The organism is Pseudomonas sp. YuFO8 (genome assembly GCF_035065025.1).
Lineage (GTDB): Bacteria > Pseudomonadota > Gammaproteobacteria > Pseudomonadales > Pseudomonadaceae > Aquipseudomonas > Aquipseudomonas putida_AE.
Window position 1 is genome coordinate 1 of the sequence record NZ_JAXDEQ010000006.1, and the last position, 109,592, is coordinate 109,592.

General features: G+C 60.3%; 121 protein-coding genes, 1 tRNA gene and 1 riboswitch. Of the genes, 69 read left to right on the forward strand and 53 right to left on the reverse strand.

Going from position 1 to position 109,592, the window contains the following annotated elements; all coding sequences use genetic code 11:
- Positions 1-315: 315 nt before the first annotated feature.
- From SOP95_RS07255 to SOP95_RS07265, 3 genes are read right to left on the reverse strand one after another with little or no spacing between them, the layout of a single operon-like run.
- Positions 316-1,365, reverse strand: a complete 1,050-nt coding sequence (locus SOP95_RS07255; RefSeq protein ID WP_323606655.1) for an alkene reductase — start codon at positions 1,363-1,365, stop codon at positions 316-318.
- Positions 1,366-1,387: 22 nt separating this feature from the next.
- The gene (locus tag SOP95_RS07260; RefSeq protein WP_323606656.1) at positions 1,388-2,554 is read right to left on the reverse strand and encodes an MFS transporter; all 1,167 of its coding nucleotides are present in this window, start codon (positions 2,552-2,554) and stop codon (positions 1,388-1,390) included.
- A gap of 35 nt (positions 2,555-2,589) precedes the next feature.
- A complete protein-coding gene (locus SOP95_RS07265) occupies positions 2,590-2,892 on the reverse strand; it encodes an ArsR/SmtB family transcription factor (RefSeq protein WP_046816689.1) in 303 nt (100 codons plus the stop codon).
- 169 nt (positions 2,893-3,061) lie between these two features.
- On the opposite strand from SOP95_RS07265, the gene SOP95_RS07270 reads away from it, so the two are divergent.
- Positions 3,062-3,637 (forward strand): acyl carrier protein phosphodiesterase, encoded by a 576-nt coding sequence (locus tag SOP95_RS07270; RefSeq protein ID WP_323606657.1) that lies wholly within the window; start codon positions 3,062-3,064, stop codon positions 3,635-3,637.
- 101 nt (positions 3,638-3,738) lie between these two features.
- Here SOP95_RS07270 and SOP95_RS07275 read toward each other — a convergent pair whose 3' ends face one another.
- Both SOP95_RS07275 and olsB read right to left on the reverse strand, forming a co-directional pair.
- The gene (locus tag SOP95_RS07275; protein WP_274073452.1) at positions 3,739-4,530 is read right to left on the reverse strand and encodes a lysophospholipid acyltransferase family protein; all 792 of its coding nucleotides are present in this window, start codon (positions 4,528-4,530) and stop codon (positions 3,739-3,741) included.
- A complete protein-coding gene (gene olsB / locus SOP95_RS07280; RefSeq protein WP_274073453.1) occupies positions 4,530-5,285 on the reverse strand; it encodes an L-ornithine N(alpha)-acyltransferase in 756 nt (251 codons plus the stop codon). Before olsB ends, SOP95_RS07275 begins: the two co-directional genes overlap by 1 nt.
- A 155-nt stretch (positions 5,286-5,440) precedes the next feature.
- Between olsB and SOP95_RS07285 the strand changes: the two genes are divergently transcribed.
- The 9 genes from SOP95_RS07285 to SOP95_RS07325 all read left to right on the forward strand — a co-directional run bounded on the left by SOP95_RS07285 (position 5,441) and on the right by SOP95_RS07325 (position 14,809).
- Positions 5,441-6,322 carry an acyl-CoA dehydrogenase family protein gene (locus SOP95_RS07285; RefSeq protein ID WP_274073454.1) on the forward strand — a complete coding sequence of 294 codons (882 nt, stop codon included), beginning with the start codon at positions 5,441-5,443 and terminating at the stop codon, positions 6,320-6,322.
- 161 nt (positions 6,323-6,483) lie between these two features.
- Complete coding sequence (locus SOP95_RS07290) at positions 6,484-7,578, forward strand: serine hydrolase domain-containing protein (protein WP_323606658.1); 1,095 nt, start codon at positions 6,484-6,486, stop codon at positions 7,576-7,578.
- Positions 7,575-7,898, forward strand: coding sequence for an amidase (locus SOP95_RS07295; protein ID WP_274073456.1), 324 nt, complete (start codon positions 7,575-7,577; stop codon positions 7,896-7,898). The genes SOP95_RS07290 and SOP95_RS07295 overlap by 4 nt, the downstream gene beginning before the upstream one ends.
- Before the next feature lie 149 nt (positions 7,899-8,047).
- Entirely contained in the window at positions 8,048-9,223 is a 1,176-nt protein-coding gene (locus SOP95_RS07300; protein WP_274073457.1) for a M20 aminoacylase family protein, read from the forward strand.
- An 81-nt stretch (positions 9,224-9,304) separates the two neighbouring features.
- On the forward strand, positions 9,305-10,615 hold the full coding sequence (locus tag SOP95_RS07305; protein ID WP_274073458.1) for a citrate-proton symporter: 1,311 nt from the start codon (positions 9,305-9,307) through the stop codon (positions 10,613-10,615).
- A gap of 2 nt (positions 10,616-10,617) precedes the next feature.
- Complete coding sequence (locus SOP95_RS07310; RefSeq protein ID WP_323606659.1) at positions 10,618-12,060, forward strand: amidase; 1,443 nt, start codon at positions 10,618-10,620, stop codon at positions 12,058-12,060.
- A 69-nt stretch (positions 12,061-12,129) separates the two neighbouring features.
- Complete coding sequence (locus SOP95_RS07315) at positions 12,130-12,900, forward strand: IclR family transcriptional regulator (protein WP_274073460.1); 771 nt, start codon at positions 12,130-12,132, stop codon at positions 12,898-12,900.
- A 159-nt stretch (positions 12,901-13,059) separates the two neighbouring features.
- Positions 13,060-13,650, forward strand: a complete 591-nt coding sequence (locus tag SOP95_RS07320; protein ID WP_323606660.1) for a YceI family protein — start codon at positions 13,060-13,062, stop codon at positions 13,648-13,650.
- Between the two features lies 1 nt (position 13,651).
- Positions 13,652-14,809 carry a phospholipase D-like domain-containing protein gene (locus SOP95_RS07325; RefSeq protein ID WP_274073462.1) on the forward strand — a complete coding sequence of 386 codons (1,158 nt, stop codon included), beginning with the start codon at positions 13,652-13,654 and terminating at the stop codon, positions 14,807-14,809.
- A 122-nt stretch (positions 14,810-14,931) separates the two neighbouring features.
- Here the strand turns inward: SOP95_RS07325 and bglX are convergent, their stop codons facing one another.
- Entirely contained in the window at positions 14,932-17,223 is a 2,292-nt protein-coding gene (gene bglX, locus SOP95_RS07330) for a beta-glucosidase BglX (RefSeq protein WP_323606661.1), read from the reverse strand.
- Positions 17,224-17,483: 260 nt separating this feature from the next.
- Here bglX and SOP95_RS07335 point away from each other — a divergent pair, with 260 nt between their 5' ends.
- From SOP95_RS07335 to SOP95_RS07355, 5 genes are all read left to right on the forward strand, one after another.
- Positions 17,484-18,089, forward strand: a complete 606-nt coding sequence (locus tag SOP95_RS07335; RefSeq protein ID WP_274073464.1) for a LemA family protein — start codon at positions 17,484-17,486, stop codon at positions 18,087-18,089.
- A gap of 139 nt (positions 18,090-18,228) precedes the next feature.
- Positions 18,229-18,978 (forward strand): TPM domain-containing protein, encoded by a 750-nt coding sequence (locus tag SOP95_RS07340; protein ID WP_323606662.1) that lies wholly within the window; start codon positions 18,229-18,231, stop codon positions 18,976-18,978.
- Between the two features lie 41 nt (positions 18,979-19,019).
- On the forward strand, positions 19,020-19,637 hold the full coding sequence (locus SOP95_RS07345) for a TPM domain-containing protein (protein WP_323606663.1): 618 nt from the start codon (positions 19,020-19,022) through the stop codon (positions 19,635-19,637).
- A gap of 133 nt (positions 19,638-19,770) precedes the next feature.
- Positions 19,771-20,073 (forward strand): helix-turn-helix domain-containing protein, encoded by a 303-nt coding sequence (locus tag SOP95_RS07350; RefSeq protein WP_274073467.1) that lies wholly within the window; start codon positions 19,771-19,773, stop codon positions 20,071-20,073.
- Positions 20,060-20,416, forward strand: a complete 357-nt coding sequence (locus SOP95_RS07355) for a putative holin (RefSeq protein ID WP_274073468.1) — start codon at positions 20,060-20,062, stop codon at positions 20,414-20,416. The genes SOP95_RS07350 and SOP95_RS07355 overlap by 14 nt, the downstream gene beginning before the upstream one ends.
- 48 nt (positions 20,417-20,464) lie before the next feature.
- Here SOP95_RS07355 and SOP95_RS07360 read toward each other — a convergent pair whose 3' ends face one another.
- Positions 20,465-20,893: a helix-turn-helix domain-containing protein gene (locus SOP95_RS07360; protein ID WP_323606664.1), complete on the reverse strand. Its 429-nt coding sequence runs from the start codon at positions 20,891-20,893 to the stop codon at positions 20,465-20,467.
- A 300-nt stretch (positions 20,894-21,193) separates the two neighbouring features.
- Between SOP95_RS07360 and SOP95_RS07365 the strand changes: the two genes are divergently transcribed.
- The 3 genes from SOP95_RS07365 to SOP95_RS07375 all read left to right on the forward strand — a co-directional run bounded on the left by SOP95_RS07365 (position 21,194) and on the right by SOP95_RS07375 (position 23,173).
- Positions 21,194-21,463 (forward strand): ogr/Delta-like zinc finger family protein, encoded by a 270-nt coding sequence (locus SOP95_RS07365; RefSeq protein WP_274073470.1) that lies wholly within the window; start codon positions 21,194-21,196, stop codon positions 21,461-21,463.
- Between the two features lie 2 nt (positions 21,464-21,465).
- The gene (locus tag SOP95_RS07370) at positions 21,466-21,828 is read left to right on the forward strand and encodes a hypothetical protein (RefSeq protein ID WP_274073471.1); all 363 of its coding nucleotides are present in this window, start codon (positions 21,466-21,468) and stop codon (positions 21,826-21,828) included.
- A 130-nt stretch (positions 21,829-21,958) separates the two neighbouring features.
- Positions 21,959-23,173, forward strand: a complete 1,215-nt coding sequence (locus SOP95_RS07375; RefSeq protein WP_323606665.1) for a class I SAM-dependent methyltransferase — start codon at positions 21,959-21,961, stop codon at positions 23,171-23,173.
- Between the two features lie 11 nt (positions 23,174-23,184).
- Here the strand turns inward: SOP95_RS07375 and SOP95_RS07380 are convergent, their stop codons facing one another.
- Positions 23,185-24,075 carry a DMT family transporter gene (locus SOP95_RS07380; protein ID WP_274073473.1) on the reverse strand — a complete coding sequence of 297 codons (891 nt, stop codon included), beginning with the start codon at positions 24,073-24,075 and terminating at the stop codon, positions 23,185-23,187.
- Between the two features lie 299 nt (positions 24,076-24,374).
- Between SOP95_RS07380 and SOP95_RS07385 the strand changes: the two genes are divergently transcribed.
- The 3 genes from SOP95_RS07385 (at position 24,375) to SOP95_RS07395 (ending at position 25,798) form a co-directional block, all read left to right on the forward strand.
- A complete protein-coding gene (locus SOP95_RS07385) occupies positions 24,375-24,956 on the forward strand; it encodes a DJ-1/PfpI family protein (protein ID WP_274073474.1) in 582 nt (193 codons plus the stop codon).
- A 14-nt stretch (positions 24,957-24,970) separates the two neighbouring features.
- Entirely contained in the window at positions 24,971-25,276 is a 306-nt protein-coding gene (locus tag SOP95_RS07390; RefSeq protein ID WP_274073475.1) for a ribbon-helix-helix domain-containing protein, read from the forward strand.
- 177 nt (positions 25,277-25,453) lie between these two features.
- The gene (locus SOP95_RS07395) at positions 25,454-25,798 is read left to right on the forward strand and encodes a YegP family protein (RefSeq protein WP_323606666.1); all 345 of its coding nucleotides are present in this window, start codon (positions 25,454-25,456) and stop codon (positions 25,796-25,798) included.
- Between the two features lie 122 nt (positions 25,799-25,920).
- On the opposite strand, the gene SOP95_RS07400 is transcribed toward SOP95_RS07395, so the two are convergent.
- Both SOP95_RS07400 and SOP95_RS07405 read right to left on the reverse strand, forming a co-directional pair.
- Positions 25,921-26,808, reverse strand: coding sequence for a dihydrodipicolinate synthase family protein (locus SOP95_RS07400; RefSeq protein ID WP_323606667.1), 888 nt, complete (start codon positions 26,806-26,808; stop codon positions 25,921-25,923).
- 31 nt (positions 26,809-26,839) lie between these two features.
- Positions 26,840-27,622, reverse strand: a complete 783-nt coding sequence (locus SOP95_RS07405) for an aldolase (RefSeq protein ID WP_323606668.1) — start codon at positions 27,620-27,622, stop codon at positions 26,840-26,842.
- A 111-nt stretch (positions 27,623-27,733) separates the two neighbouring features.
- Here SOP95_RS07405 and SOP95_RS07410 point away from each other — a divergent pair, with 111 nt between their 5' ends.
- Positions 27,734-28,276 (forward strand): helix-turn-helix domain-containing protein, encoded by a 543-nt coding sequence (locus SOP95_RS07410; protein WP_274073479.1) that lies wholly within the window; start codon positions 27,734-27,736, stop codon positions 28,274-28,276.
- Positions 28,277-28,385: 109 nt separating this feature from the next.
- Here the strand turns inward: SOP95_RS07410 and SOP95_RS07415 are convergent, their stop codons facing one another.
- Positions 28,386-29,405 (reverse strand): DUF4917 family protein, encoded by a 1,020-nt coding sequence (locus SOP95_RS07415; protein ID WP_323606669.1) that lies wholly within the window; start codon positions 29,403-29,405, stop codon positions 28,386-28,388.
- A gap of 134 nt (positions 29,406-29,539) precedes the next feature.
- On the opposite strand from SOP95_RS07415, the gene SOP95_RS07420 reads away from it, so the two are divergent.
- The 4 genes from SOP95_RS07420 (at position 29,540) to SOP95_RS07435 (ending at position 34,308) form a co-directional block, all read left to right on the forward strand.
- Entirely contained in the window at positions 29,540-30,448 is a 909-nt protein-coding gene (locus SOP95_RS07420) for a LysR family transcriptional regulator (protein ID WP_323606670.1), read from the forward strand.
- Positions 30,449-30,672: 224 nt separating this feature from the next.
- Positions 30,673-31,866 (forward strand): CaiB/BaiF CoA transferase family protein, encoded by a 1,194-nt coding sequence (locus SOP95_RS07425; protein WP_323606671.1) that lies wholly within the window; start codon positions 30,673-30,675, stop codon positions 31,864-31,866.
- Complete coding sequence (locus SOP95_RS07430; protein WP_323606672.1) at positions 31,863-32,789, forward strand: hydroxymethylglutaryl-CoA lyase; 927 nt, start codon at positions 31,863-31,865, stop codon at positions 32,787-32,789. Before SOP95_RS07425 ends, SOP95_RS07430 begins: the two co-directional genes overlap by 4 nt.
- A gap of 187 nt (positions 32,790-32,976) precedes the next feature.
- Positions 32,977-34,308 carry an MFS transporter gene (locus SOP95_RS07435; protein WP_323606673.1) on the forward strand — a complete coding sequence of 444 codons (1,332 nt, stop codon included), beginning with the start codon at positions 32,977-32,979 and terminating at the stop codon, positions 34,306-34,308.
- A gap of 75 nt (positions 34,309-34,383) precedes the next feature.
- Here the strand turns inward: SOP95_RS07435 and SOP95_RS07440 are convergent, their stop codons facing one another.
- A complete protein-coding gene (locus SOP95_RS07440) occupies positions 34,384-34,872 on the reverse strand; it encodes a DMT family transporter (protein ID WP_323606674.1) in 489 nt (162 codons plus the stop codon).
- A gap of 77 nt (positions 34,873-34,949) precedes the next feature.
- Between SOP95_RS07440 and SOP95_RS07445 the strand changes: the two genes are divergently transcribed.
- The 4 genes from SOP95_RS07445 to SOP95_RS07460 all read left to right on the forward strand — a co-directional run bounded on the left by SOP95_RS07445 (position 34,950) and on the right by SOP95_RS07460 (position 37,432).
- Positions 34,950-35,903: a LysR substrate-binding domain-containing protein gene (locus SOP95_RS07445; protein WP_323606675.1), complete on the forward strand. Its 954-nt coding sequence runs from the start codon at positions 34,950-34,952 to the stop codon at positions 35,901-35,903.
- The gene (locus SOP95_RS07450) at positions 35,900-36,538 is read left to right on the forward strand and encodes a LysE family translocator (RefSeq protein ID WP_323606676.1); all 639 of its coding nucleotides are present in this window, start codon (positions 35,900-35,902) and stop codon (positions 36,536-36,538) included. Before SOP95_RS07445 ends, SOP95_RS07450 begins: the two co-directional genes overlap by 4 nt.
- Positions 36,539-36,698: 160 nt before the next feature.
- The gene (locus SOP95_RS07455; RefSeq protein WP_077184220.1) at positions 36,699-36,854 is read left to right on the forward strand and encodes a KGG domain-containing protein; all 156 of its coding nucleotides are present in this window, start codon (positions 36,699-36,701) and stop codon (positions 36,852-36,854) included.
- Between the two features lie 74 nt (positions 36,855-36,928).
- Complete coding sequence (locus tag SOP95_RS07460) at positions 36,929-37,432, forward strand: DUF4142 domain-containing protein (protein ID WP_323606677.1); 504 nt, start codon at positions 36,929-36,931, stop codon at positions 37,430-37,432.
- A 45-nt stretch (positions 37,433-37,477) separates the two neighbouring features.
- Here SOP95_RS07460 and SOP95_RS07465 read toward each other — a convergent pair whose 3' ends face one another.
- On the reverse strand, positions 37,478-37,888 hold the full coding sequence (locus SOP95_RS07465; protein WP_274073489.1) for a low affinity iron permease family protein: 411 nt from the start codon (positions 37,886-37,888) through the stop codon (positions 37,478-37,480).
- A gap of 356 nt (positions 37,889-38,244) precedes the next feature.
- Here SOP95_RS07465 and tam point away from each other — a divergent pair, with 356 nt between their 5' ends.
- Positions 38,245-39,015, forward strand: coding sequence for a trans-aconitate 2-methyltransferase (gene tam / locus SOP95_RS07470; RefSeq protein ID WP_323606678.1), 771 nt, complete (start codon positions 38,245-38,247; stop codon positions 39,013-39,015).
- Between the two features lie 8 nt (positions 39,016-39,023).
- On the opposite strand, the gene SOP95_RS07475 is transcribed toward tam, so the two are convergent.
- The 6 genes from SOP95_RS07475 to SOP95_RS07495 all read right to left on the reverse strand — a co-directional run bounded on the left by SOP95_RS07475 (position 39,024) and on the right by SOP95_RS07495 (position 44,142).
- Complete coding sequence (locus SOP95_RS07475) at positions 39,024-39,752, reverse strand: class I SAM-dependent methyltransferase (RefSeq protein WP_323606679.1); 729 nt, start codon at positions 39,750-39,752, stop codon at positions 39,024-39,026.
- A 127-nt stretch (positions 39,753-39,879) separates the two neighbouring features.
- Positions 39,880-40,149: a short-chain dehydrogenase gene (locus SOP95_RS07480; protein WP_323606680.1), complete on the reverse strand. Its 270-nt coding sequence runs from the start codon at positions 40,147-40,149 to the stop codon at positions 39,880-39,882.
- Between the two features lie 412 nt (positions 40,150-40,561).
- Positions 40,562-40,969, reverse strand: a complete 408-nt coding sequence (locus SOP95_RS07485; RefSeq protein WP_274073492.1) for a type II toxin-antitoxin system HicB family antitoxin — start codon at positions 40,967-40,969, stop codon at positions 40,562-40,564.
- Positions 40,970-41,004: 35 nt separating this feature from the next.
- On the reverse strand, positions 41,005-41,184 hold the full coding sequence (locus SOP95_RS07490) for a type II toxin-antitoxin system HicA family toxin (protein WP_077184214.1): 180 nt from the start codon (positions 41,182-41,184) through the stop codon (positions 41,005-41,007).
- A 267-nt stretch (positions 41,185-41,451) separates the two neighbouring features.
- Complete coding sequence (locus SOP95_RS32120) at positions 41,452-42,420, reverse strand: RHS repeat-associated core domain-containing protein (protein ID WP_414919846.1); 969 nt, start codon at positions 42,418-42,420, stop codon at positions 41,452-41,454.
- A 174-nt stretch (positions 42,421-42,594) separates the two neighbouring features.
- Positions 42,595-44,142: a Fic family protein gene (locus SOP95_RS07495; RefSeq protein ID WP_323606681.1), complete on the reverse strand. Its 1,548-nt coding sequence runs from the start codon at positions 44,140-44,142 to the stop codon at positions 42,595-42,597.
- A gap of 501 nt (positions 44,143-44,643) precedes the next feature.
- Here SOP95_RS07495 and SOP95_RS07500 point away from each other — a divergent pair.
- Positions 44,644-45,852, forward strand: a complete 1,209-nt coding sequence (locus SOP95_RS07500; protein WP_323606682.1) for a tyrosine-type recombinase/integrase — start codon at positions 44,644-44,646, stop codon at positions 45,850-45,852.
- A 19-nt stretch (positions 45,853-45,871) separates the two neighbouring features.
- On the opposite strand, the gene SOP95_RS07505 is transcribed toward SOP95_RS07500, so the two are convergent.
- The 7 genes from SOP95_RS07505 to SOP95_RS07535 all read right to left on the reverse strand — a co-directional run bounded on the left by SOP95_RS07505 (position 45,872) and on the right by SOP95_RS07535 (position 51,384).
- Positions 45,872-46,906: a hypothetical protein gene (locus SOP95_RS07505; RefSeq protein ID WP_323606683.1), complete on the reverse strand. Its 1,035-nt coding sequence runs from the start codon at positions 46,904-46,906 to the stop codon at positions 45,872-45,874.
- A gap of 94 nt (positions 46,907-47,000) precedes the next feature.
- Positions 47,001-47,204: a helix-turn-helix transcriptional regulator gene (locus SOP95_RS07510; RefSeq protein WP_323606684.1), complete on the reverse strand. Its 204-nt coding sequence runs from the start codon at positions 47,202-47,204 to the stop codon at positions 47,001-47,003.
- 82 nt (positions 47,205-47,286) lie between these two features.
- Positions 47,287-49,980 (reverse strand): toprim domain-containing protein, encoded by a 2,694-nt coding sequence (locus SOP95_RS07515; RefSeq protein ID WP_323606685.1) that lies wholly within the window; start codon positions 49,978-49,980, stop codon positions 47,287-47,289.
- Between the two features lie 2 nt (positions 49,981-49,982).
- Positions 49,983-50,228, reverse strand: a complete 246-nt coding sequence (locus SOP95_RS07520) for a hypothetical protein (protein ID WP_323606686.1) — start codon at positions 50,226-50,228, stop codon at positions 49,983-49,985.
- Positions 50,229-50,300: 72 nt separating this feature from the next.
- Positions 50,301-50,666, reverse strand: coding sequence for a hypothetical protein (locus SOP95_RS07525; protein WP_323606687.1), 366 nt, complete (start codon positions 50,664-50,666; stop codon positions 50,301-50,303).
- Positions 50,663-51,142: a YmfL family putative regulatory protein gene (locus SOP95_RS07530; RefSeq protein ID WP_305883052.1), complete on the reverse strand. Its 480-nt coding sequence runs from the start codon at positions 51,140-51,142 to the stop codon at positions 50,663-50,665. Before SOP95_RS07530 ends, SOP95_RS07525 begins: the two co-directional genes overlap by 4 nt.
- A 29-nt stretch (positions 51,143-51,171) precedes the next feature.
- A complete protein-coding gene (locus SOP95_RS07535) occupies positions 51,172-51,384 on the reverse strand; it encodes a DNA-binding protein (RefSeq protein ID WP_323606688.1) in 213 nt (70 codons plus the stop codon).
- Positions 51,385-51,920: 536 nt separating this feature from the next.
- Between SOP95_RS07535 and SOP95_RS07545 the strand changes: the two genes are divergently transcribed.
- A complete protein-coding gene (locus tag SOP95_RS07545; RefSeq protein WP_323606689.1) occupies positions 51,921-52,106 on the forward strand; it encodes a hypothetical protein in 186 nt (61 codons plus the stop codon).
- Positions 52,107-52,156: 50 nt separating this feature from the next.
- Here the strand turns inward: SOP95_RS07545 and SOP95_RS07550 are convergent, their stop codons facing one another.
- The 3 genes from SOP95_RS07550 to SOP95_RS07560 all read right to left on the reverse strand — a co-directional run bounded on the left by SOP95_RS07550 (position 52,157) and on the right by SOP95_RS07560 (position 55,327).
- Complete coding sequence (locus tag SOP95_RS07550) at positions 52,157-52,414, reverse strand: ogr/Delta-like zinc finger family protein (RefSeq protein WP_323606690.1); 258 nt, start codon at positions 52,412-52,414, stop codon at positions 52,157-52,159.
- 65 nt (positions 52,415-52,479) lie between these two features.
- A complete protein-coding gene (locus SOP95_RS07555) occupies positions 52,480-53,358 on the reverse strand; it encodes a phage portal protein (RefSeq protein ID WP_323606691.1) in 879 nt (292 codons plus the stop codon).
- Complete coding sequence (locus tag SOP95_RS07560; RefSeq protein WP_323606692.1) at positions 53,270-55,327, reverse strand: terminase large subunit domain-containing protein; 2,058 nt, start codon at positions 55,325-55,327, stop codon at positions 53,270-53,272. Before SOP95_RS07560 ends, SOP95_RS07555 begins: the two co-directional genes overlap by 89 nt.
- 163 nt (positions 55,328-55,490) lie before the next feature.
- Between SOP95_RS07560 and SOP95_RS07565 the strand changes: the two genes are divergently transcribed.
- The 27 genes from SOP95_RS07565 (at position 55,491) to SOP95_RS07695 (ending at position 75,563) form a co-directional block, all read left to right on the forward strand.
- Positions 55,491-56,408 (forward strand): GPO family capsid scaffolding protein, encoded by a 918-nt coding sequence (locus SOP95_RS07565; RefSeq protein WP_323606693.1) that lies wholly within the window; start codon positions 55,491-55,493, stop codon positions 56,406-56,408.
- Between the two features lies 1 nt (position 56,409).
- On the forward strand, positions 56,410-57,429 hold the full coding sequence (locus tag SOP95_RS07570) for a phage major capsid protein, P2 family (RefSeq protein WP_323606694.1): 1,020 nt from the start codon (positions 56,410-56,412) through the stop codon (positions 57,427-57,429).
- Positions 57,426-58,151: a phage terminase small subunit gene (gene gpM, locus SOP95_RS07575; protein WP_323606695.1), complete on the forward strand. Its 726-nt coding sequence runs from the start codon at positions 57,426-57,428 to the stop codon at positions 58,149-58,151. Before SOP95_RS07570 ends, gpM begins: the two co-directional genes overlap by 4 nt.
- 97 nt (positions 58,152-58,248) lie before the next feature.
- Positions 58,249-58,710 (forward strand): head completion/stabilization protein, encoded by a 462-nt coding sequence (locus tag SOP95_RS07580; protein WP_323606797.1) that lies wholly within the window; start codon positions 58,249-58,251, stop codon positions 58,708-58,710.
- Positions 58,707-59,153 carry a phage tail protein gene (locus SOP95_RS07585; protein ID WP_323606696.1) on the forward strand — a complete coding sequence of 149 codons (447 nt, stop codon included), beginning with the start codon at positions 58,707-58,709 and terminating at the stop codon, positions 59,151-59,153. The genes SOP95_RS07580 and SOP95_RS07585 overlap by 4 nt, the downstream gene beginning before the upstream one ends.
- A complete protein-coding gene (locus SOP95_RS07590; RefSeq protein ID WP_323606697.1) occupies positions 59,140-59,823 on the forward strand; it encodes a phage virion morphogenesis protein in 684 nt (227 codons plus the stop codon). Before SOP95_RS07585 ends, SOP95_RS07590 begins: the two co-directional genes overlap by 14 nt.
- Positions 59,824-59,834: 11 nt before the next feature.
- Entirely contained in the window at positions 59,835-60,950 is a 1,116-nt protein-coding gene (locus tag SOP95_RS07595) for a DUF2586 domain-containing protein (RefSeq protein ID WP_323606698.1), read from the forward strand.
- Positions 60,951-60,956: 6 nt separating this feature from the next.
- Entirely contained in the window at positions 60,957-61,406 is a 450-nt protein-coding gene (locus SOP95_RS07600; RefSeq protein ID WP_323606699.1) for a phage protein, read from the forward strand.
- Positions 61,406-61,618, forward strand: coding sequence for a TraR/DksA family transcriptional regulator (locus SOP95_RS07605; protein ID WP_323606700.1), 213 nt, complete (start codon positions 61,406-61,408; stop codon positions 61,616-61,618). Before SOP95_RS07600 ends, SOP95_RS07605 begins: the two co-directional genes overlap by 1 nt.
- Positions 61,615-62,007 (forward strand): D-Ala-D-Ala carboxypeptidase family metallohydrolase, encoded by a 393-nt coding sequence (locus SOP95_RS07610; RefSeq protein ID WP_323606701.1) that lies wholly within the window; start codon positions 61,615-61,617, stop codon positions 62,005-62,007. Before SOP95_RS07605 ends, SOP95_RS07610 begins: the two co-directional genes overlap by 4 nt.
- Entirely contained in the window at positions 62,008-62,223 is a 216-nt protein-coding gene (locus tag SOP95_RS07615; protein WP_323606702.1) for a hypothetical protein, read from the forward strand.
- Positions 62,213-62,575: a DUF1353 domain-containing protein gene (locus tag SOP95_RS07620; RefSeq protein WP_323606703.1), complete on the forward strand. Its 363-nt coding sequence runs from the start codon at positions 62,213-62,215 to the stop codon at positions 62,573-62,575. The genes SOP95_RS07615 and SOP95_RS07620 overlap by 11 nt, the downstream gene beginning before the upstream one ends.
- A 1-nt stretch (position 62,576) precedes the next feature.
- Positions 62,577-62,834, forward strand: coding sequence for a hypothetical protein (locus SOP95_RS07625; protein WP_323606704.1), 258 nt, complete (start codon positions 62,577-62,579; stop codon positions 62,832-62,834).
- Positions 62,831-63,118 carry a putative phage tail assembly chaperone gene (locus SOP95_RS07630; protein WP_323606705.1) on the forward strand — a complete coding sequence of 96 codons (288 nt, stop codon included), beginning with the start codon at positions 62,831-62,833 and terminating at the stop codon, positions 63,116-63,118. Before SOP95_RS07625 ends, SOP95_RS07630 begins: the two co-directional genes overlap by 4 nt.
- Before the next feature lie 20 nt (positions 63,119-63,138).
- Positions 63,139-63,282 (forward strand): DUF6890 family protein, encoded by a 144-nt coding sequence (locus SOP95_RS07635; protein ID WP_442967735.1) that lies wholly within the window; start codon positions 63,139-63,141, stop codon positions 63,280-63,282.
- Positions 63,283-63,288: 6 nt separating this feature from the next.
- On the forward strand, positions 63,289-65,271 hold the full coding sequence (locus SOP95_RS07640) for a phage tail tape measure protein (protein ID WP_323606707.1): 1,983 nt from the start codon (positions 63,289-63,291) through the stop codon (positions 65,269-65,271).
- Positions 65,268-65,585, forward strand: coding sequence for a DUF2590 family protein (locus tag SOP95_RS07645; RefSeq protein ID WP_323606708.1), 318 nt, complete (start codon positions 65,268-65,270; stop codon positions 65,583-65,585). Before SOP95_RS07640 ends, SOP95_RS07645 begins: the two co-directional genes overlap by 4 nt.
- On the forward strand, positions 65,582-66,757 hold the full coding sequence (locus SOP95_RS07650) for a baseplate J/gp47 family protein (RefSeq protein WP_323606709.1): 1,176 nt from the start codon (positions 65,582-65,584) through the stop codon (positions 66,755-66,757). Before SOP95_RS07645 ends, SOP95_RS07650 begins: the two co-directional genes overlap by 4 nt.
- The gene (locus SOP95_RS07655; protein WP_323606710.1) at positions 66,750-67,343 is read left to right on the forward strand and encodes a phage tail protein; all 594 of its coding nucleotides are present in this window, start codon (positions 66,750-66,752) and stop codon (positions 67,341-67,343) included. The genes SOP95_RS07650 and SOP95_RS07655 overlap by 8 nt, the downstream gene beginning before the upstream one ends.
- 8 nt (positions 67,344-67,351) lie before the next feature.
- Positions 67,352-69,028, forward strand: coding sequence for a phage tail-collar fiber domain-containing protein (locus tag SOP95_RS07660; RefSeq protein WP_323606711.1), 1,677 nt, complete (start codon positions 67,352-67,354; stop codon positions 69,026-69,028).
- A 9-nt stretch (positions 69,029-69,037) separates the two neighbouring features.
- A complete protein-coding gene (locus tag SOP95_RS07665; protein ID WP_323606712.1) occupies positions 69,038-69,748 on the forward strand; it encodes a DUF4376 domain-containing protein in 711 nt (236 codons plus the stop codon).
- Positions 69,745-70,665, forward strand: a complete 921-nt coding sequence (locus SOP95_RS07670) for a hypothetical protein (RefSeq protein ID WP_323606713.1) — start codon at positions 69,745-69,747, stop codon at positions 70,663-70,665. The genes SOP95_RS07665 and SOP95_RS07670 overlap by 4 nt, the downstream gene beginning before the upstream one ends.
- The gene (locus SOP95_RS07675) at positions 70,662-71,210 is read left to right on the forward strand and encodes a baseplate complex protein (protein ID WP_323606714.1); all 549 of its coding nucleotides are present in this window, start codon (positions 70,662-70,664) and stop codon (positions 71,208-71,210) included. Before SOP95_RS07670 ends, SOP95_RS07675 begins: the two co-directional genes overlap by 4 nt.
- The gene (locus SOP95_RS07680; RefSeq protein ID WP_323606715.1) at positions 71,207-71,917 is read left to right on the forward strand and encodes a hypothetical protein; all 711 of its coding nucleotides are present in this window, start codon (positions 71,207-71,209) and stop codon (positions 71,915-71,917) included. Before SOP95_RS07675 ends, SOP95_RS07680 begins: the two co-directional genes overlap by 4 nt.
- A complete protein-coding gene (locus SOP95_RS07685) occupies positions 71,890-72,840 on the forward strand; it encodes a hypothetical protein (protein WP_323606716.1) in 951 nt (316 codons plus the stop codon). The genes SOP95_RS07680 and SOP95_RS07685 overlap by 28 nt, the downstream gene beginning before the upstream one ends.
- 1 nt (position 72,841) lies before the next feature.
- Entirely contained in the window at positions 72,842-74,773 is a 1,932-nt protein-coding gene (locus SOP95_RS07690; RefSeq protein ID WP_323606717.1) for an SGNH/GDSL hydrolase family protein, read from the forward strand.
- Positions 74,774-74,798: 25 nt separating this feature from the next.
- A complete protein-coding gene (locus SOP95_RS07695) occupies positions 74,799-75,563 on the forward strand; it encodes a hypothetical protein (RefSeq protein WP_323606718.1) in 765 nt (254 codons plus the stop codon).
- Between the two features lie 43 nt (positions 75,564-75,606).
- Here the strand turns inward: SOP95_RS07695 and SOP95_RS07700 are convergent, their stop codons facing one another.
- From SOP95_RS07700 to SOP95_RS07775, 16 genes are all read right to left on the reverse strand, one after another.
- Positions 75,607-76,860, reverse strand: a complete 1,254-nt coding sequence (locus tag SOP95_RS07700; protein WP_323606719.1) for a DUF6161 domain-containing protein — start codon at positions 76,858-76,860, stop codon at positions 75,607-75,609.
- Between the two features lie 127 nt (positions 76,861-76,987).
- Positions 76,988-77,284, reverse strand: a complete 297-nt coding sequence (locus tag SOP95_RS07705; RefSeq protein WP_323606720.1) for a hypothetical protein — start codon at positions 77,282-77,284, stop codon at positions 76,988-76,990.
- A 7-nt stretch (positions 77,285-77,291) separates the two neighbouring features.
- Positions 77,292-77,540 carry a hypothetical protein gene (locus tag SOP95_RS07710; RefSeq protein WP_323606721.1) on the reverse strand — a complete coding sequence of 83 codons (249 nt, stop codon included), beginning with the start codon at positions 77,538-77,540 and terminating at the stop codon, positions 77,292-77,294.
- 527 nt (positions 77,541-78,067) lie between these two features.
- The gene (locus SOP95_RS07715; RefSeq protein WP_323606722.1) at positions 78,068-78,481 is read right to left on the reverse strand and encodes a response regulator; all 414 of its coding nucleotides are present in this window, start codon (positions 78,479-78,481) and stop codon (positions 78,068-78,070) included.
- Positions 78,482-79,057: 576 nt separating this feature from the next.
- Positions 79,058-79,131, reverse strand: a tRNA-Gly gene (locus SOP95_RS07720).
- A 173-nt stretch (positions 79,132-79,304) separates the two neighbouring features.
- Entirely contained in the window at positions 79,305-80,189 is an 885-nt protein-coding gene (locus SOP95_RS07725; protein WP_323606723.1) for an alpha/beta fold hydrolase, read from the reverse strand.
- A gap of 312 nt (positions 80,190-80,501) precedes the next feature.
- Positions 80,502-81,194: a pseudouridine synthase gene (locus SOP95_RS07730; RefSeq protein ID WP_323606724.1), complete on the reverse strand. Its 693-nt coding sequence runs from the start codon at positions 81,192-81,194 to the stop codon at positions 80,502-80,504.
- Positions 81,195-81,229: 35 nt separating this feature from the next.
- Positions 81,230-81,448 (reverse strand): cysteine-rich CWC family protein, encoded by a 219-nt coding sequence (locus SOP95_RS07735; RefSeq protein ID WP_323606725.1) that lies wholly within the window; start codon positions 81,446-81,448, stop codon positions 81,230-81,232.
- Positions 81,435-82,928, reverse strand: a complete 1,494-nt coding sequence (locus tag SOP95_RS07740; protein WP_323606726.1) for a sensor domain-containing diguanylate cyclase — start codon at positions 82,926-82,928, stop codon at positions 81,435-81,437. Before SOP95_RS07740 ends, SOP95_RS07735 begins: the two co-directional genes overlap by 14 nt.
- Positions 82,929-83,118: 190 nt before the next feature.
- Positions 83,119-84,897 carry an allophanate hydrolase gene (atzF, locus tag SOP95_RS07745; RefSeq protein ID WP_323606727.1) on the reverse strand — a complete coding sequence of 593 codons (1,779 nt, stop codon included), beginning with the start codon at positions 84,895-84,897 and terminating at the stop codon, positions 83,119-83,121.
- Positions 84,898-84,921: 24 nt separating this feature from the next.
- The gene (gene uca, locus SOP95_RS07750) at positions 84,922-88,548 is read right to left on the reverse strand and encodes an urea carboxylase (protein ID WP_323606728.1); all 3,627 of its coding nucleotides are present in this window, start codon (positions 88,546-88,548) and stop codon (positions 84,922-84,924) included.
- A 253-nt stretch (positions 88,549-88,801) separates the two neighbouring features.
- The gene (locus SOP95_RS07755) at positions 88,802-89,443 is read right to left on the reverse strand and encodes an urea amidolyase associated protein UAAP2 (RefSeq protein WP_323606729.1); all 642 of its coding nucleotides are present in this window, start codon (positions 89,441-89,443) and stop codon (positions 88,802-88,804) included.
- Positions 89,444-89,454: 11 nt separating this feature from the next.
- Complete coding sequence (locus SOP95_RS07760) at positions 89,455-90,180, reverse strand: urea amidolyase associated protein UAAP1 (protein ID WP_323606730.1); 726 nt, start codon at positions 90,178-90,180, stop codon at positions 89,455-89,457.
- 12 nt (positions 90,181-90,192) lie between these two features.
- The gene (locus tag SOP95_RS07765) at positions 90,193-90,981 is read right to left on the reverse strand and encodes an ABC transporter ATP-binding protein (RefSeq protein WP_323606731.1); all 789 of its coding nucleotides are present in this window, start codon (positions 90,979-90,981) and stop codon (positions 90,193-90,195) included.
- Positions 90,978-91,793 carry an ABC transporter permease gene (locus tag SOP95_RS07770; protein ID WP_323606732.1) on the reverse strand — a complete coding sequence of 272 codons (816 nt, stop codon included), beginning with the start codon at positions 91,791-91,793 and terminating at the stop codon, positions 90,978-90,980. Before SOP95_RS07770 ends, SOP95_RS07765 begins: the two co-directional genes overlap by 4 nt.
- Before the next feature lie 15 nt (positions 91,794-91,808).
- Complete coding sequence (locus SOP95_RS07775) at positions 91,809-92,876, reverse strand: putative urea ABC transporter substrate-binding protein (RefSeq protein ID WP_323606733.1); 1,068 nt, start codon at positions 92,874-92,876, stop codon at positions 91,809-91,811.
- Between the two features lie 60 nt (positions 92,877-92,936).
- Positions 92,937-93,037: riboswitch (guanidine-I (ykkC/yxkD leader) on the reverse strand.
- 336 nt (positions 93,038-93,373) lie between these two features.
- On the opposite strand from SOP95_RS07775, the gene SOP95_RS07780 reads away from it, so the two are divergent.
- Positions 93,374-93,796: a hypothetical protein gene (locus SOP95_RS07780; RefSeq protein WP_274073505.1), complete on the forward strand. Its 423-nt coding sequence runs from the start codon at positions 93,374-93,376 to the stop codon at positions 93,794-93,796.
- A gap of 120 nt (positions 93,797-93,916) precedes the next feature.
- Here SOP95_RS07780 and SOP95_RS07785 read toward each other — a convergent pair whose 3' ends face one another.
- Positions 93,917-95,029, reverse strand: coding sequence for an enoyl-CoA hydratase/isomerase family protein (locus SOP95_RS07785; RefSeq protein WP_323606734.1), 1,113 nt, complete (start codon positions 95,027-95,029; stop codon positions 93,917-93,919).
- Positions 95,030-95,162: 133 nt separating this feature from the next.
- Between SOP95_RS07785 and ung the strand changes: the two genes are divergently transcribed.
- A complete protein-coding gene (ung, locus tag SOP95_RS07790; protein ID WP_323606735.1) occupies positions 95,163-95,855 on the forward strand; it encodes a uracil-DNA glycosylase in 693 nt (230 codons plus the stop codon).
- 98 nt (positions 95,856-95,953) lie between these two features.
- Here ung and SOP95_RS07795 read toward each other — a convergent pair whose 3' ends face one another.
- The 4 genes from SOP95_RS07795 to SOP95_RS07810 are packed head-to-tail and all read right to left on the reverse strand — an operon-like array spanning position 95,954 to position 99,991.
- A complete protein-coding gene (locus SOP95_RS07795; RefSeq protein WP_274073508.1) occupies positions 95,954-96,988 on the reverse strand; it encodes an AbrB family transcriptional regulator in 1,035 nt (344 codons plus the stop codon).
- Positions 96,981-98,495, reverse strand: a complete 1,515-nt coding sequence (locus SOP95_RS07800) for a tripartite tricarboxylate transporter permease (protein ID WP_323606736.1) — start codon at positions 98,493-98,495, stop codon at positions 96,981-96,983. Before SOP95_RS07800 ends, SOP95_RS07795 begins: the two co-directional genes overlap by 8 nt.
- A gap of 1 nt (position 98,496) precedes the next feature.
- Entirely contained in the window at positions 98,497-98,955 is a 459-nt protein-coding gene (locus tag SOP95_RS07805) for a tripartite tricarboxylate transporter TctB family protein (protein ID WP_274073510.1), read from the reverse strand.
- Positions 98,956-99,013: 58 nt separating this feature from the next.
- Complete coding sequence (locus SOP95_RS07810; protein WP_274073511.1) at positions 99,014-99,991, reverse strand: Bug family tripartite tricarboxylate transporter substrate binding protein; 978 nt, start codon at positions 99,989-99,991, stop codon at positions 99,014-99,016.
- Between the two features lie 390 nt (positions 99,992-100,381).
- Between SOP95_RS07810 and SOP95_RS07815 the strand changes: the two genes are divergently transcribed.
- Both SOP95_RS07815 and SOP95_RS07820 read left to right on the forward strand, forming a co-directional pair.
- Complete coding sequence (locus tag SOP95_RS07815; RefSeq protein WP_323606737.1) at positions 100,382-101,053, forward strand: response regulator; 672 nt, start codon at positions 100,382-100,384, stop codon at positions 101,051-101,053.
- Positions 101,046-102,434, forward strand: a complete 1,389-nt coding sequence (locus SOP95_RS07820) for a sensor histidine kinase (protein ID WP_323606738.1) — start codon at positions 101,046-101,048, stop codon at positions 102,432-102,434. Before SOP95_RS07815 ends, SOP95_RS07820 begins: the two co-directional genes overlap by 8 nt.
- A gap of 117 nt (positions 102,435-102,551) precedes the next feature.
- On the opposite strand, the gene SOP95_RS07825 is transcribed toward SOP95_RS07820, so the two are convergent.
- Positions 102,552-103,373: an HDOD domain-containing protein gene (locus SOP95_RS07825; protein WP_323606739.1), complete on the reverse strand. Its 822-nt coding sequence runs from the start codon at positions 103,371-103,373 to the stop codon at positions 102,552-102,554.
- A gap of 35 nt (positions 103,374-103,408) precedes the next feature.
- Positions 103,409-104,350 carry a CAF17-like 4Fe-4S cluster assembly/insertion protein YgfZ gene (gene ygfZ, locus SOP95_RS07830; protein ID WP_274073514.1) on the reverse strand — a complete coding sequence of 314 codons (942 nt, stop codon included), beginning with the start codon at positions 104,348-104,350 and terminating at the stop codon, positions 103,409-103,411.
- A 148-nt stretch (positions 104,351-104,498) separates the two neighbouring features.
- Between ygfZ and SOP95_RS07835 the strand changes: the two genes are divergently transcribed.
- Positions 104,499-104,753: an FAD assembly factor SdhE gene (locus SOP95_RS07835; protein ID WP_007898624.1), complete on the forward strand. Its 255-nt coding sequence runs from the start codon at positions 104,499-104,501 to the stop codon at positions 104,751-104,753.
- A complete protein-coding gene (locus SOP95_RS07840) occupies positions 104,737-105,189 on the forward strand; it encodes a protein YgfX (protein ID WP_274073515.1) in 453 nt (150 codons plus the stop codon). Before SOP95_RS07835 ends, SOP95_RS07840 begins: the two co-directional genes overlap by 17 nt.
- Here SOP95_RS07840 and nadB read toward each other — a convergent pair.
- On the reverse strand, positions 105,158-106,774 hold the full coding sequence (gene nadB / locus SOP95_RS07845) for an L-aspartate oxidase (RefSeq protein ID WP_274073516.1): 1,617 nt from the start codon (positions 106,772-106,774) through the stop codon (positions 105,158-105,160). The genes SOP95_RS07840 and nadB overlap by 32 nt on opposite strands.
- 557 nt (positions 106,775-107,331) lie before the next feature.
- On the opposite strand from nadB, the gene rpoE reads away from it, so the two are divergent.
- Genes rpoE through SOP95_RS07860 form a run of 3 tightly spaced genes read left to right on the forward strand, consistent with a single transcriptional unit; the run spans position 107,332 to position 109,500 of the window.
- Positions 107,332-107,913: an RNA polymerase sigma factor RpoE gene (gene rpoE, locus SOP95_RS07850; RefSeq protein WP_003172477.1), complete on the forward strand. Its 582-nt coding sequence runs from the start codon at positions 107,332-107,334 to the stop codon at positions 107,911-107,913.
- A gap of 31 nt (positions 107,914-107,944) precedes the next feature.
- Positions 107,945-108,532 carry a sigma-E factor negative regulatory protein gene (locus tag SOP95_RS07855; protein WP_077184187.1) on the forward strand — a complete coding sequence of 196 codons (588 nt, stop codon included), beginning with the start codon at positions 107,945-107,947 and terminating at the stop codon, positions 108,530-108,532.
- A gap of 8 nt (positions 108,533-108,540) precedes the next feature.
- Positions 108,541-109,500, forward strand: a complete 960-nt coding sequence (locus tag SOP95_RS07860; protein WP_323606740.1) for a MucB/RseB C-terminal domain-containing protein — start codon at positions 108,541-108,543, stop codon at positions 109,498-109,500.
- Positions 109,501-109,592 lie beyond the last annotated feature (92 nt).

Here is a 109,592-nt window from a genome sequence, read left to right on the forward strand (position 1 = left end):
ATGTCTGCTCTATCTTCGGCAAAACTGACCAGGTGCTGCAAATAGGCGGGCAGCATGGCGCGGGTCATGTCTTTAAGAAAGTTCTGTTCAAAGGTTACATCTTTAATGTCTTCGTTGCTGTTTTCTTGAATGTTTTCTTTGTCGTCCATGATATTACCCCTTTTTGGTAGTTGGTAGTTGTAAATAATAGCAGGGGTGCGATTAAGCTGTTTGGTATTGGTGTAATGGTTTATTGCCGGTGGCGATAATCAAATGCCTAAACAAAAAAAACCTCGGCTCTTTCAAGTCGAGGCTATTGCGTGTTAACGGTAACGCTTACAGTGTTGGGTAGTCGATGTAGCCGACCGGGCCCTTGGCATAGAACAGCTCAGGACGCGCGTCATTCAGTGGCGCATCCGCTTTCAAGCGCGCCGGCAGGTCCGGGTTGGCAATGAACGGTACGCCGAAGGCGACGGCATCGGCTTTGCCGCTGGCCAACCATTGGTTGGCACTGTCCTTGGTGAAGCGTTCGTTGATGATGTACGGGCCGCCAAAGGCTTCCTTGATCTGCGGGCCGAGGCTGTCGGCGCCTTCTTTCTCGCGCGAGCAGATGAATGCGATGCCACGCTTGCCCAGTTCGCGAGCGACGTAGGTGAAGGTTTCTGCCAGGTTGTCATCGCCCATGTCATGGGAGTCGGCGCGCGGTGCCAGGTGCACACCGACACGGCCGGCGCCCCAGACTTCGATCGCGGCGTCGGTCACTTCCAGCAACAGGCGAGCACGGTTTTCCACGGAACCACCATAGTTGTCGGTACGCTGGTTGGTGCTGCTTTGCAGGAACTGGTCGAGCAGGTAACCGTTGGCGCCGTGGATTTCCACGCCGTCGAAACCGGCGGCCTTGGCGTTCTCGGCACCGGTGCGGTAGGCGTCGACGATGTCGGCGATTTCCTCGGTTTCCAGGGCGCGCGGGGTCGGGTAGTCGGCCAGTGGACGAACCAGGCTGACATGACCCTTGGGCTGGATGGCGCTCGGAGCGACCGGTGCTTCACCACCCAGGTACGATGGGTGCGATACACGACCCACGTGCCACAGTTGCAGGAATATCTTGCCGCCCGCGCCGTGGATCGCCTTGGTCACGTTGGCCCAGCCACGCACCTGGTCGTTGGACCAGATACCCGGGGTGTCCGGGTAGCCGACGCCCATCGGCGTGACCGAAGTGGCCTCGCTGAGGATCAGGCCGGCGGAGGCGCGTTGTACGTAGTACTCGGCCATCAGGGCATTCGGTACGCGGCCTTCATCGGCGCGGCAACGGGTCAGCGGGGCCATGATGATGCGGTTGGCCAACTCGAGGTCGCCCAGTTTGATCGGATCGAAAATAGTAGTCATTTATTGCATCCCTCGTGAGGTATCAGTTGGTAGCGGGGGCCAGTTCGGGATTACCGCTCTGACGGAAAGTGATCAGGGTGACCAGCAGGGCGAGCACCGCCAGTACGGCTGCCGCGAGGGGCACGCTGGTCAGGCCGAACCCGTGAGCGATGACGCTGCCGCCGACCCAGGCGCCGAGGGCGTTGCCGACGTTGAAGGCGCCGATGTTCAGGGTCGAGACCAGGTTCGGCGCGGCCTTGCCGTAGGTCACCACGTTGACTTGCAGGGCGGGCACGGCGGCAAAACACGCGGTGGCCCAGAGGAACAGGGTGATTTCGGTGGGGATCAGCGCGACGCTGGTCCAGGTCAGCACGGTGGAGACCACGGCCATGGCGACGAAGACGCCGATCAGCGTCGCGGCCAGGCCTTTGTCCGCCAGCTTGCCGCCAATGATGTTGCCCACCGTCAGGCCCAGGCCGATCAGCATCAGGGTCCAGGTCACGCCACGGGGCGAGACGCCGGTGACTTCGCCCAATAGCGGGGCGACGTAGGTAAACAGGGTGAACACCGACGCGGCGAACAGTGCGGTCATGCTCAGGGACAGCCAGATGCCGGCGCCTTTGAGAGCGCGCAATTCGGCGCGCATGTCGAGTTTCTCTTCATCGCGCTTGGCCGGCAGGAAGCGGATCAGGCCAATCAGTGCGATAACACCGATCACGGTCACTGCCCAGAAGGTCGAACGCCAGCCGGCCTGCTGACCGAGCGCGGTGCCCAGCGGCACGCCCAGTACGTTGGCCAGGGTCAGGCCGGTGAACATCAAGGCCACGGCCGATGCGCGCTTGTTGGCCGGCACCAGTCCCGCCGCCACGACCGAGCCGATACCGAAGAACGCACCGTGGCACAGCGCGGTGACCACGCGGGCAAACATCAGCACGTTGTAGTCGCTGGCCACTGCGCAGAGCAGGTTGCCGATAATGAAGATGCCCATCAACGCGACCAGGGCGGCCTTGCGCGGCAGCCGGGCGGTGGCCAGTGCCATGAACGGCGCACCGATGGCCACGCCCAGGGCGTACCCGGTCACCAGCCAGCCGGCGCCGGGGATCGACACACCGAGGTCGGCAGCCACGTCGGGCAGCAAGCCCATGATGACGAACTCGGTGGTGCCGATGGCGAAGGCGCTCAAGGCCAATATGAGTAGCGAGAGGGGCATTGGATAATTCCTTTTCGGCTGGCTGACGTAAAGGGTCAGAGCTCTTTGCTGAAGACTTTGAGGAACTCCTGAATGGTTTCCTCATTGCGTTTAAAGAAATGCCACTGGCCGACTTTGCGGCTGCTGATCAGGCCGGCGCGTTGCAGGGTGGCCAGGTGCGCGGACACCGTGGACTGCGACAAACCGCAACGTTGATCGATCTGCCCGGCGCAAACGCCGTGCTCGTTGCTGTGGGACTGGTCTGGAAATTCGACGTCCGGATTTTTGAGCCAGTGCAGGATTTCTCGCCGTACCGGGTGCGCCAGGGCTTTTATTATTTCGTCGAGTTCAAGGTTCATGGTTGGGGGCTCGTGATGTGTAAAACGCTATATCGCGATGAAGCGAACTTTAAATCGTTATTTCGCGATATACCAATATGATTTTGGTCTGACGACCGAATAAATCGGTATATCGGGTTATAACGATATGTTGGGTGTAGAGACACAGGCGCAATGTTAAGCTGCGCCCATGAACTATCTCGCACATCTTCACCTCGGTGGCCAGCGTCCTGGTCAATTGCTCGGCAGCCTGTATGGCGATTTCGTCAAAGGGCGGCTGCAAGGGCAGTTCGACCCGGAGATCGAAGCGGCCATCCAGCTGCATCGCAGCATCGACGTTTTCACCGATCGCCATCCGCTGGTGGATACCGCGTTGTCGCGGTTTTCCCTGACGCGTCGGCGCTATGCCGGCATCGTGCTCGACGTGTTTTTCGACCATTGCCTGGCCCGGGACTGGGCGCTGTATGCCGACCGGCCGCTGGAGTTGTTCACTTCGGACGTGTACCGGGTGCTGTCCACACAAGCGCAACTACCGGAACGCCTGGCGAAAATCGCTCCGCACATGGTGGCCAACGACTGGTTGGGCTCGTATCAGGAATTTGAAGTGTTGGAGCAGGTGTTGCGGGGGATTTCGCGGCGCCTGACCCGGCCGGAAGAGCTGGCGGCTGCGATGCAGGAACTGCGGGTGCTGTATGAGCCGTTGAGCGAGGATTTCCGGTTGTTCTATCCGCACCTTCAGGATTTCGTCCAGGCAACGCAGATCTAGGGTGGGAGCGGGCTTGCTCGCGAATGCGGTATGTCAGTCAACATCAATGGTGAAGGAGAATCCGCATTCGCGAGCAAGCCCGCTCCCACAGGGGAAATGGGTCAGGCCGCGATAGCGGGGCGTATTGGGGCTTGCTGTTTCTCCGGTATGGCCCCAAACAACGCCTTCTGCACCGCCTGCTGGGCTTCGAACGCCAATGCCGCACGCTCGCGACCTTCGCAGGCAATCGGCTTGAGCAGGTGAATTTCCACACCGCCCCGGTCATTGGCAAACAGGCGCATCAAGTGCGACAACAGATCATCGTCGCCAATGAACGGCGCCAGGGTGTCGGGCTCGCCGTTGCGCACATAACGAATCGCCACCGGTTGCAGCGCCACTTCGGAGTCGATGGCGGCTGACAGCAAGCGACCGTGGAAGGTGCGCAGCGAGCGACCGTCCGTGGTGGTGCCCTCGGGGAACATCAGCAGCGGGTGGGCGTGCGCCAGGTGGCGGGTCATCTGTTTGCGGATCAACTGGCTGTCGCCCGAACCACGGCGGATGAACAGGCTGCCGGCCTTGGCTGCCAGCCAGCCGGCGACGGGCCAGGTGCGCACTTCGGCCTTGGACAGGAACGACAGCGGCGTGAGCATGCCCAGCAGCGGTATATCGGTCCAGGACACGTGATTGCTGACCCACAGCATCGGCACTTGCGGCAGCTTGCCGTGAACCGTCACATCGAAGGGCAGGGCGTTGCCCAGGCGCGCCATGAAAAACCGCGACCAGCGCTGGCGGCGTTCCATCGAATGGGCCAGCCCAAGCCGCTCGAACACGCCGAACACGCTGGCCATGCTCAAGCCGAGCCCGACCACCAGTAACACCCGTGCGATTCGCGCGTACACGCGCAAGCGACTCATTACACGGCCGCCTTGAAGTGTTTGGCGTAACGCGGGCAGAGTTCGTCGCGCTTGAGCAGGATGAACACATCGGCCACCTGGAAATCTTCATCCCAGCACGGCTCTCCGCAGATCTTCGCGCCCAGGCGCATGTAGGCCTTGAGCAGCGGCGGCATTTCGGCGATCACGTTGGAGGGAATATCCAGGGTCGGCAGCGGCTTTTTCGGTTCGGCGCGCAGGTGTTCGGTGCACAGGTAGCGTTCGCGCAGGCGCTGCATGATCGCATGGGCCTGGATCCCGCCGTCCTGCATCGGGATGCTCGCGCACCCCATCAGGTAGCTGTAGCCGCCCTGGTTCAGTACTTCGGCCAGCTCACCCCAGAGCACGGCGATGGTGCCGCCGTTGCGGTAGGCCGGGTCGACGCAGGTGCGGCCGATTTCCAGGATCGGGCCTTGCAGATGGACCAGGCCGTGCAGGCTGAATTCTTCCTCGCTGTAGAACTTGCCCAGGCTGCTGGCGGCGGTGTGGTCGAGCAGGCGGGTGGTCGCCACCAGGCGCCCGGTGTTCAGGTCGCGCACGCCGATGTGGGTGCAGTGAACATCGTAGTCATCCATGTCCAGACCCAGTTCCGCGCCTTTGAGCTTGGCGTTGAATTCGCCGCTGAACACGTTGAAGCGCAGGGCCTGGGCTTGCTGCAAAGCCTCTTCGCCCACCAGGCGTTCGGCTTGCAGGCGGCGTTCGTTGCCGGTGTCGCTGATGCGGGCGATCTGAGTCATGACGAATCTCCGTGCGGGCTGCTCACCCGTCTTTGGGTTACAGCGAATCGACTTTCTTTATCCAGCCGTGTTGTGCAAAGTCAGGCTATGTAGCCCCGGTGTCATCGCCATTAAGCTTTGGTGATGCTTGTATGACAGCCCACAAGGAGCCTCTTATGCCCTGGCAAACCCTGTTGAACCGCCACGCTCGCCTGCCCGCCAACCCGGATCTGGGCGAAGGGTTCGCCACGTTGTTGCAGCAGCTGGGCCACGTCACTCCGTTTGAACTGGCCGTGGTCGGCGCACGCATGATGGCGACGCCGGGGTTGGCGTTCCTGGTGGGTTATCAGGCGGCGTTGCGCATGCTCTGGCCAAGCGCGCCGCCGAGCCTTGGCGCGTTGTGCGCCACCGAGCAACGCAGCCTGCGGGTGGCTGACATGCAGACCCGCCTGCACGATTTGCGCTTGAGCGGGCGCAAGGATTTCGTCACCGCAGGCGATGCCGCCGACTGGCTGCTGATTGCCGCGCGCAGCGAACAGCCCGGCGAAACGCCGCGCCTGAGCCTGGCGGTGGCCTACCCCGATGAGCCGGGCGTGCGGGTGGAGAAACTGCCGCCGATCCCGTTGATGCCGGACATCAGCCATGGCCGCCTGATTCTCGATAACGCACTGTGCGAACTGCTGGCGGGGGATGGCTGGGATGCCTACGTCAAGCCGTTCCGAACCCTGGAAGACATCTATGTATTGAGTGCCATGACCGCCTGGCTGTACGGCGTCGGTCAGGACTGTGACTGGCCGCAGGCCTTGCAATTGCGCTTGCTGGCGCTGCTGGCCGGGTGTGCGGAGGTCAGTCGACATCCCCCCGTCAGTCCGGCGGGGCATGTATTGCTCGGTGGGTTGTTTGCGCAGTTCGAGGGGCTCAAGGGTGAGATCAATGAAGCGCTGGCCGAGGGGCCGCCGGAGTGGGCGGCCATGTGGCAGCGGGATCAGGGGGTGATGGAACTGGCGGCTGAAGCGCGGGGCAAGCGATTGGCTAAGGCACTCGTGAATTTTCAGTGAATTGACCGGCCCCTTCGCGAGCAAGCCCGCTCCCACATTTTGAAATGCGTTCCCCTGTGGGAGCGGGCTTGCTCGCGAAGGCGGCCGCATTAACAACACCAATCCCGGAACTGTCATCAACCTCTACTAGGCTCAGCAGTTCATCCCCACGAGCCCACGCCATGTTCAAAGGCTTGTCCCTGATCTTCATGCTGCTGCTCAGCCTCACGGCCCGCGCTGAAAACTGGCCCGCCGAACAATGGTCGCCCGGCCCGACTGTCACCGGCCCAGCACTCCAGGCCCTGGAAAACTACGCCTTCCCACCCCGCGACGACACCACCCATCAAGGCATCCGCACCGACGCCTTGCTCGTCATCCGCGACGGCCAGTTGATCTACGAGCGCTACGCCGGCCCGACCACTGCCCATACACCGCATCTCACCTGGTCCATCAGCAAAAGCCTGATGGCCACCGTCCTCGGCGTGGCGTATGGCGAAGGCCGGTTCAAGCTGCAGGACAAGGTGGCCAAATTCTATCCGCCACTGCAAAAACACCCGGACCTGACCCTGGCCGACCTGCTGCACTGGGCCTCGGGTCTCGACTGGCAGGAAAATTACGAATACGCACCGCTCAACTCCTCAGTGGTGGCCATGCTCTACACCCGAGGTCACCGCGATATGGCCGCCTTCACCGCCGATCACCGCAGCTACGCCGCACCGGGGCAGGCGTTTCGTTATTCCAGTGGCGACACCAATCTGCTGTCCGCCGCGCTGAAAGCCATCGTCGGTGCGCAGCGCTACGCGGACTATCCGTGGACCGCGCTGTTCGAACCGCTGGGCATTCGCCGAGCGATCTGGGAAACCGACGCCGCGGGCACCTTCGTCGCCTCGTCCTATGCCTACCTCACCGCTCGGGATCTGGCCCGCATCGGACTGTTGATGGCGCGGGACGGTCGCTGGGGCGACAGACAACTGCTGCCCAAGGACTGGGTGGCATTCAATCGCGAACCCTTCGCTCACTATCGCGCGAACCAGGATGATGCAGTACCCGGCGGCCACTGGTGGCTCAATCGTGCCGCGGCCGGGGTTGCCCGACCCTGGCCCGATGCGCCCGCCGACACCTTCGCCGCCCTAGGCCATTGGGGGCAGGCGCTGTATGTGATTCCCGGGGAAAACCTGGTGATCGTGCGTTATGGCGATGACCGCGATGGCCTCTACCAGCACAACGAATTGCTCAAGCTCGCGCTGAAGGCGTTTGCCGGGACGGTGAAACCATGAGCGGTTTCATGAGGCGCCGACCGATCAGTTCATTGTTGTTGATCCTGCTGCTCGCCTTGCTTGGCTGGGTCTGGCAGGAGCGGGTGGCGCTATGGGCCTTCCCGGACATCATCAGCGCCTACACCGCCAAGGAATACTGTTCGTGCCGCTACGTGATGAACAACGACGCCGGGTATTGCCGTGGCTACGTCAAGCAATGGCTGCCATTCAGCGGCTTTACCGATGACGCGGTCAGCAAGCGCATCACTGTCAGCGGGATGGGGCGCAGCAATATGGCCGTGTGGATCGGCGAGCACCAGGGCTGTCGCCTGAACCCCTGACCTGCAGGTTCCATCTGGTGGAACCACATTCGATTGTCCTCGCGCGCGACTCGCGGTTATCTGGCGGTGAGCGCGACCTGCCTTTTTAAACGTCGCGAAATCATAACGAACAAAAAGAACGGGAATACACCCGGCCCGAGGAAATCGTCATGACCCGACATCAACACATTCTTGCCTGGCTCAACGACGTCGCCAGCGACCTGCACGCCACCCGCCAGGACATCCACGCCCACCCGGAACTCGGCTTCGAGGAAAACCGCACCTCGGCGCTGGTGGCCAGATCCCTTTCGGAATGGGGCTACGAGGTGCACACGGGCATCGGCAAGACCGGGGTCGTCGGTGTGCTGCGCAATGGCGACAGCCCGCGCAAACTTGGCTTGCGCGCGGACATGGACGCGCTGCCGATCATCGAGAATACCGGCGCCGCTTACAGCAGCCGGCATCAGGGCTGCATGCACGCCTGCGGGCACGACGGCCACACCACAATGTTGTTGGGCGCGGCCCGTTACCTGGCGGCGACTCGCCAGTTCGACGGCACCCTGACCCTGATTTTCCAGCCGGCCGAAGAAGGCCAGGGCGGCGCCGAAGCGATGCTCGCCGATGGCTTGCTCGAACGTTTTCCCTGCGACGCACTGTTCGGCATGCACAACATGCCGGGCCTGCCGGCGGGGCACCTGGGCTTTCGCGAAGGGCCGATGATGGCTTCCCAGGATTTGCTCAACGTCACGATTGAAGGTGTCGGCGGTCACGGCTCGATGCCGCACCTGTCGGTCGATCCATTGGTGGCGGCGGCCAGCGTAGTGATGGCCCTGCAAACGGTGGTTGCGCGCAACATCGATGCGCAACAGGCAGCGGTGGTGACGGTCGGTGCATTGCAGGCCGGGGAGGCCGCCAACGTCATCCCTCAGCAGGCGATCCTGCGCCTGAGCCTGCGTGCATTGAATGCCCAGGTGCGTGAGCAGACCCTCGAGCGGGTGCGCGCGATCATCGAATCCCAGGCCCAAAGTTTTGGTTGCAGTTCGACCATCGAACACCGTCCGGCTTACCCGGTGCTGGTCAACCACGCCGCCGAAACCGAGTTCGCCCGGCAAGTCGGCGTCGAGCTGATCGGTGCCGACGCGGTGGACGGCAACACGCCCAAGCTGATGGGCAGCGAAGACTTCGCCTGGATGCTGCAACGCTGCCCCGGCGCCTACCTGTTCATCGGCAACGGTGTGTCGCGGCCGATGGTGCACAACCCCGCCTACGACTTCAACGACGACATCCTGCTGACCGGCGCGGCGTATTGGGGCGCGCTGGCCGAGAGCTGGCTCAAGCCGGCCTGAGCCTTTCACTTTCTACTGCCGCTGGACCGGGCGCGTCATGTCGCGCCCGGCATCACCCAACAGGTTTCTGGAGAGTTCCCCATGCACACTTCGAGCACCGGTGTTTCGCGCACCCGGCAAGTGGTCGCGGCCGTTATCGGCAATGCGCTGGAATGGTATGACTTCATTGTCTACGGCTTTCTGGCGAGCATCATCGCCCGGCAATTTTTCCCTTCCGAAGACGAGTACGCCTCACTGCTGATGGCCCTGGCGACCTTCGGCGTCGGTTTCTTCATGCGCCCGGTGGGCGGCATCCTGCTGGGCATGTATTCGGACCGCAAAGGCCGTAAGGCGGCGATGCAGATGATCATCCGCCTGATGACCGTTTCGATCGCACTGATCGCCTTCGCGCCGAACTACGCCGCCATCGGCATGGGTGCGCCGCTGTTGATCGTGGTCGCGCGGATGCTCCAGGGCTTCGCCACCGGTGGTGAATACGCCAGCGCCACGGCGTTCCTGGTGGAAAGCGCGCCGGCGCACCGCAAGGGTCTGTACGGCTCGTGGCAATTGGTCGGGCAATGCCTGGCGGTGTTTTCCGGGGCGGGCATGGTGGCGCTGTTCACCCATCTGTTGACCCCCGAGGCCCTGGACAGCTGGGGATGGCGGATTCCCTTCATGATCGGCCTGTTGATCGGCCCGGTCGGCCTGTGGATTCGCAAGCACATGGAGGAACCCGAAGAGTTTCTTGAGGCGCGCAAACAGGCCAAGGGCGAAAGCCCGGGTTTGCTGCAAGTGATCCGCGAACATCGCCGCGCCATTCTGGTGTCGATGGGCCTGGCCTGTGGTGCGACGGTGTCGTTCTACGTGGTGCTGGTGAACATGCCGACTTTCGCCCACAAGAACCTCGGCCTGCCGCTGGACCAGGTGCTGCTGGTGCAGATGCTCGCGGTGGCGGTGATGACCGTGGTGATCCCGCTGTCCGGCGCCTTGTCGGATCGCCTCGGCCGTCGCCCGGTGCTGATGGCCTTCACCCTGGCGTTTTTCCTGATGGTCTATCCGCTGTACGTGTGGGTCGCGGCGGCGCCCTCGGTGGAACGCTTGCTGGTGATGCAACTGTTGCTGTGCACGGCGATCGGCGGGTTTTTCGGGCCGGCACCGACGGCGCTTGCCGAACAGTTTCCGATTGAAGTGCGCTCCACCGGGGTGTCGGTGGCCTATAACGTCGCGGTCATGGTGTTCGGCGGTTTTGCCCCGCTGATCGTGACCTGGCTGAGCAAGGTCCTGGCCACGCCGGTGGCGCCATCCTTCTACGTGTTGTTCGCTTGCGTGCTGACGCTATTGGGCACTTACTGCATGCAGGAAGCACCACGGGCAAAGAAATCCGTAGCACTTAACCTTGGGGTGAAACCTTGAGCATGAATCCGATTGTTGAAATGGACGCCGATGCATTGTCCCGGGCGATTCACGGGCGGCAGGTGTCCTGCCGTGAAGTGATGCAGGCGTATCTGGCGCAGATCGAGCGCTTCAATCCGCAGGTCAATGCGCTGGTGTCGCTGCGACCCGCCGAGGAGCTACTGGCAGAGGCCGACGCCTGCGACCGGCAACTGGACCAGGGCCAGTCCCGGGGCTGGATGCACGGCATGCCGCAAGCGGTCAAGGACCTGGCGGCCACCGCCGGCTTGCGCACGACCATGGGCTCGCCGCTGTTCGCCGAGCAAGTGCCGCAGCACGACGCCATCAGCGTGGCGCGGGTGCGTGACTGCGGCGCGATCATCATCGGCAAGAGCAACGTGCCGGAATTCGGCCTCGGCTCGCAGACCTACAACAGCGTGTTCGGCACCACCACCAATGCCTACGATCCGGCACTGGTCGCCGGCGGCAGCAGCGGCGGGGCGGCGGTGGCGCTGGCGTTACGCATGCTGCCGGTGGCCGACGGCAGTGACATGATGGGCTCGCTGCGCAACCCGGCGGCGTTCAACAACGTGTTCGGCTTTCGCCCGTCCCAGGGCCGCGTGCCCCATGGCCCGCAACCCGAGGTGTTTGTCCAGCAACTGGCCACCGAAGGGCCGATGGGCCGCACCGTCACCGATGTTGCGCGGTTACTTGGCACCCAGGCCGGGTACGATTCGCGCGCGCCGTTGTCGCTGACCCAGGATCCGGAGATTTTCCATCAGTCGCTGGCCCAGGATTTCAGCGAGGTGCGCGTAGGTTGGCTGGGCGACTACAACGGCTACCTGCCGATGGACCCGGGCGTGATGAGCCTGTGCGAGGCGGCGCTGCAGGACTTCACGGCCCTGGGTTGCAAGGTCGAAGCCTGCCAGCCGGATTTTTCCATGGAGCGCCTGTGGCAGGCCTGGCTGGTGCACCGTCACTGGCTGGTGCAGGGCGGCCTCGGTAGCCTGTATGCCGATCCGCACAAACGCGAGCAGCTCAAACCCGAAGCCCAATGGGAAATCGAGGGTGGCCTGCGCCTGACGGCGGCGGATGTCTATCAGGCCTCGGTCAGTCGCAGCGAGTGGTATCGCGCCTTGAACGATTTGTTCGAACGTTACGATTTCCTGCTGCTGCCCACTGCCCAAGTGTTCCCTTTTGATGCACAAACCCCTTGGCCGCGTGTCGTTGGCGGGCAAAGCATGGACACTTATCACCGCTGGATGGAAGTGGTGATCGGACCGACCCTGGCCGGTTTGCCGAGCATGAACGTGCCGGTGGGTTTCAATCCGGCCGGGCTGCCGATGGGCCTGCAAATCATTGGCCCGGCCCAGGCCGATCGTGCGGTGCTGCAACTGGCTCATGCCCACGAGCAACTGACCCAGTGGGTCAAGCGCCGGCCGCCCGGCTGTCTGCAAAGTGCGTGAAACCGGTGGGCAGGCCCACATCTTGCTGCAAGAATCGATCATCCATTAGCGCCCAAGGAGATCGGACACATGGACAGCAAGGCAGAAACCGGCAGCGTACGTTCGGTCGAGCGCGCCCTGGCGATCGTCGAGTTGCTGGGTGAGCATCAGGCGTTGGGCCTGGAGGAGTTGCACTACCTCACCTGTCTGCCCAAGGCCACGGTGTCGCGCATGTTGCTGACCTTGCAGGAGCAAGGCTGGATCTATCGCGGCTTGAGCGACCGGCGTTACCGCCTGTGCGCCAAGCGCCTGTTCGGTGACAGCCGGCAGCGCTTCAAGCGGCGCCTGGTGGAAAACGCCGCGCCGCTGTTGCTGGAGTTGAGCGAACGCACCGGACTGGTGGCGGACCTGTCGTGCTTCGATGGCGAACGGGTGGAGGTGATGGAAAGTGCGATCCCGCAGGTGTTGCGCAAGCGCTATCCGAACAACTGCCAGATCGTCGGCCAGCACGCCAGCCTGTTCCATTCGGCCATGGGCCGCGCCTGCCTGGGTGAGCTGCAAAGCCATGAAGTGGAACGCCTGGCCGAGCGTGAGCGCCTCTGCGACGAATCGCTGTTCAGCGCTACCGAACAGGCGTTGCATCAAGGTTTTGGCCAGCGCACCGAAGGCTACTGGGAATACCCGGTGCGGTTACCTTTCCTGATCCGGGCGGTGGCCTTGCCGATTCACACCGATGGCCGGCTGGTGGGCAGCATGGCGTTGCACTGGCCGATGGATCAGGCGCCGGTGGAACGGGTGCTGAGCCTGCACCTGAACAGCCTCGCCGCAACCATTGGCAATGTGCAGCAGGCGATGGCGTAAGGCCCAAAAAGATCGCAGCCTGCGGCAGCACCTACAGGATCCGGGTGCGAATGCGATCCTGTAGGAGCTGCCGCAGGCTGCGATCTTTTGATCGTGGGTTTGCAATAGCGGCGGGGCCAGTTAAGGTTCAGCACAGGTTTATCTGCCCCCCGAGTGTTTATGTTCCAGCGGTCTGTCTGCAAAACCCTCGCCTGCCTGTTGTTGGCCGGCGCTTCGTTGTCGGCCCAGGCCAATTGGTACCTGGACGGCGAATCCTCGCGGCTGTCGTTCGTCAGCACCAAAAACGCCAATGTGTCCGAAGTGCAGCGCTTCCTGGTGTTGCACGGCAAAGTCGATCCCGGCGGAAAAGCCGAAGTGGAGGTCGAGCTGGAATCGGTCAACAGCGGCATTCCCTTGCGCGATGAACGCATGCGCAAGGAGCTGTTCGAGATCGAGAAATTTCCCGAAGCCCTGATCACCACGCAAATCGACCTGCGCCCGATCAACGACCTCGCGCCAGGCGCACAACTGGAATTGCGCCTGCCGCTGACCGTCGACCTGCACGGCAAGCAACACACCTACAACGCCGAACTGCTGGCCACCCGTCTCGATGACCGGCGTTTCCAGGTGGTGACTCTGGAGCCGGTGGTGGTCAATGCCGAAGATTTCGACCTGGCGCCGGGCTTGGACGCGTTGCGCAAGGTCGCCGGCCTGTCGGCCATCAGCCTGTCGGTGCCGGTGGGTGCGGTGCTGATCTTCACGGCGCGTTGACATGGCCGGCCCGATCTTTCCCTGGCGTGAAGGCAATAGTTTCCAGTTGCTGGTCGACGGCCCGCAATTCTTCCCGCGCATGCTGGTGGCGATCGCCCGCGCCGAAGAACAGGTCGAGCTGGAACTGTATCTGGTGGAGGCGGGCGCCTGCGCCGAGGCCATGGTCCAGGCGCTGGTCCAGGCCGCCGAGCGCGGTGTGCGGGTGCGTTGCCTGTTCGATGATTACGGCAGCCTGGCCTTTACCCTGACCCTGCGCCAGCGACTCACGGCCGCCGGCGTCGAGTTGCGCTTCTACAATCGCCTGAGCTGGCGGCGCTGGGTCGGCAATTTCTACCGCGATCACCGCAAGTTGCTGCTGGTGGACCAGAGCCTGGCGGTGGTCGGTGGCACCGGCGTGACCGATGAATTCTGGACGCCAAACGAAGACGTCAGCGAGTGGCACGAAGTAATGGTGGAAATCACCGGTCCGCTGGTGCTCGACTGGCAATTGCTGTTCGACCGCCAATGGATCGCCAACCGCCATCGCCGCGCCTGGCGCCCGGCTTCGCACTTCGGCCTGCCGCGCCTGCCCCGCGTGCCGTCCACGGGTGAGGGCATGGGCCGCGTCGCCTATGCCGACGCCCGCCAGCACCGGGACATCCTGCAATCGCTGATTCGTGCATTGAACAGCGGCCAGAAACGCATCTGGCTGGCCACGCCGTATTTCCTGCCGACCTGGAAAGTCCGTCGCTCACTGCGCCGCGCAGCCTCCCGCGGCGTCGATGTGCGGCTGCTGTTGACCGGGCCGCGCACCGATCACCCGTCGGTGCGTTACGCCGGGCATCGCTACTACCCGCGACTGCTCAAGTCAGGGGTGAAGATTTTCGAATACCAGCCGTGTTTCCTGCACCTGAAAATGGTCCTGATCGATGACTGGGTGAGCATTGGTTCGTGCAATTTCGACCACTGGAATTTGCGTTTCAATCTGGAGGCCAACCTTGAAGCATTGGACGCTGGATTGACCCGTGACGTGGTGGCGAGTTTCGAAAAGGACTTCTCTCTGAGCCAGGAAGTCAGCCTGGAGGCATGGCAGCGCCGCCCGCTGTGGAAGCGGGTCAAGCAGCGAGTGTGGGGGTGGGTGGATCGGTTGGTGGTCAATCTGCTGGATCGACGGGGCTAGTCGCTACACCAAAGACCCCTGTAGGAGCTGGCTTGCCAGCGAAGGCGGTATAACATCCAACCAAGATGTTGAATGTTATGGCCTCTTCGCTGGCAAGCCAGCTCCTACAGAGGATCGCGGAGTTACAGCAGTTCAAAGCTCTGCTGCGTCACATCCTGGGAATCCAGGCCGATCTGCACGTTGAACTTGCCCGGCTCCGCCACGTACTTGAGCTGGGTGTTGTAGAACTTCAGGTCGTCTTCGGTGATGGTGAAGTGCACGACTTTCTGTTCGCCGGCCTTGAGCATGATTTTCTGGAAGTTCTTCAGCTCCTTGATCGGGCGGATCATCGAGCCGGTCTCGTCCTGGATGTACAACTGCACCACGGTCTCGCCGTCGCGCTTGCCGGTGTTTTTCACCGTGATGCTGGCGTCGAGCTTGCCGGTCTTGTTCAGTGTGGTCGACGACAGCGCCATGTCGCCCAGGCTGAAATCGGTGTAGCTCAGGCCATAACCAAACGGGTACAGCGGGCCGGTGGTGTCATCGAAGTACTGCGAGGTGTAGTTGCCCGGTTTGCCCGGGGTGAACGGCCGGCCGATGGTCAGGTGGTTGTAGTAGGTCGGAATCTGGCCCACCGAGCGCGGGATGGTGATCGGCAGTTTGCCCGACGGGTTGTAGTCGCCGAACAGCACGTCGGCAATGGCGTTGCCGCCTTCGGTGCCGCTGAACCAGGTTTCCAGGATCGCGTCGGCCTGTTCCTTCTCCTCGAGAATCGACAACGGACGGCCGTTCATCAGCACCAGTACCAACGGTTTGCCGGTGGCTTTAAGGGCACGGATCAGCTCGCGCTGGTTTTCCGGGATGTTCAGGTCGGTACGGCTGGACGATTCGTGGGACATACCGCGGGACTCGCCCACGGCGGCCACCACCACGTCGGCATCCTTGGCCGCTTTCACCGCTTCGTCGATCAGCACGTTCGCCGGACGCGGGTCATCCACCACTTCCGGGGCGTCGAAGTTGAGGAAGTTCAGGTAACCGAGGATCTTCGGGTCGCTGGTGATGTTGGCGCCACGGGCGTAGATCAGCGTCGACTGTGCGCCCAGAGCGTTGGTCATGCCATCGAACAGGGTCACCGATTGCGCCGGGCGACCGGCGGCGGCCCAGCTGCCCATCATGTCGATTGGCGCTTTGGCCAGCGGGCCAACCAGGGCGATTTTCGCGGTTTTCTTCAGCGGCAGGGTTTCGCCCTGGTTTTTCAGCAACACCAGGCTGCGGCGCGCCACATCGCGGGCCTCGGCACGGTGCAGGCGGCTGTCGGCGTAGGTGTCGACCGGGTCATCCTCGGCCTTGCCGATGCGCAGGTACGGGTCCTTGAACAGGCCCATGTCGTACTTGGCGTCCAGTACCGCACGCACGGCGTTGTCGATGTCGCTCTGCTGGATCTCGCCGGCTTTGAGCAGCCCTGGCAGTTCCTTGCCGTACAGGGTGTCGTTCATGCTCATGTGGATGCCGGCCTTGATCGCCAGCTTCGCCGCTTCACGGCCATCGCGGGCGACACCGTGCTTGATCAGCTCGAAAATCGCTCCGTGGTCGCTGACCGCCAGGCCCTTGAAGCCCCATTCCTTGCGCAACAGGTCGTTCATCAGCCAGGTGTTGGCCGTGGCCGGCACGCCGTTGATCGAGTTCAGCGCGACCATCACCCCGCCCGCGCCGGCATCAATCGCGGCGCGGTACGGCGGCAGGTAGTCCTGGTACATCTTGACCGGGCTCATGTCGACCACGTTGTAGTCGCGACCGCCCTCGACCGCGCCATACAGGGCGAAATGCTTGACGCTGGCCATGATGCTGTCGGCGGCGTTGGCGCCAGTACCCTGGAACGCCTTGACCATTACGCCGGCAATGCGTGACACCAGGTAGGTGTCTTCGCCAAAGCCTTCGGACGTACGGCCCCAGCGCGGATCGCGGGAGATGTCGACCATTGGCGCGAAGGTGATATCGAGGCTGTCAGCCGCGGCTTCCTTGGCGGCAATGCGCCCGGACAGGCCGATGGCGTCCATGTCCCAGCTCGACGCCAGGGCCAGCGGGATCGGGAAAATGGTGCGGTGGCCGTGGATCACGTCGTAGGCGAAGAACATCGGGATCTTCAGGCGGCTGCGCATGGCCGCGTCCTGCATCGGACGGTTTTCCGGGCGGGTGATCGAGTTGAACGTACCGCCGATGTTGCCCGCCGCGATTTCCTTGCGGATCATTTCGCGCGGCATTTCCGGGCCGATGCTGATCAGGCGCAACTGGCCGATTTTTTCATCGAGGGTCATTTGCTTCATCAGGTTGCTGACGAAGGCGTCCTTGTTCTCCAGGGGTGCGGGCGTCGTGGCGGCCAGTACGTTTTGACTGGCCAGGCTGACGAACAGGCCCAGCAAACACAGCTTCTTCATGAATAGTTTTCTCAAGGGCCCAAGCGGCGATGTACACGCCGGCCAGCCAAAATTTAGGGAGCGACTATTGTTGTTCGGGTGCTGACTCAAAAAGCGACGGCCGAAAACGGCAGTCGAACACCGGAAGCGGTTTTTCTGCAGGGCATCTTTTAGCCCATTTGCCCCGACGCAATCCAGTGCCGCGCCGATTATGCCCGAAGAGCCGGCCGAGAGGGTCGCCGGTTGTTTTTTCCATGAAATGTGAACGGAGCATCACCGCGATGAATGTACGACAGTCCTACCGGTCGAGCCTGCAAGTGGCCACGTTGCTCGTGTTGGCCACGTTGCTGACGGCCTGCGGCATCAACAACATCCCGACCCTCGATGAACAGGCCAAGGCTGCCTGGGGCCAGGTGCAGAACCAGTATCAGCGCCGTGCCGACCTGATTCCCAACCTGGTGGAAACCGTCAAGGGCTATGCCGCGCATGAAAAGGACACCCTGACGGCCGTGATCGAAGCCAGGGCCAAGGCCACCTCGATCCAGGTCGACGCCTCCACGCTCGACAACCCGGAAAAGCTCAAGCAGTACCAGCAGGCCCAGGATCAGCTCAGCGGTGCCTTGAGCCGCCTGATGGTGGTGTCCGAGCGTTATCCGGACCTCAAGGCCAACCAGAACTTCCTGGCCCTGCAATCGCAGCTTGAAGGCACCGAGAATCGGATCAGCGTGGCCCGACGCGACTTCATCCTGGCGGTGCAGAAATACAACACCGAGATCCGCACCTTCCCCGGTCGCCTGTGGCACAGCGTGATGTACAGCAATCTGCCGGAACGCGCGACCTTCGAGGCCACGCCGGGGTCGGAGAAACCACCCGAGGTCAAATTCTGAATCCTGATGGCGGGTAGATACCCTGTAGGAGCTGCCGAAGGCTGCGATCTTTTGACTTTGTTTTTCAGCGGTTTCGAAAAGATCAAGATCAAAAGATCGCAGCCTTCGGCAGCTCCTGCAAGGACGTGCGAGGTTGCCAATGCGAGCGTTGAAGATCGGTCTGGTGTTGTTGCTGTGGCTGTTTGCCCTGGCCGTCCAGGCCCAATTGAAGTTCCCGGAGCTGACCGGGCGGGTGGTGGATAACGCCCAGATGATCGAGCCAGCGGTGCGCGAGCAGCTGGTTCAACAGTTGCAGGCCCATGAAAAGACCACCGGCGAGCAGTTGGTGGTGGTCACGCTGGCAAACTTGCAGGGCACCGATATCGCCGATTTCGGCTATCAACTGGGCCGCTACTGGGGCATTGGCCAGAAAGACAAGAACAACGGCGCGCTGCTGATTGTTGCCCGTGATGAGCGCAAACTGCGCATCGAAGTCGGCTACGGCCTGGAAGATCGCCTGACCGACGCCCAGAGCTCGGTGATCATCAACCAGGTCATCACCCCGGCGTTCAAGGCGGGCAATTTCAGCAAGGGCATAAGCGACGGGGTGGCGGCGATGCTGGTGGTGCTGGGTGGCAATCCGTTGGACGAGCCCTCGACGGTCTATGAGTCCAGCGGCGATCCGGGTGACGATTTCGTCTCGCGGCATCCGGGGTTGTTCGTGTTTCTGGTGTTGTTGTTCATCCTGACAGTATTCGTTTGCCAGATGCTCGGTATCCTTCCTGCCGGTCGTGGCGGCTCCGGTGGTTCCGGTGGCGGTTTTGGTGGCGGTGGTTTCGGCGGCGGTGGCGGTGGATTCAGCGGCGGAGGGGGCAGTTTTGGTGGCGGCGGTTCGTCGGGCGGCTGGTGATGACACGGAAATAAATACATTAGCGAGCAGGCATTCAACAGATGGCATTACTGACTGAACACGAACAACGCAAGGTCGCCGAGGCGATTGCCCGGGTCGAGCGCGACACCGACGCGGAGCTGGTCACCGTGCTCGCGGCCCGCGCCGACGACTATGTGTACATCCCGCTGCTCTGGGCCAGTCTGCTGGCACTGGTGCTGCCGGGGATCGTGCATTACCTGACGGGCTGGCTGACCTTGCACAGCCTGCTGATGGTGCAATGGAGCACCTTCATCGTGCTGTGCCTGGTATTGCGGGTGCCGAAAATCACCACGCACCTGATTCCGCGGTCGGTGCGCCATTGGCGTGCCTCGAACCTGGCGCGCCGGCAATTCCTCGAACAGAACCTGCACCATACGGTCGGCAGCACCGGCATCCTGATTTTCGTCTCTGAAGCCGAGCGCTATGTGGAAATCCTGGTGGACGAGGGTATCTCCAGTCGGCTGGACAACAGCCATTGGGACGCGATTGTCGCGCAGTTCACCCAGCAGGTGCGCCAGGGTCAGACGTTGCAGGGCTTTATCGCCTGCGTCGAGGCCTGCGGTGAGTTGCTCAAGGTGCACGTTCCAGTGACCCATGTACGCAACGAGCTGCCAAACCGCCTGGTCGTGCTCGGCTAGGCTGGCCGTCGCACACTTTTGTAACGCTTGGCGGTACAACTACGGCCGGTTGTCTGGCTCCTGCCCGGTCTTCAACATCTCCCTCCAATAGCGAACGCCCTGTGACGGGCGTCCTGACGTAGAGGGAGTACTTATGTCAACGCATCTACCGCTCGACTCTTTTGCCGGTGCAGCGCCTGACGGCGGGAGAAATGAAACGCCGATCCATCTGACAACTAAAGAAACACAAGCCTTGATCTGGTGCTACAAAGGCAAGACTTCCTGGGAAATCGCCAGGATTCAGAATTGCTCGCCCACCACGATCAACTTCCACTTTGCCAGTATTCGCCGCAAGTTTGCTGTCAGGTCCCGGCATGCCGCCTTGCTCAAAGCCATTGAGTCGGGCGCCATTGTCATCGACGAGGTCGATGAGCGAGGTGTGCATGAATCTGACTGACTCGGCCTATAACAGTATCAGTGGGCTACTGCTGGGATTGGGCATCGCGACATTGCCCGCGATAGATGGCGAAGCGCTGTTCGGTGCATCACTGGGGGCGTGGCTGGTTATCACTACGCGCGTTGAATTCAAAGCCTGGCAGCGGATCGGCTCGTGGTTGCTGTCGGCGGGCGTCGGCTATCTTTTTACCCCTGTCGCACTGCCGTTGGCGCCTTTCCTGACTGCAGGGGTAACGGCATTTCTTTGCGCGCTGATCATTATTCCCATCAGCGTCAAGATCATGCAGTGGGTCGACGGCGCTGGCCTTGGGGAAATCATTGAGCGCCTCAAAGGGCGACGCTGACGGGTATCAACTCGTCATGATTAAACCGATTGCGAACTACATATGTACTCATGTTTCGTTCGCCTGTTGAAGTGTCGACAGAATAGACGCCATCTCTGAAAGTTTGAGTTCCATTTCACGCAGACGGCGTTTTTCCTCCAGGGCATTTTGTATGGCGCAGCGATCTTCTTCACCGAGCAATCGCCACATCGCGAGAATTGTATTTTCCCGATTGGCTGTTTCCTGGTGGTGTTCGAGTTCATTGGGCGCAGCGCTGTGACGCAGGATTGGACCTTCGCCCAGCAACAACCAGTCGAGTGAAATGCCGCGCGACTGTGCAATTTCTACGCATAATGAGTATGGCGTACTGTCGCGACCCTTCCAGCTACTAAGGGTCTGCGGGCTGACTTGTAACGCCGAAGACAAAGAGGCATCGCTTTTTGTGCCGGTAATTTGCTTCAGTCGCGCTAAAACAGCCTGAGATTTTTTGCTACGCAATTTGAGCCTCTTCCTTTTGACACACGCTTTTTGAGTGCTTAATGTATGCGCAATGAGTAACTTTTTTATTGTGAGGAATCAATCTTCAACTATGAATCAGATGAATATGATGTCGAAACTTCCTAATGGTAGCAGGGTGATTTCCTACATGTTTGGTTCCTGCCCATTACGCCGTTATTCCTTGCACTTTCTTCTTTCGGGTGGGCGTTATTGGCAATGCCGGGTTGCAGCGATCATCGCATCAAGCAGTATTGCGTTTGATTATGTTGATTACCACCCGACGAACAGCGGGATCCAGGTATGAGTACTTACAAAATGGTGTGCCCGCACTGCTTGAGCCGGATGCGCATCCGCACCAGCGAGGGTCGTCATATTTTCCTGCGGGTGGCGTACTTGCAATGCACGTCGGAAGCCTGCGGCTGGTCGGTGCGGGCCGAGTTCGAAATGACCCACGAACTTTCACCCAGTGGCATGCCCAACCCCGCCGTGCGTTTGCCTTGCGCCGGGCCCGATTTGCGGCACGCCGCGCGTCCGCTTGCACCGACGGCGCCTGAGTCGACGGAGTCATGAACATGTCCGCCATTGTTGAAAACGAGGATTTGAACGAGCAATTGTTGGCCATCGCCCAGGCATTTCTGGCCCGTCACGAAAGTGATGCGGTAATTGATGACCAGGTGCTGTTCTGTCGTGCCGTGAAGCACCTGCAAGGGATTGATGTGCCGATGCACCTGGCGGAGCGACTGGTCAGCCACGCCTACGGGGAGCTCAAGTCCTGCAACGATCGACGACGCCTGGACATCGGCGCCAGCTCCGAAACCGTCGCTGTCATCACGGACCCCGCCAATGGCCTGACGTGGGCCGTACCGGTGGGATTGATCGTCAGGTATGTGATCAATTCACCGATCAATCGCAAACTTCGGCTGGTGGAGCCCTGACGGCACGCCGGATACTCGCAGGTCCGAGGGGCATTTGCGTGCCTGCGAAAAATAACCCCGTGCCCAAAACCCGCATCCCCCCTAAAATATCGGCCATTCTCCGATTTGCATTGCCCGAGGCCGTTTTTCCATGTCCGTCACCGCTACTCCCGCCAGCCTCGCGCCGGACCACCACGCCCAGTTCATCGGCCTGCTGCAATCGAGCCTCGACCAGAATGCCTTCATCAAGCTGGTGCTGGCCAAGTACGCCGGCGAGGAAGCGGACCTGCAGCGGATCATCATCAAGCCGGTGACGGTCAAGGCGCAGGCTTGCCTGTCCTTCGTCTATCGGTACAAGACCCGCGACATCACCAAGAACCTGCCATTGACCGAAGGTGTGGCAGTCATCGCCGGTTTGTTGCCGGCGTCGTTCAAGAATGCGCATTTGTTGTCATTGACCGACGAAGCCCAGCTCGAATACAGCAAAAAGGGCAAGTCTTCGCTGTTCAAGAGCAAACCCCAGCAATTGCGCGAAGTGCCGTCCGCCGGGCACAACCGCGAGAAAAACCGCTTTCTCGATCTGGAGCGGCCGTTTCTCGCCGACCTGGGCGTCACCAACAAGCAGCATGAACTGATCCCGGCGATGTCGCGCAAGTGGAAACAGATCAACAAGTTCATCGAGGTCTTCAGCCATGCGCTGACCTCGTCGCCCCTGGCGCTGGACAGCCCGGTGCGGGTGGCGGACTTCGGATCCGGCAAGGGTTACCTGACCTTCGCGATCCATGACTATCTGCGCAATACCTTGAAGGCCGAAGCGCAGGTAACCGGCGTCGAGCTGCGCGAAGACATGGTCACCCTGTGCAACACCGCCGCGGCCAAGCTTGAGCATCCAGGGCTGGTCTTCAAGTGCGGGGATGTGCGCAGCGTGGCACCGAGCGAGCTGGATGTGATGATCGCGCTGCATGCCTGCGACATCGCCACGGACTATGCGATCCATACCGGCATTCGTTCCGGCGCCTCGATCATCATGTGCTCGCCGTGCTGTCACAAACAGATTCGCCTGCAAATCCAGAGCCCGGCATTGCTCAAGCCGATGCTGCAATACGGCTTGCACCTGGGACAGCAGGCGGAAATGGTCACCGACAGCTTGCGTGCACTGTTCCTCGAAGCCTGCGGCTACGAGACCAAGGTGTTCGAGTTCATCTCGCTGGACCACACCAACAAGAACAAGATGATCCTGGCGGTCAAGCGCGCCGAGTCGGGTGATCCGGCCCAGCTGCTGGCGAAGATCGAGGAACTCAAGGCGTTCTACCACATCACCGAGCATTGCCTGGAAACCCTGTTGCGGGCTGACGGTTACCTCTGATCCCGTAGGTATTACGCGGTGGCAATGCGTGCGGGCTTGACCGCCGTCTTGCGGCCCAACACGACGGTCACGATCACCCCGCCGGCGAACAGCCAGGTGATCGGCTCGACCTGTTCGCCAAAGAACAGTGCGGAAAAGCCGATGGTGAAGAAAATCTGCAACAGCTGGATCTGGCTGACCCGGGCAATGCCACCGATGGCCAGCCCGGCATACCAGGCAAAGAAGCCGATGAATTGCGAAAACAGCGAGACGTAGCCGAAGGCCCACCAGGTTTTGGCGGAAATCTCGCCCTGATGTTGCAACGCAAGGTACAGCACCGGCCCGATCAACAGCGGCGTCGACAGTACCAGCGCCCAGCAGATCACTTGCCAGCCGCCCATTTCCTTGGCCAACCGGCCACCCTCGGCGTAGCCCAGGCCGCCCACCGCAATCGCGCCCAGCATCAACAAGTCACCGGCCTGGATGCTGCCGGCCCCGCTGATCAGCGCATAACCGAGCACCAGGGCACTGCCCAGCGCGGCGCAGGCCCAGAAGGCTTTCGATGGGCGTTCGTGGGACAGCCACGCGGCGTACAGTGCCACGCACAGTGGCTGCAAGCCATTGACCAGGGCGCCATGGGACGCCGGCAAGGTTTGCATGGCCCAGGCCGAAAGCACCGGGAACCCGAGGATCACCCCGGCAATGACCAGCGTCAGGCCCTTGACCTGCTGCCAGGTTGGCCATTTCTCACGCCGCCACAGCAACAGCAACGCCGCGGGAATCGCCGCGAACAGGGCCCGGCCCAGGCCATTGAGCAGTGGATGCAGTTCCTGCACGACGATGCGTGTGAAGGGCAGGGTGAGGCTGAAGATCACAACGCCGAGCAGGCCCAGGGCCATGCCGGTGTTTTCGCGCGAGGTCATGATGGCAACCAGAATCGTGGGTGATGGGAAGTGCCTTCATCTAGCCATAAACCGTGGCGTCTGCGCTGTTACAGCTAAGTGCAGAGTTATCCGTACAGTTGGGAGCGAAGCTCCCAACGTAGGAGCTGCCGCAGGCTGCGATCTTTTGATCTTGCTTTCAAGATCAAGATCAAGATCAAAAGATCGCAGCCTCCGGCAGCTCCTGCACAAGGAGATCGCGTAGTAGCAGGTTATTACCCACCCCAGCGGATAAGGACTACCTTGAACACTCCTACGCATTTCCCAGAGGAGTACTCCCCATGGCGGCGAAAAAAATTCTGATGCTGGTCGGCGATTACGTCGAAGACTACGAAGTGATGGTGCCATTCCAGGCCCTGCTGATGGTCGGTCACACGGTGCATGCCGTTTGCCCGGACAAGACCGCCGGCCAGACCGTGCGCACAGCCATCCATGACTTCGAAGGCGACCAGACCTACAGCGAAAAGCCCGGTCACCTGTTTGCCCTGAACTTCGATTTTGCCAAGGTCAAGGCGGCGGATTACGATGCGGTGCTGATCCCGGGCGGTCGTGCGCCGGAGTACTTGCGCCTGAATGAAAAAGTCCTGGAACTGGTGCGCGACTTCGACAAGGCCGGCAAGCCGATCGCCGCCGTGTGCCACGGTGCACAGTTGCTCGCCGCCGCGGGAATTCTCGAAGGGCGTGAATGCAGTGCTTACCCGGCCTGTGCGCCGGAAGTACGCCTGGCGGGCGGTACGTTTATCGATATCCCGGTGACGGACGGCCATGTTCAAGGCAATCTGGCCACGGCGCCAGCCTGGCCTGCCCACCCTAGCTGGCTGGCCGGATTCCTCGGTTTGCTGGGCACCAAAATCACGCTGTAACGGGGGACCCGTCCATGTGCGAGCTGTACGTCAAAGCCGATCCGATCCTCTACGAATCGCGCTCGCGCTCGCTGCGCATCTGCGGGGTGGTTACCACCCTGCGGCTGGAGAATCAGTTCTGGGACATCCTCAGCGAAATCGCCGAGACCGACGGCATGACTACCAACCAGTTGATTGCCAAGCTGTATGAAGAGGTCATGGACTACCGCGGCGAAGTGGTCAATTTCGCTTCGTTCCTGCGGGTGAGTTGTACGCGGTATCTGAGTCAGCGGCGGGTAGCTGCTCCGGAGTTGTCGGTGGTGAAGCGTTCAGTCAATTAGGTTTGCAGCTTACTTACGGGCCCCATCGCCAGCAGGCTGGCTCCCACAGTGGATTGGTGTGCATCAGTCCAATGTGGGAGCCAGCCTGCTGGCGATAGGGCCCACACAGGCGACAGAAACAGCAGGCTGGTCTTTACTCTGAAGCGCGCAACCTTCCAATCGCCAAGGAGAAAGAGCATGTCCGGATGGTACGAAGTGAGCAAGAGCAGCAGCGGTCAGTTCAGGTTTGTGCTGAAGGCGGCGAATGCCGAAACCATTCTGACCAGCGAGTTGTACACCACCCGCGCCGCGGCCGACAAAGGCATAACGTCAGTCCAGGCCAACAGCCCGCTCGATGAGCGCTACGAGAAAAAAACCACCAAGGATGGCCATCCTTATTTCAACCTCAAGGCGGGTAACCACGAGATTATCGGCAGCAGTGAATCCTATTCCTCCGATGCCGCCATGGAGAAAGGCATCGCCAGTGTGAAGGCCAATGGGCCGAGCAAGGTGATCAAGGACAAAACCCTGCCCGTACTCTGAAAACACCACGCGACGCCCCCTGTAGGAGCCGGCTTGCTGGCGATGGTGTGTCAGTCGACACTTGCGTCGCTGACCCACCATCGCCAGCAAGCCGGCTCCTACAGGAGGGTGTGATTTGGAGATCAGCGCAGGGCTTTCAGCAGCCCTTGCAGCTGACTGACACCGGCCTCATCCAACGGAAACACCGGCAACCGCGGATCACCCACCTCCAGCCCTGTCGCTCGTAAACCAGCCTTGATCGTCGCCGGCAACCCCCCCTTGAGAATGAAATCCAGCAATGGCAATTGGCGATAGAACAGTTCACGTGCCTTGTTCAGGTCGTTGGCCAGCACGGCGTCGTACAGGTCGAGATTGAGCTGCGGGATCAGGTTCGGCGCCGCGGTGCACCAGCCTTTTGCCCCGGCCGCGAAGGCTTCCAGCGCCAGCGGGTTGCAACCGTTGTAGAAGGGCACCTGACCTTCGCCCAGGCGTTGCAGTTGATGCATGCGCTGGATGTCGCCGGTGCTCTCCTTGACCATGGTCACGTTCTCCACGCTTTTGACGATGCGCAGAATCAGGTCCACCGACATGTCGGTGCCGCTGGTGGCCGGGTTGTTGTAGAGCATGATCGGCACGCCGATGCTGTCGCCGATGGCGCGGTAGTGCGCGAGGATCTGCGCTTCGCTGAGTTTCCAGTACGACGTCGGCAGCACCATCACCACGTCGGCGCCATGGGCTTCGGCGAAACGGGCGCGACGCACCGCTTTGGCGGTGGTCAGGTCGGACACGCTGACGATGGTCGGCACTCGCCTGGCCACGTGCTTGATACTGAATTCGGCGACCTGGTCCCACTCCGCGTCGCTCAGGTAAGCGCCTTCGCCCGTGCTGCCCAGGGGTGCGATGGAATGCACACCGCCGTCGATCAAACGGTCGATCGAGCGCCCGAGCGCGTCCAGGTCAACGCCCTCGCCATTGGCGGTAAAAGGGGTGATGGTGTAGCCGATGATGCCGTGAATGTTTGCAGTGGACATGGGGTCTCTCCGTACAAAAAAGGTCTGGGGTTCAGTTCAGGCAATCGGCGTGTCGACGCAGGTTCTGCCGGGCGTAGTAATTGAAAGCGGCGGCATGACGCTTGGGCCGGGCGATCCAGTCATGGGCTTCTCGGCCCAGCTCGGCAATGATCGGCTTGATGGTTCCGGCGCTCATCGCCAGCAGCTGCAACCTGGCGGCGCGTTCGATCAGTTGGGCAATCACGCAGGCCTCCTCGATGGTGGTGCCGGTGGACAACTGGCCATGGTGGGAAAGCAGGATTGCCCGCTTGTCGCCCAGGGCACCGGCAATCAATTCGCCTTCTTCATTACCCACCGGTACGCCGGGCCAGCCTTCGAGAAACGCGCAGTCGTCATAGAGCGGGCAGAGGTCCATGTGGGAAATCTGCAACGGCACTTCCAGCATCGACAACGCCGCGACGTGGGTCGGGTGGGTGTGGATGATGCAATTCACATCCGGGCGGGCGCGGTACACCCAGCTGTGGAAGCGGTTGGCCGGGTTGGGCATGCCGTGGCCTTCGAGCACTTCCAGGTCTTCGTTGACCAGCAGCAGGTTACCCGCGGTGATTTCGTCGAAACCCAGGCCCAGTTGTTGAGTGTAATAGGTGCCAGGCTGCGGGCCACGGGCGGTGATTTGCCCGGCCAGGCCGGAGTCATGGCCATTCTCGAACAGAATGCGGCAGGTCAGGGCCAGCTTTTGCCGGTCGGTCCACGTATTATCCGCGAGGGTGTTTTGCATCTGGTTCAGCGCTTGCTTGACCAGTTGATCTTTGGGCAGTGCTAATGTCGTGGCCATATCGATGTCCTCTTTGGCTGGGTCATGCAGATGACACGAAAGATGCTATATGACACCTTGTGTCATGAGCAAGGACAATTCGTCACCTCCTTGATGGATTAATCGTTCTACATGTCTATCCGTTTGAAATTATTGAGAAAAAAACTTGGCGTAACCCTTGAGGCATTGGCGGAAAAATCCGGCATGACCAAGAGTTATCTGTCGAAAGTCGAACGCGGCCTGAACACGCCGTCGATTGCGACCGCGTTGAAACTGGCCAAGGCACTGAACGTGAAGGTCGAGGAGCTGTTTTCCGAAGACAAGGTCAGCCTCGACAGCTACAGCCTGGTGCGCAGCCATGAGCGCCAGCCACTGGGTGCCAGCGGCGACAATCCGGGCTACGCGGTGCTGGCCCATCAGGTCAGCGAACGCAGCCTGCTGCCGTTCATCATTTACCCACCGACAGAATTTACCGACAAAGCCTTCAAGGAACACCTGGGCGAAGAATTTCTATTCGTCCACGAGGGGCAGGTGGAAGTGGATTTCGTCAACGAGCGGGTGCTGCTCAGCCGGGGCGATGCGCTGCACTTCAACTCACAGAAACCGCACCGGATACGCTCGGTGGGCGAGGTGCAGGCGCAATTGCTGGTGGTGGTGCATAGCAGCGAGGAATGAGTCAGCTTTAAAAGCTTCGCGAGCAAGCCCGCTCCCACAGGGAATTTGTGCACGCCGCAGATCAACTGTGGGAGCGGGCTTGCTCGCGAAAGCGTCAGATCGGGCAAGACTAAACTTCGACTGGTACCGATAGCTTCGGGCTACCCAGCCCATGTGTCTTCGAATCAAAAAACCGCAACTCCACCCCGGTCCCTTCGAACACCTTCGCGTAATGCCGCTTCTGATGCTGGATGAACGCCTTGCTGCGCGGGTAGATCGAGATCGCCACCACCTTCGGTTTCGCCAGGCGCAAGGCGTGCACGATGTGGCTGTCCTGCTCACCCAGTGCATGCCCAAAGATGCACAAGCCATCGCCATGGCCGAGCAACTGGTCATAGCAGAACGACAGGTAATCGGAGCTGCGGATGGTCTTGAGCTTGTCCGCGCTCGGCCCTTCGTTGATGAACAAGGGCACGTCATCGAGGGTCTTGATCGTGTTGTTGATGGCGAAGTTGCCCAGCAACGTGCCCTCGGTCGACATCAGTTTGCGCGCCGTGCCGTCCTGGTTGCGCACCAGGTGCAGACCGCCGTGCAGGTACAGCAGGCGGGTCTTGTCGGTGGCGGTAACGCTCAGGTCGAAGGCCGGTTCTGACCCCTGGAACAGATCGGTGACCGCCTCCGGTTGCTGCTGGATCGCCCAGTAATTGAGCAAATCGTAGTTGGTGGTGAACACCGTGCGATAGCGGCCCAGTTCCTGGCTGATGGTCGCCAGGCTCGACGCCTCGACCAACCGCCACGGAATGTGCACCGCGTGCACGGTGTTGATCAGCGCTTCCTTGATCGCGTAGTAACGATTGCGCGGCGCGGCGGAGCTGACCGCCAGGGCCTTGTTGACCCGGCTGGTGGTTTTCAAGGCGCTGAGCACCTGCTCGAAACTGCGCGTCTGCAGCGCCTCGAACACGCTCAGCTCGGACGGGCTGAGGGGTTTTTCCTCGACGGTGCGGGCGTTTTCGAACAGCGAGTCGTAGCCGAAGTCGTCCCACACCGCACGGCTGGCCCCATTACCCACCAGCAGACCGTCGAACGCAGCGCTGGCGCGCAGGGCGTTCCAGTCTTCAAGTTGGGCATCGACATCGTGGAAATCGGTCATTGCGGTGGTCGTCTCGAAGCAAAAGGTCTGATGGGCGGCGACTTTATCATGCTCGGGCGGTTCAACCACGGCACGTCGCGGGCGAAGGGCGCTATGCTGCGACTTTCGCCCGAGCCACCTTAGCCGAGTGTCCGATGCTGCAAAAAAGCCTGATCCGCCGTCTCGACCTGATCACCCTGCAACTGTTTGTCGCGGTCCACGAGGAGGGCACGCTCACCCGTGCTGCCGCGCGTGAGGCGATTGCGGTGTCGGCGGCGAGCAAGCGCTTGATGGAGCTGGAGGAGGCGCTGGGTATCAGCCTGTTCGTGCGCCAGGCCAAGGGCATGACGCTGACGCCGGCGGGTGAAACCTTGCTGCACCATGCCCGGCAGATGTTGTTCAACGTCGAGAAAATGGGCCTGGAACTGGGGGAGCACAGCCACGGTGTGCGCGGTTATGTACGGATGCTCGCCAACCTGTCGGCGATCATTCAATTCCTGCCGGAAGACTTGCGGGATTTTTCCGAGCGTCATCCGCAGGTCAAGACCGATCTCGAGGAACGGCCCAGTGCCGGGGTGATCCAGGGTGTCCTGGACGGTGTGGCGGATCTCGGCATCTGCTCCATCGACAGCGACACCAAGGGCCTGCACAGCGTGCTGTATCGCCAGGACAAACTGGTGGTGTTGATGCCGCCGCATCATCCGTTGGCGAGCCGGTCGAGCCTGGCGTTTGCCGACACGCTGGACAGCGATTACGTCGGGTTGCACGCCGCCAGTTCCATCAACATGCGCACCCATAAGGCGGCGCGTGAGGCGGGCAGGGTGCTGCGGGTGCGGATCCATGTGCCGGGCTTCGACGCCATGTGCCGCATGGTCCAGGCCAACATGGGGATTGGCGTTCTCCCGCAGCGGGCCTATGAATTGTTTGGTCGGGCCCTTGGGCTGACGGCCGTGCCATTGACCGATGAGTGGTCGGATCGCGCCTTGATCGTGGTGGTGCGTGATGAGGCACTGCTGTCGCCGGTGAGCCGGATGTTGTTTGAGCATTTGCGGGGGCAACTCTGAGTTGTTCATTGGCCGGGCCGGCGTCTTCGCGAGCAAGCCCGCTCCCACAGGGAAATGCATTCCAAATGTGGGAGCGGGCTTGCTCGCGAAGGCGGCCCTGAGGTCACGACAATCTCCCAAAGCATTCGCGTTTCGCGAACGCCCGTTGCCAACTGAAGGTTGGATTCCCAAGCTCCCTGTCCTCTAGCCTTGGCGCATATTCCAAGAACAAGAGGTACCCCGCGATGACTGCCCCCTTGAGTGCGATCAAAGTGATTGAGATCGGCACGCTGATCGCCGCGCCGTTCGCCGCGCGCATACTCGCCGAGTTCGGCGCCGAAGTGATCAAGATCGAAGCCATGGGCCAGGGTGATCCCCTGCGTAAATGGCGCAAGCTGCACGAAGGCACCTCGCTGTGGTGGTACCTGCAATCGCGCAACAAGAAGTCCCTGGCACTGAACCTCAAATCCCCTGAAGGCATCGAACTGGTCAAGCAACTGGCGACCAGCGCCGACGTACTGATCGAAAACCTGCGTCCCGGCGCCCTGGAAAAACTCGGCCTCGGTTGGGACGTGCTGCACGCCCTCAACCCCAACCTGACCCTGGTGCGGATTTCCGGTTACGGCCAGACCGGTCCGTACCGCGATCGTCCGGGTTTCGGTGCCATAGGCGAGGCCATGGGCGGCATCCGCTACACCACCGGCACCCCCGGTTCGCCACCGGCGCGGGTGGGCGTCAGCCTCGGCGATTCCCTGGCCTCGCTGCACGCCGTGATCGGCGCGTTGATGTCGCTGCTGCGGGTCAAGACCGGGCAGGGCGGTGGACAGATCGTCGATGTGTCGCTGGCCGAAAGCGTGTTCAACGTCATGGAAAGCCTGGTGCCGGAATACGACATGCTCGGCCATGTGCGTGAGCGCAGCGGCGGTGCCTTGCCGGGCATCGCACCCTCCAACACTTACCTCACGGCCGATGGTGCCTACGTGGTGATCGCCGGCAACAGCGACCCGATCTACAAGCGCCTGATGTTGACCATCGGCCGCCCGGATCTGGCCGACGCCCCCGAATTCGCCCATAACGACGGACGTGCGGCCAAGAGCAACCTGCTCGATGCGGCGATCACCCACTGGACCAGCAGCCTGCCGATCAACGACGTACTGGCAGCGCTGGAAGCCGCCGAAGTGCCGGCCGGACGTATCTATTCGGTGGCCGACATCGTCGCCGATCCGCATTATCAGGCGCGGGACATGCTGCTCAATGCCGAACTGCCGGGCGGCGCCACGGTGAAGATGCCGGGCATCGTACCGAAATTGTCGGAGACCCCCGGTGGCGTCAACTGGTCGGGCCCGGGACTGGGCCAGCACACCGACGGCATCCTTGCTCAACTGGGCCTCACCGTGGCGGACATCGAACGCCTGAAAGTCGAAGGAGTGGTGCAATGATCACCGATTATTCCGAGCGCCTGATCGTTCAGGAAGTCTCCCCGCGCGACGGCTTGCAGATCGAGCCGACCTGGGTGGAAACCGTCGATAAGATCGCGTTGATCGATCAACTGTCGCTGGCCGGGTTCAGCCGTATCGAGGCCGGCTCGTTCGTGTCGCCCAAGGCCATTCCGGCGTTGCGCGACGGAGAGTTGGTGTTCAAGGGCATCAGCCGCCAACCGGGGGTGATCTATGTCGCGCTGATCCCCAATCTCAAGGGTGCGCAACGGGCACTGGCCTGTAGTGCCGATGAATTGAACCTGGTGATGTCCGCCAGCCAGACCCACAACCTGGCGAACATGCGCATGCGCTGCGAAGACTCGTTGGCGGCGTTTGGCGAGATCGTCCAGTTTGCGCAGGGCACGCCTGTGCGCCTCAACGCGAGTATCGCCACGACCTTTGGTTGCCCGTTCGAAGGCAAGATCGATGAGGACCGGGTGTTGCAGATCGTCGAGGCCTATCAGGAGCTCGGCATCCAGGGCATCACCCTGGCCGATACCACCGGCATGGCCAATCCGCGGCAGGTCGACCGCCTGGTGCGACGGGTGTTGCAGCGGGTATCGCCAGCGGACCTGACCCTGCACTTCCACAACACCCGCGGCCTGGGCCTGTGCAACGTGCTGGCCGCCTACGAGGCCGGTGCCCGACGTTTCGACGCGGCGCTGGGTGGTCTTGGCGGCTGCCCGTTTGCGCCGGGCGCTTCGGGGAATATCTGTACTGAAGACCTGGTGAACCTGTGCGATGAAATCGGCATAACGACCGGCATCGACCTGCCGCTGTTGCTCAAGCTGTCCCGAGGATTGCCGGCGCTGCTCGGCCACGAAGTGCCGGGCCAGCTGGCCAAGGCCGGACGCAATTGCGACCTGCACCCCGTGCCCTCCTGACTACACCCAAACCCCTGTGGGAGCGAGCTTGCTCGCGATGAGGCCGGCGCATTCAACATTTATGGTGACTGTGACACCGCTATCGCGAGCAAGCTCGCTCCCACAGAAAAGCACATCACAAAGATCCTCTTAACCAGACAACAAAAACAATCGGACACCCCAAGGGCAGTCCGCCTGGAGAACCGCAATGAGCCTCAATGCACTGGAGGCCGGGGCGAGCCCGGCCGTTAGCCACGATGAAGAAAAAGCCCTGGTCAGCAAGGTCGCCTGGCGCTTGATGCCGCTGATCATGGTCTGCTACCTGTTCGCGTTTTTCGACCGCATCAACATCAGCTTCGCCAAGTTTCAGTTGCAGGCCGACCTGAGCCTGAGCGACACCGCCTACGGCCTCGGCGCCGGGTTGTTCGTGGTCGGTTATGTGATTTTCGAAGTGCCGAGCAACATGATGCTGTACAAGGTCGGCGCCCGGCGCTGGATTGCCCGGATCATGATGTCCTGGGGCCTGGCCACCGCGCTCATGGTCTTCGTCAACAGCGAATGGCAGTTCTACGCCCTGCGTTTCGTGATCGGCGCGATGGAGGCGGGTTTTGCCCCGGGCGTGTTGTATTACCTGACGCTGTGGTTCCCGCAGCACTATCGCGGGCGCATCACCTCGATGCTGTTCCTGTCCTCCGCCTTCGCCGGCCTGGTTGGCGCACCGTTCTCCGGTCTGGTGCTGCAACACCTTGATGGCTTCCTGGACATGCGTGGCTGGCACTGGTTGTTCCTGCTCGGTGGCGTGCCGTGCATCGGCCTCGGCCTGCTGGTGCTGACCTTGCTCAAGGACCGCATCGAAGACGCCCATTGGCTGACCCCGTCGGAGAAGACCCTGCTGGCCAGTCGCATCGCCCACCATGAACCGCACAAGAGTGGCGGCTCGCTGCTCGCCGCGCTGCGGATTCCGGGCTTCCTGACTCTCGGCCTGATCTACTTCCTGATCCAGGTGGCGTCCTACGGCCTGAACTTCTGGGCGCCGCAACTGATCCGCAGCGCGGGTACCGAGAGCCCGGTGATGATCGGCCTGCTGACGGCCATCCCGTACATCTGCGGCGCCATCAGCATGGTGGTGATCGGGCGCCTGTCCGATGCCTCTGGCGAGCGACGCAAGTTTGTCGCCGGTCTGGTCGCCGTCGGCGCAATTGGGTTCTTCTGTGCCGGGATCTTCGCCAACCACACGACCTTCCTGATCGTCGCCCTGGGCTTGCTCGGTGCCGGCATCATCGCCTCCATCCCGAGCTTCTGGACCCTGCCGCCGAAACTGCTGGCCGGTGCCGGCGCAGGTGCGGCGGGCGGGATCGCGGTGATCAACACCCTGGGGCAGTTCGGTGGCATCGTCAGCCCGGTCATGGTCGGACGGATCAAGGACCTGACCGGCAGCACCACACCGGCACTGTACGTCATCGGTGTCTGCGCGCTGATCGCCGTGGCGCTGTTGCTCTGGGGCCTGCCGCAGAAGCTGCGCACCCTCGACAAGTTTTAACGATTCGCAGGCTACGGCAGCACCCACAAGGACCACGCATCCTTGTAGCTGCCGCAGGCTGCGATCTTTTGATCCTCAAGACGTCGCAGTCATCGCTCTTCCAGCCCAATCACCAAACTGAATCAACACCACACCGCCGATCAACAACACCGCCCCCAACAGCTTGGGCAATGTCACCTGCCGCTCCACCAACCCAAACCAGCCAAAGTGATCCAGCAACAGCGACGCCACCACTTGCCCCGCCAGCGCCAACGCCATGAACCCCGAAGCCCCAAGCCTGGGCAGCAAAACCAAGGCCAACGAAATAAAACACACCCCGAAAGCCCCACCAGCCCACATCCACATCGGCGCCTTGGCGATGAACGCCAGCGACGGCAACGGCAAACGCATCGCCAGCATGATCGGCGCCAACACCAAAATGCTCACCACCAATGAAGCGAGGGTCGCCCACAACGGATGACCCAGGCCGCGCCCGAGATTGACATTGATCGCACTCTGAAACGGCACTACCGCACCGGCGAACGCGGCAAGCAGCAACAGGCTCGCCCAATGCAACGTACTCATGGTCATTCTCCAACAGGTTTTGCTGGACTCTAGAGTATTCGTCGCGCAGATTTAAATTCCGTTTTGCTATACAGAACATGCATCAGATGAATGATCTGCGCCGCATCGATCTCAACCTGCTGGTGATCCTCGACGCCTTGCTCAACGAGCAACATGTGACCCGTGCGGCCGAGCGCCTGCACCTGAGCCAGCCTGCCGTCAGCCATGCATTGGCGCGGCTGCGTGATCTGCTCGACGATCCGCTGCTGGTGCGCGCCGGCGCCAGCCTGGTGCCGACGCCAAGAGCGCTGGAGTTGACGGCGCCGCTGGCCGAGGCCCTGGCCCAGGTGCAATCGCTGCTGGCTCCGAACACCTTCGATCCGGCCACGGCCAAACGAACCTTTCGCCTGGCGATGTCCGATTACGGCGCCGCCATCGTCCTGCCAGGGTTGATCCGTACGCTGCGTCGCGAAGCGCCTGGCATCGACCTGCAAATCAGTCATGGCAGCCGTGAAGGCATGCTCGATGGAGTCCTCAACGGCGATATCGATGTCGCCGCCGGGGTGTTTCCGGAAATGCCCAACGAGCTGCGCAGCACGATGCTGTTCGAGGAACACTACGCCTGCCTGGTGGACCGCCACAGCCTGCCCGCCGACGCTGTCCTCGACCTGCCGAGCTATCTGGCGCGGCCCCATGTGCTGCTGGAAATGCGCGGCAGCGGCACCCCGGAAATCGAACGAGCCCTGACCGCCTTGCGCGAGCGCCGTCGCGTCGCGATCAGCCTGCCGCACTGGAGCGTCGCGCCGCAATTCATCAGCGGCACCGACCTGATCCTCACCGTCGCTTCCCGGGGTTTGCGCGACATCGACGAGTCGTCGTTGATCGTCGTCCCGCCGCCGTTTCACATTCCGTCGTTCACCTTTGTCCTGGTGTGGCACAAGCGGCGAGGCGGGGATCAGGCCCTGAACTGGTTGAATGCACAAATCGAGCGCGCCGCAGGTGATATAGACTGGCGCCCATTCAGCAAAACAACTCATAAGGACTCCCCATGACCCCCTCACTGCTAATGGCCGTTCTCGCCTCGGGCTTTATCTATGGCATCACGCCAGGGCCGGGCGTATTGGCGGTGTTCGGTATCGGCGCGGCGCACGGGCGGCGGGCGGGAGCGGGATTTCTCTGCGGGCATTTGTTGGGCGACGTGGTCTGGTGCAGCACCGCGCTGATAGCGATCGTCGGTGCGCGGGAAATCGGCAGCACCGCGTTCGATGTGCTGGGCGTGCTTAGCGGGCTCTACCTGTTCTGGCTCGGCTGGCGCGCGGTGCGCGCGCGTCAACGGGGTGTCGAGGCGCCGCAGGGGCCGGCGCGGCAGCCGTTCTGGCACGGCATTCTGTTCGGCCTGACCAATCCGAAAGCCTACCCGGTGGCCGTCGCCACTTTCACGGCGCTATTGTCCAGCCGGGCAGAGTTGCTGACCTGGTCGATGTTGCCGTGGCTGATCGTGTTGAGCTTCGTCGGCGGCCTGATGGCCTACGCTATCCTCATCGGCATCGTTGGCGCGCGCCAGGTTCGCACCTTGTATCAACGCCATGAGTTGGCTATCACCCGCTTGTGCGGGGTAATGTTTATCGGTTTTGCCATCAACGCCCTGGCGCATGCACTGCCTGGGCTGGTGACGAACAAGGCTTGACGCTGGACGTAGGGACGCGTCAGTTGCACTGCGACTCGTCTGAAAATTTCGCCACCGTTCGTCGAGACGATTCCAGGTTTTCTAAACCTTTTGATGCGTGGAAATTCAGATTCTATGCGGGCTACAGCTCGCCGAGATCATCATCAAGAGGTAGAGAATCATGCCTAACTCAAGAAACTCGAACTCGGGAAACTTCGCCAATGATCGAACGAAGGCGTCTGAAGCCGGTCGCAAAGGTGGGAAAACCACTACCACGACCGTCGATAAAGAGCCTACGAAACCCATGGGCCGCAAGCCTGGACAGAAGTCCAAGTAATCGATGCAGGTGGTTTTGATCGAGAAGCGGGAGCGAAAGCTCCCGTTTGAATTTTTACCGAGGAGGGCGCGACCATGAACCGCATGGCCACCCGATTACGCAATGGCGGCCTGGCCGCATTACTGGGCCTGTGTGCCACCAGCGCCTTCGCCCAGAGCCCCACCGAATTCATCAACGATGCGTCGGCCCAGGGCATTGCCGACATCGAAGCCAGTCGCCTGGCGCACCAGAAGTCCGAGTCCAAGGAGGTCAAGGACTACACCATCGTGGTCATCAACGATCGCACCACCGCCAACCAGCATCTGGCGAAAATCGCCAAGCAACTGGATCTGCCGGTGGCACCGCGCGAAGAGGTAGTGGAAAAAGCCAAGGCCCTGATGCCACCAGTCTCGGAAGGTGCGTCCTTCGATGAGGCTTACGCGGCCAGTCAGGTCAAGACCACCGAGCAAGCCATCGAGCAGCTCGAGCAAACGGCGCAGACCACCGACGTGCCGCAGATCAAGGCGTTCGCTGAAGAGACCCTGCCAAAGCTGCAAAATCACCTGCAGATGGCCAGGGCCCTGCAAGCCAGTCGCTGACCCTTCGCATACGCGGGTGACCTTGGGTCACCCGCGTAACATCGATCAGCATTTATTCAGATCCTGTTTACCTTTCTCCTGGACCACGGTGCCGTCGATGGAAATGGTCTGGCCTTCGCCGAGGCTGCGGTAGTGTTTTCTCAAGGCTTCCAGCTCCTTGAGGTCCAGCGCCTCGAGCCCGAGCATCGCGTTCTGCGCCTCTTTCGTTACCCGCAGCAACTCATCGACCTTCAGATGCAGGATGTCCGTGTCGCGGTTCTGGGTGTTCTGGATCAGGAACACCATCAGGAAGGTGATGATGGTGGTCGAGGTGTTGATGACCAGCTGCCAGGTATCGTTGAAACCGAAAATCGGCCCACTTAACCCCCACACTAAAATCAGGATTATCGCCCCGAGGAACGTCGTGGGGCTGCCGGTCCAGAGAGCCAGTTTCTGGGCGATTTTTGCGAATTTCATGGCCGTTTTTCCTTATTGGGGATGCACCTGAAATTCAGACACTGGCGGCGGGGTGAAAATTCGGCTTTATACCCGCTACCCAATGGAAAATCCCGTAGGCGTCCTCATAACCGACCAATCTCTACCGGCCGCATCCCAATCCACTGTAGGAGCTGGCTTGCCAGCGAAAGCGCCCTCATGGCCGCCCCCTCTCTACCGGCCCCACCCGATCCACTGTAGGAGCTGGCTCGCCAGCGAAGGCGGCCGAAAGACTACCGCAATGTTCAAGGTGCAATAGAGCACCACCCACCAGTCGATGTATCGTAGCGAACCCGTTGTCAGCCAAGCCCCAGACAACGCACCAACAGGAGAACGCAATGAGTTGGTCCGCCAAACAATACGTCGCTTTTGAAGATGAACGCACCCGTCCCGCTCGCGACCTGCTGGCCGCCATCCCCGCTGGATCAGTGCGCTCGGCCATCGACATCGGTTGCGGTCCCGGTAACTCGACCGAGTTGCTGGTGGAACGCTTCCCCGACGCCACGGTGCGCGGGCTGGACAGTTCAAACGACATGATCGAGGCCGCACGCAAGCGCCTGCCCCAAGTGCAGTTCGACATCGCGGACATCGACATCTGGAATGATACTGGCCCATTCGACGTGATCTTCGCCAACGCCGTGCTGCAGTGGGTACCCGATCACGCCACATTGCTGCCTGCGCTGGTGAGCAAACTCACCCCCGGTGGCTGCCTGGCGATCCAGATGCCGGACAACCTCAATCAACCCTCGCACCGTTTGATGCGCGAAGTCGCGGCACAAGGCCCGTGGGCCGAAAAACTGGCAGGCGTCGCCGCACAACGGACCGAAATGGCCGATGCCAGCACGTATTACTCAATGCTCAAAGCCTGTTGCACCCGCGTCGATGTATGGCGCACCACGTACCATCATCCGCTGGCGGGCGGCGCGTCGGGTGTGGTGGAGTGGTTCAAGGGCAGCGGCTTGCGGCCGTTCCTCGAACCATTGGATGAGACGCAACGGGTGCAGTATCTGCAGCAGTATCAGACTGCAATCGAGCAGGCCTATCCGGCATTGGCCGATGGTTCGGTATTGCTGCCGTTCCCGCGTTTGTTTCTGGTGGCGACGCGCTGATTCATCTATCAGCGCTGTACCGCGACCAGCAGCATCATCGGTCGCTCCCGCTCTTCGGCCAATGCCGGTTGCGCTTCAACCTCGGCATCCGTGGGGCCCCATTCGTTGACATGCTGGATGCTGAAACCAGCGCCAATCAATGTGTTGAGCAAGGTGCCGAGGGTGCGATGCTGCTTGATCACGCCGTCGGCCAACCAGTTGGTCACACGCTCGCCTTCCCTCTGATAACCATCGACCGGCCAGCTCCTGCGGCCTTCGGCATCGGTGATCCAACCGGGATGACGGGGCGCCATGAAGATCGGATGCTCGATGGAAAACACAAAACGTGAACCGGGTTTGAGCGCTGTGTGGATAGTCGCGAACAGCCCCGGCAAGTCCTTGATGTAATGCAGCGCAAGAGAGCTGTAGGCCAGGTCAAAACTGTCTGTCGGCAGATCGAGCTGTTCCAGGTCTGAGCGTTCGTAGCGGATATTGCTGGCAGACGTTGTGCTTTGAGCCTGATCGAGCATTTTCTGCGAAACGTCCAGGCCCAACACACTGTGGGCGCCTTGCTCACTGGCCCAACGGCAAAACCAACCGTAACCGCAACCGAGATCCACCACCTTCAAGCCATGCATCGGCGGCAACATCGACTGCAGCGCCGGCCATTCCGGTGCGGCATCGAGGCCGCCAATCGAGCGGGCCATCTGGCTGTAGCCGTGGAAAAATCCGGGATCGTCGTAGATGTTTTGAGTCATGGTAGTGGTGCTCTGCTGAGATGGTTTGGGTATCGCAAACCCTGTGGGAGCGAGCCTGCTCGCGATGACGGTCGCACAGTCACATCCGTGTTGCCTGCCAGACCACCATCGTGAGCAAAGTGTTACGTCAGGACGGTTCGGCGTCCATGCGCCGAGCAATTACGTCCAGCACATCGCAGCCATCGCGCAAAGGAATGCAACACAACAATGCGAAGTCGCTGAGGATGACCGAGTCGGTGCTGATTTCACCTCGCATCGCGAGGTTTTCGAGAACCTGCGTCACGGCGCCGATCCGGTAACGGGCACTGCTGAGCAGCGAGTGCAGCGGTTGAGTGGTGTTGACGTAAAACGAGGGGAGGTCGTCGGCGTTGCTGGTTAGAGCCATATATTCGTTCATGAGTGATTACCTTGAAGTTAGGTGAACTACCACTCATCGTCGCCAAACAAAGGGTGGTAGCTGTACGCGGGTTGGCGAACCGGACAAGGCACAAACCGGCAGACCCGAAGATCTCCCACGCACAGCCACCAAAAAACAGGTAGCCAAGTGCGTTCAGAAACGCTCCGAGCTGGCCGGAGATTTCTGTGCCTTGCCATCGAGTCGCCAAACCCGATACGCCATTTGGGGCGCGCTCGGACTATAGATCTCATGACAATGGCACAGCAATGCGCGAGTGTACGGACATTTCCCAGACTATTGTAGGACGTTGCTTTTTTTAGAAATGGTGTCGCCTGAGATCCAACATTCATTAAATTCCGGCCACAAAAAACCGGCCACTCGGGCCGGTTGATAGATCGCTGCAGTAAGCTTATCAGCTCTGCTGCAATACCTTGAGTGCTGCCGAAGCCAGAAAGCCCGAACGGCTTTTCTCTTCCGGATGGTGCAGCACGTATTCATCGATACGGTTTAGCAGGTACCCAGGCAGTGTGATGTTCAGCTTCTGGGCCTTGCCCAAATATTTGGTAACGTCGATGTCCACCAGAGCCCACGCACATCCCGCGTACTTTGGGTTGGCTGCGTGCAGTGTCACTTTATTTGCGGGGGGAATGGCTGAACCCCCTTCGGCCAAGATCTCGAAATGGCCTTCTATGGCTTCTCGGGCCATCGCCATCGCATCATCCAGATCTTCCCCGGCGGAAAAGCAGCCCGGGATGTCAGGGACTTCAACGCCCCAGGCGTGCTCCTCATCTCCCATTGAAATCGCAATCGGGTAAAGCATTGTCATTGTCCTCCGAGGACTCGGCACAGCGTCTGTCAGAGCAGCGCCTGCTGCAAAATACTGATGGCCGTTTTCTTGAGAAGATCTTTCTTCGGGTGAGGGACTGTCACCAGCCCCGGTTTGGTCGGATGCTTGAAGTGATGATGGCTGCCTCTGATTCGTACCAGATACCAGCCGTCCGCAACGAGTTGGCTTATCAAAAATCGGCTATTCACATCACCTCCCTGTGGTGTGCTTGTGGTTACTATACCTACTGGTTGTTTTTAATCAACACTATAACCACCAAGTCGTCCTGGCTCGGTGGGACAGCGATAGGAATCGAGTCTAGAAGGCCGCTGCGGACATGGCTTTGGGCAAGCCTGAAAGGAGAGGGTTGGGTGTATTGCGAGGTTTTGCGTGCAGGAGCCAACAAGCCGGCACCTATAGATCCAGTGCTTGTGGAAAGGCTAATGCCTGATGAGATTCGAGAGCAAATCCACGTCTTAGCTTGAGCGTCTGATTGTCCTGGCTGCGGAATTAGTTTCATCTATGAATTGCAGTTGCGGAAGCTCGCTCATCGGGGCTGTGGGAAGCTCGGGTTGATTCAAGAGGTTCTCCTGGTCTCTCGCAAACCGTGTGCTTTGCGATAGACGTCCAGTTTGAGGTGGTGCACCGCGTGCAGTCGAATGTATGGGGGCAATGGGAGTCAGGGCTATCGGTGGACTATATGGTGGCGGTGGATCAAGGTTCAAGGTGGAGAACGATGGCGGCAAACCCGGCAATGACAAAGTTGAATATCGAGGCGGACGATCCAGGACCCTAGCCACCGTCTGAAACCATTGAGTGCTTCTTGCCGTTGCTTCTCTTGCCGCTCTGAAAGCCAGCGTTATGGTGGCTGCCCCTGCTGTAACACTCGCACCCGCCAGAACGGGTGCTATTACCGAGGCAGGGTTTGCAATTGCCGCGGCACTGAGCAGCAAGCCTGACGCTCCCGTACCCAGAGCCAAAATTCCTTGCCCTCGAAAACGACCACTTGTAGACAGGGAAAGCGCCATTCCTCCTGTCGAGGATGCCGCGCCTGCAACGCCTGAAAGAATATTCACAACAGCCGGTATAGCGAAGCGCCCTGTGGGATCTCGATGATTTACTGGATCTGCGACGCAATAGGTGTACGCGTTTAATCCACCGGCGGCGAATGGGCTCAATTTGTCAGGAGAGTGGAACCGCATCAGCACCGGGTTGTAGGCTCGATGACCGTTCCCCAATAAATACCAATGAGTCTGTGCTTCCTTAAACTCACCATTGAAACCAAGACGGGTACAACGGTGATCGCCTGATCGGTACCCATAGGCAGTGTATGCCAATGGATTCACCTCGCCTTGACTCACCTGCGCCACAACGGATTGGTTCTGATGGGTCGCAAGTAGAATCGTTTTTGGTTCGTTTTTCTCGATTCGAGTGGGCGTGACCATAAGGGGCTTCTGGATACTGAAAGGACGATACTGTTGTTTTACAGATTATGGTCCCGCGTCGGTACTAGCAGAACTGATAGTACCTTGGCCTAGCTCCAGTCTACATTTAGCGAGAGCGGCGAGGATCTTGAAACAGGGAAAAGTAGGGAAAAGTAGGGAAAAGGGGAGACGGATTTATTTCTCTTCACTGCTTCCCATCTCGCGATCTTCAAACGCCGAACGCACAGCCTCCACAACTCGTTCCGCCATGCGCTCATCCTCAAGCTGCGGATACCCTTTCTTCAGCTTGCCCGAAACCACCCAACCATTCTCCTTGATGGAGCGGATGATGCGATTCGCATCCTGGTCGGGCATCTCCAGCACCTCTTTCAACTGCTCCTGTGCTCGCTGAAAGATCAACAATACGCGCGCTTCATCCGCCATTTCCGTGCGAATCGTATGCTCGACAACATGTGCGGTGTACAGGACATGTTCAGTCAGGTCCGGGTACCGCCAGGCAAAACAGGCATTCTCATATTCATCGAAGATGAAGTTGCTGAGGGTCCCGTCCTCGTAAATCACCAGTTCGCCGAAGCGATAGGCCGTCGCGTAACGGCGCATGAAAGGTCGCGAGAACACTTCGAGTGTACGGTCGTAGCCGGCCCGGAAGTCGATCGAGCTGGTGATGGTGGCTGATATCGGCAGAATGACGCCGTCGGGCACTGCCTTGTCTCGAATCAAGGTGTCGTTGATCAGGAAACGGTGGATCCGACCATTGCCATCGCGCATGGGATGGATATAGACGAAGCCAAATGCCAACACAGCGGCACGCGCCAGCGATTCCGCACCACGTGTTGCAATCTCAAATTCGTTGAGGCCCGCCAGTAGTGAGTCAAGGTCCCTGGAGTGGGGCGCAATGTAGTGCACGATGTCCTCGCGCATCGTGGCTTGCCCCACAAATACGGGAGAGCGCCGCAAGCCCAGGCCGATGGCGTCATGTCCCAGAATGCCGACTTGCAGGGACTGCAGGCTGTCGTTGCTCAACGGGTTTTCGATATGACCGCAGTATTGGGCAATGACATGGGCAAACCGCTGGATACGATCAGCCTGGTCGGCTTCCTTTTCGATCAGAAAGCTTGCACGCGACTCCTTGAACGTCAGCCAACTGGCCGTACGCATCAGGATGTCGGCGCCAAAGGCCTGATCCAACTCGGCCAATGCTTCGCGCAGATCAAATTGCAGAGCGTCCTGCACGGGCGCTGTTCGACGAACCAAGGGACAGAACTGAGCCGTTCCCGGCAGATTGTTATTGATTCGCCAACGCCGAATTCGTAACGACTGGCGACGAGTCAGGTATTTTTTTGGCGAAAGTGCATCAACGTAGGCACCATTGGTCACGTCCGGCACATCCAGGTGTTCACCTGTCAGCCATTCATAAAGGAATCCTGTGCGACGGGCGTACTGGCCGAAAGGCTCTCGTCGACACCAGTCTTCGACAGGCTGCGGCCCTACGACCGCAAACAGGCGGGCAAAAAATTCGAGATGAATGTCTTCGTACTTGAGGCCGAATTCGAAATGTCCTGCAAAGTCGTCTGCGGGTCGGTAGCTTGGCGGATACCGGTTCTCCACATGCCCGTCGCTCTCGCGGCTGACCCGTGTGCTGCCGATCGTGGACTCGACGCGCAGAGGCTGCGCCAATGCGATGTCGTAGCGGTTCGCGAGGGTGTTAAAACCGACTTGCATTGACGAGATCCTTTACTGAGGAAAGAAAAACGCTAACAGAACGTCGATCCTATGCGAAAACGCTAATTCATGCAGGTGTGAAAAGGCTAATGTTTGATGAAAATGATACTAAAACCGGGTTCTGAGAAAAAAACGCTAACGAGTCCAGATTAGTCACTACAGCGGTGGGGTTACATGCTTATCGAAAGTGGAAATGAAACGCTGAATTTCACCAAATATTAGACACAAAAAAACCGGCCATCTAAGCCGGTTTTTTCTTTACCTGCATCCCCCGTCAAAAAACAACGTGAGACAAGAATTCGGTTGGAGCGGGTGAAGGGAATCGAACCCTCGTTATCAGCTTGGGAAGCTTGGACGCCTGGAGTATCTATCGGGCTGTATAGGTTTCCAAACATCCGCAATGCCTCGTAGAATCATGGGGTTATGGCTTCTTGGCGATTTCATGCTGTACCAGCCAAAATGATCATAGTTCAGTCGAATGTCCCCCTGGAACGTCCCCCAATGCTTACGGAAAAACAAATTCGGGCACTGAAGCCCACCGAAAAAGAATACGAAATCTCTGACGGCCGCTCAGCGAAAGGAGAGGGTGTTCTCATGCTCCGGGTACGACCTAACGGTGCGAAGGAGTTCTTTTTCCGCCGGCGAGTCAATGGCAAGAAGCCCAAGGTCAAGCTCGGTAACTGGCCCACCATGGGACTGGCTGAGGCGCGAGATCTGTGCCGGGTGAAGAAGGAGGTTATCGTTGCTCCAGGTACGTTGCAGAACTTGATGGACGCATATGTTGGCAAACTGCGCGAGCAGGGGGCTACTTCAGTCGAGGATGTGGCGTGGTCTTTCAAGCACTATGTCACTGAGCCATTCCCTGACCTTGCAGATCGGCCTGTTGTGTTGATTGGTCCAGCCGAGATCCGAAACATCATTGCGAAAATGATCGGTGCTGGCATTACCACCTATTGCAACCGAGTACGATCACGTCTACACGCGGCGTTCCAGATGGGACTTGAGCAAGAGTTCAATCCGCGGAGCTATCAGCAAAGTGCGACAAAGTTCGGCTTGGTGAGCAACCCAGTTGCCAGCGTACCCGTGCAGAGTGACTGGGAGAACCCAGGTGAGCGTGCATTAACGCAGAAGGAGCTGGCCACCCTATGGCAGATGCTGCCCGAGCATTTATCGCTGGTCACGTCCGAACTGATTAAGTTCCTAGTCGCTTCCGGTGGCCAGCGCCCAGAGCAGCTCTTGGCCGTGCCAAGAAAGCAGTACTACGACGATCACGTGCTGATCAGGAATAAAAAGACGAAGGACGGTAGGCCGGTTATACATGCGGTGCCTTATAACGAGCTGATGCTTGATTGCCTGCACACCATGAACGAGGTCAGTGAGGCCAGCCCCTTTCCGTTCGAGGGTAAGGCGGAGGGCAAATCTCTACACGCCAACTCCCTGTCCAGAGCGGTGACAAAGCTGTACGGCCGGCACGCCGATAAGTTTGAAGGACCCTTCACACTTCGTGACATTCGACGGACCTGTAAAACACTCATGGGGGTCGCGGGCCTTGACAAAGAATTGAGGGACCGGATTCAAGGTCATGCTTTCAGTGACGTGTCATCGAAGCATTACGACCGGTACGATTATTTTAAGGAGAAGCTGGCCGGACTCTCAAAGTGGGAAAATTGGCTGAGAGAAAATGTAATAACAGTAAAGCTGGATTGCTGATTAAAGCAGTACTCTGCCGTTATCGGTTATCAATAATATTGACTCGGCAGATTTTGGTATTGATCTTCAGGAATTCATAAATGGCTGCGGCTTTGGAAGTCAGGCCGGCATCCGAGGAATAAATAAAGTCAGTGAACGAAGCAAAAGCGACATGGTTGGCGTCACTCATTGAGGAAGTAAATCGACGTTCATGTTTCATGTCGCTGTCATTACGGTAGCCGACCACATTTAAAACATTATAAGCAGAGATGATTTTTTGGAAGTCAGTAATGGTGCCCTTCACGGAATGCGGGATTAAAGTGATCCCCAAAAAATCTTCAATTGTAAATTCTCTTCCTTTATAGCCTGGTAACGGCTTGTGAAGCTCCCAGATTTTTTCAATGGTGTTGGGTGGCGCTATATTATTCAATTCCTTGGGGCCAATGCCCACTGTGTCTCTGTACACTTTCACTGCGGATTTCGTCCCATCACCCTTGTAATCCTGCATCATCATGATCGATTGCCGATATGCATTGGCCCGATTGGCTAATAAGCGGGTTACGAATCCCCTTAGGCGACTTATGTACAAGGAATCAGCCAAGGGGGATTCGCAAACGTCCTCTACCAAATCGCTCAACAATGTCTGAAATGCTATGCCGTGCTCGTCCGCTAGTTCGTCGAAATCCGATAGTTTTTTATCTCCATAAAATTTTCTCAAAGATGTCTGCGTTGCAGCATTCAGTTTGTCTATTATTGAATCCTCTGCGCAAGTTCGTTCAAAAGCTGCAAACGGATCAGCTTCTGATAAGACTGCGTCATCGGTCGGGTCGAAATTCTCGTCTTGATATACCTTCAAATGCATTGCGTTGAGATTGACTAGTATGTTCAATAGAGCTTTCTCTCCGCCCACACTCCTTTTTATTTCTCTCAAGGTCTCATCGGAATAGACAACTTGATTGTCGGTAGCAATTTCTTTAAATAGTGAAATCTCGGGGTGGCGTATGATGTGGTTGAGTATGTTGTGGTCAAAATAAACGGTTTTCTTCGAGGTGAATATTTTACCGGGCTTATGCATTTCGTATCCTAAAATATAAAATAGCTACTTTCGTCAGGTTATCACTAAACGGGACAGATTATAGAGTGCCTGATCCTGTAATGGATGAGGCCGCTTACGCGGCCTCATTTGCTATCCATCTCTCGGGATCGTGTTGCCAGCGAGCTATGGCTGATTCCCGCCATCCAACGCGTCCAGGAGAAATCCTAACCGGCTTTGGGAATGTTCCCTTCTTTACTTCCCGCCATAAGGTTGCGTGCGAAAGCGTGGTCACTTCTATGACCTCTCGCTCTTTCAGAAATCGATCCAACTTTTTCACTGCGTTCGGCTCCCCGCTACTCCGAAGTCAAATAAGTCAACGCTTGAAGCGTTATGCATGGTGATTCCTCTGATGATGTCGATCAGGCAGCCTGGAAAATCCAGCACCGCACGGTTTTCGGTTTATCGGCGGCATCGGTGTCCCACGCCGAACAGACGTTCCTGTTGGTCTCGACGAACTTTGGGCACTTGCTTGTTTTCAGGTGGCGCTTAAGCTCGGTCAGATCCGGGACTTTCTGGCGTTTCTCTGCGGCCTCTTTGGCGAAGTCGTTGAGGTTCACTGCGATCAGGCCGTCATTGCGGGAGTGGTTGAGCCCGCCGGCAGCGCTGTTCAGGTACTCGTACAGCTCCCAGAACTCGACGACGATTGGGTGATCAGCATTGATTGCCAGTTGCCGATGCTTCGCCATGTTTCGAATCTCGGTGTGGGCCGCTTCCACCTGATGTTTTTTCAGCGGGACAACGTGCACCAGGGCGTCGACCAGGGCGTGTAGCTGGGCATGATTTTTTGCGATCCGGACGGTGCGGATCTCGGGCAGGGCCAGCAGCTGCTGTTCGTACTTGGGCCCCTTTTCGCGGACGGTCTCCATCACCTGGCTTTCCATCATGGTGGACTTGACCAGGAACCCGCTGACGCGGTCGACCGGCATACGTTCGAGTTTTTCCACCAACAATTTAGTCGCCGGCGTCTGTCCGTCCTTCGTCATGGCGATGTGCACCAGGCGCTGCAGAATGGGTTCTGACGCATTCACCGCGTGGTTCTGACCAATGACCACCGCACCACGGAAAGGTGGCTCGCGGGTGTCGTTGCCGTTGTTCTTCACACCGGTCGAGCGAACGCTTCGGCCGTTGTAGGCGGTTTTGAGTTCGTCCCAGTCATATTGCTTGGTCTGGCTGCCATCGGTTTTTTCCCGCTCCGATTCGATCAGGACCACTGGCAGGTTGCCGACCTGGGCGAAGTTACGTGCTCGAGCAACGGGGGTGCCTTTGGTTGGGTCGAACCCCTCGTAATCGATACGCCCGCACAGCTTCCACAAGAATTCAATCAACGTGGACTTACCGGCGCCTGGCTCACCGATGATTTCCATGAAGGGATAGCTTTTCTGGTGTTGACGGATCTGTTCGGCGAACAACGAGCCGAACCAGAAGGCGAGCGCCACCAAGCCTTTCGCGCCGAAGCATTCCCAGATGATGTCCAACCATTCGGTGTCGAACTTCTGCAGGTCGGTATTCAGGTTCAGGGTGACCGATTGGCTAAGGGTCTTGATGCTCAGTCGGTCCATGTCGAAGAAGTCTTCTTCGTTCAACTTGAACACCTTGCCGTCGCGCACAGCCACGTCGCCATAGACGTACGCGCCGTGCTCACGGGTGTATCCAGTGAAGTCGATGGTCTGCACCGTCTTGAGGGCGTCGGTTTGTTCCTCAATGAACGCGTCCAACTGCTGGGTGGTACCGGTGAACATCCCGCCCGGGGCAATGCCGAGCAGGCGTTTCTTGAACTCTGCAGACGAGGCGATCTGCGAGCTGGTGAAGGTGTTTTTGATGGGCGCCGCATCGTGGGCGAACGTGATCCGGAAGTAGTACCAGGACTCGTCGGTGAGCTTGTTCTCTTGGTAGTACAGGGCCTTGGGGTTGCAGGTAGCAATGCGTTGCAGTGCGCCGCACTGCTGCATGGCCTTGGCCCGCATCTGTTTGTTGTTCAGCAGCTGGTCGTCGTGGTGATCGCTATCCTCGAGCTCCTGAATCGCCTTGTTGTACTTCTCCAGATCGAGCTTGAACCAATACAGGCGGTTGCCGAACTCCAGGTGGAATTCACTGCGACGCTTCCAGTCGAACATCACCAGCGCCTTCTCGGTGGCGCTCTCTGCGATCAGCAGGGCGCCATGATGACGAGCAATGGTGATGTCCTTGTCGTGCTGGGCATCACGCTTCTCGCCTTCGTCCAGGAACTGCCAGCGCTGGTGTAAATCGTTCCAGTCGACTTTGCGGCCGTCTCGCTGGGGAATCTGCGCGGCTTCACAGGTAAACCCCAATTCCCGGGCCATGCGAACCCAGCGCTTCGTGTAGGCATGTGCACCAGGCTCGTTATCCAGCGCCCAGACCAGTTTGGGCAGATTGCCCGGGCGAGCTGCCACAAGAGCCTGTAGGGAGTCAGCCGGGAAGGCGTTGGAGGACATCGCCGACACGGCGGCGATGTTGTGGTGCACCAGGGCGATGGCATCGAAGATGCCTTCGACGATCCAGATTTCCTTCGCCTCGAGCACGTCGACGCACGGTGGACACCACCACACGCCGCGATAGCTATCACCTGGTGCGAAGCGCGCTTTCATCTTGCCGAAGCGGGCCGGCTTATCGATCAGTCGTTCCCAGTAGCCGCCTTTCTCCAGGGCGAATCGCACAGTCGCAGTGCCGGCGTTGTGTTGGGCTGAGTAGTACGTTTCCTGCGTGAACCAGCCTGCGATCAAGCCGATGTCGAAGCCGCGGCCAAACTCAAGGTAAGCCCGGGCTGTCGCGGTTGGGGCGCTGTCAGTTGCCGGCGCACGCTTGCTCCAGTCTTCGAAGAGGTCGTCATAGATTTCTTTGACGTGCATGGTGTGGCCGCACTTCTCCGATCGGCCGCAGATCACCAGCCAGGGCTTGTCGTGGCGGGAGTAGAGCTCGCGCTTGTGGCACTGAGGGCATTCGCCACCGCGCATGTACTCGGTACCGGAACGGTGTTTCAGTCCGTAGTCCGATTCAAGGCGCTGCAGAACGTCATGACGCAGATCTTCTCTCATGGTTATTTCACTGCTTTGAGGCTGAGGCCAAGGCTTTGGGTGAGGGCACCGATCAGGTGTTTTCGAGCAGCCATCACCGGGCTGTTGGCGAGAATCGATCCGTGACGTAGGCCATCAGGAATCATTCGATATTCGTCTGCGTACCAAAGATCATTGAGGCTGAGACGGTATTGCTCGCGCAGGTTGGCCAAGAGCGCCTGGGCCTGACCTGGTGTCAGTTTTGCGTTGATGTTCATGGCGTTTTCCATCGTCAAACCTCAATTTCGGACGCAGCTCACCCAAACCCACGGCAGTGGGACAGGCGATTTAGTGGGTGAGTGTTACGGTGCGGCTACGCGGAAACGACCGTTATCCGGCGCATTAAGAATGCGTTCGTAGATCAGGCTGACCGGAACGGCCCAAGCTTTGCCTGTGGCGGGGTCAATGATGACCGTGTGGGTCGACGTGCTACTGCCGATGTCCAGTCGCTGCCGATCGCGAATTGCGGACATATCGCTGCAGGCTAAGTGGACGGCTTTCTCTGCAGTAGTAGTCAAGATGTCGAAGTCGGTGATCAGGTGCTGCACTGCGCGGTCGAACAATTGCTGATCGTCACCCAGGTGTTCGCATTGGTGGCGCTCCAGAAAGGCGAGCGCAGCAGCTTTGAGCACGTCCTGGTATTCCTGTACTGCAGGCAGATCGTTCATTGAGCAGCCCCTGATTTGTTGCGGTACAGGTCGATAGCTGCAAGCACTTCTGCGTGGCGTGCAGCCATGTGTAGGTTGTGAGCATTGAGTATGTGTTCTGCTTCGATTTCGGAAATGCAGCCATCCGCCAAAGCCTTCGCGATCTCTTGGTCTACACACCCCCGCTTGGCCGCAACGTTCACCGAAAGGGTGTACATCTCGACATTGTCCAGATTCTCCGGATCTGCAACCGGAACGAACAAACCCCCATACATTGCTGCAACGTAGTTGGGAAAATGTTGGGTGCCAGCTTCCTGCTCCAGCTGGTAGAGCTGGGCGTCTGATAGCGGGCGACTGTTGTTATTTTCGTAGGCATGGTTGTCGAATTTTTTCAGCGCCAAACCGATGCGCGCCGCAGCGCATTCCCGGCCACCTGGGTAACTGCAGATAATGGCGCTGACAACTTCCCGACGAGTCTTTAGAACTGAACTTTTCATGTTCTGCTTTTCCCTGTGGCTCAGTGCCATTACTGTTCGATCACGCCGTCTTTGATACCTAGCAATACAGCGGCGCGATGTGCCTCCCCACGGCGACAACGGCTCTGGCCACTCAGCACCGCGTAAACGGTGCTGGGATTCAGATTGTGCAGTTCAGCAAAGTCCTTTGCGGATTGACCGCGCTTATCCAAGGCTTCACGCGCTTGTTGTCGGGCTTGCTCGGTGATGCTTGAGTTGGGCATAGTGCAGTTCCGTGCATTTTCATGTGGTGTGAGATGCAGAATGATGCACTTCGATGCATTTGTAAATATCAGAGATGAATAATTTTGCACCTTTCCGAAGAGATAGGCTCCCGACTGCAGGAAGAACGTAAGCGTTGCGCTTTGACGCAGAACGAGATCGCAGATGCGCTTGGTATAGCCAAACGGACCCAAGCTAATTACGAAGCTGGAACGAGTGATGCGACAGCGTCTTACCTGAGCAAAGTCGCTAGCCAATTCGGTTTTGACGTTCCCTATATCCTCAATGGTAAGCGCACGACATTGGCGGTGGACGCTCTCAGCGATATTGAAGACCTGCTGGTCAAGCAATACAGAAGCATCACTGCAGGGGACCAAGAAGCGATCCGTCGATTCCTCAAAGCCATGGCCGACGATGCTGCCCGGCAGCGGTATTAACTTGTAACAAAGCGTGTATGACATTCGTCGCCCCCTTGTACTAAAGCCAGTTCCAGCCCCGTCAACGTCGGTTCAGCAATGCACTTTATGGAGTAGAAAGCATGTTGGATCGCGAGAGAAACGAACTTGGCAATACCGGAACCACCGAGTTCGAATGGATAAACCTGACTAAAATCGAACGTCGCCTCATTCGGCTGTACCGCTTGCTGAATGAAAAGGAACAAGTTCATCTCCGTCGTATGTCAGAGGTCCTGGCGACTCATCCGGAAGAACCGGTCGAAAGCTGATAGTCGTTTCACGTAATCGATCGCCGACACCCTTGGTTCGGCGATTTGCATCATGCCACTGCCTGTGATCCCAACTGATCAAATAGCTCTCGCTGTTTAGCCCTGGGCAGGTCCCTCAAACGATCAAACAACATCCTTTCGAATGACTGAGCTGATGGGCTCAGCGTGTGTGAAAACGTTAGGTTCGCAACCCATGTGTGCCCGCACTTTGCGTTCAGGCACTGGCAATACAGCTTCGCGAAATCCACCGAAAGCTCCTCTCTCGAAGCGATCCGTCCCTTATGTCCGCATTTGCATACAACTCGCATTGTGTCCCTCCCCAGGGCATCCAATCGCCACTATATTGCCACAATATGTAGTGGCAATCTCTTAGCTATGCACTCGATGTAGTGGAATCAGCTGCCTTAGGCGGTACTCTCCAGGTGAATCGCCTGTCGCCCCGTAACGCGTCGTTCAATTGATTGAACAGCTGACAGATGGGTCTGATCTCGTTACTGGTGTACACGCGATCGATCTTTTCGATATCGCCAAAGCCAGCGTTGTTTTCCGGGATGATGCCGGCCAGTGCCGGGTTCATTCGCCATGCGGCGATCACGTCATTGCGCGTGATGTTCTTCACCTTCTCCAGTTCGTCCTTGGCTTGGAAATCCCCCACGGGGATGATCTGAATGGCGTTCTCTTTGCCGTTCGGGATGTTGACGAACATCGAGCGAAAGTTGCCCACACCCTTGCTGGCGCTGATCTGGGCGCGCAGGTTCTCCTCGTCCTCTTCGGTCAGGTCGGGATCGTTGGTGTAGAAGATGTAACCGGCGTGCGCACCGTTGCTGTAGTAGCGCCGGCGAAACAATGTCGCGGCTTCGTTGAGCAACAGCGCCTGCAGGCCGCCCAGATAGTCCGGAATGCCGTAGATGGTTTGCTCGACGTCGTAGTCCATGACGTGTTCGATCTCCTCCTGGTCGAAGTCCATGAACTTGTTATCCGGAAGCAACATCCGGAAGCCACCGTCTACTTTCACCCGCATGTTGATGGCCGGCAGGTGCTGCAGCTCCAGGACCTGGCCGAAGGCGTTGATGTCGCGATAGAAGAACGCATCGCCGAATACCATATAGTCCAGACCCGCGCAGCCCATTGTTCGGGCGCTGCAGCCGTCGGAGGGGATGAACTCACGCAGCAACAGGTTGCGTTTGAACTTCGGAATTGCGCCGTGGTGCGCATTGGCGCGCAGCAGCTTGGCCAGGCCGGTACGCGACACTGGTGGCTTGTAGATCTCGCCGTCGTCGCTGGGAAACACCCCTACGTACTCGCCGATGTTTCCCGACAACACTTGTTCGGGTTCCCCGAACGTGAACGCCCGCATGGGCTGTGGCTGTCGCACCTGCTGGCTGACCTGGCGTTTTTTGTGTCGAGGATTGGGCATTGTTTCCACTCGTGACGTAGCGGCTACGGCGCCGCTTGTTGGTGTTCAAGGGTTCGTTGGCCAGGGCGTGCATGACCGCCCAGGCGATGTCAGCGTGGCCGGTGGCGTCGGTGCGCGAAGCGCTATAGGTGACCTGACCACTGTTGGTGGTACCGCGCTTGATGGTCAGGAACGCCTGGGCGATATCGGTCCAGCCCGCATCCCACTCGATGCGACTGCCTTGGATCGTGTCTTGGGCCTTGAGCACCAGGGCGTTTTTCGCTTCCAGGCTGTAGTGGATCGGGGTGGCTTTCGCGTAGAAGTCGCGCACCAGGTCGAACACGCCGTAACCCACACCGGTGACATCGATGCCGATGTGCTGGACGTTGAAACGCTCGGTGAGCTTCTTGACCTGGGCGGCCTGGTAGGTGAACGAGTGTCCCCGCCAGCTGTGTTTCTCCAGAATCCGGAACTTCGCCCCGGGTTCGAGTGGTGGTGCAATGACCACGCAGGTAGCGTCGTCGCGGGTGCGGCTTGGATCGTAGCCGAGCCAGACCGGGCTGTTGCCAAATGGCCGATCGTCGTCGGGCTTGTAGTCCTCCCACAGCGATAGATCGGAGTAGCAACGCTCCAGGTCTTTGAGACCGAACGCGCTTTGCGTGCTGTCGATGAACTTGCAGTAGAACAACTGCTGAAACTTGTCCTCGTCGTACTCCAGCTGCAACTGCTGGAGGTCGAACAGATCGCAGCCACCATCGATCGCGTCTTGGATGGTGATGGTCTTGCGCCACTGACCATCCGGACACAGCGCGCCCTGGGTATATGCCGACTCCACCGGCCAAGTGCCGCCGGCTTTCTTGCCGCGCTTGCTGTTGCGAAACTCCTCGCCGGACCAGAATGGATAGGCCTGGTGCGATACGGCGCTGGGCGTCGAGAAATAGGTTTTTCGCCACTTCTTGTGGGTGCCCATGGCGCTGGCCACGGTGCTCAATTTCTCGAAGTCACGGATCCAGAAATATTCGTCGACGTAGACGTGCCCGTGGTAGCCCTGGGCGGTGCTGCTGTTGGTGCTGAGGAAGCGCAGTTCGGCGCCATTGCTCAGGGTGATGGGGTTGCCGGTCAGCTCGATGCCGAACCATTGCTGGGCGAACTGGATGATATAGCTGCGGAAGATCTCTGATTGCGATCGGCTGGCCGACAGGAACACCTGGTTGTCGCCGCTTAACACAGCGTCCATGAACGCTTCGCCGGCGAAATAGTAGGTCAGGCCCACCTGGCGGCTTTTGAGGATATTCCGGATCCGGCATGTCAGCGGGTTTTGCTTAGCCGCGAACAGCTCCTGCTGATAGCGGTACATCTTGCTGATGAACTTATCCAGGAAGTCGACTTCAGTCAGGCCGCTGATGTCGTTCTTGGCCTTCTTCTCTTTTTTCTTGCCTCCACCTTCACCGCGCGTGGGGCGGTCACCTCGCGAGCGTTGACGTGGCTCCGAGGGCTCGTCCTGGTCGTCACCGGGCGTTGCCGCCGCCGGCACAGGTTTGGCCGCTTGCTTGAGCAGCCGTTCGCGCACGGCAGTCAGCCGGTCCAGTTCGTTCAGATCGTCCTTGGAAAGGCTGCCGACTTTGTCCAGGAGGAGGGTGATACGCCGACCGACAGCGGTCAGCGGTTCTTCGTCCGAGAGCATGTCCTCCCAGCCACCCTGCCGGATCCAGTAGTAGACGATCCGAATGTTGGGCAGGTTGAGTTGCGCCTGAATTTCCTTGGCCTTACAGCGGCGCAGAAACAGGCGTTTAGCGGCTTCTTTAACTTCGGTCGAGTAGTACATGGGCCGCAGTCTATGCGGCGAAAACGCTAGAAACGTGGGGTGAAAATCCGCGTTCGACCTATATTCGCGAAATAGGACTAACGCAAAAGTGAACCGTTTGTTTGGTGGTCTGGCGGTGCATATCTTGGCGACTCAAATCACCGATTGAGCGCAGTTTTCGCCCATGCCCCGTTCCCTTGTTTCGTACTGGAAACGTGTCGCCACCAGCGGCACCACCGCCGATGGTCGCGAGATCCTTCCCCAGGAACTGCGCGACATCGCTGAAACCTACAAGCCGGCCAAATACACGGCTGTGATTTGGTGTGACCACGAACGTTGGCCTGGCTCCCACGGCACTGTATTCGCCGTGCGGCTGGTGGAGGAGGGCGACGACCTCGAAGAGGGACAAATTGCCCTGGAAGCCCAGCTCAAACCCAACGATCGGCTGCTGTACCTGAATGATCAGGGCCAGAAGTTGTTCTCCAGTATCGAGATCACCCCCAACTTCGCCGGCAGTGGCAAAGCCTACCTGACCGGCCTGGGTGTGACCGATGAGCCCGCCAGCCTGGGTACCCAGGAACTGTACTTTTCGAGGAAAACCCACAAAGACGCCTTTTACGCCGCGCCCGTTGAGCTTGGCTCCTTCGAAGAGGAGCCCCAGGGCGAAGTCGGCAAGCTGATCGGCTTGCTCACCGGCTTTTTCAAGCGCTTTGCAGCGGACACCGAGCCCGCCGAACCCACCACCCCAACCGAGAGCAAACCCCCAATGGATGAAGCTACCGCAACGGCCTTAAAAGCCCTGCTGGCACAGCTACTGGTTGTCGCTGCCGGCATTCAGGCTGTGATTGAGCCTGCAGCTGAAGAGGCACCCGAACCCGATCAAGCCCCGATCGATGACGTCACTGCAGCCGTGGACGCGATCGTCACGACTGCGGAGGAAGAGCGCGAGTTCAGTCGCAACGGTGGCGCATCGAACAAAGCCGTCCTGGCCGCACTGACTGGCCTGCAAAAGCAGTTCACCGCGCTGCAAAACACGCCCACCGGTCGCCAGTTGCCACGCAACGCTGGCCCGGTAGCCACTGCCAAGAAGCGGGTGCTCTGACATGGCCCAGCCACTAAGCGCCAATGGCGCCAAGCAATTTTCCGCACTGCAGCTGGCAATGGCTGAGTCCTACGGCGTCGAGCGCGCCAGTCGGATGTTCAGTGTGGAGCCTACTATCGCCCAAGAGCTGAACGACGCGATTACCGCAAAGGCTGACTTCCTTGAGCGTATCAATGTCATCCCGGTCAGCGAGATCAAGGGCGAGAAAGTGTTCATCGGTGTCAACGGTCCGGTCACTGGCCGAGCCAACACCAAGACCACCGACCGCGTAGCCAAGGACGCATCGGCACTGGAAAACACCACTTACGAGCTGGCTGATACCCAGTCCGATGTGGGACTTCCCTACGCCAAGATCGATGCCTGGGCGAAATTCCCGGACTTCCAGGATCGCTATTCCGCGGCTGTGCAGAAGCGCATCGCCCAGGATCGGATTGTCATCGGCTTCCACGGCACCAGCGCGGCAACTCAGACCGATCTGGCGGCGAATCCTAAGCTGCAGGACGTAAACAAGGGCTGGTTGCAGCAGCTGCGTGAGCAAGCCCCACAGCAGGTTCTCAACGAAGGCGCCACCGCTGGCAAGGTTACGCTGGGTGCCGGTGGCGACTACGCCAACCTTGATGCCCTGGTGCACGACACCAAGCAGATGGTCGACGAGATTCTGCGCGAAGACGGTGACCTGGTCGCGATCATCGGCACCGACCTGTTGGCGGCTGACAAGGCCAAGCTGTACACCAAACAGGGTGATACCCCGTCCGAGAAAGAGCGTATCGAGAACGCCCAGGTCATCTCGACTTATGGTGGTCTGCCAGCGTTCAGCGTGCCGAACTTCCCGGTCAACGCGGTGCTGGTCACCAGCTGGGACAACCTGTCGATCTACTACCAAGACTCCAGCTGGCGTAAGCAGACGGTCGATAACCCGAAACGCTCCCGCGTCGAGGACTACAACAGCCGCAACGAAGGTTATGTGATCGAGCAGCTGGAGAAGATCGCTCTAACCGAGAACGTGGAGCTGGTGGCGTGAGCCTGGCCTTGGCGCACAAGCGCCGCACCCTGGCCTTGGGTGTAACCGCTGTTGCTGCAGCCTTTTCGGGTTCGGCGATGGCGTACTCCCCGGCTGAAGCGCTCAGCAGTCCGGCCAATGCCCGCAAGCATCTGCTGCTGCAGGAAGCGGCATTGGACCAGGATCTGGAGCGCCTGAGCGCAATGAAAGGAGCGTTGGCCGGTCGCCAGTTGCTCAAGCGTGACGAGCTGCTGCCCAAGTACCAGGACTACATCCAGCGCTACATTGAGTCGGGCCTGAACTTTCCGAATCGCATCCTGGTGCAGGTGATGATCTGGCTGTTCGACACCGCTCAGTTCGACGATGCCCTGGAGCTGGCCGACTTTGCGATCGAGCAAGGCCAGCAGATGCCCGAGCGCTTCAAGCGCCGCGACATCCAGACCTTTGTTGCGGACACGGTGATCGACTGGGCTTACGACGAATACAACGCCGGGCGCAGCCCAGAGCCCTACCTGTCCGACCTGCTGCCCCGCGTCGATGGTGAATGGGACCTGACGGAGCAGATCCCGAGCAAGTACCACAAGTTGATCGGCATGCGTGCCCAGGACGCTCAAGAGTGGGAAACCGCGATCAAGCATCTTGAGCGCTCCACCGAGTTGCACTCCAAAGCAGGCAATGAAACTCGCATCGGCAAGTGCCGCAAGGCGCTAGCAAAACAACAGGCCGCACCGGCTTCCCAATAACCGACTACCCCCCCAGCGGGGACCTGTGGAAGTGAGCCGCCCATTTATGGACCGTCCCACTGAAAACAGGCTCCCCGCCCTATTTGAGCGGTCAGCAATGAGTTTTTCCGGGAAACCCACCACCTTTGTAGAGCAAGCGATCGAGAACGACGGCTTCTGGCCGAACCTCTCCGTGGCTGAGTTCCAGAAGGGTTACCGCCTGCCGGCGGAGTACCTGGTTGACATGCTGGCCACTGATTTGGCCACGGCGATGGCCGAGGTCAACCGCGACCTCGCTGAACGAAAGGCCGGATGGCAAAACGCAGGCGTCACCACCGTGGAATCTGCTGACCCTATGGTGCTGCCGGAGCGCACGTTTCACGCAGCGACGTACAAGCGCGCTGTGTATTGCCGCGCCAAAGCCACCTTGCTGACTCAGTTCGCCACTGTGACCCGCCGTGAGAGCGCGGAGAACACCGGCAAAGAACTGCCGGAGCGCGGTGAAACCTTCCTTGAGTTCAGCCAGCAGGCCGTTCGCTCGCTGCAAGGCCGTGGCCGCATTACGGCGGCACTCCTGTGATCAAACTTCGCGCCCTCACCACTTACCTGATCGCACGCCAGCTGGTGCTGCCGGAGCAGCTCGACAGCTGGACCGACCAGGTGAACCTGGAGCTGATCTGGAAGCCCGACATCGGCGGCATGCGCATGGGTGACATGCGTTACAGCGCCACGATCGCCCTGGAGCGTTTCGCCGATCACCCCGGACGCCTGATGGCGTTGGTGGGCAGCTGGCTGGAGGGCAACGACCAGGATCGCGACGAACTGTCGGCGCCGAAGTTCGAAATCACCATGCTCGACAACGACCTGGCCGACGTGGACATCACCTTGGAGTTCAACGAACCCCAGTACCTGGCCGAGGATCCTGCCGGCGAGATCGAGGCTTTCGGCAAGACCTGGTCATTTGTCCCGTTTGATCTGTGGATTGCCGAACACGGCGAGGTGTCAAGCCTTGGCCGGTCGTAGCACCTTCGAGCTCGACGCCCGGGGCTACCTGGGCGTGCGCGAGCAGCTGGCGTTGCTCAGCCTGCCGCCACAGCTGCGCCGACGCCTGCTGAACAACGTTACCAAGCGCGTGCGGACGATGAGCCGCAAGCGTGTGCGCGATCAGCAGAACCTCGACGGCACCCCGTTCGAAGCGCGCAAAGGGACCGGCAAGGGCAAAAAGAAGATGGAAGCGGGGCTGGCCAAGCTGATGTTGGTCACCCGCGTGAGTCCCGATGAAGCCGAGCTGGGCTGGCGGAATGCCCTGACCAGTTGGGTCGCGGCGCAGCAGCACAACGGCGTCAGCGAGCGCCGCACCGCCGCCCAGATGAAGCGCTGGAACAACGTTCCCACCGGACTGGCAGCCACGGAAAAGCAAGCCAAGCGCCTGCGCCGGCTGGGCTTCAAGGTCCGCCAAGAGGGCAAGAAATCCCTGTCCCGGCCATCAGTGGCCTGGATTCAAGAACATGTGAACTACGCCAAGGCCGGGCTGCTGATCCGCATCCTGGACGACGAGAAAACCGAGAGCAGTGGCGCGCAAAGCTGGGAAATCACCTTGCCCAAGCGCCAGTTCATCGGCGTCAGCACCGAACGAGACACCGGCTTGCTGCTGAACCAGGTGCTCCAACAAATCCTTAATTCACCCCGCTAGCGAGGCACTGCATGGCACTCGGCAAAGTCAGCGTAAACAATCTCAATCTAGGCCAGGGTGCCGTGACTGAGATCGAGCGCTATTTCCTTTATATCGGCGTCGGTGCGAAGAGCGTCGGCCAACTGATCCCCTTGAACACCGACAGCGACCTAGACAGCGCCCTGGGCATTCCTGCCAGTGACCTGAAAACCCAGATCACTGCCGCCAAACTGAACGGCGGCGATCGCTGGGCGTGCCTGGCTGCGCCGATCGCGGCCGACGGTGATTGGTCCGACGCATTGGAATACGCCCAACAGCAGGGTTTTTCGGTGGAGGCGGTGGTGATCACCAAGCCGGTGACCGCTGCAGCGCAGCTGTCGGCCATGCATGACGCCGCCATCGCGTTGAACAACGTCTACGGCCGTCGGGCTTTTGTGATGGCCGCGAGCGCCGGCATCACCGTGCTGCAGACATGGGACCAATACCTGATTGCGCAGCGGGCGATCACCAAGGACCTGGCCGCGCCGCGTGTCCTGGTCGTACCGCAATTGCACGGCAATGACTTGGGCGTGTTGGCTGGTCGCTTGGCCAACGCGGCGGTGAGCATTGCCGACAGCCCAATGCGTGTGGCGTCCGGCGCCGTGCTGGGCTTGGGCGCGATTCCTGCCGATGTTGACGGCGTGCCGCTGCCATCGGCGACCCGTGCCGAACTGGATAAGGCGCGGTTCTCCGTGTCGCAGACCTATCCCGATTACCCGGGCGTGTTCTGGGGCGACGGCAACATGCTCGATGCACCGGACAGCGACTTCCAGGTGGTCGAGTACCTGCGCCTGGCTGACAAGGCCGCTCGCCAAGTGCGTCCGCTGCTGATCCGCCGCGTGGCCGATCGCCGATTGAACAAAACCCCCAACAGCATGGCCGCCGCCATCAGTGCGTTCATGAAGCCACTGCGCCAGATGGCCAAGTCGGCCACGTTCGCTGGCCAGGTGTTCCCTGGTGAGATCGAGGCGCCCAAGGACGGCGACATCGTCCTGGTGTGGCTCAGCAAAACCAAGGTCGAGCTGTACATCAAGATTCGGCCGCTCAATTGCCCGAAAGACCTGACGGCCAACATCGCCCTCGACCTTTCCAACGACGATTCGGAGTAACCCCCTATGTCACGTATTGGCGGCAAGAACTTCGACGTGAACCTGGGCGATCTGCTGGTTCACGTTCAAAACTGCACCCTCGACATCACGGACAACACCGCCGTGGCACAGAGCAAGGGCGTACCCAATGGACACGTCGACGGCGACGTGTCAGCCAGTGGTGAGTTTGAGTTCGACACCAGCAACTTTAACTTGCTGATCGAGGCTGCACGCACCGCCGGCAGCTTTCGCAAGCTCGAAGCGTTCGACATTGTTTTCTTTGCCAAGGCCGGCGACGAAGAACTGCGCGTGGAGGCCTTCGCTTGCAAATTGAAGGTCTCCAGCCTGCTCGGGATCGATCAGAAGGGTGGGGAGACATCCAAGCACAAGGTGCCGTTCGACGTCACCAGTCCGGACTTCATCCGCATCAACGGCGTGCCTTACCTGGACGCGAGCGAGATCGAGGGCCTGCGCTGATGGTCTGCCCGTTCGATCGTGCCCAGGCGCTGGAACAACGCCAGCGTGAACAGGCGATTACCGCCCAACTCGCGAAGGCACGTCCGACCGGGCCGAGCCGCAGCCATTGCCTGGACTGTGATGAGTTGATCCCTGAGAAGCGCCAGGCGCTTGGTGGAATCACTCGTTGCACGCCGTGCCAATCCCTTTTCGAGCAAGGAAAACGCCGATGAACACCATCACCTGGCCGCACTTCGCCGCGGCTGAATTGCGCTGCAAATGTGGCAAGTGCAACAGCACCGGCACCGAGATGGATCCGGTGTTCATGGCCGAGCTGGTGACCTTGCGTCAGCAGTTTGGCCGGCCCATGGCGCTGAGCAGCGCTTACCGCTGCCCGAAACACCCGGTGGAGGTGAACAAGCCTGCACCAGGTGAGCACTGCACCGGCCTGGCAGTTGACGTGCGCTGTCGCGGCGAAGACGCGGTGGCGATCCTGCGCCTGGCCATGAACCTGAAGTTCACCCGCTTCGGCATCAGCCAGCGCGGCAACTCTCGTTTCCTGCACCTGGGCATGGCGCCGGCCGGTGGTCGATTCCCCAGCCCTGCGATCTGGAGCTACTGAATGACCCGCCTGTCAATGATTGCCGTGTTCACCCTCGTCGCCCTGGTCGGCTGCGCCTTCAGCGACACCCACGCGGTGGTGGCGCGTAGCGCTTCCACGTTGGTGGCGTTGTATTGCAAGGCGCCGGAGACCGGGCGCGTGCTGCTGCGCGCCCAGATCGCTAGCGACACGGCCCCGAACACAATCCGCGTGGAGTGCGCCGCCGATGGCCTTTAGGAGCGAGCTGGTCGTTAAGGCCGTGAAGGGCACCAAGCAATGGCAGCTGATCAGGCCGCTGTTCTACCTGACGGCCAGCAACAAGCTGGTGACGGTGCCCAAGTGCTACCGCACCGACCTGGCCAGCGTGCCCCGGCCGGTCTGGTGGTTGATCCCACGTGACGACGAGTGCGCCCGGCGTCCGTCGGTGGTGCATGACTTCATTTACACCCACGGCACCTTGTCCTTCACCAAGGCCGAGGCTGACCAGGTCTTTTATGACGCCTTGCTCGAGGAGGGCATGCCCAAGCCTCTGGCCTGGCTGATGTACGCCGCCGTCCGGATTGGCGGGCGTGGCAACTGGAGCGCGTGAAATGGAGCTTTCAGCCATGGCCGTGAGCGTACTGCTGATGCTGACCGAACTGATTCTGACCGGAGTGGTGGGCTTTCAGATGTACCTCTTCAAACAGATCAGCGCGGCCCGTCGTGAGCACCTGGAGTTTCGTATCGAGGTTGCCGAGCGATACGTGCGGGCAGAGCACATCGACAAGGCCATGGAAAAGCTGGAGGACCGGCTGGAACAACGCCTGCAGCACCTTTTTAACCAACCCCCACAACGGAAAAGAACATGAGCGAAACACGCGATATCACCCTGGAAGTCGGCGAAAAAGAATTCACCTTCACCCTGACACCCCAGGACGTGACCAAGTACTTCAACAGCCTCGGCCAGAACAACAAGGTCGCCCCGGCCAACAACCTGCTGGTCAACACCGTCAAGCAGGAAGAACGCGCCACGCTGAAAGCGCTGCTGGGCAACCCGGTGATGGTGATGCAACTCGCCGGCGCGCTGGTCGAGGAATACGCCCCGGACGTTGAAGTCATCGTAAAAAAGCCCTCGACCACGCTGAGCGCCTGAGCGAGGACGGCCTGGGCCAGCTGTTGGCCCTGGTCAGTCGCTGGTTACCTGGTCAGGAGCCCACACCCGAGGTGATGGGCACCGCCAGGTGGCTGGAAGACGAACACTGGAAACGCATGGAAATCGCCGTGGCTAACGGCATCGTCCATGCACTGAAAGGATAAAAACACATGGCTGACCGCGCCGCCCGCCTGGCCTTCATCTTGAGCCTGACCGACAAGGTCACCGCGCCCCTGGGCAAGGTGAAAATGGGTTTTTCCGACCTTGCCGAACAGAGCGAGAAGAACATCAAGACGATGGGCCTGGGCTTGGGCGGCATGGTCGGCGCCGGTGTGGCAATTACCCAGTCACTGGCGCCTGCGTTGGAGATGAACCGCGCCCTGGGCGAAGTCCGATCGCTGGGCGTGGCCGAAGACGCGTTGACCGCGCTCAATCAAAAGGCGTTGGAGTTCTCTGTCGACTACGCCGCCAATGCCCGGGATTTTGTGGCATCGGCGGCGACGATCGATGGCGCCATCAAAGGATTGACCGCCAGCCAGCTGACCTCGATCACCAACACCAGCAACGTGCTGGCCAAGGCGACCAAGGCCGATGCCGAAACCACCAGCGCCTATGTGGGCACCATGTACAACCTGTTCAAGGGCCAGGCGGACGCCTTCGGCAAAACCGAATGGATCGAGAAGTTGGGCGGGCAGACTGCGCTGGCGGTGAAGCTGTTCCGCACCGATGGCGCGCAGTTGAAGGATGCCTTCAAGGAAGTCGGCTCGATCGCGACCACGGCGGGTGTGGACCTGGCCGAGCAGTTCGCGGTGATCGGCTCGCTGAGCAGCACCATGGAAGGCGGCGATGCCGGCGGCATTTACAAATCGTTCTTCGAAAACATCGGCAGCGCCTCGGAAAAGCTGGGGATGAAGTTCGTCGACCAGAACGGCAAGTTGCTGCCGATGCTCGACATTCTCGGCAAGCTGGAGGGCAAGTTTGGTGATCTGAACAGTGCCAACGCGGGGGCCAAGCTGATCGATGCCTTCGGCGGCGAAGGCGCGCGTGTGATCACGGCACTGGCCAAGGACACCGATCGCCTGCGCGTCGGCATGGATCAACTGGGCAAGATTCGTGGCCTGGAGAGCGCCGAGCAGATGGCCAAGGCCATGGTAGATCCGTGGGCGCAATGGGCGTCCCTGGTAGAAAGCATGCGCGCTTTGTTTGGCCAGGTGCTGATCCCGGTCCTGGCGCCGTTCATGGAAAAGATGGTGGCGATCGGCAAGACGCTGATGCGCTGGGTCACCTTGTTCCCCAACATCACCCGCGTGATCGGCATCACCACGCTGACCATCTTCGGCATCATCGCCGGCATGTCCCTGCTGACGCTGGCTGTCGGCATGTCGAAGATGGTTTGGCTGGGGATGCTGACGGTCTGGAAGCTGCTGAATTGGACCGGCTACCGCAGCATCGCCATGTTCATGTTCCACACCGTCATGACGATCGCCTTCGTCGCCGGCCTAGTGCTGCTGTACACCTGGATGGGCCTGGTCAAAGTCGGGATGGTGGCGTGGCAGGCCGCTATCTGGCTGGTCAACGGCGCGCTGCTGGCCAACCCGGTGCTGTTGATCGTTGTCGGGATCGTCGCCCTGGTCGCGGCGGTGGTCGCCGCCGTCTACTACTGGGACGAATGGACCGCCGCCCTGATGAACAGCGCGGCTTTCCAGTGGGTCAGCGATCAGTTCAAGACCCTTTCCGATTGGTTTGGCTCCATGGGCGGCTGGTCCGCCATGGCCAAAGGCGCCTGGGACAGCATCGTCGGCGTTTTCTACAAGGCCATCAACAGCCTGATCGAGATGATCAACAGCATCCCGGGCGTGAACATCGAAGCGCGCTTCGGCGGCATGCCTGACATACCAGGTGTCGATGCTGCAGTGAGCGCGGCCAACACCGCCGACGTTGGACAGAACGCCCAGCAGAGCATCAACGGCGCCATTCCAAGCCTTTCACCGTCGCGGCCGACGGCCGTGCCCCCGGGCGGGTTGCTCACCAGCATTCAAAACAACAGCAGCCAGAACAAGGGCACGCATGTCGAGAAAGTTGAGATCCACACCGCCAAGCCGATGACGCCGCTCGAGCTGGAAAACATGGTGGCGATGGGGGTAGGCGGATGAGCCTCTACATCGACCTGCTGATCACCAATAACGACCTGACCCTGGACCCTTCGAACCAGCCGCTGCTGGTGGACGATCGGGCCAGCATCGCCCAGGACATCGGTCACATGATCCGCGAAAGCGGGCTGCTGGTAACGATGGTGGCCGAGCGCGATCGCTTTCGCCAAGCCGACTGCATCCAGCAGCTGGAGCTACTGGTCGAGGCCGACGTGCGCCTGGTACCGGGCACCGTCCGCATCCTTGGCGAGGGGACAGGCAAGTACCTGGTGACGGCGAAAACCGTTGAATTTGGATCTGTCGAGGTAGTGCTGTGAGTGACGTGGACTTCAAACAGGCGTTGAGCGACGCCGGCATTCCGACCACCGAGGCCAAGCTGCGCGCCGCCTGGGAACTCGAAGTGGTCGCCCAGGGCAGCAAGCTGAGCAACACCAGCGCCTGGTCGCCGTTCTGGCGGGTGATTACCGCGCTGGTGACCAAGCCGGTGATGTGGCTGATCGAGTTCATTGCCGGCACCGTGTTGCCTAACTTCTTCGTGAAGACGGCGACCGGCGCCTGGCTGGACATGTTGGCCTGGGCGGTGAACGTCACTCGCAAGCCAGCGACCAAGGCCGAAGGCTTGCTGCTGTTCACCCGCAGCGCGCTGGCTGGCCTTCTGGAAGTGCCGGCCGGTACCCGCGTGCAATCGATCGCCATCAACGGCAACGTCTACGAGCTGGTGACGGTGGCAACGGCGAGCTTTGCCGATGGCGAATCGCAGATCCGCGTGCTGGCTCGAGCGAAACAGGCCGGCAGCGGCTTCAACCTTGCACCAGGTTACTTTTCTATCCTGCCGGAGCCGGTGCCCGGGGTTGTCCAGGTGGTGAACGCTGACGGCTGGTTGAGCCAGCCGGGCGCCGACACCGAGCCCGATGACGAGCTGCGCCTGCGCGTGCGCAACCAGTTCTCCGCAGTCAACCAATGGCACACCGACGCGGTGTATCGCAGCTTGATCGCCGCGTTCCCCGGTGTGCAGCCCGACGGCGTTTATTTTGAACACAACGCGCCCCGGGGCCCCGGCAGCGCCAATGCCTTTGTGCTGTTCGAAGCGGACTCGCCGGCGGATACCTACCTGGCTGAAATCAACAACTCTATTCGCGACCAGGGCAACCATGGCCACGGTGACGACCTGCTGGTGCTGGAAATGCCCGCCACGCTGCACACCGTGAGTTTGACGGTCTGGCCGAAAGCCGAAGTCGGTGCCGAGCGCAGGCCAAAGTTGAAGTCGGACGTCGAGCTGTTCATCCGTGCGGCGTTTCGCGAGAGCAGCGAGAACGACTATCAGCCGACGCTGACCCATCCGCAGTCCCGTTTTTCTTTCAGCCGCCTGGGCGAGGAATTGCATCAGCAGTTCCCCGGGATCGACTCCCTCGCCTTCGACAACGACGACATCATTTCCCAACTGACTATCCCGCGCCTGTCCGGGGTTGAGGTTGAGCTGAATGCTTAAGTTGAGCTTGCCATTTTGGCTGGACGGTCCGGAGCTGGCCAAGCTCAAAGCTGCCGCGCAGTCCTGGTGGGGCAAGGTTGAGAACTGGCTGAACTGGCCGTTGCTGCAGCTGGACGCCGAGACCTGCCACCTCAGCGTGCTCGATCTGCTGGCTTGGCAGCGTGACATTCAGCGCTTTCATGGCGAGCCGGAAGGGCTGTATCGCCGGCGGGTGAAGTACGCCTTCGTCAATGCCGTCGACGCCGGCAGCACCGCCGGCATGGTGCGCATCTTCGAACGTCTGGGCGTGGGTTATGTGGAGATCCAGGAGCGCCTGCCGGATCTGGACTGGGACGTGGTCCTGCTGCACCTGTCCGACACGCAACTGAGCGAGAACCCGGTGCTGCTGCGCGTCCTGATGCAGCAATACGGGCGCACTTGCCGGCGTTACGACTTCGTCACGATCACCCCGGTGAAGCTGAACATCGGCGTGGCCGACTTCAACGACGACCAGCAGACCCTGATTGCCACGCTCGATGACAGCGCAAGCCGCCTGGTCGTGATCAACGAGCTCGCCATTCTCACTTTTCTGACCGATTCATTTTAGGAGCCCCCATGGGAGCGAGCATTACCCTTGCCGGCGAAAGCCTCATTGCCCAGAAACAAGGCGCTGGGGAGAAACTTGATATCGCTCGCTTCGTACTGGCCCTTGTTCCTGGCCTTGATCCGAATGCGCCGGTTGATCGATCCGCCGGCAAGCCGCCGGCAGACCAGATCGTTTACACCAAAGTCTATGACCGCAAAGGCTATGTCAGCCCCAACCAGGTGATCTACAGCCTGATGGTGGGCTCTGATGTGGGTGACTGGGACTTCAACTGGATCGGCCTGGAAGCCGCCGAAGGCGTGCTGCTGGCTGTTGCCACGGTCCCGGTACAGCAGAAGCGCAAGAACATCCCGCCGCTGCAGATCGGCAACAACGTCACCCGTAACTTCCTGGTGGAGTTTAATGGTGCCCAGGCGCTGACCGGCGTCACCGTGGATGCCAGCACCTGGCAACACGACTTCACAGTGCGCCTGAACGGCATCGATCGGCGCGAGCGCATGAGTAATCGTGACGTCTTTGGCCGTGTCTGCTACTTGGCCAACAGCCTGCAGATGGAGCGCAACGGCTTCGGGTTGTATCAGCTCAAGGCAGGGACTGCGTATGTGGAAGGGATCCGCGTCGAACTGCCTGAGCCTGTCCAGGTGCAATTGCCGGCACTGCCGGCCAAAGCCTGGCTGGACGTAGCACTGGCCCGCGAAGGCAGTGACACCGTTGCCGTCTGGAAGGTGGTGTTTGGCGAGGCGCAGACCGACTACGCCGACAGCAACGGAACGGCCCACTACGTGGTGGAGCTGGCCAGCGTGGCGGTGTCGGGGGACATCACCGACCAGCGTCAAAGCGAGCCCATCACCGACGCCCTGGTCAAACGGATCGCCCTGCGCGATGGCGACTACGAGGGCCTGCGCGCCCGTGCTACGACCAAAGACGACGTCGAGCTGGGCAACCTGCCCAACGCCAAAAGCGACGATCCGGGAACCGACAGTAGCGAGATCCTGGCCACCACCAAGGCGCTCAAGGCGCTGCGCAAGATTATCGAAGACTCCGAGGTCGGCCGCATCGGCACCTTTGCCATGGCCACGCCACCGCCGGGTTGGTTCCGGGCCAACGGTGCAGCGGTATCGCGCACGGTCTATGCAGCCTTGTTCGCCAAGATCGGTACCACTTACGGCACCGGCGATGGTGTCAGCACGTTCAACCTGCCGGACCCACGCGGCAAGTTCATCCGTGTCCTGGACGATGGCCGGGGCATCGATGTCGGCCGAGTGCTCGGCAGCTTTCAGGCTGATGAGATTCGCAGCCACAGCCACACAGGCAGCTCCAGCGCGGCAGGCAGTCACAGCCACACCGGCAGTGCAAGTGCGGCCGGTTACCACGGCCACACCGCGTCCAGCGATTCCCAAGGCGCCCACGCTCACACGGTGAAAGAGGGTTCCACCAACCCAAGCATGATCGGAGGCGAGCTCTTGGCGTCCGGCGATGACGTCACTCAAGTCGCCGGCTCTCTCTCAACGACGTCCACCGAAGGCGCGCACGCCCACAACATCACCGTCGACGCAGCGGGCGATCACTCCCACGTCATCACGATCAACGCTGCGGTCGACCACTCCCACGCCATCACGATCAACGCGACCGGTGGAGGCGAAACCCGCCCTCAAAACATCGCGTTCCTCGCGTGCATCAAATACTGAGGCCATCCCATGGACACGAAAATCGTCTACCAAACCGATCACCTAGGCATCTTCACCGGAACCGCCGTGGCCGATCGTTCGCCGCTGGAACCGGATGTATGGCTGATCCCCGGCGGGTGTGTGGAAGTTGCCCCGCCGGCGGTACCGGCAAAGAAGGCAGCGTTTTGGGATGGTCGTCGCTGGCAGCTGGTCGACTCATACCAGGGGCTGACGGCGTACAACATCGTGACCCGCGAACCACTGGTGATCGAGCGCGCCGGTTCGCTGCCGACGGGGTACACCTTGGAAAAGCCAGGCCCGGGGCAGATTTGGGGCAACGGTCACTGGATCGATGACATCCCGGCTGTGATCGAACTGCGTTACGTCGCCCAGTTGGCCATGGTCAACACCGCGTGTCTGCAGGAGATCACCGGCGGGTTCTGGTCGTCGGTGCTGGGCGATCGCTTTTTCTACGACACCGAGCTGGAAGATCAGTTGAACCTGACCGGCATGATCCTGCGCGGCTTGGGTGGCTTCTACGCCTGCCGCGATGGGTCCGGCACCAAAGCCTTCCTGGAGCACACCAGCGAGCAGCTGCGTGAGATCGGCGACGAATTCACCGAGTTCAAGCTGCAGCGCCTGCGCAAAGCCAACGAACTCAAGCAAGCCCTGGCAACGGCGCGATCGGCTTCGGATCTGGACGCGATCAACGCCGTGGCGTGGGAGTCGGCACCGGTATGACCTGGGCTCCCATCACCCTGCGCTGGCCGGAGCAGTCCACCCAGTGGCTCGACGACCTTGAGGCGGCGAAGGCTCTGGCCAGCAGCGAGCTGACCAGCACCGGGCAACGCCTGGCAGGTCTGGCTGACTTGGCCACCACTTCACCAGGTCCGGTCGGTGCTGCAGCAGAATCCGCCGTGGCCGCTGGCCGGGCGGGTCTGGCCGATGCCCTGGGCGAAGTGCCGGCCTGCCTGGTGGTGACGCCATTTCAAAGCGGGGTGGGGCAGGGCCGTGGTTACCAGCGTTACCTGTCCGCGCCCAACCTGCTGCAGCAGCTGGGCGAGAAGCTCGAGGACACCGGCGACGACAGCCGTCCGGCCGGTTCGCAATATGCCTTGGCCGTGATGTTCCTGGGCACGCGCTACGACAAGTTCGCGGCGACCTTGTCCCGATTCAATGCCGTGCTGCCTATGTCAGACCTGCAGCGCGCCGAACGCCGAGCGAAAAACCTGTTCGCCCTGGACGCGGAAAAGTGGGAATTGCCCACCGCCGGCACACTGCCGCGCTGGGGCGCGTTGCCGCTGGAACGTTGCACCGTGACCAAGGCCGCCACGCAAGCCCTGAACGGTCAGCTGTCGGCACTGGAAAGCTATGCGGACAGTTCGCCGATGGCGGATCTGGCAAAGCTGGCTGCCCGCAAAGCCAGCCAGGCCCAGGCACAGGCGCAGAAACTGGCCGACCTCAAGTCGCAGTTCGCCGGCGGTACCGCCGACGACAGCATGCGCGCGCGGCTGATTGGTCCCGGGAATGCCGCCGAATTGCGTCACCAGCTGCTGCAGGGCGAAGCCCCTGGTCATGAGTGGGGACTGTCCGCCGGCGTGCTCCTGGTCGGCTCCCTGAAGGGGTTGTCGTTCGTGCGCGAGTTGGTGGGCCTATGACCTTATTGCTCGATGGCGAAGAGGTGCGCGGCAAAAACCTCAAGGTCACCGCCAACCTGCGAATCGAAAGCGACGACCTGTCGGGGCAGACCAGCAACACCGATTCGGCGCACAAGGGATTCAAGCCCAAGACACTGGCCGTCACCTTGTTGATCCCCTTCGTCGATGCGGGGCACCTGCGCAACCTGATGAGCCTGGCCGAGTCGACGGGCACCGGTGGCGAGCTGAAAACCTATCGGGTAGTCAACGACACCGCGGCTGCGTTTGGCGTCCGCCAGGTGCAGTTCACCGACGGCGTCAGCGCCCGTGAAGACGACTCGGTGAGAGCTTGGCTTGTGCAATTCACGCTGGCGGAAAAGCTCTCCAACCCTGAGCGGGTGGAGGCACGTCGCGCCGGCAAAGCGGTGACACAACAAGGCGCCCCGGGCCAGTCCGTGACTGCACCAGGTGCAGGTGGCGGTGGAGCCGACGCACCAGGTCAGGAGCTCACCGGCTTCGAAGCCACCCTGAAAAAACTGGATAAGTACCTGGGCGGTGAGTCATGAGCATGAAATTGCACAAGGTGCTGACCATCGGCGGTGTCGTTTACCCCCTGGTGAGCGACGACGTGCGCCTTGAACTGCGCACCCCCGGCCGCGCCACGCTGACCATTCAAGCAGCGGCGCCGGTGAAAGGGCTGGTGACACTGGATATTGGCTACAACGACAACCCGCTGCAGCGCCATTTCATCGGCTACGTCGAGCGCTGCACTTCGTCCAATGCGATCGAGCAGGTGCTGTTCTGTCGCGAGCTGGCCGCGATCCTGGCCAAGCCGTTGCCGATCAACCTGCGCCATGCGGACCTGAGCACCGTGCTGGCTGACATCAACCAGAAAACCGGGCTGAGCTTTCGAGTTCCAGACAAGGCCTACGCCAAGGTTAAAGCCCCGTTCTTTTACAACCTGGCCGCCGGCTACCAGGCGATGGACAGCTTGGCCCGGGTGTTCGGGATCGCTGACTTCATGTGGCAACAGCAAGGCGACGGTGAGGTGTTTGTGGGCAGTTGGGCCGACAGTTTCTTTGGCTCCCGATCGCCGCTGCAGCTGCCCGTTGCGCTGTTCGACGGCTACCAAAACAACCAGAGCGCAATGATTGCGGCCCTTCCCGGGTTGCGACCAGGTGCATCCATCAACCAAGGCGAGCGGATCACTCAGGTGACGCTCACCGGCAACCAAATGGCGATCCGATGGAAGACGCAATCCGCCGCAGCGTAGAGCGGCAATTCCCCGAACTCACCGGCGGTTATCACCTGCCGCGCTTTGCCCGGGTGGTCGGTGTGGCGGACGCCCCGGCCGGCGCCGGGATCTGCGATGACTTCCGTCCGCGCTTTGCGGTGGACCTCGAGCTGCTGGGCGAGGACGACGAGCCGGATCCGGCGCTGCCGGTGTTGGCCGGTGTGCCGCTGCCAATGCCGATGGGTGGCGACGAGATGGGGTTTTTCGCCTTTCCCGAAGAAGGCACCCGCGTGGTCGTGTCATTTGCCTACGGCCTGCCAAGCAAGCCATTTATCCACGCGATCCTGCCGCACGGCTTGAGCCTGCCCAAGGTGCCGAAAGGTGACCAGGTGTGGCAGCACAGCGACGCCGCCCAGCAGCGCGTCGATGCCGACGGCAACTGGTTGCGCCAGACAGATGGCCGAATCCTGGACAAGTCGATCGATCGCGAGGTGGAGAGCCTGAGCAACGTCGAGCGCCACCAGAGCAGCACGGTGACGGTGGACGACCATTCAACCGAGTCAGTTGGAGGCATCAAGGCGATCGAGGCGATCGGCGCGCTCAAGCTGTTGTCTGGCGGTGCCGCAAGCCTGGCCGCTTTGGATGATCTGCATCTGGCCAGTGGTCGCGACCTCAACCAGGTGGTGGGCCAGAAGCTGAACCTGACAGTGGGTGGCCAGCTGCAGGAGCGTATCGAAGGCGCCCGCCGCAGCATTGCACCCACGACCTGGCTCGGATCTGAGTCGGTGAACGTGCTGCAGGTGCTGTGCGATCTGATCGACGTGGTCATCCAGATGAATACCGACATCGCCAGCCATCAGCACGGATCCAGCCCAGTCCCAACCAACGCGGCGAGCTTCGCCGGTCACGCCGGTACCGGCGCACAACTTTCTGGGCAATTGACGCCCATCACCGGAGCCTAATTTGGAACTCAAGAACTATTTCGCCCAGGACGACCAGGGCAACGCGCTGCCCGGGGCCACTTGCTATGTGTACCAGCGCGGTACGGAATCACTCGTCCAGGGGTTGTACAAGGCCAATGGCGTTTCCCTGAGCAATCCGTTCAAGGCGGATGACGCCGGCAAGATCCAATTCGCCGCGCCCAACGGTCTGTATGACCTGCGCGTAGTCCAAGGCGTGCGGGACTACCGTATTCAGGTCCAGCTCAATGACCTGGACGAAGGCGTGGCCGCAGTAAAACAGGCAGCCGATCGGGCGGAAGCGGCACGAGACATTGCCCTGCAGGAGGCCAATGCTGCCGATAGCGTGGAAGAGGGGCTGCTGAACACTTCCAACGGCGAAACGTTCCAGGTACTGAGCCCGGTCGATGGTGCCTATCTGATTACCTACCAGAACCAAGCGGGCGTTGCTGTCGAGCTGCGCCGCTACCCGACCGCAGATGCGATCGAGGCCGTACGGCGCCTGGTCAAGACTTCGAGTACTCCGAACACGCACCTGGAGGTCTTCGATGATGAAGACGCCCAGATGGTCAGCATCACCGATGACCTCTTTCAAACGCCGGCCTTTTCGATCGCTTCCAAAGATGGCGTCACCACGATTGAGGGCGCGGAAGGCGAGCTGATTCTGTATGCCGACAGCAGTCGGATCTTGCTCGGTGGTCTGGAGATCGAGCCGACGTTTTGCCCGGGAATCCTGGTCGTGGATGCAGAGGACGCCATCCTGCAGGATCTGTGCGCGGTTCCGCCGCTTGAAAGCGAAGTCGAGCCACAGTCGCCGTTTGATGACGGTCTGCTCTTTGCCCCGGTCATTGCGACGGCGGAGCACCAGGACGCCTACATCTATCCCCAGTGCCTGCTCACACATCGCGAGCGGGGGCAGGACGTCGTCGCCACCGTATCGAGCACCACCACCGCAATGGCAGCAACCGGCAAACCACTGGCGGTGAATGCCTTGACCTATGGGCCTGCTGCCGTCTTGAACCTGCGCGCCACAGGCGTCGCCGACCAGCGGCGCTTCATGGCGCTGACGCTGAAGAACGTCCCGACTCAATCGCCGGCCGTACCGGTCAAGATCCTGTTCATCGGCGACAGCATCGGCAACCGTCAAGGCGGCACCCTGCTTAAACAGAACCTGGCAGCCATGGGCATCGATGCGACGTTCATCGGCACTATCGGCGGATCGGCTGTATCCACGGCCAACACCGTCGAGGACGGTGAGTGGGGTGAATGCCGGGAGGGCTGGGAAACCGGCGACTTCACCTTCGCGATTACCGATCGCGTGAAGATCATCGCGCCCGGGGGAGAACAAGCCTATCGAGAGTTGGGCAAACAAGAGCGCTGGCCGATCAACCCGTTCCTGCGCGCCGCCACTGCAGGCGACTCAGCCGACATCGTGCGCAATGGGTATGTGTTCGACGCCGCGTTCTACCAGGCCCGATTCGGCTTCGACGCTCCCGACGTGGTGATCCAGGCCCTGGGGACCAACGACGTCCGGGACCGCACGGACGCGACAATCTACGACCACGTGTATGCCAACGACCGGATCATCAATGACCAGATCCGCAAGGCCTGGCCGGCGGCAAAGATCATTCGCACACTTCCAGGGACTGCCTTCAACGATGTGCGCAACGAGCTATGGAAGAACCGCTATGCGCCATTGATCCGCGCCATGCAGCGATGCGCTGCTGATCGTGCGGACCCCGACACCATCATTGCGCCGCTGTGGGCAATGACCAATCCCGAGGCTGCCTACTCCTACTCGACAGCGGACGCCGCTAATGACGGGTTCAACGTTGGCGACTGGGGTGACGCTGTTCATCCGATCGGCGCCTCTCGACACGCTCTGTATCAGGCAATGGCGCCATTCGTGGCAGCCGCAGCCCTGGACATCATCTGACCGATTCACACAAGGAAATTACTCGATGGGTATCAAACTCAAGTCCAACCAGATCGGCCCATGGCACACCAAGATTAACGTTCCTGTTGAGCAAGGGCTGGAGGCCTGGTTCACCTTTGACACTGACGCAAAGCGCTTCTTCTTCAACCGGGCGAAGGACAAACCAGATGCGGTCATTGTCGGCACGCCGGTAGCGTACCCAACGCACGGTCGATTCAAAGGTCTGGTCAACTACTTGAGGACTTCTGTGCGGGAAACCGACGGGCAAACGCTGATCGTGGTCGGTAAAGCTGCAGCACCCATTCCGGCTGGAGCATCTACGACGGGCGACGCAACTACTCCATTCTACGTCGGCAACTATCGCGGGGCCTCGGTGACGGAAGGGGTGGCAGGCACTGCCTACGGTACTTCGCTCTATCACGTACAGCCTGCAACAGTCACCGGTGGTGCGGCCCGAGCTAACGACACTGGGGGGGCCACGTCGGCGGTAACGAGTGTGGGAAATGGGGAGGTTCCAACCGACTGGGGGCTGCGCGTTTTGCGAACCAGCTCGGCGATGGCGACCAAGGTCCAGAACCTCACCAGGAACACCATGGTCCAAGGTACCGATCTTCGGGCCCGTGCGCTTGCCGATTCTGTGTTTCATATTGGTAGTGGTACAGCTGTCTTTGGTGGCGAGGTTGATATTTCTGCGGTTGCCATTTTCTCCAGGGTAATCACGGATGCAGAGCTGAACGAAGTAGCCGCGGCTATGCGCAAGCGCATGTTGCGATTAGGGATAAATGTGTGAAATGCCAGCCCGCCAATATGGCGGGCTTTCTATTACTAGTTTGTCATTTCCTTTCGCTGATTGCCTTGTAAATCATTTCCAGTGGCGGGGAGAACGTTATTTCTGAGGCACCATTAGCTTGAGTTGGACGGAACAGGCTTTCAAGAATTAGCCTTCTATCAAGCTCGGAGTCTAACTTTCCGTCGCGCATTAAAGTTAGATACGTTTTAGTGAAGATTATTCTTTCTTGTGACTCCAGCGCTAGGTGAGAGTGCGAGTTAAACTGTCGCAACGTAATTCTGATAACGATGCCCATAAGAGTTATTAGGAGCAGAGCGCCGGAGATTTGCGCGACTGGCGTGGAGTAATCTGGTTGGATGCTGGAAACAGGAAGATTGGAAAGCGCTAACATACCTCCATACTTAAAATAAATCACCATGGCCGCGAAAGTCGAAATCATGCTTGCTATAACTCCCGCAAACCAGAGGTTTTTGTGTTTCTGATGGTAGGTTTTTCGATCCTCCCAGTGCTTGACGGAGTCGCTTAGGTCGATCTGCGCTCTATATGCAGCTTGTGCAGAGTTAAGGTGATTTTGCGCGGCGTCCAGCTTCGCTTTAGCATCGGTCGACGTTTGTCTTGCGACTTTCCGCCACAGCCCAATTCGCCGTTTAAAGTTGAAGTTAACCTTGGAAGCGGCTTTTTCTACATTCACCCTTAAGGTATCAATTTGTGAGGAAAATAACTCAGCGCTGGAATTCATTCTGCCCATTACTTCCGTTTGGCGCGATTCAAACTCTGCATACTGTAGGTGTATGGATTCGATGTGACTATTCGATATAATTTTGTCGGCGTTCTGATGGGCTAGAATTACCTGTATGGCTGCTATTCTTTCATATGCAAACCCTGGTATCTCTACGGCGCTCTTGATTATTGGGTACTCAATCATTGCGTGTCTATTCGTCATATTAATGAATACGACCGCCATAAATCCTGCAATTGTTCCAAATCTATCTTTGATCTTGTCTATTAATTGCCCGTCAGCACTGATGCTCAGTATTATTGGTTGAAACCGTCGACCTAGGTGAAATTTAGGATCATCGTCAAGAGTGTCAGCCTGTTCATGTAGACATTGATTCAGTTGGCGAGCAAATATAATTTCATATAGCTTTTGGCCTGCTGCAGTTATTTCATCTGGAAGCGACTTGAGCCAAGCCCATTGTTTTAGTTCGGCTGATATAAAGTCTTTAAGTTGATTTGTGCTGGAGAAAGTAATTACTTTGTCTTCATTGATAAGAAGATCCACTTCTTTGTTTAGCATCACTTTTCCTTAAGACCGGTAATTCGATGGGGGCATCATAGCTCAAAGCTATCACGGCTGAGCCCCCAAACGCCGCAAATCAAAACCGTCTGCTTACCTCTCAATCCGAAGGATACAAAGTCTAGGATCACTCTAGGCGGCACCACCAGGACTGTGCATAGGCGCAGCCATCTATGTATTCAATGCCGCTGAGTACAAAGCCAGTCACAGCCATTCCCGAAAGTGTCGCATCCAGCAGCTGGGGCAAGGGATCGGGTTCAAGTGGCATACCTACTTCTACGCGGGCTACGTTCGCGCTACGGCCGAGCTCAGCGCTCACCGCAGAATTCACCATCACATTTCCCTTGATCGCTGGATAGCGACGCCGTTCTTTCGGATCGAGCGCTACGCCAAGCCGTCGCATGGGGGTTACCAGCATGTGCATAAGCCAGTTACTCGTCCAGGTGGTTGATCAATGATTCGATTGCGTAGGCTAGGGCCCCGTCGGCTTGTTCCAGGAGATCACTGAGATCATCCCCGTCGATCACATGAGCCCTGTGAAGATGATGGGCCTGATCGAGCAGCGCTTTGTGGTGGGTACCCGGTGCTGCGAGCAACGCAGCTTCGTCACTCAGCAAATCGTTCCACTTCGCCAGAGCGGCGACCTTCCCGATAGGTGTTTCAATCTGTTCCTGGATCATCAGGAGATCCTCTCAATTTAAGTCGAATACTGTATATACACACAGTATACGACGACGAGAGCATTTTGCCTCTAACCACCCGATGAGGGGGCCGATGGTGACGACCAGGTGCTGCTCCAGACAAAAATAGCGGGCGAGAAGAAAAAAGTGGAAGAAAAAGCACTTATCCCCCTCCCGCCGACGGGCTTTGCGTCCGTTTTTTGTGCAAATTCCGATGTAGTGCAAACGAACCTGTAGCCCACGCGGGCCCTGGGGCTCTGCAGGCGATCGCCATTTTCACAGAGTGCAATGTTTTGAAAGGAAATGCAGCGCGATTGCAGTGCAGCGCACGGGGCGGTCGTGGAAGGGATAACGCTGGAGTGCCCCGTTTCATTGATTGAAAAACTGAAAAACTTAGTTTTTGGCTAGTTTTCAATTTCTGAAGGACTGCGTTTTGCGAAGCGTGGTCCTCACGCCAAGGTGCCGTTCTCTGAGCTGTAGCCCTTGTAGAATGGGACTTTAGGCAAATGCACCGATTGCACAAACCGTCACGACGTTTTTCCGAGGGGGCGACCAGGTTGAAGCAGGTTTGCTACAGCCATCACCAAGTCATTCAGAGACCAAGGCTTGTCCAAGTACGTCGTTGAGGAGGGCACAATTGAGGGATCCAGCGCGTAGCCGGACGTGAGAATCGTAGCGGTAGAGGGCCATTTCGCCTTCACCATTTCTATGAATTCCGCACCTTGGATTTGTCCTGGCAAACCGTGATCCGCGATCACCAGCGGACAACCCTCCGGCATGCTCAGTAGGTAGACCAGAGCGTCATCGGCGGTTTCGAAGTCCAATGAGCGGAGTCCGATCTCGCTCAAGATATCGACCATCAACATGCGAAGTGTTGGATCGTCCTCAACAACGATTGTCCATCCCGTTACTGGCGAGAGTTTTTCCCATTCTACGTTCACGATTTCATTCCGAATTCCGTCATTGGGAGAGACTTGTCCAGTTTAGGCGCTTTTTGGGGGGAAATAAGACTTCGGGCGGCTGTGGAAAAAAGTCGTTTTATTGAGATTGATTCTTAAGGGGAGGGTGGTCGTTTCAAAAAGAGCGATATCAGCTATACGGGGGTGGCAATGGGACTGGAGGCCCCGGTTTTACTGGGCTCTCGGTATTACAAGGGAAGGTAATATGAAGCGATATGAAACGTAATATTTCTGCCAAACCCCCGGATTCATTGGGTTTTAAAGAATAGAAATATAGCTTTATAGAAAGGTAATACTATCGCCATCCTATCGCTTAAATATCGCCTTTTCCTGAATCGGCTGGACGCCTTGATTTACAAGGGCTGTAGCCGATTTTCGGATGAGATATTACTAATATTACTTTTTTTTCGAACCTCCACGGATTTTAGGATTGGCACCTATACGGGGGTTGGGGTCAGGCTTTGCGGCTGTTTGCGACTGATTTCATCAAACGTCCCCCCATACGGCCCCCAGTGGGATGCGGTACAGACTGGACACAGCTACAGGTCTTGAAAATAGTGGAGCGGGTGAAGGGAATCGAACCCTCGTTATCAGCTTGGGAAGCTGGAGTAATGCCATTATACGACACCCGCTCAGAGCGGAGACTTTGTACCAGATGTGCGCGTGGAAATGAAGTTTTTCTTTGCGTTTGATGGCTTTAGCGCGGGTGAAGCACATGCATGGACCCTGTGACGGTCGTTCGCGGGCAAGCCTCGCGCCTACGGATTACGTAAGGGCAGCGGGGCTTGCTCGCGATGACGCTGTTTCAGAGGGACAATGCATGGTGGTCCTGAACGTAGTGGTAACGCGGTCGGGCATCGTGCTGTGCCGGCTTCAGGAACCCCAGTAATGCGTTGCGGCTGTCTCGGCAGGCGGCTTTGTGTTCCATGTCGAGAAAGTGGCCGGTAGCGCCCAGGGTCGTGAAGGTGGCGTCTTGCACGTGGTCGGCGAACAACCGGGCGCCATCGGCGGCGGTGTATTCGTCCCATTCGCCGTTCATGAACAGCACCGGTACGTTGATTTTCTGCGCCGCCTTGAAGAAGCACTGGCGGTCGCTGTGCAGCAGGTCGCTGATGTGGAAGTGCATCTGCCCGTATTCGTGATCGGCCAGGCTGCTGACGTGGCGGTAGTTGAAGCGCTTGAACAGCGTCGGCAGGTGTTTGCCGATGGTGCTGTTGACCAGGTTGCCGACCCGGTCACCGTCACGGCTGCCCAGGTAATCCACACCGCGCTCGAGGTAGTCGAGCATGTGCGCATTGATCTCCGGGGAGAACGAGCTGATCACGGCTTTTTCGATGCGCCGAGGCTGTTGGGCCAAGGCGACCAGGGTTGCGGCGCCACCCCAGGAAAACGACAGCACGTGTTCGGCGGCGAAGTGGTCGATCAGCTCCAGGAGGATCTGCCCTTCGACTTCCTTGGTCAGCAATTTCTCGTGCAGGTTGTGGGCTTTGGACCGGCCCGCGTAGGGCTGGTCGTAGCAGACCACATTGAACTGCGGGTGGAGATTCTTCACGGTTTGAGCAAACGACGCAGTCGTGGCCATCGAGCCGTTGACCAGGATAATGGTCTTCTCTGCGGCGTCTGCGCGATAGAACTCCGTGTAAACCCGATACTGACCCTGTATATCCAACACAGCGATTTCTGGCCTCATGTCATAAGACTCCTGGCAAGCGGGTATGCGCGCAAAAGAGATTGCACGAGCTTTGTGACAGGTAGGCATACGCCCTGGAAATTGTTAGCCCATGTCGATCCAATGCAGTCCGGTCGACGGGTATTGTTATTGGCGGGCAGTTTGCCGGGTGAGGCCGGAACCCAAGGGTCCCTACCGGCAAAAAGTTTCTTAGATACAGCTTGTGACTCATCGGTCACATTTCGGCCGACGTCCTGATTCAAGCAGGGGTCACGTCATCGCGCAAGTGCCTTTGGCAAATTGTTCGACAACTTCTGCTCAGCGGTAGGCTGCTTAGATCAATTCGATCTCATCAACGCTCAGCGGGCGGTATTCACCCGGTTTCAACGCGTTGTCGAGCACCAGTGGGCCCATGGATTCGCGATGCAGGCGCAGCACCTTGTTGTCGAAGTGACCGAACATGCGCTTGACCTGGTGGTAGCGGCCTTCGACGATGCTCAGGCGTGCGCATTTCGGGCCCAGCAGCTCCAGCCCGGCAGGTTGGGTGGTGAGGTCTTCGAAGGCGAAGTACAACCCCTCGCGAAAGGTGATCGCGTATTCGGGGCCGATGTCCTGCTCGGTTTCAACGTAGTAGACCTTCGCCAGTTTGGTCTGCGGCTGGGTCAGGCGTCGCGACCAACTGCCGTCGTTGGTGATGAGCATCAGGCCGGTGGTGTTGAAATCCAGGCGCCCGGCGATGTGCAGATCATCCTTGTCCGGTTCTGCGATCAGGTCGAGGACGGTGGGGTGCTGCGGGTCGCGGGTGGCACTGACGCAGCCGGCGGGTTTGTTGAGCATGAAGTGACGCAGCGGCTTGCCGGCTTGCAGCACCTGGTCGTCGACTTCGACGCGGCTGAATTCGCGCACGTCAGTGTGGGGATCGCTGACGGTCTTGCCGTCGATCCGGACGCGTTTTTCCACCAGCAACAGGCGCACCTGCTTGCGGTTGAAGCAGGGCAGGTTGCTGAGAAAACGGTCGACGCGCATGACGTGAGGATCAGTGAAGAAAGGGGGCGCGCATCTTACTTGATCGACGGCGGCGTTGCTTGCAACTGCGCCTCAACCTCGGCGCAACGCGGACACAGGCAGGCTGTGTTGCGCAGTTCGGCGGGCAGCGCCTGGAGCACCGCCGGGTCGATGCTGACGCCGTAGCACCAGCAGGCCCGGTCAGCGGTTCGCGGGTCGGCCAGGGTGCAGTCGTTGGCTGCGCCGCAGGCGGGGCAGAGGTCAGGCTTTTTCATAGGCAGGTTGAGGCAGTTCCACGCAGATTCGGTTGCGGCCCGATTGTTTGGCCCGGTACATCGCATGATCGGCCCGGGACAGCAGGGTGTGCAAGGTGTCATCGGGCTGCAGGGTGGTCAGGCCGATACTGACGGTCAGTTGCAGGCGGTGGCCATTGTACGCATAGGGCTGTCGCTCCACATGTTGGCGTATTTTCTCGGCGATCACCTGTCCGCCGTCACCGTCGGTGTCCTTGAGCAGCACGATGAATTCTTCACCGCCCCAGCGACAGACGATGTCGGAGTGGCGCAGGCAGCTTTCCAGGTCCCGGGCGAAGCCGATCAGCACCTGATCGCCGGCCAGGTGGCCATAGGTGTCGTTCAAGGCCTTGAAGTGGTCCAGGTCCAGCAGCAGCGCCGTCAGCGGCCTGGGTTCACGCTGGGCCTCATGCATCGCTTGCGCGGCCAGCAGGTCGAAGCCGCGGCGGTTGGGCAGTTCCGTCAGGCTGTCGAGCGTGGCCTGGGTCTGGATCTGTCCCTGGTAGCGCTTGATCACGCGGTTGAGCAGGGCCAGCACGATCAGTGTGACGATCAGGCAAATCAGCAGGTTGAGGTACAGCGAGCGGCGGATGTCGCTGAGGTCGCCGTCTTCGCGCTTGTCGACGAACAGGTACCAGTTCAGTTCCGGGATGAAGCGCACGTTGAGGAAATGGCCCTGGCCCTGGCCGGAATATTCGTAGCTGCCGCTGTGGGGCTTGGGCAGTTGGCTGAGCAGGTTTTTCATGCTGTCGAGCTCGGCCAGGGTCTGCCCGGCCAGGGCGCCTTGTGGCCCGCCCTCGGCCCCGGTGAGCACCAGGCGGCCGAAGGTGTCGACGAAGTAGACGCTGCGCTGGTAGCGCTGCTGGTATTTGTCGATCAGCTTGATCACCGCATCGACGGTCAGCCCGACACCCGCGGCGCCGATGAAGCGGTTGTGGTAGTCGTAGACCTTGTAGTTGATGAAGACGGTCAGGTTGTCCTTGTTGGCGAGGTCCGGATCGACGTTGATCTCGTAGGGATCCTTCATGTCACGCACACGGAAGTACCAGGCATCCCGGGGTTCGGTGACCTTGACCTGCTTGAGCACACCCTTGGCGTGGTAGTAGGTGAGGCTCGCGTCGGAGACGAAAAACGCCGTGTAGGCACCGTAGTGGGTCATGACCTCGTCGAGGTAGCGGGTCATCTGCCCGGTGTCGCGTTCGCCATTGACCACCCAGTCGCGCATGAAGGTGTCGCGGGACATCATCGAGGAAATCAGGATCGGCCGGACCAGGTCTTTCTGGATTTCCGAGTAGACGGTGTCCGATGTCAGCGGCAGCTCGGTGTTGACGATGTTGTCGCGGATCGACGCTCGCGAGGCGTAGTAACTGAGAAAGGAAGTGGCCAGGAAGCCTGCGCCCAGCAACGCGACCAACGTGAGGACCAACGACCGTTGGGAATACAGCGGCGAACGAAGTGGCATGGCAGTTCCATTGTCAGCAATCCGATGGCAAGCATTCTAAGGGCTGGCGCGGGAAATAACTGCTCCATGTGCGTCGCGAATGGTCGTTCCCATGCATGACGCAAACAATCCCTGTAGGAGCTGCCGCAGGCTGCGATCAAAAACAGAGTCAAAAGATCGCAGCCTGCGGCAGCTCCTACAGGGGGCGGGGTCAGGCTAGAGTTTTGAGGTAGGCGCGCCATCCGCCCAGATGGCTGATATCCACTGCCCCCTCCAATCCATAAGCCTCACAGATGAATCCGCTTTCCCAGCGACCATCCGCCAGCTGCACCTTGCCCAGCCCCAACGGTGCCGGAATGCCGGTGAGGAACGAACCCAGTTCGCTGCTTGGCAATTCCCAGACTTCCACGGCAATCGCCACGCCGCCGTGCTTGACCCGAACCATGCCCGGACGCAACGGCGGGCCACCGGCCAACGCATGCAGCTGATAATCGGCCGAGCTGAACGTGGTTTCCACCAGGCGCGCGCCGCGCTGTTTCAGCTGCCAGTTCAACGCCAGGCCATCCAGGTGCGCGCCACAGACCACCAGCCGCGCGCGGTCATGGCGCGCAACGGCGGTCGGTGCCGGGGCCGCCAGTCCTTGCTGGCGCTGCAATCCATCGGCCAGGCTCAACAGATACTGATCGGTGAACGCCCGCCCGAACAGGGTCACGCCCCAGGGCAAGCCGTTGTCCATGAACGCGCTGGGCACCGCGACGGCGGCGTAGTCGAGCAGGTTCATGAAGTTGGTGTAGTAGCCCAGTTCGGAGTTGCGCTGTACCGGTTCGGCGTCGAGTTCTGCCAGGGTGACCGGGCGGCCAATGGACGGCGTGACCACGCAATCGAGACCTTGCAGGGCTTTGTCGCACAAGGCTTTCAGCGCTTGCAGCCGGTATTGGGCGCGGAAGGTCTGCACGCCCGTGACGGCCGGGGCCTTGGCCAGTACGGCGCGAATGACAGGCAGTACGGCCTCGGGATTGTGTTCCATCAATTCGCCGGCCACGCTGTAGCGTTCGGCCACCCAAGGGCCTTCGTAGAGCAAACGCGCCGCTTCGAGAAAGGGCGACAGGTCCAATTCCACCGCTTCGCCACCCAGGGCCTTGAGTCGATCGATCGCATCGGAAAATAGCTGCGGGCCTTGAGCGCAGCCAAAAAATTCCAGGTCTTGCGCACGGGGCACACCGAAACGGAACCCACGCACTGCGCCGAACGCCGAGCCGTCATTCCACAGCGGATTAGCGCGGCTGTACTTGTCCCGTGGATCGAGTTTGGCGGTCAATGCGAGCAACTGACTCGCTTCCCGGGCGGTCGCGGTAAAGGTCGTCACGCAATCGAGCGTGCGACAGGCCGGCACCACGCCCGCGGTGGAAATCAGGCCCTTGGTGGCTTTCATCCCCACCAGATTGTTCAACGCCGCCGGCACGCGCCCGGAGCCCGCGGTGTCGGTGCCCAGGGCAAAACTCGCCACACCGAGCGCCACCGCCAGGGAAGAACCGGCGCTGGAACCGCCCGACGGGTATTCCGGCAACACGCTATTGGGGCACGCGCCATAGGGCGAGCGCGTGCCGTTGAGGCCGGTGGCGAATTGATCGAGGTTGGTCTTGCCCAGCGGCACGGCGCCCAGGGCCAGCAGTTGCTCGACGATGGTCGCCGAACGTTGCGGCACGTAGGCAAATGCCGGGCAGGCCGCCGTGGTCGTGATGCCCGCCAGGTCGATGTTGTCCTTGATCGCGAACGGCACGCCGTACAAAGGCAGGCTGTCGATGTCGCGGCCGTCGAGGGCGGCGAGGTAGGGTTCCAGTTCTTCGGCGCTGAGCAGATGGATGAACAGGTGATAGTCCGGGTTCAGTGCCGCTGCTTTATCGCGCAGGCTTGATAGCAGTTGACGAGGCGTGGTGCTGCCGTCGCGGTAGGCGTTGCGCAGGGCGTCGAGTTGCAGATTGATGTTCATGCTATTCGTCCTTTCGAAAGGGGTTCAGTCGAGTTCAAGCACCACGACGCGTTGTCCGGCACGCACTGCCGAACCCGGCTGCACGCGAATCTCGCGCACCACGCCGGCCATCGGCGCGAGCAGCGGGATTTCCATCTTCATCGACTCCAGGATCACCAGCACGTCACCGGCCTCGACGCGGCTGCCGGTTTCGACCTGAACCTGCCAAAGGTTGCCGGCGATGTGGCTGTCGACGCTCTGTTGACCGTTGGCCAGAGGGGCGTCTTCGCTCGCCTCTGGAACCAGCTCTTCGCTGTCGAAATGCGCCTGGCCGCTGGCGATCCAGCGCTCTCGTTCGGCGTTGAAGGCGCCTTGTTGTTGATCGCGAAAGGCCGCGATGGTCTCGGCTTCTTGCGTCAGAAACGCCTGGTAATCCGCCAGGTTCAGCTGACTGTGCTCGATGTTCAGATCGAAACGCCCGAGGGGGAAATCCCGGCGGATGCGCAGCAGTTCATCGGCGCTGACCGGGTAGAAACGGATCTGGTCGAAGAAGCGCAGCAGCCAGGGCTTACCATCGAACGCGGCGACTTCGCGATAGCGATTCCACATCTGTAAAGTGCGTCCAACAAACTGATAACCGCCGGGGCCTTCCATGCCGTACACGCACATGTAGGCGCCACCGATGCCCACCGAATTTTCCGCGGTCCAGGTGCGCGCCGGGTTGTACTTGGTGGTCACCAGGCGATGGCGCGGGTCGAGCGGAGTGGCGACCGGTGCGCCGAGGTAGACGTCACCCAGGCCCATCACCAGGTAGCTGGCGTCGAACACCGTGCGTTGCACTTCATCGAGGTTCGGCAGGTCGTTGATGCGACGGATGAACTCCAGGTTGCTCGGGCACCAGGGGGCGTCCTTGCGCACGGTGGTCATGTATTTTTCGATCGCCAACTGGCAGGCCGGGTCGTCCCAGGACAGCGGCAGGTGGACGATGCGCGAGGGCACCTGCAGGTCCTTGGCGGCGGACACGGCGTCCCATTCGCCGGCGACGATGCCGAGCAGATCGGCGAGCGGAAGTTGCTCGGGTTGGTAGTGCACTTGCAGCGAGCGGATGCCCGGGGTCAGGTCGATCACGCCGTGCAGGTGTTTGCTTTCCAGGGCTTGCATGAGGGCGTGGGCGCGGAAGCGCAGGACGAGGTCGAGTTCGGGGGCGCCGATTTCGAGAAGAAGATGAGTATCCCCCGACAGCCTCGCGACCAGTCGCGTATCCCCCTGGCCCAAATCCAGCACCACAGGCGACACATCCCCCTGTAGGAGCTGGCTTGCCAGCGAAGAAGTTGATGCGGTGTCTGTTAGGGCCTCTTCGCTGGCAAGCCAGCTCCTACAGGTTTCCCATTTGCAGGCGAGGGTGCGGGCGGTCTTGAGATCGACTGGGTGGAACTGCACCTTGTCCCCAGCCTTGAGCTGGCCCAGCTGCCAAAGATCCGCTTCGATCACCGTCACCGGGCACACGAAACCGCCCAGGCTTGGGCCGTCCGGCCCCAGGATCACTGGCATGTCACCGGTGAAATCCACCGCGCCAATGGCATATGGATTGTCGTGGATATTCGAAGGGTGCAAACCGGCTTCACCACCGTCGGCACGCACCCACTCAGGCTTCGGCCCGATCAGGCGCACGCCGGTGCGGCTGGAGTTGAAGTGCACTTCCCACTGCGTGGCGAAGAAGGTGCCGATGTAGTTTTCGGTGAAGTATTCCGGTGCGCCGTGTGGGCCGTAGATCACGCGGATTTGCCGTACGGCGGGCAACTCTGCGATTTCAGGCAGTTGCGCACCGACGCTACGGTCGTTCAACGCCGGCAGATGCAACACATCACCCGCCCGAAAGGCACGACCGCCATGCCCACCAAACTGACCGAGGGTAAAGGTGCTTTTGCTCCCCAGATAATCCGGAACCTGCAAGCCACCGCGTACGCACAGATAGCTGCGCGCACCAGCGCCGGCGATCGTGCCGAGGCTCAAAGACGCACCGGACGGAACCAGTAGCGCGGTGTTCATCGGCACCGATTCACCATTTAGCGTGAGCGGAATCTGCGCACCGGTCACCGCCACCACCGCATCACAATTGAACCGCAGCAACGGCCCGCTCATGGTGATTTCCAGCGCTGCGGCGCCTTCGTCATTGCCCAGCAGGAGGTTGCCCAGGCGCAACGCACGGCTGTCCATCGGCCCCGATGGCGGCACGCCGACCGCCCAGTAGCCGAGGCGGCCGGGATAGTCCTGGACGCTGGTCTGGGTGCCGGCGCTGAGCACTTCGAAGGTGTTGGCCCGGTACTCCAGGCCTTCCAGGCAACGGGTCCACGGCTGGCCGCTGGCGAAGGGCGCATCGAGCAGAATCTGCCTCAGGTAGTCACGGTTGGTTTCCACCCCGTACAGCAGGCTGTCACCCAAGGCTTGATGCAGATCGGCAGCCGCTTGTTCGCGGGTCGATGCCCAGCTGATGACCTTGGCGATCATCGGATCGAAGTAGGGCGGGATCTCGCAACCGGCCTCGACCCAGGTGTCGATGCGCAGCTGTTTGCCGTCGGCGACGGGAAAATCAACGGCGGTCAGCAAGCCCGGACTCGGTTGAAAATCCCGTCCCGGATCCTCGGCATAAAGTCGTGCCTGAATCGCATGGCCGTCAGCTTTCAAACCTCGGCTCAACTCGCTCAACGGCGGCAGATCACCCGCAGCCAGTTGCACCATCCAGCGCACCAGGTCGACGCCCCAGACTTGCTCGGTGACGCCGTGCTCCACCTGCAACCGGGTGTTCACTTCCAGGAAGTAGAAACGCTGGGCATCGCTGTCGAAGACGAACTCGACGGTGCCGGCGCTGCGGTAGTTCACCGCCTTGGCCAGCTTGATCGCCGCCGCGCACAGTTCATCGGCCATGCCCTCGGGCAGGTTCGGCGCCGGGGTTTCCTCGAGGACTTTCTGGTTGCGCCGCTGCACCGAACAGTCGCGCACGCCGAGGGCTATCACCTCTCCACGGCCGTCGCCAAATACCTGCACTTCCAGGTGCCGGGCGCGCTGGATGTACTTCTCGATGAACACGCCGGCGTCGCTGAAATTGTTCTGCCCGAGGCGCTTGACCGCCTCGAAGGATTCGCTCAACTCGGCCGCGCTGCGGCACACGCGCATGCCGATGCCGCCACCGCCGGCGGTGCTTTTGAGCATGACCGGATAGCCGACTTGTTCGCCTGCGATCAAGGCGGCATCGAGGCTGTCGAGCAACTCGGTGCCTTCGAGCATCGGCACGCCGTGTTGTTTGGCCAGGGCGCGGGCGGTGTGCTTGAGGCCGAACACCCGCAGTTGTTCCGGCGTCGGGCCGATGAAGGCGATGTTGGCGGCTTCGCAGGCTTCGGCGAATGCGGCGTTTTCCGAGAGAAAACCGTAGCCGGGATGGATTGCGGTGGCGCCGGTGGCTTTGGCGATGGCGAGGATTTTTTCCACCGCGAGGTAGGTGCCAGCGGCCGCGCCTTCACCGAGGCAATGGGCCTCGTCGGCTTGCAGAATGTGCAGGCTAGCGGCATCGGCTTCGGAATACACGGCAACACCTGCCACCTGCAGTTCGCGCAAGGTGCGCAGGATGCGGCAGGCGATGGCGCCACGGTTGGCAATCAGGACTTTTTCGAACATGGCATAACCCCTGGAGGGGATGCGGGCCGTCCCGCAGTTTTTCGATGAGCGCCAGGGTCGTCCCCGACGGGAAAATCAACTTTCTTCAAACACCACCGCCCCCTGTAGGAGCTGGCTTGCCAGCGAAGGCGGAGTGTCAGTCACACCATTGTTGAATGTGCTGGCCCATTCGCTGGCAAGCCAGCTCCTACAAGGCACTGGCTTGAGCGGGCCTGGCACAGGGCAAACAACCAGCGGCGCAATTTCGGGAATTTCAGTTCCATACCAGCAGCTCCGCAGGGGTCGGGTTGTAGGCGTTGCACGGGTTGTTCAGTTGCGGGCAGTTGGAGATCAGCACGATCACGTCCATCTCGGCCCGCAGATCGACGTACTTACCCGGTGCGGAAATCCCGTCTTCGAAGGTCAGCCCGCCGTCCGCCGTGACCGGTACGTTCATGAAGAAATTGATGTTCGGCCCGATGTCGCCTTTGCCCAGGCGCCCGTCATGCACGCAGGCGCGCAGGTAGTTGTCGCGGCAGCTGTGCATGTGGCGTTTTTCCAGGGCGTAGCGCACCGTGTTGCTCTCTTGCGCGCACGCGCCGCCGAGGGTGTCGTGACGGCCGCAAGTGTCGGCGACGATGGTCAGCATCGGTTTGCCGAGGTTGGAATACAGCACGCTGCCGGTGGTGAGGTACACGCTGTTCTGGCGGCGCAGGGTGCGCTGCACGTCGTAGCGTTCCTTGGGATTGGCGACGCTGTAGAACAGGGTGTCGACCGCCTGGTTGCCTTCCAGGTCGAGGATGCGCAGGGTCTGGCCGGCCTTGACCTCCATCAACCAGGGTTCGCCGGCGGGGATCGTGGCGCGGTAGACGGCCGTTTCAGGCGACTGTGGAGCGGTGGCGATAGCGAGTGACATGGCAGCGATCCTCAGGCGAACAGACGGTCGGTATTGATGAAGCCGCGCTCGTTTTCCGGGCGCGAGGTGCGGCAGTGTTCGGCGACGCTGGAGTCGGCGTTCATCCAGCTGAGCTTCAAGGGTTTAGGTGCGTATTCCGGCGACGGGTCCATCGGATGCTGCAGGGCGGTGAGCACCACCAGGGTGTCCATCGGCGCGTACAACTCGATGTAGTCGCCAGCCTTGGAGTTGCCCTCGACGAAGTGAAAGCGCCCGGCGTCGTCGACGTTCACCCGGCTGAACAGGTTGAGGGTCATCAGCAGGTCGGACAGCCCCAACCCCCACTTGCCCAACTCCACCAGCAGGTTGTCCGTGCCGTTGCGGAAGAAGCCGTTGCGCAGTTCCTGATAGCGGCCCTGGCCATATTTTTCCGCCACTTCTTCAGCACAGAGCACGCCGCCAAGGCTATCGCTCCAGCCGCAGGTGTCGGCGGTGATGGCGGCCAGCACGCGGCCCATGTCCGAGTACAGGCAATGGCCGGCGGTGAGCTTGGCGGTGTGTTGGCATTTGAGGCTATCGGGCAGGTTCAGGCGTTCGGTTTTTTCGTTGGCGTTGAGCAACGTCAGGCTGACGTTGGCGCCGCCGCGCAGGTCGGTCAGGCGCAACAGCTGGCCGCGTTTGAGCACGAAGGAACGGTGGCCGCCGCCGGGCAGCATTTCTTCGGCGAAGGGCGGGAACAGTTGAGTCGAGTCGGTCATTTTCATATTCCTCTAAGCGATACGAAGCGTGCTTGCCAGTTGCACGGGCAAGGCGTCGACGGCGGCACGGCAGGTGCGGCGGTCGCTGTTCAAAGGGATGTCGTAGGTGATGCGTGCGCCATAGGCACCTGGGGCGTGCGGGTCGAGGCGGACCTTGTCGAACACCAGCAGGCGAGTGCCGAGGCTGAAACCTTCGGACAGGTCATGGGTGACCATGAACACCGTCAGTCGGGTCTCGCGCCACAGCTCCAGCAGCAGGGCATGCATGTCTTTGCGGATGCCCGGATCGAGGGCGCCGAAGGGTTCGTCGAGCAGCAACACCCGCGGCTTCATGATCAGCGCCTGAGCGATGGCGAGGCGTTGTTGCATGCCGCCGGACAGTTGCGCCGGGTACTTGTCCAGCGAGTGACCGAGACCGACTTTGTGCAGCAGCACCGAAGCCTGTTCGCGAGCCTCTTTTTTAGCGCTGCCGAACAGGCGCCCGAGCAATGGCGAGCGGGGCAGTTCGAGGCCAAGGGCGACATTGTCCAGCACGCTCAGGTGCGGGAACACCGAATAGCGTTGGAACACCACGCCACGGCTGGAATCCGGTTCGCCGGCCAGGGTTTGGCCGTCGAGCAGGATCTCGCCGCGACTGGCTTTTTCCTGACCGAGCAGCAGGCGCAGGAAGGTCGATTTGCCGCAACCGGATGCACCCACGAGGGTGCAGAACTCACCTTCGTTGACGCTCAGATTCAGACCTTCGAGCACCACTTGATCGGCGTATTGCTGCCAGACGTTCTTAACGGTGATGAAGCTCATTTTGCGGCCCCCTCATACCAGGGAAAGGCACGGCGGGTGAGGTACTTGAGGCCCCAATCCATCAGCCAGGCAAGCAGGGTGATCCACACCACGTACGGCAGGATCACGTCCATCGCCAGGTAGCGGCGCACCAGGAAAATCCGGTAGCCGAGGCCATCGGTGGAGGCGATGGCTTCGGCGGCGATCAGGAACAGCCACGCCGAACCCAGCATCAGGCGCAGCGAGATCAGCAGGCGTGGCAGCAATTGCGGCAGCACCACCCGCAGCATCAGGGTCCAGGTCGAGGCACCGAGGGTCTGGGCCTTGATCAGCAGTTCCACGGGGATTTCCCGGGCGCGCTGTTCCAGGTCGCGGGCCAGGGCCGGTGTGATGCCGATCACGATCAGCATCACTTTCGACAACTCACCCAAACCGAAGACGATGAACAGGATGGGCAGGATCGCCAGCGGCGGCACCATCGACAGCACGGTCAGCAAGGGTGACAACGGCGCGCCGAACAACGGCAGCGTGCCGGCGGCGATGCCCAGGCACAGGCCGGCCAGCGCGCTGATGCCCAGGCCGATGGCCAGGCGTCGCAGGCTGGACGCTGTGTCCTGCCAGAGCAGGTATTCGCCGGTGCGGCTGTCGGCCACGAAGGCCAGGCGCTGCACCGCGTCGCTCATCTGTACGGCGCTGGGCAGCAGTTTGTCGTTGGGGTTATCCGCCAGGCGCTCGGCCGAGCCCATGAAGTAGGCGAGCAGCAGCAGGGCGAAGGGCAGGATCACCAGCAACAGGCGGCTCGGGCGATCCGGGTGGCGATTGATCAGGCGCATGGCCAAGTCCTCTGGTTACAACTTGGCGTCGGCAGCCATCTGCACGTAACTGGGGTCGAAGCGCAGCTTGAGGTTGCCCTTGTCGCCGCTGGTCACGCCGTTGGCGAAGGCCATGCCGACCGCACTGGTGTCTTTGGCGCCTTCACCGAGCAAGCCGTGCTGGAAGGAAAATTCGGCCACCTTGCGCATGGTTTCCGGCAGTTGCTTGCTGGTGGAAAAGGCCAGGGCTTCCTGAGGGGTGGCGAACAACTTGGTGGTGTCCAGTTGCGCCTGGAAACCGGCCAGGTCGGTGCCTGAAGCCTTCGCCATGTGCTCCAGAGCGGCCTTGCTCGCGGCGTTTTTCGCGTTCATCAACTCGACCACTTCGAACCAGGCGCCGGTCAGCGCCTTGCCCAGGGCCGGGTTGTCCTTGAGGGTCTGGGAGTTGACCACCATCATGTCCATGATCTCGCCGGGGATCTGGCTGGAATTGAACACCTCGGTCACTCCGGGCTGGGCCTTGATGTCCGAAAGCATCGGGTTCCAGGTGGTGACGGCGCTGACCTGATCGGTGTTGAAAGCGGCGGAGATATCGGCGTCGGAGGTGTTGACCACTTTCAGGTCTTTCTCGGTGAGGTCCACCGAATCCAGGGCCCTGGCCAGCAGGTAGTGCGACACCGAAAGCTCGACCAGATTGACATCGGTGCCCTTGAGGTCGGCGACTTTCTTGCCTTCGCCCTTGAGCACGATGCCGTCGTTGCCGTTGGAGAAGTCGCTGACGATCAGCGCAGTGCTGTCGACGCCGCCAGCGGCCGGTATGGTCAGCGCATCCATGTTGGTCATGGTGCAGCCATCGAACTGGCCGGCGGTGTACTGGTTGATCGATTCGACGTAGTCATTGAGCTGGACCACATCGATCTTGATGCCGTACTTCTTCGCCCACTTGTCGACGATGCCTTGGCTGCCGGCGTATTCCCAGGGCATCCAGCCGGCGTAGATCGTCCAGCAGACGCTGAACTGGTCTTTCTGGGCGGCGGGGGACGAGAGGCTCACCAGGGCTGCGAAGGCAGCGGCGAGCAGGGCGGGTAAACGATGCTGGGACATGGTGGTTCTCCAGTTGATCAAGGGCGGACAGGAAGGCAGCGGCACCGCGAACGGTGGCTTGTCTCCCGGGCTTTTGTCCCGCCGTGTAACCTCAACTGGAGGTCGCCAACTCTCGGACCAGCCACTCGCGCTTGCGAGCCGGAACCCTAGTCAGCCATTGCAAATTGTGGTGCCGCGAACCTGTGTTGACTCCTGCACGCATTTGCTAAAGCGAGAGCCGTGCCAAGTCGGTTGAAGCGCTCTGGCATGCGGGATTGATCGACTGAAGTGCTAGCAAGGCTGCTTGCGCCTGCCTTGTGATGGTGCGTGGGTGCACCGCAATGGGACGTGCTGGCCAGCGTTAATAGATGAAAAACCTTTCATCGGCGAGATGTTTCAACGTGTTGCAGGAACGCACCAGATCTCAGATTCGAGGTCTGATCTATCGACAGTTGGAACATTTGGCTGTCGCCTGCCAGCGTCGCTGGTTTGGCTCATTCGCGGTCCAGGAGGCCGCTATGCATCGACAAATTCTTCTCATTGCCGTGTTGGGTTTGTTCCTGGGTGGTTGTGTGCCTTATTCCGATGGAGGAGCCGGTTACTACAGGTCCGAGGTCTATACCTCGCCAGCGCCTTATTACGCCGGTGGAGGCTCCTATTATTCCAACGGCGGTGGTTATTACACACCACCACGCCGGTACTACGCGCCGCCTGCCCGGTATTACCAGCCAACGCCGCGCTATTACCACCAGCCGCGGGTTTATCAACCGGCGCCACGCTATTACCAACCGGCACCTCGCTATTACCAGGCTCGCCCAGACTACCGGGCACATGGTTGGGACGGCCGTAACCGCGGCGGCTGGAACAACGATAACCGGGGTGGACGCAACAACAAGCACGGTGGTCGAGGTGACCATAACGGTCGCGGCAACCACCGCTAGTCTCATGCATTAACGCAATACCTTGTGGGAGCGGGCTTGCTCGCGAAGGCGGAGTGTCAGACAACGGTAATGTCGACTGATACTCCGCCTTCGCGAGCAAGCCCGCTCCCACATTTAGTTTCAGTAATTCGACAGATCCGCCAGTGGATGACGCCCTTCCCAGACCTTGTGAAAGTGCGCCTCCACCACCGCATCCGGCACATTGTTGACGTCCGGCCAATGCCAGTGGGGTTTCTGGTCCTTGTCGAGCAACCGCGCGCGCACGCCTTCGCTGAATTCGGGATGGCGACAGCAGTTGAGGCTCAGGGTGTATTCCATCTCGAAGACTTGCGCCAGCGACAGGTGGCGGGCGCGTTTGATCTGTTCCCAGACCAGATGCGCGGTCAGCGGCGAGCCTTCGATCAGGTTGCGCGCCGCGCGGTTGAGCAGCGGGTCGGCGTGATCGCGCAGGGTGGCGATGGCCTTCCAGGCGCAACGCACATCACTGACATCCAGCAATTCATCGATCAGCTGGCGGCGTGGCAGCCACTGGGCTTCGGGCATCTGCGCAACGGCCTCCTGCTGCAAGGCCTTGAGCAGGCTGTTGAGCTGCATCGGCGTCTGTTCCTGCCAGTTCAATTGCAGCAGGCCTTCGATCAGCTGTGGCTGCTGCTCATCGAGCAGGAAACGATCAGCCAGGTCCAGATCGATCGCATCGCGACCGTTCATGTGGGCACCGGTCAAGCCGAGAAACAAGCCGAGCTTGCCGGGCAAGCGTGACAGGAACCAACTGGCGCCGACGTCCGGGTACAGGCCGATGGTGATCTCCGGCATGGCCAGCCGGCTGCTCGGCGTGACAATCCGGATGCTCGCCCCCTGCAACAGCCCCATGCCGCCGCCGAGCACATAACCGTGCCCCCAGCAGATCAGCGGTTTTGGATAGGTATGCAGGCTGAAGTCCAGCCGATACTCCGCGGCGAAGAAATTGGCGGCCAGGGGTGGCACTTCGCCCGGATGGGCACGACAGGCCTCGACCAGACTGCGCACTTCACCGCCGGCGCAGAAGGCCTTGATGCCTTTGCCGCGCAGTAGGACGCAAACGATTTGCGGTTCCTTGGCCCAGGCGTCCAACCTGTCGCGCAGGGCGTTGATCATCGGCAGGGACAGGGCGTTCAACGATTGCTCGGCATCCAGGGTGGCAATGCCGATACGGGCGCCGTCAGTGCCGGTGAGTTCTTCGAAGTGCAGATTCATCGGTGACCTCGCTGGGGAATTTGAGGGGTAAGTATGATCGCTGTGTGGGAAAGTGCCGGATCTGCGTCAGATCAATTGACAAGCGTGATGGGCTTTCCTAGGGTTCGCCCCATTGTTTTTGCCGGATGTAACCATGACTGCTGACGACCGTATCAAACTCGAACCGAGCTGGAAGGAGGCACTGCGTGCCGAATTCGACCAGCCCTACATGGCAGAGTTGCGACAATTCCTCCAGGACGAGCGGGCGGCGGGCAAGGAAATCTATCCGCCGGGCCCAATGATCTTCAACGCGCTCAATTCCACGCCGCTGGACAAGGTCAAGGTGGTCATTCTCGGCCAGGACCCCTATCACGGCCCGGGCCAGGCCCATGGCCTGTGCTTCTCGGTGCAACCGGGCGTGCCGGCGCCGCCGTCGCTGGTCAATATCTATAAAGAGTTGAAGCGCGACCTGAACATCGACATCCCCAGCCACGGCTACCTGCAAAGCTGGGCCGAGCAGGGCGTGTTGATGCTCAATACCACCATGACCGTGGAGCGTGCCAACGCCAATGCGCACAAGGACAAGGGCTGGCAGTTTTTCACCGACCGGATCATCGAAGTAGTCAGCCAGCAGCAACCTCACCTGGTGTTCATGCTGTGGGGCGCCCATGCCCAGAGCAAACAGAAGCTGATCGATGCCACCAAGCACCTGGTGCTGACCTCGGTGCACCCGTCACCGCTGTCGGCCTATCGTGGTTTTCTCGGGTGCGGGCACTTCAGCCGGACCAACAAGTTTCTGGAGCAGAATGGCGAGACGCCGATCGAGTGGCGGTTGCCGCCGATTTGAAAAAAGCATCGCCAGCAGGCTGGCTCCCACACTGGATCTTCAGTGTTCACACAATCAAGGTGGGAGCCAGCCTGCTGGCGATGAATTCAACGCGGTCTTTACTCTGGATTGCGGTTCCAGTACTTGAACAACGGCTCCGCCAGAAACAACACAAACAACAACCGCATCACCTGCATCGCCGTCACCAGCGGCACCGACAACTGCAGGGTTTCCGCCGTCAGGCTCATCTCGGCGATCCCGCCGGGCATCATGCCCAATGTTAGTGAACGCAGATCCAGATGGGTCAACGCACTCAAGCCCAGCGCCGCCGCCGTGGCGATCAGCATGGTCAGCACCGTACCGATCAACGTCCGCCCCATGAACGATGGCGCGCGCCGGAAAAACTGCCGATTGAAGTGACAGCCCAGGCCGCTGCCGATCAGCCATTGGCCGATCTGGCTGCCGCCGTTGGGCAAGCCGATGTGCAGGTCCCAACCGATGCTTACCGCTGCGCTCACCAGCAAGGGGCCGAACAACCAGGGATTGGGTTGGCGCAGGCGCTCCCAGATCCAGGCCGCCAGCGCCCCCGCCGGAAACAACAACGCCAGCCAGTACCAATCGATGCTGCCCGCGTGGGAAATCGGCGCACCGTCGCCCAACAGATATTTGAACGCCGCCGGAACGCACAGCACCACCACCAGCACCCGCAGGCTTTGCCCGGCAGCCACCCGACTGAGTACCGCGCCATTGCGCGCGCCAAGGTTGACCATCTCCCCGGAGCCGCCGGGCATGCTGGAAAAAAATGCCGTGGCGCGATCTTCGCCGGTACGGCGCATCAACCACACCCCGACCACCGCCGACAGGCTGGTGACCAGGGCGCCGAAGAAGATCAGGCCGAAATGACTCAGTACTTGCTCCATCACCACCGGGGTAAAGTGCAGGCCGATGCCGATGCCGACGATCCACTGGCCACACTTGCGCCCGCCAGGGATTTCCGCCAGTTGCCAGGGTGTCAGGCAGCGCACGAGGATGATCGCCAGCAACGAGCCGACCATCCACGGCAAAGGCCAGCCGACCTGGCTGGCGAGGAAACCGCCCAGCAGGCCGACCAGCGGGGTTCCCCACCAGAGTTTGAAGGGAGACCTATCAGACATCGGCGATAACGCGTTGCGCGGCCGCGCGTTTGCGCCAGATGCGGATGATCGGCATCAACAGCATGATCGCCGTCAGGACCCAGCAACCGAACGTGATCGGGCTCGACCAGAGGATGTCCAGCGCACCGTTGGAAATCGACAGGGCGCGGCGCAGGTTCTGTTCCATCAGGCCGCCGAGGATGAACCCCAGCAAGACTGGCGACAGCGGGAAGTCCAGCTTGCGCAGGATGTAACCGAAGATGCCGATGCCGATCATCAGGAACAGGTCGAATGTGGTGGCGTGCACCGCGTAGACTCCGATCCCGGTAATGATCGCGATTACTGGCACCAGCGCCCAGTTCGGCACGGCGAGGATACGGGTGAAGATGCGGATCATCGGGATGTTGAGGATCACCAGCATCACGTTGGCGATGAACAACGACGCGATCAGGCCCCAGACAATGTCCGGTTGCTGTTGGAACAGCAGCGGCCCCGGCGTGATGTTGTACAGCGACAGGGCACCGATCATCACCGCCGTGGTACCCGAGCCCGGAACGCCGAGGGTCAGCATCGGCACCAGCGCACCGCAGGCCGCGCCGCCGATGGCGGTTTCCGGGGCCGCGAGGCCACGCATGTCACCCTGGCCGAAGGTGCCCTTGGCGCCCGCCATGCGTTTTTCGGTCATGTAGGCCACGGCGCTGGCCAGGGTTGCACCGGCACCGGGCAACACGCCCATGATGAAACCCAGCACGCCGCAACGGATGTTCACCACGAACACCTGTGCCGCTTCCTTGAAGTTGAACATCATGCGCCCGGTGGCTTTCACCGCTTCCTGGCCGTGGTGGGTTTTCTCCAGCAGCAGGAGGATCTCGCTGATGGAGAACAGGCCCAGCACCAGCACGACGAACTGGATGCCGTCGGTCAGGTGGATGTTGTCCCCGGTGAAGCGGTACACGCCGCTGTTGGCGTCGATGCCGACCGTCGACAGGAAGAGGCCGATCAGCGCCGCGATGAAGGTTTTCAACGGTCGATCACCGGCCATGCCGCCAAGGCAGACAATCGCGAACACCATCAGCACGAAGTATTCCGCGGGGCCGAAGGCGATCGCCCATTTCGCCAGCAGCGGGGCGAACAGCACCATGCCGCAGGTGGCGATGAAGGCACCGATGAACGAGCTCCACGCCGACAGCGACAACGCCACACCGGCCAAGCCTTTGCGAGCCATCGGGTAACCGTCGAGGGTGGTCATCACGGTGGAGGCTTCGCCCGGAATGTTCAGCAGGATCGAGCTGATCCGCCCGCCATATTCGCAACCCAGGTACACCGCCGCCAGCAGGATCAGCGCCGATTCAGGTGGCAGGCCGAGGGCGAATGCGATGGGGATCAGCAGCGCCACGCCGTTGATCGGCCCCAGGCCCGGCAACAGGCCGACCACGGTGCCGATCAGGGTGCCGCACAAGGCGGTCACCAGGTTGTACGGGCTCAGCGCGACGCCGAAGCCCTGACCCAAATAGCCAAGAGTATCCATATCAGTTCTCCAGAACGTCGAGCACGCCCAGGGGCAGCGGCACGTCCATCAACTTGTCGAACAGCAGGTAGAGGCCGACGGCCATCAGACTGATGATCACGCTGCTTGGCACCCAGCGACCGCCGTACAGACGGGCCATGGGCACGCCGATCAGGATGCTGGCGACGATGAACCCCAGGGGTTCGAAAGTGCCGGCGAACACCAGCAACAGCACCACACAGATACCGATCTTGGTCAGGGTTTCGCGATCCAGCGGCGGCTCGTCATCACTGTGCTTGATCGGTGCCGGACGGAACACCATGTACAACAGCGCCGAGCCCATCAGGCCCAGCATCAACAGCGGAAAGGCCCGAGGCCCCACCGGTTCGTAGGAAAAAGCCGCTTGATACGGCCAGGCCATCAGCGCCAGGCCGACACAGGCCAGCAACAGCACCGAAGCAAAAATGCGTTGTAAGAGCATGGGGAACTCCTGTGCCGCGGCTCCGCCAGACGGAGCCGCAGCCGCTAGACAGAGACGATCACTGGATCAGGCCGAACTCTTTGGCCAGCACTTTGTAGTCCGCAACCTGCTTTTTCACGTAGGTGTCCAGTTCCTGGCCGGTCATGGCGAACGGGAACAGTTCACGCTGATCGCGCAGCTTGGCGAACTCGGGCGAGGCCAGCAGTTTGTCGAAGGAATCTTTCCACCAGGCGTAGTCTTCATCGCTGACTTTTGGCCCGAGGTAGAAACCGCGCACCACTGGCCAGACGATGTCGTAGCCTTGCTCGCGGGCGGTCGGAATGTCTTTCATTTCCGGCTCGTCCAGGCGCTTGTCGGAGAACACTGCCAGCAGGCGCATGTCGCCGCTCTGGATGTGCGGCATGGAGTCGGAGATGTCGGTGCTGCCGACCTGGATGTGGCCGCCGAGCAGGGCGGTGGCGATTTCACCGCCGCCTTCGAGGGCGACGTAACGCAGGTCACGCGGGTTGATCCCGGCGGCCTTGGCGATCAGGGCGGTCTGCATCCAGTCCTGGCTGCCGACGGTGCCGCCGGACCCGATCACCACTTTGCTCGGATCTTTTTTCAGCGCCTGCACCAGATCGTCGAGGTTCTTGTAGGGCGAATCGCTTTTCACCGCGATGGCGCCGTAGCTGGTGCCGACGGCGGCCAGCCAGCGTACGTTGGTTTCATCGAAACGACCGAACTTGCCCTGGGCCAGGTTCAGCAGCGAACCGCTGGACCAGGCCACCAGCGTGCCGGCATCGGCAGGGCGCTGGGCGACCACGGCGTTGTAGGCCACCGCGCCGACTCCGCCGGGCATGTAGGTCACGCGCATCGGCTTGGTCAGCAGCTTTTCGTTGACCAGTGCGCTCTGCGCCAGTTTGCAGGTCAGGTCGAAACCGCCGCCGGGCGAGGCCGGGGCGATGCATTCCGGGCGCTTGGGCTCAGCCATCAGTTGGCCGGCAAACAGCATGACGCTGGCGGCGAGGGCGAAACGGCGCAGTGATCCATTCATTGTTGTCTCCACGGGAGTTGTTGTTTTTGGGGATGTTTCAGATGCGGCGGTTTCGCTTCGCGCAGCCGACGACGGCGCCGGCAAGCGTAAACGATGGGGAGCGGGAAAAGGGGCGGGGCGGGCAAATCTGGCGCTGGGTGGACAGCATGGCGAAGTACCTCGTTATTGTTCTTATTGGCGAAAACGCATCGAGGCGTTTTTCGGGAGCTACATTTCAAAGCAGGATCGATGGCTGCGATCGAAACCATCCGTAACTCGACTCTAACGGTCGAACCTTTCGCTAACCTTTCATCGGGGTTTCAAGGTTTTTCGGGCTTCACAGAGGTGAATGCCGCTGTAAACTCCGCGCCAAACAATGCCGTCGACCATCCCTGAACGAGGTAATGATCCATGCGTGTCCTGCTCGTCGAAGACCATCTGCAGCTCGCCGAAAGCGTCGCCCAGGCGCTCAAGAGCACCGGCTTGACCGTGGATGTGCTGCACGACGGTGTCGCGGCCGACCTGGCGCTGGGCAGCGAGGAATACGCCATGGCGATTCTCGACGTCGGCCTGCCGCGCATGGATGGGTTCGAGGTGCTGGCGCGCCTGCGTGCCCGGGGCAAGAACCTTCCGGTGTTGATGCTCACCGCCCGCAGCGACGTCAAGGATCGGGTCCATGGCCTGAACCTGGGCGCCGACGATTACCTGGCCAAGCCTTTCGAGCTCACCGAACTCGAAGCCCGGGTCAAGGCCTTGCTGCGCCGCAGCGTGTTGGGAGGAGAGCGTCTGCAGCGCTGCGGTGTGCTGGCCTACGACCTGGAGACCCGGCGCTTTACCCTCGGTGAAGAATTGCTGACCCTGACTTCCCGCGAGCAGGCGGTACTCGAAGCCCTGGTCGCCCGTCCCGGCCGGGTGATGAGCAAGGAGCAACTGGCCTCGCAGGTCTTCGGCCTGGACGAGGAGGCCAGTCCCGACGCCATCGAAATCTACGTACATCGCTTGCGCAAGAAACTCGACGGCCACCCGGTAGCCATCGTCACGTTCCGCGGTCTCGGTTATCTGCTGGAAAGTCGTGATGCATAAGGCCAGCAGCCTGCGTTGGCGGTTGCTGTGGAACCTGGCGCTGTTGCTGGTGGTATTGATGCTGGCCAGTGGCTTGAGCGCTTACTGGAACGGGCGCGAAGCGGCCGACACGGCCTATGACCGGACGTTGCTGGCCTCGGCGCGGACCATCGCCGCCGGCCTGTCCGAGCGTGATGGCAGCCTTAGCCTGGACGTGCCTTATGTGGCCCTCGACACGTTCGCCTACGACAGTGCGGGGCGGATTTTCTACCTGGTCAACGACATCAACCAGAAGCTGATTTCCGGCTACGAAAACCTGCCACCACCGCCACCCGGCACTCCCCGCACCGACGACTACCCGGCGCTGGCGCGTTTTTACAATGCGACTTACCAGGGGCAGAACGTGCGCGTGGTCAGCCTGCTCAAGGCGGTCAGCGAGCCGAACATGAACGGCATGGCGGAAATCCGCGTGGCGGAGACCGACGAGGCCCGCGTCAGCATGGCCCGCAGTCTGGCCGGCGATACTTTGCTGCGCCTGGGCATGCTGGCGATCGGGGCCCTGATGATCGTGTGGTTTGCGGTCAGTGCGGCGCTGCGTCCGCTGGAGCGTTTGCGCACCGCGGTGGAGGAACGTCAGCCCGATGACCTGCGGCCGTTACCCCTGGTCGAAGTGCAGCGCGAACTGTGGCCACTGGTGCGCGCACTCAATCATTTCACCGAGCGCCTGCGCGGGCAGTTCGAGAAACAGGCGCAATTCATCGCCGATGCCGCCCACGAACTGCGCACGCCGTTGGCGGCACTCAAGGCCCGGCTGGAATTGGGCTTGCGCTCGAGCGAACCGCAAACCTGGCGCAGTACGCTGGAAACCGCCGCCCAGGGCACGGATCGCCTGACCCACCTGGCCAATCAACTGCTCTCGCTGGCCCGGGTGGAAAACGGTGCCAGGGCGATTGCCGAGGGCGGCGCGCAATTGCTCGACCTCAGTCAGTTGGCGCGTGAGCTGGGCATGGCCATGGCGCCGCTGGCCCACAAGCGCGGCGTGGCCCTGGCGCTGGAAGCGGACGAGCCGGTCTGGTTGCGCGGCGAACCGACGCTGCTCAACGAACTGTTGAGCAACCTGGTGGATAACGCCCTGGCCCATACGCCTGCGGGTGGCAACGTGATCTTGCGGGTGTCGGCCCCGGCGGTGCTGGAGGTCGAGGATGATGGGCCGGGGATTCCCCTTGATGAGCGGGATCGGGTGTTTGAACGGTTCTACCGGCGCAATCAGCAGGTGGCGGGGTCAGGGTTGGGGTTGGCGATTGTTGGCGAAATTTGTCGTGCGCACCTGGCGCAGATCAGCCTGCATGATGGGGAGAAGGCGGGGTTGAAGGTGCGGGTGAGTTTTATGGCAGGGGAATGATGGGGCCTGTTCTGGCCATATCGCCAGCAGGCTGGCTCCCACAAGGATCTGTGGCGTTACATAAATCCCTGTGGGAGCCAGCCTGCTGGCGATGGGCGCGACGCGGTCTTCAATCAATCAATAAAACATCAACCGAGTCTCTTCCAGGTCAGCACACATCGCCTTGTTCTCCGGATCAATCCCCAGCTTGACGAAGGCCGGTACGCCGAAGGGGTCGATGCGCGAAATCGGGTGGTCGGTGCCTTTGTGGCAGTACAGGCTGGCCACCTGGACCAGGTCGACATAATCGACTCGCGCGGACTGTCGCTTGAAGTCGAGATAGAGCTGCGGCACCTGCACCAATTTTTCCGGAAACTCCCAGACCCGCAGCAGTTTATCGCCGAGCATTGGATGAATGCGGTCGATCACATGGTTGAGGCTGACCGGATCGGCCAGCAGTTCATAGTGATCTTCGGCGTACGTCAGGATCGGCAAGACCCCGATCTGGTGCACCAGCCCGCCAAGGGCCGCCTGATCGGGCTTGAGCTGGGTGTAGTTGCGGCACAGCGCATAGCTGACGCCGGCAATTTCCAGGCTTTTGCGCCAGACATCGCGCATTTTCTGTTCAACCACCGCGGAGCGGGCATGGAAAATCTGTTCCATGACCAGGCCGATGGCCAGGTTGCTGCTGTAATTGATGCCCAGGCGCGTGATCGCCGTGTGCAGATCGGTGACTTCCTGCGCCGCGCGCAGCAGTGGGCTGTTGACCACTTTGATCAGGCGTGCTGAAAGCGCGGCATCGCGGCCAATCACTTTGCTCAGGCTACCGATACTGATTTCCGGGTCTTCAGCGGCCTTGCGAATCTGCAAGGCCACTTCCGGTAACGTTGGCAGAACCAGGTCATCGTTATCGATGGCCTCAACCAAATCCTGTTGGACCTTTTCCGCCAGCTCACTCATTACGCTTCTCTAGGTGTTGCAAAAAAGTACCGCGGTTAACGCTGGATTTCGCGATCGCGGTCCAGTTCATACGGCAGGTCGAGCAAATTCAGGGCCGGGCCGTCGAGTGCGCCCAGATGAATGTCGCCGCCTTCTGCAGCTTCGGCTTGCAACACGGCCAACAGTTCAATCTGATTGGCGGCATTGGCGGCCAGCACCACTTCACCGATCGAGCTGCCGTGACTCGGGGCAAACAGCTGGGTGCCGGGCTCTGGCAGTTCGCCGCCAGCCAGTTGCAGGCGATACAAGCGGCGCTTGAGTTTGCCGAGGTACTGCATGCGCGCGACGATTTCCTGGCCGGTGTAGCAGCCTTTCTTGAAGCTCACGCCGCCGACCGCTTGCAGATTGAGCATCTGCGGGATGAACAGCTCGCGGGTACTTGGCATCACCTGGCCGATACCGGCACGGACCTGGCCCAGCAACCATTGATTGAGTTCACCTTCAGGCAGCAGGGCGGACAGCTTGCCCTTGATGCCATCGGCCTGATCGGCGGCAACCCAGAGTTCGGCGCGTTCGGGCGAGACGCGAATGGCGATCAAACCGTCATGGCGCACCAGGCTGTCGGTCTCTGCCGGCAGTTCCAGGCCGAGGCTTTTCAATGCCTCATCGCCCTGCTCGACGCCGAAGCGAACCCAGGCAGCGCTTTCATCGGTCAGTTTGGACTTGGAAAACACCGCGTACTTCTTCAGGTCCGCCAATTGCGGTTCGAGCAACTCGCTGGCCATGGCCAGGAGTACGCCATCACCTTCGAGCAGGATGCGAAAGCTCGACTGCATCCGGCCTTTCTGAGTGCAGCGCGCGCCGAGGCTGGCCCGGTTGTCGCTCAGGTAATTGAGGTTGCAGGTCAGTTGGCCTTGCAGGAACTTGCCGGCGTCCGCGCCGCGGACCGCCAGGACACCTTCATGAGACAACGTGCAGAAAAAAGCGGAATCGGCCATGGGTCATCGCAGGGTAAAGAGTCTGGCAGACATGATAAGGGGCTGCCCCTGAAATGGGTAGTTCACAAAGGATCGTCGTGCCCGACCAAAGCCGACTGTTCGATGGGGCGCGGGGCTGTATACTTGCGGCCTATTTGAGGAGCGCTCCATGGTCGAAGATGTTGAACTGAATCGCCTCTACTGGCACAGCCGCCGCGGCATGCTTGAGCTTGACGTGTTGCTGGTGCCGTTTGTGAAAGAGGTTTATCCGCACCTCAACGAAGTGGATCGCGCCTGCTACGTCAGGCTGCTCGAATGCGAAGATCAGGACATGTTCGGCTGGTTCATGGAGCGCGCCGAATCGGAAGATCCGGAACTTCAGCGCATGGTTCGCATGATCCTGGATCGTGTCCAGCCCAAGTAACGGGTTCGAATGCCGCTGGCATGCCTCACGGCAGTTGCTGGCGGCGTACCTTTTGGCCCAGGCGTTCGCGCTGGGTTCCTTGTTCCTGCTCGCCATACCGCTCTGGGCCAGTCTGCCCGGTGCCTTGTGCTGTCTGTTGCACGGCGCCTGGGCGTTGCCTCGCCAGATTCTACTGACCCACCCACAGGCTTTTCGCGGCTTGCGTCGTGACGCCGATGGCTGGCAGCTGTGGAGTCAGGCGAAGGGGTGGCAGCCGGTGCAGTTGCGCCCGGACAGCCTGGCGTTGCCGTTGATCGTGGTGCTGCGCTTTCGTCTGCGCGGTGAGCGGCGGGTCAGGACAATCTGCGTGCCCCGGGACTCGCAGGCGGCGGATCTGCACCGACGCCTGCGGGTGCGGCTCAAGTTCACTCGGCGTAGGTGGGCGGCACCAGAATAGTGTCCATGGCGACAGGTAGCATGTTCGGGTAGTCGAGGGTGTAGTGCAGGCCGCGACTCTCCTTGCGCTCCATGGCTGACAGGATCATCAGCTCGGCCACTTGGGCCAGGTTGCGCAATTCGATCAAGTCCCGGCTGACTTTGTAGTTGCTGTAGAACTCGTCGATTTCGTCGAGCAACAGGCGCACCCGGTGCTGGGCCCGTTGCAGGCGCTTGTTGGTGCGCACGATTCCGACGTAGTCCCACATGAAGCGGCGCAACTCGTCCCAGTTGTGCGCAATGATCACGTCTTCATCGGAATCGGTCACCTGGCTGGCGTCCCAAGCCGGGAGGGCGACAGGGGCCGATACCTGTGGCAATTGCTCCAGGATGTCCGCCGCCGCCGAGCGCGCGTAGACAAAGCACTCCAGCAACGAGTTGCTGGCCATGCGGTTGGCGCCGTGCAGACCGGTGAAGCTGGTTTCGCCAATCGCGTACAGCCCTGGCACGTCTGTGCGACCTTGCTGGTCGACCATCACTCCGCCGCAGGTGTAGTGCGCCGCCGGTACCACCGGGATCGGCTGTTTGGTGATGTCGATGGAAAATTCGAGGCAGCGTTCGTACACCGTCGGGAAGTGCGTCTTGATGAAATCTTCGGACTTGTGGCTGATGTCCAGATAGACGCAGTCGACACCGAGCCGCTTCATTTCATGGTCGATGGCCCGGGCGACGATGTCCCGGGGCGCCAGTTCTGCGCGGGGGTCGAAGCGCTGCATGAAGCGTTCGCCATTGGGCAGCTTCAGGTGCGCACCTTCTCCGCGCAGGGCTTCGGTGATCAGGAAACTCTTGGCTTGCGGGTGATACAGGCAGGTGGGGTGGAACTGATTGAATTCCAGGTTCGCCACCCGGCAGCCCGAGCGCCAGGCCATGGCGATGCCATCACCGCAGGCGCCATCGGGGTTGCTGGTATAGAGGTAGACCTTGGCGGCGCCGCCGGAGGCGAGGATCACGAAACGGGCGCCGTAGGTGTCGACTTCCCCGGTGCCACGATTGAGCACGTAGGCACCCAGGCAGCGATCACCTTCAAGGCCCAGGCGCTTTTCGGTAATCAGGTCGACCGCGACCCGCTGTTCCAGCAACTCGATGTTGGGCCGTTGCTGGGCCTGGGTGAGCAGCGTCCTGAAAATCGCGGCGCCGGTGGCATCGGCGGCATGGATGATGCGCCGATGGCTGTGACCGCCTTCACGGGTGAGGTGAAACTCGAATCCACCGTCTTCTGTGCCGGACTGTTCGTCGCGGGTGAACGGCACGCCCTGGTCGATCAGCCATTGAATCGCTTCCCGGCTGTGCTCGACGGTAAAACGCACGGCATCTTCGTGACACAACCCGCCACCGGCGTTGAGGGTGTCGTCGACGTGGGACTCGACGGTGTCAGTGTCATCCAGTACGGCGGCGACCCCTCCCTGGGCCCAGAACGTCGAGCCATTGGCGAGGTCGCCTTTGCTCAATACGGCAATGCGCAAGTGACCGGGCAAGGTCAGCGCAAGGCTCAAGCCGGCAGCACCGCTGCCAATTACCAGGACATCGTGTTGAAACTGTTGGCTCATTTCAGGATTCCGCTCAAAGCGACCCGGGTCGGGGTAGGCGCCAGACATCTGGACAGGCATGCCCGGCAACCGCACAGCCCACTAGTATATAGAGGGGGGGAGCGGCACAATAGCCGAGCCGATATGGCATTGTGAAACTACTGTGACGGAAATCTGCCGACGCTTCGTCGGATGTTTTTTCCACCGGTTCGGCGACAAGCGAACTGTATCGTGGATTTAACACTCTTTTTCGCTTCAGGGTTGCACAATGTCGATTCTGTGCAGCTATAAATATTTGGAACTTTTGCCAAAGGCCCAAGATCAATAGACGGTTGCCTGAATCAAGGGACAGTGTCGGTTTCATCGCAGGATCGCGGTTGGATCCCTGGCGGTCAGACCGATGACAAGATTATTCGCGCAGCCGGGGAATCTCGAGCTGCGTTTTTCGTGCGTGCCGAATCAGAGCCCGCAGGAAACTTGCCTGGAGGGGGAGAACTTTTGCGAAAAGCCCGAGTCTATGTTTGCAAGCCCGGTCGTTTAGTAATGCAAGCCTCCTCCAAGCTTATCGAGGAGTGTTCATGCTAACCCAGGAAGAGGATCAGCAGCTGGTCGAACGCGTTCAGCGCGGCGACAAGCGTGCATTCGATCTGTTAGTGCTGAAATATCAGCACAAAATTCTCGGGTTGATCGTGCGTTTCGTGCACGACACCCATGAAGCCCAGGATGTAGCGCAGGAAGCCTTCATCAAGGCCTACCGCGCACTTGGTAATTTTCGCGGAGACAGCGCGTTTTATACGTGGCTTTACCGCATCGCCATCAACACGGCGAAGAACTATCTGGTTTCACGCGGCCGTCGGCCGCCGGATAGCGATGTCAGTTCCGAGGATGCAGAGTTCTACGATGGCGATCATGGCCTCAAGGATCTCGAGTCGCCAGAACGGGCTTTGCTGCGGGATGAGATCGAAGGCACCGTCCATCGAACCATTCAGCAACTGCCAGAAGATTTGCGTACGGCTTTAACTTTACGTGAATTCGATGGTCTGAGTTACGAGGACATTGCGAGCGTCATGCAATGTCCGGTGGGTACCGTGCGCTCCCGGATCTTCCGCGCCCGGGAGGCCATCGATAAAGCCCTGCAGCCTTTGTTGCAGGAAAACTAAAGACAGCGGCGACAGCCAAGAGAGGAACGCCATGAGTCGTGAAGCCCTGCAGGAATCGCTGTCCGCAGTGATGGATAACGAAGCGGACGAATTGGAATTGCGTCGGGTACTCAGTGCCTGTGACGATGTTGAAACCCGTGAAACCTGGGCTCGTTATCAGATCGCTCGGGCAGTGATGCACAAGGACCTGCTGCTTCCACGCCTGGACATTGCCGCGGCTGTTTCTGCTGCATTGGCCGACGAAGCCGTACCGGCAAAAGCCACCCGTGGTCCATGGCGCAGCCTGGGTCGTCTGGCCGTTGCCGCATCGGTGACCCTGGCGGTGCTGGCAGGTGTTCGTCTGTACAACCAGGACGAGATCGCAGGCGTCGAGTTGGCGCAGCAATCCACCCAACCTGGCCTGGCGGTTCCACAAGTCAAGGGCCCGGCTGTTCTGGCAGGCTACAATGAGAGTTCAGAAGCCACTGGTCCCATGGCCAATGGTGTGTTGCAAGGTCAGCCAGGCTGGAACGATCAACGTTTGCCAGGCTACTTGCGCCAACATGCTCAACAGGCTGCACTGAAAGGTACCGAGAGCGCTCTGCCTTACGCGCGTGCAGCAAGCCTGGAAAACCGTTAAGGAGGATCATGCGCGCCATACCTCTACTTACGCTTTTGCTCAGTGGCTGGTTCGTTGTTCCAGCCCACGCCGATCAGGCTCAAGATTGGTTGACCCGTCTGGGCCAGGCCGAGCAGAAGCAAAGCTTCCAAGGTACTTTTGTCTACGAGCGTAACGGTAGTTTCTCTACCCACAACATCTGGCACCGCGTCCAGGATGGCAAGGTCCGCGAGCGTTTGATCCAGCTCGACGGCTCCGCTCAGGAGGTCGTACGCATTGATGGGCATACTCAATGCGTCAGCGGCAACCTGATGGCAGGGCTGGGGGATACCTCCAACTCCACCGCTCGTGCACTCGATCCACAAAAGCTCAAGAATTGGTATGACCTTGCTGTCATCGGCAAGTCGCGCGTGGCCGGTCGCCCGGCAGTGATTGTTTCCCTGACACCCCGTGACCAGCATCGTTACGGTTTTGAACTGCATCTCGATCAGGAAACCGGCCTGCCCCTGAAGTCATTGCTGATTGATGACAAGGGCCGTCTGCTCGAGCGCTTCCAGTTCACTCGACTCGATCCCGCCACGGTTCCCACCGACAGTGACCTGCAACCGGGCGCTGACTGCAAGGCGGTCAAGCTCGACAGCGACAAGGCTTCGGCGGTCAAGGACGCCCGGGTCTGGCATTCGGACTGGTTGCCACCGGGTTTCGAACTGACCAGCAGTACGACCCGCAAGGATCCAGAGACCAAGTCCCAGGTCAACAGCCTGCTGTATGACGATGGTCTGGCGCGTTTTTCAGTGTTCCTCGAGCCCTTGAGCGGTTCAGGTACCACCGACACCCGTACGCAACTGGGCCCAACCGCCGCCGTCTCCCGGCGCTTGAGCACGCCGCAAGGCGAGATGATGGTGACTGTGGTGGGTGAGATCCCGATCGGCACCGCTGAACGGATCGCCTTGTCCATGCGCACCGACGCTACTGCAACCCAGCAGTGACTTGAAATCGAAATGTTTAGTGAGCATTTCAATTTGCAAATCCCCCCAATATTTTTTATAGGTCAGAGCCCCTCGGCTCTGGCCTTGTTTGT

Excerpts from the sequence above, each read along its gene's own strand:
- SOP95_RS07255 (WP_323606655.1), bottom strand. The coding sequence starts at position 1,365 with ATGACTACTATTTTCGATCCGATCAAACTGGGCGACCTCGAGTTGGCC.
- SOP95_RS07260 (WP_323606656.1), bottom strand. The coding sequence starts at position 2,554 with ATGCCCCTCTCGCTACTCATATTGGCCTTGAGCGCCTTCGCCATCGGC.
- SOP95_RS07265 (WP_046816689.1), bottom strand. The coding sequence starts at position 2,892 with ATGAACCTTGAACTCGACGAAATAATAAAAGCCCTGGCGCACCCGGTA.
- SOP95_RS07270 (WP_323606657.1), top strand. The coding sequence starts at position 3,062 with ATGAACTATCTCGCACATCTTCACCTCGGTGGCCAGCGTCCTGGTCAA.
- SOP95_RS07275 (WP_274073452.1), bottom strand. The coding sequence starts at position 4,530 with ATGAGTCGCTTGCGCGTGTACGCGCGAATCGCACGGGTGTTACTGGTG.
- olsB (WP_274073453.1), bottom strand. The coding sequence starts at position 5,285 with ATGACTCAGATCGCCCGCATCAGCGACACCGGCAACGAACGCCGCCTG.
- SOP95_RS07285 (WP_274073454.1), top strand. The coding sequence starts at position 5,441 with ATGCCCTGGCAAACCCTGTTGAACCGCCACGCTCGCCTGCCCGCCAAC.
- SOP95_RS07290 (WP_323606658.1), top strand. The coding sequence starts at position 6,484 with ATGTTCAAAGGCTTGTCCCTGATCTTCATGCTGCTGCTCAGCCTCACG.
- SOP95_RS07295 (WP_274073456.1), top strand. The coding sequence starts at position 7,575 with ATGAGCGGTTTCATGAGGCGCCGACCGATCAGTTCATTGTTGTTGATC.
- SOP95_RS07300 (WP_274073457.1), top strand. The coding sequence starts at position 8,048 with ATGACCCGACATCAACACATTCTTGCCTGGCTCAACGACGTCGCCAGC.
- SOP95_RS07305 (WP_274073458.1), top strand. The coding sequence starts at position 9,305 with ATGCACACTTCGAGCACCGGTGTTTCGCGCACCCGGCAAGTGGTCGCG.
- SOP95_RS07310 (WP_323606659.1), top strand. The coding sequence starts at position 10,618 with ATGAATCCGATTGTTGAAATGGACGCCGATGCATTGTCCCGGGCGATT.
- SOP95_RS07315 (WP_274073460.1), top strand. The coding sequence starts at position 12,130 with ATGGACAGCAAGGCAGAAACCGGCAGCGTACGTTCGGTCGAGCGCGCC.
- SOP95_RS07320 (WP_323606660.1), top strand. The coding sequence starts at position 13,060 with ATGTTCCAGCGGTCTGTCTGCAAAACCCTCGCCTGCCTGTTGTTGGCC.
- SOP95_RS07325 (WP_274073462.1), top strand. The coding sequence starts at position 13,652 with ATGGCCGGCCCGATCTTTCCCTGGCGTGAAGGCAATAGTTTCCAGTTG.
- bglX (WP_323606661.1), bottom strand. The coding sequence starts at position 17,223 with ATGAAGAAGCTGTGTTTGCTGGGCCTGTTCGTCAGCCTGGCCAGTCAA.
- SOP95_RS07335 (WP_274073464.1), top strand. The coding sequence starts at position 17,484 with ATGAATGTACGACAGTCCTACCGGTCGAGCCTGCAAGTGGCCACGTTG.
- SOP95_RS07340 (WP_323606662.1), top strand. The coding sequence starts at position 18,229 with ATGCGAGCGTTGAAGATCGGTCTGGTGTTGTTGCTGTGGCTGTTTGCC.
- SOP95_RS07345 (WP_323606663.1), top strand. The coding sequence starts at position 19,020 with ATGGCATTACTGACTGAACACGAACAACGCAAGGTCGCCGAGGCGATT.
- SOP95_RS07350 (WP_274073467.1), top strand. The coding sequence starts at position 19,771 with ATGTCAACGCATCTACCGCTCGACTCTTTTGCCGGTGCAGCGCCTGAC.
- SOP95_RS07355 (WP_274073468.1), top strand. The coding sequence starts at position 20,060 with ATGAATCTGACTGACTCGGCCTATAACAGTATCAGTGGGCTACTGCTG.
- SOP95_RS07365 (WP_274073470.1), top strand. The coding sequence starts at position 21,194 with ATGAGTACTTACAAAATGGTGTGCCCGCACTGCTTGAGCCGGATGCGC.
- SOP95_RS07370 (WP_274073471.1), top strand. The coding sequence starts at position 21,466 with ATGTCCGCCATTGTTGAAAACGAGGATTTGAACGAGCAATTGTTGGCC.
- SOP95_RS07375 (WP_323606665.1), top strand. The coding sequence starts at position 21,959 with ATGTCCGTCACCGCTACTCCCGCCAGCCTCGCGCCGGACCACCACGCC.
- SOP95_RS07380 (WP_274073473.1), bottom strand. The coding sequence starts at position 24,075 with ATGACCTCGCGCGAAAACACCGGCATGGCCCTGGGCCTGCTCGGCGTT.
- SOP95_RS07385 (WP_274073474.1), top strand. The coding sequence starts at position 24,375 with ATGGCGGCGAAAAAAATTCTGATGCTGGTCGGCGATTACGTCGAAGAC.
- SOP95_RS07390 (WP_274073475.1), top strand. The coding sequence starts at position 24,971 with ATGTGCGAGCTGTACGTCAAAGCCGATCCGATCCTCTACGAATCGCGC.
- SOP95_RS07395 (WP_323606666.1), top strand. The coding sequence starts at position 25,454 with ATGTCCGGATGGTACGAAGTGAGCAAGAGCAGCAGCGGTCAGTTCAGG.
- SOP95_RS07400 (WP_323606667.1), bottom strand. The coding sequence starts at position 26,808 with ATGTCCACTGCAAACATTCACGGCATCATCGGCTACACCATCACCCCT.
- SOP95_RS07405 (WP_323606668.1), bottom strand. The coding sequence starts at position 27,622 with ATGGCCACGACATTAGCACTGCCCAAAGATCAACTGGTCAAGCAAGCG.
- SOP95_RS07410 (WP_274073479.1), top strand. The coding sequence starts at position 27,734 with ATGTCTATCCGTTTGAAATTATTGAGAAAAAAACTTGGCGTAACCCTT.
- SOP95_RS07415 (WP_323606669.1), bottom strand. The coding sequence starts at position 29,405 with ATGACCGATTTCCACGATGTCGATGCCCAACTTGAAGACTGGAACGCC.
- SOP95_RS07420 (WP_323606670.1), top strand. The coding sequence starts at position 29,540 with ATGCTGCAAAAAAGCCTGATCCGCCGTCTCGACCTGATCACCCTGCAA.
- SOP95_RS07425 (WP_323606671.1), top strand. The coding sequence starts at position 30,673 with ATGACTGCCCCCTTGAGTGCGATCAAAGTGATTGAGATCGGCACGCTG.
- SOP95_RS07430 (WP_323606672.1), top strand. The coding sequence starts at position 31,863 with ATGATCACCGATTATTCCGAGCGCCTGATCGTTCAGGAAGTCTCCCCG.
- SOP95_RS07435 (WP_323606673.1), top strand. The coding sequence starts at position 32,977 with ATGAGCCTCAATGCACTGGAGGCCGGGGCGAGCCCGGCCGTTAGCCAC.
- SOP95_RS07440 (WP_323606674.1), bottom strand. The coding sequence starts at position 34,872 with ATGAGTACGTTGCATTGGGCGAGCCTGTTGCTGCTTGCCGCGTTCGCC.
- SOP95_RS07445 (WP_323606675.1), top strand. The coding sequence starts at position 34,950 with ATGCATCAGATGAATGATCTGCGCCGCATCGATCTCAACCTGCTGGTG.
- SOP95_RS07450 (WP_323606676.1), top strand. The coding sequence starts at position 35,900 with ATGACCCCCTCACTGCTAATGGCCGTTCTCGCCTCGGGCTTTATCTAT.
- SOP95_RS07455 (WP_077184220.1), top strand. The coding sequence starts at position 36,699 with ATGCCTAACTCAAGAAACTCGAACTCGGGAAACTTCGCCAATGATCGA.
- SOP95_RS07460 (WP_323606677.1), top strand. The coding sequence starts at position 36,929 with ATGAACCGCATGGCCACCCGATTACGCAATGGCGGCCTGGCCGCATTA.
- SOP95_RS07465 (WP_274073489.1), bottom strand. The coding sequence starts at position 37,888 with ATGAAATTCGCAAAAATCGCCCAGAAACTGGCTCTCTGGACCGGCAGC.
- tam (WP_323606678.1), top strand. The coding sequence starts at position 38,245 with ATGAGTTGGTCCGCCAAACAATACGTCGCTTTTGAAGATGAACGCACC.
- SOP95_RS07475 (WP_323606679.1), bottom strand. The coding sequence starts at position 39,752 with ATGACTCAAAACATCTACGACGATCCCGGATTTTTCCACGGCTACAGC.
- SOP95_RS07480 (WP_323606680.1), bottom strand. The coding sequence starts at position 40,149 with ATGAACGAATATATGGCTCTAACCAGCAACGCCGACGACCTCCCCTCG.
- SOP95_RS07485 (WP_274073492.1), bottom strand. The coding sequence starts at position 40,969 with ATGCTTTACCCGATTGCGATTTCAATGGGAGATGAGGAGCACGCCTGG.
- SOP95_RS32120 (WP_414919846.1), bottom strand. The coding sequence starts at position 42,420 with ATGGTCACGCCCACTCGAATCGAGAAAAACGAACCAAAAACGATTCTA.
- SOP95_RS07495 (WP_323606681.1), bottom strand. The coding sequence starts at position 44,142 with ATGCAAGTCGGTTTTAACACCCTCGCGAACCGCTACGACATCGCATTG.
- SOP95_RS07500 (WP_323606682.1), top strand. The coding sequence starts at position 44,644 with ATGCTTACGGAAAAACAAATTCGGGCACTGAAGCCCACCGAAAAAGAA.
- SOP95_RS07505 (WP_323606683.1), bottom strand. The coding sequence starts at position 46,906 with ATGCATAAGCCCGGTAAAATATTCACCTCGAAGAAAACCGTTTATTTT.
- SOP95_RS07515 (WP_323606685.1), bottom strand. The coding sequence starts at position 49,980 with ATGAGAGAAGATCTGCGTCATGACGTTCTGCAGCGCCTTGAATCGGAC.
- SOP95_RS07520 (WP_323606686.1), bottom strand. The coding sequence starts at position 50,228 with ATGGAAAACGCCATGAACATCAACGCAAAACTGACACCAGGTCAGGCC.
- SOP95_RS07525 (WP_323606687.1), bottom strand. The coding sequence starts at position 50,666 with ATGAACGATCTGCCTGCAGTACAGGAATACCAGGACGTGCTCAAAGCT.
- SOP95_RS07530 (WP_305883052.1), bottom strand. The coding sequence starts at position 51,142 with ATGAAAAGTTCAGTTCTAAAGACTCGTCGGGAAGTTGTCAGCGCCATT.
- SOP95_RS07535 (WP_323606688.1), bottom strand. The coding sequence starts at position 51,384 with ATGCCCAACTCAAGCATCACCGAGCAAGCCCGACAACAAGCGCGTGAA.
- SOP95_RS07545 (WP_323606689.1), top strand. The coding sequence starts at position 51,921 with ATGTTGGATCGCGAGAGAAACGAACTTGGCAATACCGGAACCACCGAG.
- SOP95_RS07550 (WP_323606690.1), bottom strand. The coding sequence starts at position 52,414 with ATGCGAGTTGTATGCAAATGCGGACATAAGGGACGGATCGCTTCGAGA.
- SOP95_RS07560 (WP_323606692.1), bottom strand. The coding sequence starts at position 55,327 with ATGTACTACTCGACCGAAGTTAAAGAAGCCGCTAAACGCCTGTTTCTG.
- SOP95_RS07565 (WP_323606693.1), top strand. The coding sequence starts at position 55,491 with ATGCCCCGTTCCCTTGTTTCGTACTGGAAACGTGTCGCCACCAGCGGC.
- SOP95_RS07570 (WP_323606694.1), top strand. The coding sequence starts at position 56,410 with ATGGCCCAGCCACTAAGCGCCAATGGCGCCAAGCAATTTTCCGCACTG.
- SOP95_RS07580 (WP_323606797.1), top strand. The coding sequence starts at position 58,249 with ATGAGTTTTTCCGGGAAACCCACCACCTTTGTAGAGCAAGCGATCGAG.
- SOP95_RS07595 (WP_323606698.1), top strand. The coding sequence starts at position 59,835 with ATGGCACTCGGCAAAGTCAGCGTAAACAATCTCAATCTAGGCCAGGGT.
- SOP95_RS07600 (WP_323606699.1), top strand. The coding sequence starts at position 60,957 with ATGTCACGTATTGGCGGCAAGAACTTCGACGTGAACCTGGGCGATCTG.
- SOP95_RS07605 (WP_323606700.1), top strand. The coding sequence starts at position 61,406 with ATGGTCTGCCCGTTCGATCGTGCCCAGGCGCTGGAACAACGCCAGCGT.
- SOP95_RS07610 (WP_323606701.1), top strand. The coding sequence starts at position 61,615 with ATGAACACCATCACCTGGCCGCACTTCGCCGCGGCTGAATTGCGCTGC.
- SOP95_RS07615 (WP_323606702.1), top strand. The coding sequence starts at position 62,008 with ATGACCCGCCTGTCAATGATTGCCGTGTTCACCCTCGTCGCCCTGGTC.
- SOP95_RS07620 (WP_323606703.1), top strand. The coding sequence starts at position 62,213 with ATGGCCTTTAGGAGCGAGCTGGTCGTTAAGGCCGTGAAGGGCACCAAG.
- SOP95_RS07625 (WP_323606704.1), top strand. The coding sequence starts at position 62,577 with ATGGAGCTTTCAGCCATGGCCGTGAGCGTACTGCTGATGCTGACCGAA.
- SOP95_RS07630 (WP_323606705.1), top strand. The coding sequence starts at position 62,831 with ATGAGCGAAACACGCGATATCACCCTGGAAGTCGGCGAAAAAGAATTC.
- SOP95_RS07640 (WP_323606707.1), top strand. The coding sequence starts at position 63,289 with ATGGCTGACCGCGCCGCCCGCCTGGCCTTCATCTTGAGCCTGACCGAC.
- SOP95_RS07645 (WP_323606708.1), top strand. The coding sequence starts at position 65,268 with ATGAGCCTCTACATCGACCTGCTGATCACCAATAACGACCTGACCCTG.
- SOP95_RS07655 (WP_323606710.1), top strand. The coding sequence starts at position 66,750 with ATGCTTAAGTTGAGCTTGCCATTTTGGCTGGACGGTCCGGAGCTGGCC.
- SOP95_RS07660 (WP_323606711.1), top strand. The coding sequence starts at position 67,352 with ATGGGAGCGAGCATTACCCTTGCCGGCGAAAGCCTCATTGCCCAGAAA.
- SOP95_RS07665 (WP_323606712.1), top strand. The coding sequence starts at position 69,038 with ATGGACACGAAAATCGTCTACCAAACCGATCACCTAGGCATCTTCACC.
- SOP95_RS07670 (WP_323606713.1), top strand. The coding sequence starts at position 69,745 with ATGACCTGGGCTCCCATCACCCTGCGCTGGCCGGAGCAGTCCACCCAG.
- SOP95_RS07675 (WP_323606714.1), top strand. The coding sequence starts at position 70,662 with ATGACCTTATTGCTCGATGGCGAAGAGGTGCGCGGCAAAAACCTCAAG.
- SOP95_RS07680 (WP_323606715.1), top strand. The coding sequence starts at position 71,207 with ATGAGCATGAAATTGCACAAGGTGCTGACCATCGGCGGTGTCGTTTAC.
- SOP95_RS07685 (WP_323606716.1), top strand. The coding sequence starts at position 71,890 with ATGGAAGACGCAATCCGCCGCAGCGTAGAGCGGCAATTCCCCGAACTC.
- SOP95_RS07695 (WP_323606718.1), top strand. The coding sequence starts at position 74,799 with ATGGGTATCAAACTCAAGTCCAACCAGATCGGCCCATGGCACACCAAG.
- SOP95_RS07700 (WP_323606719.1), bottom strand. The coding sequence starts at position 76,860 with ATGCTAAACAAAGAAGTGGATCTTCTTATCAATGAAGACAAAGTAATT.
- SOP95_RS07705 (WP_323606720.1), bottom strand. The coding sequence starts at position 77,284 with ATGCACATGCTGGTAACCCCCATGCGACGGCTTGGCGTAGCGCTCGAT.
- SOP95_RS07710 (WP_323606721.1), bottom strand. The coding sequence starts at position 77,540 with ATGATCCAGGAACAGATTGAAACACCTATCGGGAAGGTCGCCGCTCTG.
- SOP95_RS07725 (WP_323606723.1), bottom strand. The coding sequence starts at position 80,189 with ATGAGGCCAGAAATCGCTGTGTTGGATATACAGGGTCAGTATCGGGTT.
- SOP95_RS07730 (WP_323606724.1), bottom strand. The coding sequence starts at position 81,194 with ATGCGCGTCGACCGTTTTCTCAGCAACCTGCCCTGCTTCAACCGCAAG.
- SOP95_RS07735 (WP_323606725.1), bottom strand. The coding sequence starts at position 81,448 with ATGAAAAAGCCTGACCTCTGCCCCGCCTGCGGCGCAGCCAACGACTGC.
- SOP95_RS07740 (WP_323606726.1), bottom strand. The coding sequence starts at position 82,928 with ATGCCACTTCGTTCGCCGCTGTATTCCCAACGGTCGTTGGTCCTCACG.
- atzF (WP_323606727.1), bottom strand. The coding sequence starts at position 84,897 with ATGAACATCAATCTGCAACTCGACGCCCTGCGCAACGCCTACCGCGAC.
- uca (WP_323606728.1), bottom strand. The coding sequence starts at position 88,548 with ATGTTCGAAAAAGTCCTGATTGCCAACCGTGGCGCCATCGCCTGCCGC.
- SOP95_RS07755 (WP_323606729.1), bottom strand. The coding sequence starts at position 89,443 with ATGTCACTCGCTATCGCCACCGCTCCACAGTCGCCTGAAACGGCCGTC.
- SOP95_RS07760 (WP_323606730.1), bottom strand. The coding sequence starts at position 90,180 with ATGACCGACTCGACTCAACTGTTCCCGCCCTTCGCCGAAGAAATGCTG.
- SOP95_RS07765 (WP_323606731.1), bottom strand. The coding sequence starts at position 90,981 with ATGAGCTTCATCACCGTTAAGAACGTCTGGCAGCAATACGCCGATCAA.
- SOP95_RS07770 (WP_323606732.1), bottom strand. The coding sequence starts at position 91,793 with ATGCGCCTGATCAATCGCCACCCGGATCGCCCGAGCCGCCTGTTGCTG.
- SOP95_RS07775 (WP_323606733.1), bottom strand. The coding sequence starts at position 92,876 with ATGTCCCAGCATCGTTTACCCGCCCTGCTCGCCGCTGCCTTCGCAGCC.
- SOP95_RS07780 (WP_274073505.1), top strand. The coding sequence starts at position 93,374 with ATGCATCGACAAATTCTTCTCATTGCCGTGTTGGGTTTGTTCCTGGGT.
- SOP95_RS07785 (WP_323606734.1), bottom strand. The coding sequence starts at position 95,029 with ATGAATCTGCACTTCGAAGAACTCACCGGCACTGACGGCGCCCGTATC.
- ung (WP_323606735.1), top strand. The coding sequence starts at position 95,163 with ATGACTGCTGACGACCGTATCAAACTCGAACCGAGCTGGAAGGAGGCA.
- SOP95_RS07795 (WP_274073508.1), bottom strand. The coding sequence starts at position 96,988 with ATGTCTGATAGGTCTCCCTTCAAACTCTGGTGGGGAACCCCGCTGGTC.
- SOP95_RS07800 (WP_323606736.1), bottom strand. The coding sequence starts at position 98,495 with ATGGATACTCTTGGCTATTTGGGTCAGGGCTTCGGCGTCGCGCTGAGC.
- SOP95_RS07805 (WP_274073510.1), bottom strand. The coding sequence starts at position 98,955 with ATGCTCTTACAACGCATTTTTGCTTCGGTGCTGTTGCTGGCCTGTGTC.
- SOP95_RS07810 (WP_274073511.1), bottom strand. The coding sequence starts at position 99,991 with ATGAATGGATCACTGCGCCGTTTCGCCCTCGCCGCCAGCGTCATGCTG.
- SOP95_RS07815 (WP_323606737.1), top strand. The coding sequence starts at position 100,382 with ATGCGTGTCCTGCTCGTCGAAGACCATCTGCAGCTCGCCGAAAGCGTC.
- SOP95_RS07820 (WP_323606738.1), top strand. The coding sequence starts at position 101,046 with ATGCATAAGGCCAGCAGCCTGCGTTGGCGGTTGCTGTGGAACCTGGCG.
- SOP95_RS07825 (WP_323606739.1), bottom strand. The coding sequence starts at position 103,373 with ATGAGTGAGCTGGCGGAAAAGGTCCAACAGGATTTGGTTGAGGCCATC.
- ygfZ (WP_274073514.1), bottom strand. The coding sequence starts at position 104,350 with ATGGCCGATTCCGCTTTTTTCTGCACGTTGTCTCATGAAGGTGTCCTG.
- SOP95_RS07835 (WP_007898624.1), top strand. The coding sequence starts at position 104,499 with ATGGTCGAAGATGTTGAACTGAATCGCCTCTACTGGCACAGCCGCCGC.
- nadB (WP_274073516.1), bottom strand. The coding sequence starts at position 106,774 with ATGAGCCAACAGTTTCAACACGATGTCCTGGTAATTGGCAGCGGTGCT.
- rpoE (WP_003172477.1), top strand. The coding sequence starts at position 107,332 with ATGCTAACCCAGGAAGAGGATCAGCAGCTGGTCGAACGCGTTCAGCGC.
- SOP95_RS07855 (WP_077184187.1), top strand. The coding sequence starts at position 107,945 with ATGAGTCGTGAAGCCCTGCAGGAATCGCTGTCCGCAGTGATGGATAAC.
- SOP95_RS07860 (WP_323606740.1), top strand. The coding sequence starts at position 108,541 with ATGCGCGCCATACCTCTACTTACGCTTTTGCTCAGTGGCTGGTTCGTT.